The organism is Citreimonas salinaria, assembly GCF_900107235.1.
GTDB classification, from domain to species: domain Bacteria; phylum Pseudomonadota; class Alphaproteobacteria; order Rhodobacterales; family Rhodobacteraceae; genus Citreimonas; species Citreimonas salinaria.
The window spans coordinates 53606-165508 of record NZ_FNPF01000006.1 but is presented as its reverse complement, the minus strand read 5'-3'; the positions used below and the strand labels follow the sequence as shown (position 1 = coordinate 165508).

The 111903-nt window shown below is 69.1% G+C and carries 108 protein-coding genes, 1 tRNA gene, 1 pseudogene and 1 riboswitch (2 of these 111 only partly in view); of the genes and pseudogenes, 54 read left to right on the top strand and 56 right to left on the bottom strand.

Annotated elements, in window-relative coordinates; translation table 11 throughout:
• The 9 genes from xdhB to BLW27_RS10115 form a co-directional block, all read left to right on the top strand.
• Nucleotides 1–1330: the 3' portion of a xanthine dehydrogenase molybdopterin binding subunit gene (xdhB, locus tag BLW27_RS10155; protein WP_089882838.1), read on the top strand. 1118 nt of this gene lie to the left of the window's left edge; 1330 of the gene's 2448 nt are visible here — the last part of the coding sequence; its start codon lies off the left edge, out of view; its stop codon occupies nt 1328–1330.
• Nucleotides 1320–2270 (top strand): xanthine dehydrogenase accessory protein XdhC, encoded by a 951-nt coding sequence (gene xdhC / locus BLW27_RS10150; RefSeq protein WP_089882835.1) that lies wholly within the window; start codon nt 1320–1322, stop codon nt 2268–2270. The genes xdhB and xdhC overlap by 11 nt, the downstream gene beginning before the upstream one ends.
• Nucleotides 2237–3760, top strand: a complete 1524-nt coding sequence (locus BLW27_RS10145; RefSeq protein ID WP_089882833.1) for an ABC transporter ATP-binding protein — start codon at nt 2237–2239, stop codon at nt 3758–3760. The genes xdhC and BLW27_RS10145 overlap by 34 nt, the downstream gene beginning before the upstream one ends.
• 81 nt (nt 3761–3841) lie before the next feature.
• On the top strand, nt 3842–4927 hold the full coding sequence (locus tag BLW27_RS10140) for an ABC transporter permease (protein WP_089882831.1): 1086 nt from the start codon (nt 3842–3844) through the stop codon (nt 4925–4927).
• Nucleotides 4927–5850, top strand: coding sequence for an ABC transporter permease (locus tag BLW27_RS10135; RefSeq protein WP_177177871.1), 924 nt, complete (start codon nt 4927–4929; stop codon nt 5848–5850). The genes BLW27_RS10140 and BLW27_RS10135 overlap by 1 nt, the downstream gene beginning before the upstream one ends.
• A gap of 117 nt (nt 5851–5967) precedes the next feature.
• Nucleotides 5968–7044, top strand: a complete 1077-nt coding sequence (locus BLW27_RS10130) for a BMP family ABC transporter substrate-binding protein (protein ID WP_089882830.1) — start codon at nt 5968–5970, stop codon at nt 7042–7044.
• Between the two features lie 232 nt (nt 7045–7276).
• Nucleotides 7277–8275, top strand: a complete 999-nt coding sequence (locus tag BLW27_RS10125) for a Gfo/Idh/MocA family protein (RefSeq protein WP_089882828.1) — start codon at nt 7277–7279, stop codon at nt 8273–8275.
• A gap of 3 nt (nt 8276–8278) precedes the next feature.
• The gene (locus BLW27_RS10120; protein ID WP_089882825.1) at nt 8279–9850 is read left to right on the top strand and encodes an acyl CoA:acetate/3-ketoacid CoA transferase; all 1572 of its coding nucleotides are present in this window, start codon (nt 8279–8281) and stop codon (nt 9848–9850) included.
• Nucleotides 9847–10614 (top strand): enoyl-CoA hydratase/isomerase family protein, encoded by a 768-nt coding sequence (locus BLW27_RS10115; protein ID WP_089882823.1) that lies wholly within the window; start codon nt 9847–9849, stop codon nt 10612–10614. Before BLW27_RS10120 ends, BLW27_RS10115 begins: the two co-directional genes overlap by 4 nt.
• Here BLW27_RS10115 and BLW27_RS10110 read toward each other — a convergent pair.
• The gene (locus BLW27_RS10110; protein WP_089882820.1) at nt 10601–11647 is read right to left on the bottom strand and encodes a LacI family transcriptional regulator; all 1047 of its coding nucleotides are present in this window, start codon (nt 11645–11647) and stop codon (nt 10601–10603) included. The genes BLW27_RS10115 and BLW27_RS10110 overlap by 14 nt on opposite strands.
• A gap of 255 nt (nt 11648–11902) precedes the next feature.
• Here BLW27_RS10110 and BLW27_RS10105 point away from each other — a divergent pair, with 255 nt between their 5' ends.
• The 10 genes from BLW27_RS10105 to BLW27_RS10060 all read left to right on the top strand — a co-directional run bounded on the left by BLW27_RS10105 (nt 11903) and on the right by BLW27_RS10060 (nt 22552).
• Nucleotides 11903–13147, top strand: a complete 1245-nt coding sequence (locus BLW27_RS10105) for an ABC transporter substrate-binding protein (protein ID WP_245710840.1) — start codon at nt 11903–11905, stop codon at nt 13145–13147.
• Between the two features lie 222 nt (nt 13148–13369).
• A complete protein-coding gene (locus tag BLW27_RS10100) occupies nt 13370–14182 on the top strand; it encodes a carbohydrate ABC transporter permease (protein ID WP_425429290.1) in 813 nt (270 codons plus the stop codon).
• Nucleotides 14182–15111, top strand: a complete 930-nt coding sequence (locus BLW27_RS10095; protein WP_218141099.1) for a carbohydrate ABC transporter permease — start codon at nt 14182–14184, stop codon at nt 15109–15111. The genes BLW27_RS10100 and BLW27_RS10095 overlap by 1 nt, the downstream gene beginning before the upstream one ends.
• A gap of 4 nt (nt 15112–15115) precedes the next feature.
• Entirely contained in the window at nt 15116–16225 is a 1110-nt protein-coding gene (locus tag BLW27_RS10090) for an ABC transporter ATP-binding protein (protein WP_089882814.1), read from the top strand.
• 4 nt (nt 16226–16229) lie between these two features.
• Nucleotides 16230–17717, top strand: a complete 1488-nt coding sequence (locus BLW27_RS10085; protein WP_089882811.1) for a GMC oxidoreductase — start codon at nt 16230–16232, stop codon at nt 17715–17717.
• Nucleotides 17714–18463, top strand: coding sequence for a 3-ketoacyl-ACP reductase (locus tag BLW27_RS10080; protein ID WP_089882809.1), 750 nt, complete (start codon nt 17714–17716; stop codon nt 18461–18463). The genes BLW27_RS10085 and BLW27_RS10080 overlap by 4 nt, the downstream gene beginning before the upstream one ends.
• 9 nt (nt 18464–18472) lie before the next feature.
• On the top strand, nt 18473–20065 hold the full coding sequence (locus tag BLW27_RS10075) for a GMC family oxidoreductase (RefSeq protein WP_089882806.1): 1593 nt from the start codon (nt 18473–18475) through the stop codon (nt 20063–20065).
• Complete coding sequence (locus BLW27_RS10070) at nt 20062–20385, top strand: Dabb family protein (protein WP_089882804.1); 324 nt, start codon at nt 20062–20064, stop codon at nt 20383–20385. The genes BLW27_RS10075 and BLW27_RS10070 overlap by 4 nt, the downstream gene beginning before the upstream one ends.
• A complete protein-coding gene (locus tag BLW27_RS10065; RefSeq protein WP_089882802.1) occupies nt 20385–21548 on the top strand; it encodes a dihydrodipicolinate synthase family protein in 1164 nt (387 codons plus the stop codon). Before BLW27_RS10070 ends, BLW27_RS10065 begins: the two co-directional genes overlap by 1 nt.
• Entirely contained in the window at nt 21545–22552 is a 1008-nt protein-coding gene (locus tag BLW27_RS10060; RefSeq protein ID WP_089882799.1) for a LacI family DNA-binding transcriptional regulator, read from the top strand. The genes BLW27_RS10065 and BLW27_RS10060 overlap by 4 nt, the downstream gene beginning before the upstream one ends.
• 2 nt (nt 22553–22554) lie before the next feature.
• Here BLW27_RS10060 and BLW27_RS10055 read toward each other — a convergent pair whose 3' ends face one another.
• On the bottom strand, nt 22555–23634 hold the full coding sequence (locus tag BLW27_RS10055; RefSeq protein ID WP_089882798.1) for a CaiB/BaiF CoA transferase family protein: 1080 nt from the start codon (nt 23632–23634) through the stop codon (nt 22555–22557).
• 219 nt (nt 23635–23853) lie between these two features.
• On the opposite strand from BLW27_RS10055, the gene BLW27_RS10050 reads away from it, so the two are divergent.
• Both BLW27_RS10050 and pdeM read left to right on the top strand, forming a co-directional pair.
• Nucleotides 23854–26301: a ligase-associated DNA damage response DEXH box helicase gene (locus tag BLW27_RS10050; protein WP_089882796.1), complete on the top strand. Its 2448-nt coding sequence runs from the start codon at nt 23854–23856 to the stop codon at nt 26299–26301.
• 85 nt (nt 26302–26386) lie between these two features.
• On the top strand, nt 26387–27079 hold the full coding sequence (pdeM, locus tag BLW27_RS10045) for a ligase-associated DNA damage response endonuclease PdeM (protein ID WP_089882794.1): 693 nt from the start codon (nt 26387–26389) through the stop codon (nt 27077–27079).
• Here the strand turns inward: pdeM and BLW27_RS10040 are convergent.
• Entirely contained in the window at nt 27072–27347 is a 276-nt protein-coding gene (locus BLW27_RS10040) for a hypothetical protein (protein ID WP_089882792.1), read from the bottom strand. The two genes, pdeM and BLW27_RS10040, sit on opposite strands and share 8 nt — an antisense overlap.
• A 155-nt stretch (nt 27348–27502) precedes the next feature.
• On the opposite strand from BLW27_RS10040, the gene BLW27_RS10035 reads away from it, so the two are divergent.
• Nucleotides 27503–27910 carry a PaaI family thioesterase gene (locus BLW27_RS10035; RefSeq protein WP_425429288.1) on the top strand — a complete coding sequence of 136 codons (408 nt, stop codon included), beginning with the start codon at nt 27503–27505 and terminating at the stop codon, nt 27908–27910.
• 21 nt (nt 27911–27931) lie between these two features.
• Here the strand turns inward: BLW27_RS10035 and folD are convergent, their stop codons facing one another.
• Both folD and BLW27_RS10025 read right to left on the bottom strand, forming a co-directional pair.
• Nucleotides 27932–28825, bottom strand: coding sequence for a bifunctional methylenetetrahydrofolate dehydrogenase/methenyltetrahydrofolate cyclohydrolase FolD (gene folD / locus BLW27_RS10030; RefSeq protein ID WP_089882790.1), 894 nt, complete (start codon nt 28823–28825; stop codon nt 27932–27934).
• Nucleotides 28826–28940: 115 nt separating this feature from the next.
• Nucleotides 28941–30617, bottom strand: a complete 1677-nt coding sequence (locus tag BLW27_RS10025) for a formate--tetrahydrofolate ligase (protein WP_089882788.1) — start codon at nt 30615–30617, stop codon at nt 28941–28943.
• Between the two features lie 215 nt (nt 30618–30832).
• On the opposite strand from BLW27_RS10025, the gene BLW27_RS10020 reads away from it, so the two are divergent.
• Entirely contained in the window at nt 30833–31633 is an 801-nt protein-coding gene (locus tag BLW27_RS10020) for an EF-hand domain-containing protein (RefSeq protein ID WP_177177869.1), read from the top strand.
• Here the strand turns inward: BLW27_RS10020 and BLW27_RS10015 are convergent.
• The 11 genes from BLW27_RS10015 to BLW27_RS09965 form a co-directional block, all read right to left on the bottom strand.
• Nucleotides 31615–32283 carry an MOSC domain-containing protein gene (locus BLW27_RS10015; RefSeq protein ID WP_245710838.1) on the bottom strand — a complete coding sequence of 223 codons (669 nt, stop codon included), beginning with the start codon at nt 32281–32283 and terminating at the stop codon, nt 31615–31617. The genes BLW27_RS10020 and BLW27_RS10015 overlap by 19 nt on opposite strands.
• 140 nt (nt 32284–32423) lie before the next feature.
• Complete coding sequence (gene ftsH, locus BLW27_RS10010; protein WP_089882783.1) at nt 32424–34337, bottom strand: ATP-dependent zinc metalloprotease FtsH; 1914 nt, start codon at nt 34335–34337, stop codon at nt 32424–32426.
• 70 nt (nt 34338–34407) lie between these two features.
• On the bottom strand, nt 34408–35739 hold the full coding sequence (gene tilS / locus BLW27_RS10005) for a tRNA lysidine(34) synthetase TilS (RefSeq protein ID WP_089882781.1): 1332 nt from the start codon (nt 35737–35739) through the stop codon (nt 34408–34410).
• 31 nt (nt 35740–35770) lie between these two features.
• Nucleotides 35771–36604 carry a tol-pal system protein YbgF gene (ybgF, locus tag BLW27_RS10000; RefSeq protein ID WP_089882779.1) on the bottom strand — a complete coding sequence of 278 codons (834 nt, stop codon included), beginning with the start codon at nt 36602–36604 and terminating at the stop codon, nt 35771–35773.
• 4 nt (nt 36605–36608) lie between these two features.
• A complete protein-coding gene (gene pal, locus BLW27_RS09995) occupies nt 36609–37130 on the bottom strand; it encodes a peptidoglycan-associated lipoprotein Pal (RefSeq protein ID WP_089882776.1) in 522 nt (173 codons plus the stop codon).
• Between the two features lie 65 nt (nt 37131–37195).
• The gene (gene tolB / locus BLW27_RS09990; protein ID WP_089882774.1) at nt 37196–38518 is read right to left on the bottom strand and encodes a Tol-Pal system beta propeller repeat protein TolB; all 1323 of its coding nucleotides are present in this window, start codon (nt 38516–38518) and stop codon (nt 37196–37198) included.
• A gap of 115 nt (nt 38519–38633) precedes the next feature.
• Nucleotides 38634–39845, bottom strand: coding sequence for a hypothetical protein (locus BLW27_RS09985; protein WP_089882771.1), 1212 nt, complete (start codon nt 39843–39845; stop codon nt 38634–38636).
• A 6-nt stretch (nt 39846–39851) separates the two neighbouring features.
• A complete protein-coding gene (gene tolR / locus BLW27_RS09980) occupies nt 39852–40340 on the bottom strand; it encodes a protein TolR (protein WP_089882769.1) in 489 nt (162 codons plus the stop codon).
• A 3-nt stretch (nt 40341–40343) separates the two neighbouring features.
• Nucleotides 40344–41039 (bottom strand): protein TolQ, encoded by a 696-nt coding sequence (gene tolQ / locus BLW27_RS09975; protein WP_089882766.1) that lies wholly within the window; start codon nt 41037–41039, stop codon nt 40344–40346.
• 141 nt (nt 41040–41180) lie between these two features.
• A complete protein-coding gene (locus BLW27_RS09970) occupies nt 41181–42074 on the bottom strand; it encodes a DMT family transporter (protein WP_089882763.1) in 894 nt (297 codons plus the stop codon).
• Between the two features lie 15 nt (nt 42075–42089).
• Entirely contained in the window at nt 42090–43139 is a 1050-nt protein-coding gene (locus BLW27_RS09965; RefSeq protein ID WP_089882761.1) for an aldo/keto reductase, read from the bottom strand.
• 162 nt (nt 43140–43301) lie between these two features.
• Between BLW27_RS09965 and BLW27_RS09960 the strand changes: the two genes are divergently transcribed.
• Nucleotides 43302–43934, top strand: a complete 633-nt coding sequence (locus tag BLW27_RS09960; RefSeq protein WP_089882758.1) for an ImuA family protein — start codon at nt 43302–43304, stop codon at nt 43932–43934.
• Nucleotides 43935–44209: 275 nt separating this feature from the next.
• Nucleotides 44210–45919 carry a methionine--tRNA ligase gene (metG, locus tag BLW27_RS09955; RefSeq protein ID WP_089882756.1) on the top strand — a complete coding sequence of 570 codons (1710 nt, stop codon included), beginning with the start codon at nt 44210–44212 and terminating at the stop codon, nt 45917–45919.
• An 8-nt stretch (nt 45920–45927) separates the two neighbouring features.
• Here metG and BLW27_RS09950 read toward each other — a convergent pair whose 3' ends face one another.
• The gene (locus BLW27_RS09950) at nt 45928–46140 is read right to left on the bottom strand and encodes a hypothetical protein (RefSeq protein ID WP_089882754.1); all 213 of its coding nucleotides are present in this window, start codon (nt 46138–46140) and stop codon (nt 45928–45930) included.
• Nucleotides 46141–46276: 136 nt separating this feature from the next.
• Here BLW27_RS09950 and truB point away from each other — a divergent pair, with 136 nt between their 5' ends.
• The gene (truB, locus tag BLW27_RS09945) at nt 46277–47185 is read left to right on the top strand and encodes a tRNA pseudouridine(55) synthase TruB (RefSeq protein WP_089882752.1); all 909 of its coding nucleotides are present in this window, start codon (nt 46277–46279) and stop codon (nt 47183–47185) included.
• Nucleotides 47186–47234: 49 nt separating this feature from the next.
• Here the strand turns inward: truB and BLW27_RS09940 are convergent, their stop codons facing one another.
• Complete coding sequence (locus BLW27_RS09940) at nt 47235–48059, bottom strand: alpha/beta fold hydrolase (RefSeq protein ID WP_089882750.1); 825 nt, start codon at nt 48057–48059, stop codon at nt 47235–47237.
• A gap of 216 nt (nt 48060–48275) precedes the next feature.
• On the opposite strand from BLW27_RS09940, the gene BLW27_RS09935 reads away from it, so the two are divergent.
• From BLW27_RS09935 to BLW27_RS09915, 5 genes are all read left to right on the top strand, one after another.
• Nucleotides 48276–48704 carry an FKBP-type peptidyl-prolyl cis-trans isomerase gene (locus tag BLW27_RS09935; RefSeq protein ID WP_089882748.1) on the top strand — a complete coding sequence of 143 codons (429 nt, stop codon included), beginning with the start codon at nt 48276–48278 and terminating at the stop codon, nt 48702–48704.
• Nucleotides 48705–48829: 125 nt separating this feature from the next.
• The gene (pcaD, locus tag BLW27_RS09930; RefSeq protein ID WP_089882745.1) at nt 48830–49615 is read left to right on the top strand and encodes a 3-oxoadipate enol-lactonase; all 786 of its coding nucleotides are present in this window, start codon (nt 48830–48832) and stop codon (nt 49613–49615) included.
• Nucleotides 49616–49619: 4 nt separating this feature from the next.
• Nucleotides 49620–50327 (top strand): alpha/beta fold hydrolase, encoded by a 708-nt coding sequence (locus BLW27_RS09925; RefSeq protein WP_089882742.1) that lies wholly within the window; start codon nt 49620–49622, stop codon nt 50325–50327.
• Between the two features lie 63 nt (nt 50328–50390).
• On the top strand, nt 50391–51485 hold the full coding sequence (locus BLW27_RS09920; RefSeq protein ID WP_089882740.1) for a Zn-dependent alcohol dehydrogenase: 1095 nt from the start codon (nt 50391–50393) through the stop codon (nt 51483–51485).
• 86 nt (nt 51486–51571) lie between these two features.
• Nucleotides 51572–53002, top strand: coding sequence for an amidase (locus tag BLW27_RS09915; protein ID WP_089882738.1), 1431 nt, complete (start codon nt 51572–51574; stop codon nt 53000–53002).
• 120 nt (nt 53003–53122) lie between these two features.
• On the opposite strand, the gene BLW27_RS09910 is transcribed toward BLW27_RS09915, so the two are convergent.
• The 6 genes from BLW27_RS09910 to BLW27_RS09885 form a co-directional block, all read right to left on the bottom strand.
• Entirely contained in the window at nt 53123–55018 is a 1896-nt protein-coding gene (locus BLW27_RS09910) for an acyl-CoA synthetase (protein ID WP_089882736.1), read from the bottom strand.
• A gap of 138 nt (nt 55019–55156) precedes the next feature.
• Nucleotides 55157–56956: an ABC transporter transmembrane domain-containing protein gene (locus BLW27_RS09905; protein WP_089882928.1), complete on the bottom strand. Its 1800-nt coding sequence runs from the start codon at nt 56954–56956 to the stop codon at nt 55157–55159.
• A gap of 104 nt (nt 56957–57060) precedes the next feature.
• Nucleotides 57061–57134 (bottom strand) — tRNA-Gly (locus BLW27_RS09900).
• 46 nt (nt 57135–57180) lie between these two features.
• Entirely contained in the window at nt 57181–57846 is a 666-nt protein-coding gene (locus BLW27_RS09895; RefSeq protein WP_089882734.1) for an SOS response-associated peptidase, read from the bottom strand.
• Nucleotides 57846–59051: a class I SAM-dependent methyltransferase gene (locus tag BLW27_RS09890; protein WP_089882732.1), complete on the bottom strand. Its 1206-nt coding sequence runs from the start codon at nt 59049–59051 to the stop codon at nt 57846–57848. Before BLW27_RS09890 ends, BLW27_RS09895 begins: the two co-directional genes overlap by 1 nt.
• 161 nt (nt 59052–59212) lie before the next feature.
• Nucleotides 59213–60772 (bottom strand): bifunctional metallophosphatase/5'-nucleotidase, encoded by a 1560-nt coding sequence (locus tag BLW27_RS09885; RefSeq protein ID WP_089882730.1) that lies wholly within the window; start codon nt 60770–60772, stop codon nt 59213–59215.
• A gap of 187 nt (nt 60773–60959) precedes the next feature.
• Between BLW27_RS09885 and BLW27_RS09880 the strand changes: the two genes are divergently transcribed.
• The 3 genes from BLW27_RS09880 to BLW27_RS09870 are packed head-to-tail and all read left to right on the top strand — an operon-like array spanning nt 60960 to nt 62817.
• Nucleotides 60960–61301, top strand: coding sequence for a DUF952 domain-containing protein (locus BLW27_RS09880; protein ID WP_089882926.1), 342 nt, complete (start codon nt 60960–60962; stop codon nt 61299–61301).
• On the top strand, nt 61298–61762 hold the full coding sequence (locus BLW27_RS09875) for a DUF1330 domain-containing protein (RefSeq protein ID WP_089882728.1): 465 nt from the start codon (nt 61298–61300) through the stop codon (nt 61760–61762). The genes BLW27_RS09880 and BLW27_RS09875 overlap by 4 nt, the downstream gene beginning before the upstream one ends.
• Entirely contained in the window at nt 61759–62817 is a 1059-nt protein-coding gene (locus BLW27_RS09870) for a quinone-dependent dihydroorotate dehydrogenase (protein ID WP_089882726.1), read from the top strand. Before BLW27_RS09875 ends, BLW27_RS09870 begins: the two co-directional genes overlap by 4 nt.
• Before the next feature lie 129 nt (nt 62818–62946).
• On the opposite strand, the gene BLW27_RS09865 is transcribed toward BLW27_RS09870, so the two are convergent.
• From BLW27_RS09865 to rpsA, 4 genes are all read right to left on the bottom strand, one after another.
• The gene (locus tag BLW27_RS09865; protein WP_089882724.1) at nt 62947–63612 is read right to left on the bottom strand and encodes a phosphoribosylanthranilate isomerase; all 666 of its coding nucleotides are present in this window, start codon (nt 63610–63612) and stop codon (nt 62947–62949) included.
• An 85-nt stretch (nt 63613–63697) separates the two neighbouring features.
• The gene (locus tag BLW27_RS09860) at nt 63698–64066 is read right to left on the bottom strand and encodes a LapA family protein (RefSeq protein WP_089882722.1); all 369 of its coding nucleotides are present in this window, start codon (nt 64064–64066) and stop codon (nt 63698–63700) included.
• An 8-nt stretch (nt 64067–64074) separates the two neighbouring features.
• Nucleotides 64075–64356, bottom strand: coding sequence for an integration host factor subunit beta (ihfB, locus tag BLW27_RS09855; RefSeq protein WP_023849055.1), 282 nt, complete (start codon nt 64354–64356; stop codon nt 64075–64077).
• 288 nt (nt 64357–64644) lie between these two features.
• Nucleotides 64645–66324 (bottom strand): 30S ribosomal protein S1, encoded by a 1680-nt coding sequence (gene rpsA / locus BLW27_RS09850; protein WP_089882720.1) that lies wholly within the window; start codon nt 66322–66324, stop codon nt 64645–64647.
• Between the two features lie 354 nt (nt 66325–66678).
• Between rpsA and BLW27_RS09845 the strand changes: the two genes are divergently transcribed.
• Nucleotides 66679–67053, top strand: a complete 375-nt coding sequence (locus BLW27_RS09845; protein WP_089882719.1) for a hypothetical protein — start codon at nt 66679–66681, stop codon at nt 67051–67053.
• A 6-nt stretch (nt 67054–67059) separates the two neighbouring features.
• Here BLW27_RS09845 and BLW27_RS09840 read toward each other — a convergent pair whose 3' ends face one another.
• The 12 genes from BLW27_RS09840 to miaB form a co-directional block, all read right to left on the bottom strand.
• The gene (locus tag BLW27_RS09840; protein WP_089882717.1) at nt 67060–67674 is read right to left on the bottom strand and encodes a (d)CMP kinase; all 615 of its coding nucleotides are present in this window, start codon (nt 67672–67674) and stop codon (nt 67060–67062) included.
• 42 nt (nt 67675–67716) lie between these two features.
• Nucleotides 67717–69066 carry a 3-phosphoshikimate 1-carboxyvinyltransferase gene (gene aroA / locus BLW27_RS09835; protein WP_089882715.1) on the bottom strand — a complete coding sequence of 450 codons (1350 nt, stop codon included), beginning with the start codon at nt 69064–69066 and terminating at the stop codon, nt 67717–67719.
• A gap of 80 nt (nt 69067–69146) precedes the next feature.
• Nucleotides 69147–69860: a tRNA (guanine(46)-N(7))-methyltransferase TrmB gene (trmB, locus tag BLW27_RS09830; RefSeq protein ID WP_089882712.1), complete on the bottom strand. Its 714-nt coding sequence runs from the start codon at nt 69858–69860 to the stop codon at nt 69147–69149.
• Nucleotides 69861–69912: 52 nt separating this feature from the next.
• The gene (locus tag BLW27_RS09825) at nt 69913–70662 is read right to left on the bottom strand and encodes a dienelactone hydrolase family protein (protein WP_089882710.1); all 750 of its coding nucleotides are present in this window, start codon (nt 70660–70662) and stop codon (nt 69913–69915) included.
• A 122-nt stretch (nt 70663–70784) separates the two neighbouring features.
• Nucleotides 70785–71951 (bottom strand): methionine adenosyltransferase, encoded by a 1167-nt coding sequence (gene metK / locus BLW27_RS09820; protein WP_089882707.1) that lies wholly within the window; start codon nt 71949–71951, stop codon nt 70785–70787.
• Between the two features lie 3 nt (nt 71952–71954).
• A riboswitch (SAM-SAH riboswitch) is annotated at nt 71955–72004 on the bottom strand.
• Nucleotides 72005–72045: 41 nt separating this feature from the next.
• Nucleotides 72046–73506, bottom strand: a complete 1461-nt coding sequence (gene lnt, locus BLW27_RS09815; RefSeq protein ID WP_089882923.1) for an apolipoprotein N-acyltransferase — start codon at nt 73504–73506, stop codon at nt 72046–72048.
• A gap of 37 nt (nt 73507–73543) precedes the next feature.
• A complete protein-coding gene (locus tag BLW27_RS09810; protein ID WP_089882920.1) occupies nt 73544–74515 on the bottom strand; it encodes a hemolysin family protein in 972 nt (323 codons plus the stop codon).
• Nucleotides 74516–74538: 23 nt separating this feature from the next.
• The gene (ybeY, locus tag BLW27_RS09805; RefSeq protein ID WP_089882705.1) at nt 74539–75054 is read right to left on the bottom strand and encodes an rRNA maturation RNase YbeY; all 516 of its coding nucleotides are present in this window, start codon (nt 75052–75054) and stop codon (nt 74539–74541) included.
• 4 nt (nt 75055–75058) lie between these two features.
• Nucleotides 75059–76033 carry a PhoH family protein gene (locus tag BLW27_RS09800; RefSeq protein WP_089882702.1) on the bottom strand — a complete coding sequence of 325 codons (975 nt, stop codon included), beginning with the start codon at nt 76031–76033 and terminating at the stop codon, nt 75059–75061.
• A 157-nt stretch (nt 76034–76190) separates the two neighbouring features.
• On the bottom strand, nt 76191–76505 hold the full coding sequence (locus tag BLW27_RS09795; protein WP_177177868.1) for a hypothetical protein: 315 nt from the start codon (nt 76503–76505) through the stop codon (nt 76191–76193).
• Nucleotides 76506–76517: 12 nt separating this feature from the next.
• Nucleotides 76518–76940 carry a hypothetical protein gene (locus BLW27_RS22000; protein ID WP_177177867.1) on the bottom strand — a complete coding sequence of 141 codons (423 nt, stop codon included), beginning with the start codon at nt 76938–76940 and terminating at the stop codon, nt 76518–76520.
• Nucleotides 76941–77155: 215 nt separating this feature from the next.
• Nucleotides 77156–78466: a tRNA (N6-isopentenyl adenosine(37)-C2)-methylthiotransferase MiaB gene (miaB, locus tag BLW27_RS09785; RefSeq protein WP_089882699.1), complete on the bottom strand. Its 1311-nt coding sequence runs from the start codon at nt 78464–78466 to the stop codon at nt 77156–77158.
• 107 nt (nt 78467–78573) lie between these two features.
• On the opposite strand from miaB, the gene BLW27_RS09780 reads away from it, so the two are divergent.
• Nucleotides 78574–79434, top strand: a complete 861-nt coding sequence (locus tag BLW27_RS09780; protein ID WP_089882696.1) for a hypothetical protein — start codon at nt 78574–78576, stop codon at nt 79432–79434.
• A 31-nt stretch (nt 79435–79465) separates the two neighbouring features.
• Here the strand turns inward: BLW27_RS09780 and BLW27_RS09775 are convergent, their stop codons facing one another.
• Entirely contained in the window at nt 79466–80266 is an 801-nt protein-coding gene (locus BLW27_RS09775; protein ID WP_089882915.1) for an enoyl-ACP reductase FabI, read from the bottom strand.
• A gap of 56 nt (nt 80267–80322) precedes the next feature.
• Nucleotides 80323–81552 (bottom strand): beta-ketoacyl-ACP synthase I, encoded by a 1230-nt coding sequence (fabB, locus tag BLW27_RS09770; RefSeq protein ID WP_089882694.1) that lies wholly within the window; start codon nt 81550–81552, stop codon nt 80323–80325.
• A gap of 379 nt (nt 81553–81931) precedes the next feature.
• Between fabB and BLW27_RS09765 the strand changes: the two genes are divergently transcribed.
• Complete coding sequence (locus BLW27_RS09765; RefSeq protein ID WP_089882691.1) at nt 81932–82828, top strand: PhzF family phenazine biosynthesis protein; 897 nt, start codon at nt 81932–81934, stop codon at nt 82826–82828.
• Between the two features lie 161 nt (nt 82829–82989).
• Here the strand turns inward: BLW27_RS09765 and fabA are convergent, their stop codons facing one another.
• Complete coding sequence (gene fabA, locus BLW27_RS09760) at nt 82990–83499, bottom strand: bifunctional 3-hydroxydecanoyl-ACP dehydratase/trans-2-decenoyl-ACP isomerase (RefSeq protein WP_089882688.1); 510 nt, start codon at nt 83497–83499, stop codon at nt 82990–82992.
• Nucleotides 83500–83675: 176 nt separating this feature from the next.
• On the opposite strand from fabA, the gene irrA reads away from it, so the two are divergent.
• The 6 genes from irrA (at nt 83676) to BLW27_RS09730 (ending at nt 95194) form a co-directional block, all read left to right on the top strand.
• The gene (gene irrA / locus BLW27_RS09755; RefSeq protein WP_089882913.1) at nt 83676–84092 is read left to right on the top strand and encodes an iron response transcriptional regulator IrrA; all 417 of its coding nucleotides are present in this window, start codon (nt 83676–83678) and stop codon (nt 84090–84092) included.
• 143 nt (nt 84093–84235) lie between these two features.
• Nucleotides 84236–86083, top strand: a complete 1848-nt coding sequence (locus BLW27_RS09750) for an autotransporter assembly complex protein TamA (RefSeq protein WP_089882685.1) — start codon at nt 84236–84238, stop codon at nt 86081–86083.
• Complete coding sequence (locus BLW27_RS09745) at nt 86083–90330, top strand: translocation/assembly module TamB domain-containing protein (RefSeq protein WP_089882682.1); 4248 nt, start codon at nt 86083–86085, stop codon at nt 90328–90330. The genes BLW27_RS09750 and BLW27_RS09745 overlap by 1 nt, the downstream gene beginning before the upstream one ends.
• 183 nt (nt 90331–90513) lie before the next feature.
• On the top strand, nt 90514–91725 hold the full coding sequence (locus BLW27_RS09740; protein WP_089882680.1) for an efflux RND transporter periplasmic adaptor subunit: 1212 nt from the start codon (nt 90514–90516) through the stop codon (nt 91723–91725).
• Nucleotides 91722–94868 (top strand): efflux RND transporter permease subunit, encoded by a 3147-nt coding sequence (locus BLW27_RS09735; RefSeq protein ID WP_089882678.1) that lies wholly within the window; start codon nt 91722–91724, stop codon nt 94866–94868. Before BLW27_RS09740 ends, BLW27_RS09735 begins: the two co-directional genes overlap by 4 nt.
• Nucleotides 94869–94933: 65 nt before the next feature.
• Nucleotides 94934–95194 (top strand): DUF7218 family protein, encoded by a 261-nt coding sequence (locus BLW27_RS09730; RefSeq protein WP_089882676.1) that lies wholly within the window; start codon nt 94934–94936, stop codon nt 95192–95194.
• A gap of 81 nt (nt 95195–95275) precedes the next feature.
• Here the strand turns inward: BLW27_RS09730 and BLW27_RS09725 are convergent, their stop codons facing one another.
• From BLW27_RS09725 to BLW27_RS09710, 4 genes are all read right to left on the bottom strand, one after another.
• Nucleotides 95276–95743, bottom strand: a complete 468-nt coding sequence (locus BLW27_RS09725) for a baeRF12 domain-containing protein (protein ID WP_089882673.1) — start codon at nt 95741–95743, stop codon at nt 95276–95278.
• Nucleotides 95736–95942 (bottom strand): hypothetical protein, encoded by a 207-nt coding sequence (locus tag BLW27_RS09720; protein WP_089882672.1) that lies wholly within the window; start codon nt 95940–95942, stop codon nt 95736–95738. The genes BLW27_RS09725 and BLW27_RS09720 overlap by 8 nt, the downstream gene beginning before the upstream one ends.
• Entirely contained in the window at nt 95935–96297 is a 363-nt protein-coding gene (locus tag BLW27_RS09715; RefSeq protein WP_245710835.1) for a DUF4112 domain-containing protein, read from the bottom strand. The genes BLW27_RS09720 and BLW27_RS09715 overlap by 8 nt, the downstream gene beginning before the upstream one ends.
• A gap of 142 nt (nt 96298–96439) precedes the next feature.
• On the bottom strand, nt 96440–97570 hold the full coding sequence (locus tag BLW27_RS09710; protein ID WP_245710834.1) for a YihY/virulence factor BrkB family protein: 1131 nt from the start codon (nt 97568–97570) through the stop codon (nt 96440–96442).
• Nucleotides 97571–97772: 202 nt separating this feature from the next.
• On the opposite strand from BLW27_RS09710, the gene BLW27_RS09705 reads away from it, so the two are divergent.
• The 4 genes from BLW27_RS09705 to BLW27_RS09690 are packed head-to-tail and all read left to right on the top strand — an operon-like array spanning nt 97773 to nt 100531.
• On the top strand, nt 97773–98276 hold the full coding sequence (locus tag BLW27_RS09705) for a hypothetical protein (protein WP_089882670.1): 504 nt from the start codon (nt 97773–97775) through the stop codon (nt 98274–98276).
• The gene (locus BLW27_RS09700) at nt 98273–98671 is read left to right on the top strand and encodes a phage holin family protein (protein WP_089882669.1); all 399 of its coding nucleotides are present in this window, start codon (nt 98273–98275) and stop codon (nt 98669–98671) included. The genes BLW27_RS09705 and BLW27_RS09700 overlap by 4 nt, the downstream gene beginning before the upstream one ends.
• On the top strand, nt 98664–99455 hold the full coding sequence (locus BLW27_RS09695; protein WP_089882667.1) for a hypothetical protein: 792 nt from the start codon (nt 98664–98666) through the stop codon (nt 99453–99455). The genes BLW27_RS09700 and BLW27_RS09695 overlap by 8 nt, the downstream gene beginning before the upstream one ends.
• A 44-nt stretch (nt 99456–99499) precedes the next feature.
• Nucleotides 99500–100531, top strand: a complete 1032-nt coding sequence (locus tag BLW27_RS09690; RefSeq protein ID WP_245710833.1) for an AI-2E family transporter — start codon at nt 99500–99502, stop codon at nt 100529–100531.
• A 23-nt stretch (nt 100532–100554) separates the two neighbouring features.
• Here BLW27_RS09690 and BLW27_RS09685 read toward each other — a convergent pair whose 3' ends face one another.
• On the bottom strand, nt 100555–100728 hold the full coding sequence (locus BLW27_RS09685; RefSeq protein ID WP_089882665.1) for a DUF1328 domain-containing protein: 174 nt from the start codon (nt 100726–100728) through the stop codon (nt 100555–100557).
• A 158-nt stretch (nt 100729–100886) separates the two neighbouring features.
• On the opposite strand from BLW27_RS09685, the gene BLW27_RS09680 reads away from it, so the two are divergent.
• The 4 genes from BLW27_RS09680 (at nt 100887) to dps (ending at nt 104037) form a co-directional block, all read left to right on the top strand.
• Nucleotides 100887–101159: a hypothetical protein gene (locus BLW27_RS09680; RefSeq protein ID WP_089882663.1), complete on the top strand. Its 273-nt coding sequence runs from the start codon at nt 100887–100889 to the stop codon at nt 101157–101159.
• Nucleotides 101160–101303: 144 nt separating this feature from the next.
• Nucleotides 101304–102767 (top strand): TrkH family potassium uptake protein, encoded by a 1464-nt coding sequence (locus BLW27_RS09675; protein ID WP_245710832.1) that lies wholly within the window; start codon nt 101304–101306, stop codon nt 102765–102767.
• 4 nt (nt 102768–102771) lie between these two features.
• Nucleotides 102772–103422 carry a potassium channel family protein gene (locus tag BLW27_RS09670; RefSeq protein WP_089882659.1) on the top strand — a complete coding sequence of 217 codons (651 nt, stop codon included), beginning with the start codon at nt 102772–102774 and terminating at the stop codon, nt 103420–103422.
• Nucleotides 103423–103554: 132 nt separating this feature from the next.
• Nucleotides 103555–104037, top strand: coding sequence for a DNA starvation/stationary phase protection protein Dps (gene dps / locus BLW27_RS09665; protein ID WP_089882657.1), 483 nt, complete (start codon nt 103555–103557; stop codon nt 104035–104037).
• A gap of 45 nt (nt 104038–104082) precedes the next feature.
• Here the strand turns inward: dps and BLW27_RS09660 are convergent, their stop codons facing one another.
• The 4 genes and pseudogenes from BLW27_RS09660 to BLW27_RS09645 form a co-directional block, all read right to left on the bottom strand.
• Nucleotides 104083–104430, bottom strand: coding sequence for a response regulator (locus BLW27_RS09660; RefSeq protein WP_177177865.1), 348 nt, complete (start codon nt 104428–104430; stop codon nt 104083–104085).
• A 20-nt stretch (nt 104431–104450) separates the two neighbouring features.
• On the bottom strand, nt 104451–104687 hold the full coding sequence (locus BLW27_RS20690) for a hypothetical protein (RefSeq protein ID WP_143042239.1): 237 nt from the start codon (nt 104685–104687) through the stop codon (nt 104451–104453).
• A gap of 412 nt (nt 104688–105099) precedes the next feature.
• Nucleotides 105100–106029, bottom strand: a pseudogene (locus BLW27_RS09650) (IS5 family transposase).
• Nucleotides 106030–106229: 200 nt separating this feature from the next.
• Nucleotides 106230–107687, bottom strand: coding sequence for a DegQ family serine endoprotease (locus BLW27_RS09645; protein ID WP_089882650.1), 1458 nt, complete (start codon nt 107685–107687; stop codon nt 106230–106232).
• A 145-nt stretch (nt 107688–107832) separates the two neighbouring features.
• Between BLW27_RS09645 and BLW27_RS09640 the strand changes: the two genes are divergently transcribed.
• From BLW27_RS09640 to BLW27_RS09630, 3 genes are read left to right on the top strand one after another with little or no spacing between them, the layout of a single operon-like run.
• The gene (locus BLW27_RS09640; protein ID WP_089882648.1) at nt 107833–108279 is read left to right on the top strand and encodes a hypothetical protein; all 447 of its coding nucleotides are present in this window, start codon (nt 107833–107835) and stop codon (nt 108277–108279) included.
• A 41-nt stretch (nt 108280–108320) separates the two neighbouring features.
• Nucleotides 108321–108662: a hypothetical protein gene (locus tag BLW27_RS09635; RefSeq protein WP_218141098.1), complete on the top strand. Its 342-nt coding sequence runs from the start codon at nt 108321–108323 to the stop codon at nt 108660–108662.
• Nucleotides 108655–109338: a hypothetical protein gene (locus BLW27_RS09630; RefSeq protein ID WP_089882644.1), complete on the top strand. Its 684-nt coding sequence runs from the start codon at nt 108655–108657 to the stop codon at nt 109336–109338. Before BLW27_RS09635 ends, BLW27_RS09630 begins: the two co-directional genes overlap by 8 nt.
• Here the strand turns inward: BLW27_RS09630 and BLW27_RS09625 are convergent.
• The 4 genes in view from BLW27_RS09625 to ctaD are tightly spaced (at most 38 nt apart) and all read right to left on the bottom strand, a layout consistent with a single transcriptional unit that may run on beyond the window.
• Complete coding sequence (locus BLW27_RS09625) at nt 109335–110453, bottom strand: AI-2E family transporter (protein ID WP_089882642.1); 1119 nt, start codon at nt 110451–110453, stop codon at nt 109335–109337. The two genes, BLW27_RS09630 and BLW27_RS09625, sit on opposite strands and share 4 nt — an antisense overlap.
• A 38-nt stretch (nt 110454–110491) precedes the next feature.
• On the bottom strand, nt 110492–111205 hold the full coding sequence (locus tag BLW27_RS09620) for a cytochrome c oxidase assembly protein (protein WP_089882640.1): 714 nt from the start codon (nt 111203–111205) through the stop codon (nt 110492–110494).
• A 9-nt stretch (nt 111206–111214) separates the two neighbouring features.
• Entirely contained in the window at nt 111215–111544 is a 330-nt protein-coding gene (locus tag BLW27_RS09615; protein ID WP_089882638.1) for a hypothetical protein, read from the bottom strand.
• Nucleotides 111541–111903 carry the 3' portion of a cytochrome c oxidase subunit I gene (gene ctaD, locus BLW27_RS09610; RefSeq protein ID WP_089882635.1) on the bottom strand. The gene runs 2172 nt beyond the window's last position, so only the last 363 of its 2535 coding nucleotides appear in the window; its start codon lies beyond the right edge, outside the window; its stop codon occupies nt 111541–111543. Before ctaD ends, BLW27_RS09615 begins: the two co-directional genes overlap by 4 nt.

The window sequence follows — 111903 nt, the reverse complement described above, 5'->3', positions numbered from 1 at the left end:
GCGGGTGAACTACTACGCGGCTGCCGGGGGCTCTGCGCCCATGCCCGCGGCACCCTCCCGGGATGCTTCCGGACAGAAGAAGACCGGCGACGGTGCCGAAGCGCCCGAGGTGACGCGCGGCGCGATGGAGGAGGACGCGACCTCGCGCGGGGCGCAGTCGGTGACGCCGGTGCATGAGGGCCACGCTGCGACGGGCGTGCAGACGACGCCCTACGGCATGCCGGTCGAGGATTTCATCCTGCACGAGATGACCGACGCGCTGGCCGAGCGCTGCGATTATGACGCGCGGCGGGCGGCGGTGGCGCGGCGGAACGCCGCCAACCCGGTGCTGAAGCGCGGGATCGCGCTGACGCCGGTGAAGTTCGGGATCTCATTCACGCTGACGCATCTCAACCAGGCGGGTGCGCTGGTGCATGTCTACCAGGACGGCTCGATCGTGATGAACCACGGCGGCACCGAGATGGGCCAGGGCCTGTTCCTGAAGGTCGCGCAGGTGGCCGCGGACCGGTTCGGCGTGGGCATCGAGGCGGTGAAGATCACCGCGACGGACACCGCGAAGGTGCCCAACACCTCGGCCACGGCGGCCTCGTCAGGGTCGGACCTGAACGGCATGGCGGTCAAGGCCGCCTGCGACGAGATCCGCGGCCGGATGGCCGCGCACCTCGCGGCGTTGCACCAGGCGGATGCGGGCAGCGTGCGCTTCGAGGACGGGCAGGTGCACGTGGGCGGCCAGGTGCTGAGCTTCGCCGAGGCGGCGAAGGAATGCTATCTCGGCCGGGTCAGCCTGTCGGCCACCGGCTTCTACAAGACGCCCAAGCTGGAATGGGACCGGATCAAGGGCCAGGGGCGGCCGTTCTTCTACTTCGCCTACGGCGCCGCGTGTTCCGAGGTCGTGGTGGACACGCTGACCGGCGAGCACCGGATCCTGTCGACGCACATCCTGCACGATTGCGGCCGGTCGCTGAACCCGGCGGTGGACCGGGGCCAGATCGAGGGCGGCTTCGTCCAGGGCGTGGGGTGGCTCACGTCCGAGGAACTGGTCTGGGACGATAAGGGCCGGCTGCGCACACATGCGCCGTCGACCTACAAGATCCCGGCCTGCTCGGACCGGCCGGACGTGTTCGAGGTCGACCTGTGGGACGGCGAGAACCGCGAGGAGACGATCTATCGCTCAAAGGCGGTGGGCGAGCCGCCCTTCATGCTGGGGATCTCGGTCCTGATGGCGCTGTCGGACGCGGTGGCGGCCTGCGGCGACGCCTATCCGGCGCTGGACGCGCCCGCCACGCCCGAGCGCGTGCTGGCAGCGATCGAGGGCGTGCGTGGTGCTTGACCTGCGCGCCCTGCGCCACGCGGTCGAGGCGCAGGGCCGCGTCGCGCGCGTGGTCATCGCCGACGTGCAGGGTTCGACCCCGCGCGAGGTCGGAGCCTCGATGCTGGTCTGGCCGACGGACGGCGGCTTCGGGCAGTCCGGCACGATCGGCGGCGGTGCGCTGGAATTCGAGGCGGCGAAGGCGGCGCTGGCGCGCACGGGCCTCAGCCGCCACCCGCTGGGGCCGCAGCTGGGCCAGTGCTGCGGCGGCGCGGTGACCTTGCTGACCGAGCACTACGACGTCGAGGCGGTGGCGGCGCTCGAGGGCCGCGACGTGATCGCGCGCGGCACGGGCGAGATGCCGCTGGCGGTGGCGCGGCTGCTGGACCGGGCACGGGCGCGTGGCGAGGTGCCGGTCGCGCAGCTGGTGCAGGGCTGGATGGTCGAGCCGGTGGCCCGCCCCGGCCGGCCGCTGTGGATCTGGGGCGCGGGGCATGTCGGCCGCGCGCTGGTCGACGTGCTGGCGCCCCTGCCCGATTTCGCGCTGACCTGGATCGACACGGCGTCCGACCGCTTTCCCACCGCGATCCCCGAGGGGGTCGAGGCGATCCCGGCGGCGGAACCCGCCGCGCTGATGCCGCGCGCGCCAGCCGACGCGGCGCACCTGATCCTGACCTACAGCCACGCGCTTGACCTGGAGCTGTGCCATACCGCGCTGAGCCACGGTTTCGGCTTCTGCGGCGTCATCGGGTCCGACACCAAGTGGGCGCGATTCCGGTCGCGGCTGGCGGCGCTGGGGCATGCGCCGGGGGAGGTCGAGCGGATCACCTGCCCGATCGGTCGCAAGGAACTGGGCAAGCACCCTCAGGCAATTGCCATCGGGGTCGCGGCGCAGTTGATAACAATGAAAACGGGGGACACAGGCGCTTGGCCGAAACGCTTCTCAGAATCCGGGGCCTGACAAAGGCCTATCCCGGGGTCGTCGCCAACGACGACGTGAGCTTCGACATCCGCGAAGGCGAGATCCACGCCCTGCTGGGCGAGAACGGCGCGGGCAAGTCCACGCTGGTCAAGATGATCTACGGCCTCGTGGCGCCGGATCGCGGCGGGATGGAGCTGCGCGGCGCGCCCTTCGCGCCCGGCAAGCCGTCCGAGGCGCGGCGCGCCGGCGTGGCGATGGTGTTCCAGCACTTCTCGCTGTTCGACGCGCTGGACGTGGCCGAGAACGTCGCGCTGGGGATGGAGAACCCGCCGAAGGCCCGCGACCTCGCGCGCCAGATCCGCGACGTGTCCGAGACCTACGGGTTGCCGCTGGACCCGCACCGGATCGTCGGCACCCTGTCGGCGGGCGAGCGTCAGCGGGTCGAGATCATCCGCTGCCTGCTGCAGGACCCCGGCCTGCTGATCATGGACGAGCCGACCAGCGTGCTGACGCCGCAGGAGGTCGACATCCTGTTCGAGACCCTGCGCAAGCTGCGCAGCGAGGGCACGGCGATCCTGTACATCTCGCACAAGCTCGAGGAGATCCGGAGCCTGTGCGACCACGCGACGATCCTGCGGCTGGGCAAGAAGGTGGCGACCTGCACCCCCTCCGAGACCTCGGCGCGGGAACTGGCCGAGATGATGGTGGGGTCGAGCTTTGCCGCGCCGCAGGCGCGCGCGCACCAGGCGGGCGCGGTGAGGCTGGAACTGCGGGGACTGACGCTGCCGGCGCCGGGCGCTTTCGGCACCCCGCTGCGCGACGTGAGCATGCAGGTCGCCGGCGGCGAGGTGCTGGGCATCGGCGGCGTCGCGGGCAATGGCCAGGACGAGCTGCTGGCCGCGCTGTCGGGAGAGCGTCTCGCGCCGGCGGGTTCGGTCTGGCTCGAGGGGCGCGACGTCAGCCGCGAGGGCCCGGTGGCGCGCCGCGACGCGGGCCTGCTGACAGGCCCCGAGGAACGGCTCGGCCACGCCGCGGCCCCCGACATGAGCCTGATCGAGAACGGCGTGCTGACCGCGTCGCGGCGCAAGCGCCTGGTGCGGCGCGGCTTCATCGACTGGCCGCGGGCGAAGTCCTTCGCCGAGGACGTGATCGAGCGCTTCGACGTTCGCACGCCCGGGCCCCATGTGGCGGCGCGCGCGCTGTCCGGAGGCAACCTGCAGAAATTCGTCATGGGACGCGAGATCGTGCAGGAGCCCGAGGTTCTGGTCGTGAACCAGCCCACCTGGGGCGTGGACGCGGCGGCGGCGGCCGCGATCCGGCAGGCGCTGCTGGATCTGGCCGCGCAGGGTGCCGCGGTGGTGGTGATCAGCCAGGACCTGGACGAGCTGATGCAGATCGCCGACCGCTTCGCGGCGCTGAACGAGGGCCGGCTGTCGCCGGCGCGGCCGGTGGCCGAACTGAACATCGAGCGGATCGGCCTGATGATGGGCGGCGCGCATGACCTGGAGACTGCCCATGCCGCTAAATGACGGCGTTGCCCGGCCCGACCCGGGCGCGGCGCGGATCGACCGCGCCGCCCGAAGGATTTTCCCCATGAAGAAGGCGCACGCATGATCCGGCTCGAGAAACGGCCTCAGCCCTCGCAGGCCTGGACGCTTGCGACGCCGGTCCTTGCGGTCGGGGCGACCATGATCGCCGGCGGCATCCTGTTCGCGGTCCTCGGCGCCGACCCGCTGGTGGCGATCCGCACGATTTTCTGGGACCCGCTGTTCAACCCGCAATTCGCCGGCTTCACGCGGCCCCAGCTTCTGGTCAAGGCGGCGCCGCTGATCCTGATCGCGATAGGTCTGTCGATCGGCTTCCGCGCCGGCGTCTGGAACATCGGCGCCGAGGGGCAGTACATCATGGGCGCGGTCTGCGGCGCGGCCGCGGGGCTGGCGCTGTATCCGTCCGAAAGCGTGCTCGTCTTCCCGCTGATGATCCTGGCCGGCGCGCTGGGGGGCTGGGCCTGGGCGATGATTCCGGCGGTGCTGAAGGTCCGCTTCGGCACGAACGAGATACTGGTTTCGCTGATGCTGGTCTACGTGGCCGAGAACGTGCTGGCCTCGGTCTCGTCGGGGTTGCTGCGCAACCCCGAGGGACGCGGCTTTCCCGGCTCGCGCAACTTCCGCAACTGGGAGGCCGCGCACAACGCCGAGCTGATCCCCGGCACCGGCATGCACTGGGGCGTGGTCGCGGCGTTCATCGCGGTGATCTTGGCCTACGTGCTGATGGCGCGCCACATCCAGGGCTTCAACATCCGCCTGACCGGCGAGGCGCCGCGCGCGGCGCGCTTCGCGGGCGTCAGCCCGGCGCGCATCGTGCTGGTCTGCCTGGGGACGGCGGGCCTGCTGGCGGGCCTTGCCGGGCTGTTCGAGGTGACGGGCCCGGCGGGCCAGATCAGCATCGACTTCAACTCGGGCTACGGGTTCACGGCGATCATCGTCGCCTTCCTGGGCCGGCTGCACCCGGTGGGCATCCTGCTGGCGGGGCTGCTGATGGCGCTGACCTATATCGGCGGCGAGCTTGCGCAGCTGATGCTGGGCCTGCCCGGCGCGTCGATCCAGCTGTTCCAGGGGATGCTGCTGTTCTTCCTGCTGGCGATGGACGTGTTCACGAATTACCGGCTGCGGCTGGGCCGCGCGGAGGTGGCATGATGGACCTGAGCTCGATCTCCCCGATCCTGCTGATCGCTTCGATCATGGTGTCGGCGACGCCGATCCTGCTGGCCGCCATCGGCGAGATGGTGGTCGAGAAATCCGGCGTGCTCAATCTTGGCGTCGAGGGCATGATGATCACCGGCGCGGTGGTGGGCTTTGCCCTGGCGGTCAATACCGGCAGCGCGGTCACGGGCTTTGCCGCGGCGGCCTGCGCCTCGGCGGCGCTGGCGCTGGTCTTCGGTGTGCTGACGCAGGTGACGCTGTCGAACCAGGTGGCGACGGGGCTGGGCCTGACGCTGGCGGGGCTGGGCCTGTCGGCGCTGATCGGCAAGCCCTACGAGGGGATGAAGTCGCCCACCCTGCCGAAGCTGGACATCCCCGTGCTGGGCGACCTGCCGGTGCTGGGGCGGATGCTGTTCGCGCACGACGCCATGGTCTACCTGAGCCTTCTTCTGGTGCTGGCGGTCTGGGCCTTCCTGAAGTTCACCCGCGCAGGGCTGATCCTGCGCGCGGTCGGCGAAAGCCACCACAGCGCGCACGCGCTTGGCTACAAGGTCGTCGTGGTGCGGCTGTGCGCGATCGTGTTCGGCGGCGCCTGCGCCGGCCTGGGCGGCGCATACCTGAGCCTGGTGCGCGTGCCGCAGTGGACCGAGGGCATGACCGCCGGCGCAGGCTGGATCGCGCTGGCGATCGTGGTCTTCGCGAGCTGGCGGGCGGGCCGCGTGCTGATCGGCGCGTACCTGTTCGGGGGGGTCACCGTGCTGCAGCTGAACCTGCAGGCGGCGGGCGCCGGGGTGCCGGTGGCGCTGCTGTCGGCCTCGCCCTACGTGGTGACGATCATCGTGCTGGTCGTGATCTCGGCCCGCGGCGTACACGGCGCGCCGGCCTCGCTGGGGCGGCCGTTCCACGCGTCGCGCTGATACGCGCGGCGTTTTCCGGCGACCGCCGCTTCGCGGGCCAGATCGGCCTTGCTCCGCCCCCCGCGAAGCGGCGATGATCCGGGCAAAAGCAACGATCCAACAGAGAGGGAAGATCAAATGCTCAGAAGAACGCTTCTTACCACGGCCGCGTTGTCGATGGCCTTCGCGCCCGCGGCATTCGCGCAGGACGACCCGGTCAAGGCCGGCTTCATCTATGTGGGTCCCGTCGGCGACGGCGGCTGGACCTACGAGCACGACCAGGCCCGCCAGGCCGTGGAAGGGCATTTCGGCGACAAGGTCGAGACGATCTATCAGGAAAGCGTGCCCGAAGGCGCCGACGCCGAGCGCGCGATCACCCAGATGGCGCTGTCCGGTGCCGACATCATCTTCACCACGTCCTTCGGCTACATGGAGCCGACCATCGCCGTGGCCGAGAAATTCCCGGACGTGAAGTTCGAGCACGCCACCGGCTACAAGACGGCCGACAACGTCAGCACCTATTCCGCGCGCTTCTACGAAGGCCGCGCGATCCAGGGCCACATCGCCGGCAAGATGACCGAGACCAACAAGGTCGGATACATCGCGTCCTTCCCGATCCCCGAGGTCATCCGCGGCATCAACAGCGCCTACATCCACGCCAAGAAGGCGAACCCGGACGTCGAGTTCAACGTGGTCTGGGCCTATACCTGGTTCGACCCCGCGAAAGAGGCCGACGCCGCGCGCGCGCTGATCGAGAACGGCAATGACGTGATCCTTCAGCACACCGACTCGACCGCGCCGCAGGCCGCCGCGCAGGAAGCAGGCAACGTGATCACCTTCGGGCAGGCCTCGGACATGGAGGAATACGCGCCCAAGCCGCGGGTGTCGTCGATCATCGACAACTGGGCGCCCTACTACATCGACCGCGTGCAGGCTGTGATCGACGGCACTTGGGAAAGCCAGCAGGTCTGGCACGGGATCGACGAAGGCATGGTCGAGATCGGCCAGATCACCGATGCGGTGCCCGAGGACGTGAAGGCCGAAGCGCTGGATCTCAAGGACCGGATCGCGTCGGGCGATTACCACCCCTTCACCGGCCCGATCAACCGCCAGGACGGCTCGGTCTGGCTTGCCGAGGGTGAGACCGCCGACGACGAGACGCTGCTGGGCATGGACTTCTACGTCGAGGGCCTGACGGGCGAAATCCCGAACTGAACGCACGCCACCGGCGCGCATCGCGGCCTCGCCTTCGGGCGGGGCCGCTTTCGTTTCGGCGCCCCCTGCTTGACCGGAAGCGTGGGCACCTTCCTGCGCCGACGCCAAGGGGCTCTGCCCCGTCCGCTTCGCGGGTCAAATTTCGCGGCAGAAGATGCCCAACCATCGCGCGCTTGCGTTTTTGGAACGTTCCATGGATGCTTCGCGCGACGTTTCCGAAGGAGAGTCGCGGATGAAATGGGCACTGGTCGGGGCAAGCAGGATCGCGGCAGGGTACATGATCCGGGCGTTCCGCGCGCAGCCCGGCGGCGCAGTGACGGCGGTGCTCAGCGCCGATGCGCAGCGCGGCGCGGCCTATGCCGAGACCCACGGCATCGACCGGTTCTTCGACGACCTCGACACGCTGCTGGCCGAGGCGGATTGCGACGCGGTCTACATCTCGACCACGAACGAGAAGCATTGCGAGCAGGCGCTGGCGGCGATTGCGGCCGGCAAGCACGTGCTGTGCGAGAAGCCGCTGGCGATGAGCGTGGCCGACGCGGTGCGGATGGTGCGCGCGGCCGAACAGGCGGGCGTGGTTTTCGCAACGAACCACCATTTGCGCAATGCCGGCTCGCACCTGGCGATCCGGGAACTGGTGTCGTCGGGCCGGCTGGGTCCGATCCTGTCGGTGCGGGTGTTCCACGCGGTCAGCCTGCCCGGGGCGCTGCGCGGCTGGCGCATCAGCGACGCCGCCGCCGGCGGCGGGGTGATCCCCGACATCACGGTGCACGACGCCGACACCGTCCGCTTCCACCTGGGCGAGGACCCGGTCGAGGTGGTCGCGCAGATGACGAATTCGGGGCTGGGCCACGGGGTCGAGGACAGCGCCATGTCGATCTGGAAGATGCCCTCGGGCGCGATGGTGTCGACGCATGAAAGCTTCACGCACCCTTTCGCCGGGACGGGGATCGAGATCCACGGCACCGAGGGGTCGGTGGTCGCGCGCGGCGTGATGACACAGGACCCCAAGGGGACGGTCACACTGACGGACCCGGAGGGTACGCATGACATCCCCTACGACACCCACGACCTCTACGAACGCTCTATGGGCCTGTTCGAGGCGGCCGTGCGTGGCCAAGGCCGCCCGTCGGCCGATGGCTGGGACGGCGTGAAGTCGCTGGCCGTGGCGCTGGCCGTGCGCGAGGCCGCGCGCACGGGGACGGCGCAGAAGATCGATTACGGAGTCTGAGGAATGGGCAAGATTGTCTCTGCCGCCGAGGCCGTATCGCGGATCAAGGACGGCGCGGTGGTCACCGTATCGTCGTCCTCGGGGCTGGGCTGCCCGGACGCGGTGCTGAAAGCCATCGGCGCGCGGTTTGAGGCGGAGGGCCATCCGCGCGACCTGACCACGCTGCACCCGATCGCGGCGGGCGACATGTACGGCATCAAGGGGATCGACCACATTGCGAAGGACGGCCTGCTGTCGACGATCCTGGCCGGGTCCTACCCCTCGGGGCCGTCGTCGCTGCCGATGCCCGAGATCTGGAAGATGCTGACCGAGAACCGCGTCGCGGCCTACAACGTGCCGTCGGGCATCCTGTTCGACATGCATCGCGACGTGGCCGCACGCCGGCCCGGCGTGCTGACGCAGGTGGGGCTGGATACGTTCGTAGACCCCAAGCGGCAGGGCTGCGCGATGAACGAGGCCGCCGCCGCGCGCCCGATCGTGCACCGGCAGGACATGGGCAGCGAGACATGGCTGCATTTTCCCAACATCGTGCCGAACGTGGCGATCATCCGCGCCACCACCGCCGACACCCGCGGCAACCTGACCTACGAGCACGAGGGCGCCTATCTGGGCGGGCTGGAACAGGCCGTCGCCGTGCGCAACCACGGCGGGCTGGTGATCGCGCAGGTCAAGCGCATCACCGCCGCCGGAAGCCTGCGCGCGCATGAAGTGCGCGTGCCGGGCCACCTAGTGGACCTGGTGGTCGAGGCGCCCGACCAGATGCAGACCACCGAGACGCTGCACGACCCGGCGATCTCGGGCGAGATCGCGCGCCCGTGGGACAGCTTCACCCCCGCCCCCTACGGGATCGAGAAGATCGTCGCCCGCCGCGCCGCGATGGAGTTGCGCCACGGCCAGACCGCGAACCTGGGCTTCGGCATCTCGGCGCTGGTGCCGCGCATCTTGCTCGAGGCCGGGCACCCGCAGGCGGTGACCTGGGCCATCGAACAGGGGGCAACGGGCGGCATGCCGCTGCTGGACTTCGCCTTCGGCTGCGCGTCGAACGCCGAGGCCTACATGCCCTCGCCGCAGCAATTCACGTATTTCCAGGGCGGCGGCTTCGACATGTCGTTCCTGTCCTTCCTCGAGATCGACGTGGACGGCAACGTCAACGTCTCTAAGCTGGGCAAGAAGCCCTACCTGACGGCCGGCTGCGGCGGCTTCGTCGACATCACGGCCCACGCCAAGAAGATCGTCTTCTCGGGTCTGTTCGAGGCGGGCGCCGAGTTCGAGCTGAGCGCCCACGGGCTGCGCGTCACCCGGCCGGGGCGGTTCACCAAGATCGTCGAGGCGGTCGAGCACGTCACCTTCTCGGGGACGCGGGCGCGCGAGACCGGGCAGGACGTTCTGTACGTCACCGAGCGCTGCGTTATGCGCGCGACCGGGAACGGGCTGACCGCGGTCGAGATCATGCCCGGCATCGATGGGCGCCGCGACATCGTCGACGCGAGCGGCGGGCGCGTGCGGATCGCCCCCGAGGCCCGGCCGATGTGCAAGGCCCTGCTGGCCGAGCAGCCGATGGGGCTGGACCTGTGAGCGGCGTCCACCTGATCCGGCGCGGCGAGGTGGCCGAGTTGCGGCTGGACAACCCCGGCAAGCTCAACGCGCTGAGCATGGCGATGCTCAACGCCTTGGTGGCGCATTGCGACGCGATCGAGCGTGACGATGTGATCCGCGCCGTGGTTCTGAGCGCCGAGCCCGCGCGCGCCTTCTGCGCGGGGGCCGACATCGCCGAATGGGGCGGCTATTCGCCGCGCGACTTCGCCCGGCACTGGGTGCGCGCGGGGCATCGCGCCTTCGACCGGCTGGCGCGGCTGGCCAAGCCGACCGTGGCGGCGATTTACGCCCATGCCTTCGGCGGCGGGCTGGAACTGGCGGCGGCCTGCGACGCGCGCGTCCTCGGTCCGCGAGCGACGCTGGCCCTGCCCGAGACGGGCCTCGGCATCGTGCCGGGCTGGTCGGGCACGCAGCGGCTGGTGCGCCTGATCGGTGAACCCGCGGTCAAGGAGATGGCATTGTTCGGGCGCCGCATCCCGGCCGAACGGGCGCTGGCCCTGGGGTTCGCGGCCGAGGTCGCCGACGATCCGACAGCAATCGCCTTCGCCATGGCCGAAAGGTCCGCCGGGCTGTCGCCCCGCGCGGTCGAGATCGCCAAGGCGATGATCCACGCCGCCGCGGACGAGGATCGCGCCGCGGCGATCGAGGCGCTGGGATCGGCCGCGGCCGGCGCAGCTGAGGATCGCGCCGAGGGGGTCGCCGCGTTCGGCGCAAAGCGTCCCCCGGAGTTCAGTGGCCGGTAGGGCCCATGAACGCCTGTTCCGGCTGGAACAGGTGGTTGAGCGCCTCCGGCGGCGCCCCGTCCATGCGCTTGAGCAGCATCTGCGCCATGACCCGCCCGGTGGCGCGCAGGTCTTCGTAGGCGGTCTCGATCCGCGGGCGGACCGAGTCGAAGATCGGCGAGGCGCGCTTGGCGATCACGTCGACGTCGCGACCGGGCACCTGCCCGCAATCGGCCAGCGCGCCCAGGGTCGCCAGCGCCATCTCCTCGCCCACGCAGACATAGCCGTCGGGCGCATCGGGCCGCGACATGCGGTCGCGCAGGTGGGCGGCGATCCGTTCGGTCGGGGTGTCCAGCGACAGGTCCGGGAATATCTCGTGCGCGACGCCCGTCTCGGCGGCGGCCGATATGAAACCATAGCGCAAGTGCTGCGAGAAGGTGTAGCGCGCCTCGGGCAGGATGATCCCGATGCGGCGACGACCCCGCGCCACCAGCCGGCGCACCGCGGCGCGGGCGAAGGCTTCGTTGTCGTAGTCGACCCAGGGGTGGGGCGTGGAGAACTCGGTCCGGCCGTGGCTGACGAAGGGAAAGCCTTCCTCGAGCAGCAGGCGCACGCGCGGGTCGAACACCTCGGTCCGGGTCATCAGGACGCCGTCGGACAGCCGGTTGCGCAGGATCGAGCGGACGGTGGCGACGCGGTCCTCGTCCAGCGATTCGGGCACGACGGAGACGGCGAAACCGGTGCCGCGCAGCCCTTCGGTGATGCCGGATAGCATCTCGTGCGTGAAGCCCAGGAATTCGTGGCGCGTGTTGAGCAGCAACGACACGACCTGCGTGCGCCCGGTGCGCAGCCGGCGGGCGGCGCGGTCGGGCACGTAGCCCAGCCGGCGCGCGGCCTCGGCCACGGTGTCGCGTGTCGATTGCGCGATGCGTTCGTCGCCGGCCAGAGCGCGCGACACGGTGGTCACGGCAAAGCCCGTCGCCTCGGCGATCGTGCGCAGGGTCGGCTTCGCCTTGCGTTTCCTGGTGTGCGGCTCAAGCTTCTGCGCGGCCATCGTCGCCTCTACTGCGGGTTCCGACAGTGGGTCGGATCACGACACCATACACCGTTCTTGTATCGTTACAACTCGGCGTCTTCCGCCGACGCTTTTCGCTGCGGTGCAGAATTCTCGCTTTTCGCTCCCAGCGTTTTCGTGAAAGAAGGCGTGCCACCGGGACAATGGATTCCGGTTGACAGCACCCCGGGTTGTAACGTTTCAATATCGGCAGTCCGAATAATGGACACAACGGTCGGGAGGAATACCATGAAGATGACGAACGCTTTCAAGGCCACCGTGGCGGCCGCCGCGCTGGTCGCAGGTGGCGCGCAGGCGCAAGAGGTCGAGGTCCTGCACTGGTGGACCGCCGGCGGCGAGGCCGCGGCGCTCAACGTGCTGAAGGAAGACCTGGCCGGCCAGGACATCGGCTGGCAGGACATGCCGGTCGCGGGCGGCGGCGGCACGCAGGCGATGACCGTGCTGCGCGCACGCGTCACCAGCGGCAACGCCCCCACGGCCGTCCAGATGCTGGGCTTCGACATTCAGGACTGGGCGCAGGAAGGCGCGCTGGCGAACCTCAACGCGCTGGCCGAGGAAAACAACTGGGGCGAGGTGATCCCCGACGCTCTGCAGCGCTTCGCCACCTACGAGGACCAGTGGGTCGCGGCGCCGGTGAACGTGCACTCGACCAACTGGGTCTGGGCCGACGCCTCGATCATGGAAGAACTGGGGCTCGAGCAGCCGCAGAGCTGGGAAGAGTTCGTCGCCGCCCTCGAGGCCGCGAAGGAGGCGGGCTACGTCGCGCTGGCGCATGGCGGCCAGGCCTGGCAGGACGCCACCCTGTTCGACGCGGTGCTGATGGCCACCGGCGGCCCTGAATTCTACCAGAAGACCATGATCGACCTGGACATGGAAGCGCTGGGTTCAGACACGATGAAACAGGTCTTCGACCGCATGGCCACGCTGCGCGGTTTCGTAGACGACAACTTCTCGGGTCGCGACTGGAACCTCGCAAGCGCCATGGTCATCAACGACGAGGCCGCGTTCCAGATGATGGGCGACTGGGCCAAGGGCGAATTCCTCAACGCGGGTCAGACGCCGGGCGAGGACTTCCTGTGCTTCCGCTTCCCCGGCACGCAGGACCAGGTGCTGTTCAACAGCGACCAGTTCGCCATGTTCAGCCAGGGCGAAGGCGTCAGCGACGAGCAGGCCGCACTGGCCGAGGCGATCCTGAGCCCCGAGTTCCAAATCGCCTTCAACAAGGTCAAGGGCTCGGTCCCCGCGCGCACCGACCTCGACGTGTCGGAACTGGATGCCTGCGGCCAGCAGGGCTACGCGGAGTACAAGGCGGCTGCCGAATCCGGCAACCTGTTCGGCTCGATGGCGCATGGCCATGCCAACCCGGCGGCCGTGAAGAACGCCATGTACGACGTGATCACCGCGCATTTCAACGGTGAGTACGACGCCGAGACCGCCGTGCAGGAACTGCAGACCGCGGTCGAGATCAACGCGATGTAAGCCGCGTCGGGGCGGGCCTGTCCCGCCCCTTCCCCCGGCCGCGCATGTCGCAGCCGGCCTTCGTTTCTACGGCACCCGCCGGCCCGACTGCCCGGGCCTTTTCCATTCCTGCACGCGGGGACGAGCATGACAGACATCTCCCGGACCGAGCCCGCGTCGCGCCCCTTCGGCGACCGCTTCCGCGACGCCCTGCCCAAGCTGGTGCTCAGCCCGTCGGTCGCGATGGTGGCGATCTTCGTCTACGGCTTCATCGCGTTCACGCTGTACCTGTCGTTCAGCGACAGCCGCGTCCTGCCCAGCTACAACCTCGTGGGCTGGAAGAACTACGAATTCCTGTTCCGCATCCGCGCCTGGGACACCGCCGTCACCAACCTGGTGATCTTCGGCACGCTCTACATCGCGATTTGCTGCGCGCTGGGGCTGCTGCTGGCGATCCTGTTGGACCAGAAGATCCGGGCCGAGGGATTCATCCGCACCGTCTACCTGTACCCGATGGCGCTGAGCTTCATCGTCACCGGCGTCGCGTGGAAATGGTTTCTGGACCCCGGCATCGGGCTCGAGGCGGTGATGCGCGGCTGGGGCTGGGAAAGCTTCCGCTTCGACTGGATCAAGGACAGTGACATGGCGATCTACACGATCGTCATCGCCGCCGTCTGGCAGACCTCAGGCTTTGTCATGGCGATGTTCCTCGCGGGCCTGCGCGGCATCGACGGAGAGATCCTGAAGGCGGCGCAGATCGACGGCGCCTCGACCTTCTCGCTGTACCGCCGGATCGTCATCCCGCAGCTGCGCCCGGCCTTCATGTCGGCCTTCGTCGTGCTGGCGCACATGGCGATCAAGTCCTACGACCTCGTGGTCGCGCTGACCGGCGGCGGGCCCGGCAACGCCACCGAGGTGCCCGCGACCTTCATGTATTCCTACACCTTCACCCGCAACCAGATGGGCATCGGCGCGGCCTCGGCCGTGATCATGCTGATGACGATCGCGGCGATCATCGTGCCCTATCTCTGGTCCGAACTCAGGGAGAAGAAGTGATGGCCACCGCCCCCACCTCTCGTTTCATCACCGCCGGGACCGGCGATCCGACCCAGCCGCGCGCAAAGGGGCCGCGCCTGTCGGCGCATCTGCCGCGGGTGATCCTGTACGCTCTGCTGACGTTGTTCTGCATCTACTACCTGCTGCCGCTCTACGTGATGGTGGCGAACTCGCTCAAGCCGCTATCCGAGATCACGGCGGGCGGAATGATGGCCCTGCCGGACGCCTGGACACTCGCCCCGTGGCAATCCGCCTGGTCGACCGCGCAGATCGGTGTCGAGGCCACCGGCCTGCGGCCCTACTTCATCAACAGCCTGGTGATGGTGATCCCCGCGGTCGCGATCTCGACCATCCTGGGCGCGCTGAACGGCTACGTGCTGACGAAGTGGCACTTTCGCGGCGCGACGCTGATCTTCGGGCTGCTGCTGTTCGGCTGCTTCATCCCGTTCCAGATGGTGCTGATCCCGATGGCGCGGATGCTGGGGCTGATGGGCCTGTCGGGAACGGTTCCGGGGCTGATCTTCGTGCACCTGGTCTATGGCATCGGGTTCTCGACGCTGTATTTCCGCAACTACTACGCCGCCTTCCCGACCGAGCTGGTGCGCGCGGCGCAGATCGACGGGGCGGGGTTCTTCCGCATCTTCTGGCGCATCCTGCTGCCGTCCTCGGGACCGATCGCCGTGGTCTGCATCATCTGGCAGTTCACCAACATCTGGAACGACTTCCTGTTCGGCGCGTCCTTCGCCGATTTCGACAGCCAGCCGATGACCGTGGCGCTGAACAACCTGGTGAACTCGTCCACGGGCGTGAAGGAATACAACGTGCACTTCGCCGGTGCGCTGATGGCCGCGGCGCCGACGCTGCTGGTCTACATAGTCGCCGGGCGCTTCTTCGTGCGCGGGCTGATGGCCGGCTCGGTAAAAGGATAAGACAATGGGTTTTCTCGACATCAAGCAGGCCACCAAGTCCTACGGCGCGGTCAAGGTGCTGCACGAGACCGACATCTCGGTCGAAGAGGGCGAGTTCCTGGTGCTGGTCGGCCCGTCGGGCTGCGGCAAGTCCACACTGCTCAACATGATCGCGGGACTCGAGGACGTGACCTCGGGCGACATCGCCATCAAGGGCCGCTCGATGCTGGGGGTGAAGCCCGCCGACCGCAACATCGCCATGGTGTTCCAGAGCTACGCGCTCTACCCGAACATGACTGTGCGCGGGAACATCTCGTTCGGGATGGAGATGCACGGCCTCGCCAAGCCCGAGCGCGAGAAGAAGATCGAGGCGGTGGCCGAGCTGCTGCAGATCACCCAGCTGCTGGACCGCAAGCCCGGCCAGCTGTCGGGCGGCCAGCGCCAGCGCGTCGCCATGGGCCGCGCGCTGACCCGCGACCCGGACGTGTTCCTGTTCGACGAGCCGCTGTCGAACCTCGACGCCAAGCTGCGCGTCGACATGCGCACCGAGATCAAGAAGCTGCACCACAAGCTGGGCACCACCATCGTCTACGTCACCCACGACCAGATTGAGGCGCTGACCCTGAGCACGCGGATCGCGGTCATGTATGGCGGCCACGTCCAGCAGCTGGGCACGCCGAAGGAGGTCTACGACAACCCGGCCAACATGTTCGTCGCGGGCTTCATGGGCTCGCCGTCGATGAACCTGTTCCCGGCGAAGGTCGCGCAGGCCAACGGCGCACCCGCGGCCGAGGTCACGCTGCGCAACGGCGAGACCGCGCTGCTGCCCTTCGCCGGCGGGTCGATGGCGGGTCACGATGGGCGCGACATCATCCTCGGCATCCGCCCAGAGGCGATCACCGACCGCGACGGGGCCGACCGCAACTCGAACGCCGTGCACATGATCGAGGCGACGGTCGAGCTGACCGAACCCGCCGGGTCCGACACCTTCGTGGTCACGCATATGGGCGGCCGCGACATCACTGGCCGCTTCCGCGCAGACGTGCAGGTCGAGGCGGGCGACCGGTTCCCCTTCGCGATCAACATGGAAAAAGCCGTGGTCTTCGACCCCGAGACCGAGGCGCGCGTCGCGTGACACCATGAGCGCCGCGGACACTCCCGACATCGTCATCATCGGCAGCGGGATGGGCGGCGCCACGCTGGGAGCGGGGCTTGCGCCCACCGGCGCGCGGATCGTGATCCTCGAACGCGGGCAGCAGATCCCCGACGACGCGCCGGCGCGCGACGCGTGGCGGGTCTACGGCGACAGCGCGTTCAAGTCGCCCGAGACCTGGCTGGACGGTGAGGGGAACGCCTTCAGCCCCGGCAACTACTACAACGTCGGCGGCAACTCGAAGCTCTACGGCGCGGTGCTGATGCGCTACCGGGCCGAGGATTTCTCCGAGATGGTTCATCTCGAAGGGGTGTCACCCGCCTGGCCCTTCGGACCCGGCACGCTGGCGCCGTATTACGACCGGGCCGAGGCTTTGTACCAAGTGCGCGGAGATGCGTCGGGCGATCCGACCGAGCCGCCGCACGGCCCCTACCCGCATCCGCCCGTCCCGGACGAGCCCGCCATCGCGCGCGCCCGTGCACGGCTGGAACGCGCCGGGCTGCGGCCGTTCAGCCTGCCGCTGGGGGTCGATCTGGACCAGTGGCTGGCGGCGGGCGCCACCGGATGGGACGGCTATCCCGACACCCGCTGCGGCAAGATGGACGCCGAGACCTGCGGCCTGGCTGTGGCGCTGCGCCACCCGACCGTGACACTTCAGACCGGCGCGCGTGTCACCGGGCTGCGCGTGGGGACCGACAACCGGACGATCGCGCAGGTCGAGTACGAACAGGGCGGCGAGACCCGCGTGCTGCGGCCCCGCATCGTCGCCATCGCCTGCGGTGCCGTGCAGACCGCTGCGCTGCTGCTGCGGTCCGGGCTGGCCAATGCCTCGGACCAGGTTGGGCGGTGCTTCATGAACCACAACGCCAGCGCGATGATCGCCATCGACCCGCGGTTCCGCAACGACGCGGTCTACCAGAAGACGTTCGGCCTGAACGACTGGTACCTGTCGGGCGGACCCCAGGACATGCCGCTGGGAAACGTGCAGCTTCTGGGCCGCGTGACGCCCGAAATCCTGAAGATCCAGGTGCCCTCTCTGCCGCGCGCGGCGGCGGGCTGGATGTCGCGCCACGCGCTGGATTTCTACCTGATGTCCGAGGACCTGCCCGACCCCGAAAGCCGCGTGACGCTGTCGGGGGATCAGGTGCAGCTGCACTGGCGGCGGTCCAACATGGCCGCGCATCGCGGGCTGGTCGCGCAGATGCGCCGGGCGCTGCGGCGGGCCGGCTTCCCGCTGGTCCTGTCGCGGCTGTTCGACGGACGCGTGCCGTCGCACCAATGCGGTACGGCGCGGATGGGCGACGATCCGGCGCGCTCTGTCACGGACCCCGAGGGGCGGACTTGGGACCACCCCAACCTGTTCGTCACCGACGCGGCGGCGCTGCCGACCTCGGCCGCGGTCAACCCGGCGCTGACGATCGCGGCGCTGTCGCTGCGCGCCGCCGACACGATCAAGCGGGAGCTGGGCGCATGACCGGCACGGCGCTGATCACCGGCGGGCATCGCGGCATCGGGCTGGGCATCGCGCGCGCGTTGCACGCCGAGGGCTTCGCACTGGCGCTCGCGTCCGAGGCGCCCGAAGACGATCCCGAGGTGCGGGCCGCCACTGTCGAACTGGGCGCGACCTACTTCCGGCACGACCTGCGCCGCGACGATCCGGCCGCGCTAATGGATCGCGTGACGGAGTCGCTCGGCCCGGTCAACACGCTGATCTCGAACGCGGGCGTGCCGGCGATGGCGCGCGGCGACCTGCTCGACATGACGCCCGACAGCTTCGACCGCTGCCACGAGGTCAACCTGCGCGGCGCGTTCTTCCTGGCACAACAGGCGGCAAAACGGATGATCGACCTGCCCGATACGCCCTACCGCTCGATCCTGTTCGTGACCTCGGTCAGCGCCAGCATGGTGTCGGTCGAGCGCGGGGAATACTGCATATCGAAGGCCGGCGCGTCGATGATGGCGCAGCTCTTTGCCGCGCGTCTTGCCGGCGATGGCATCGGCGTTTTCGAGCTGCGCCCGGGCATCATCGAGACCGGCATGACCGCGGCAGTGCACGACAGCTACACCGCGCGGATCGAGGCCGGGCTGGTGCCCGCCCGCCGCTGGGGCGTGCCGGGCGACATCGGCGCGGTGGTGGCACCACTGGCCGCCGGCGCGATGCGTTTCGCCAACGGGGCAATCATTCCCGTCGATGGCGGTCTTTCGATACACAGGCTCTAGGGGGGCCACATGGCGGACGCGTACGACTTCATCGTGATCGGCGGCGGCAGCGCAGGCTGCGTCGTGGCCGCGCGTCTGTCCGAGGACCCGGACACCAAGGTGCTGCTGCTCGAGGCCGGGGGCCGCGACCGCAACCCGTTCTACCACGTGCCTGCAGGCTTCGCGAAGATGACCAAGGGCATGGGCAGCTGGGGCTGGAAGACCGTGCCGCAGTGCCACATGAAGGACCGCGTGTTCAACTATACGCAGGCCAAGGTCATCGGCGGCGGCAGCGCCATCAACGCGCAGATCTACACCCGCGGCAACCCGCGCGACTACGACACCTGGCGCCAGAAGGGCTGCGAGGGCTGGGGCTATGACGACGTTCTGCCCTGGTTCCGCAAGGCCGAGGACAACGACACTTTCGAGAACGAATACCACGGCAAAGGCGGCCCGCTGGGGGTATCGAAGCCGCGCGCACCGCTGCCGATCTGCGAGGCATACTTCGAGGCCGCCGCCGCGCTGGGGATCCCGCGCAACCCCGACATCAACGGCAAGGAGCAGGCCGGCGCCTGCTTCTACCAGCTGACCCAGCGCGACGCGCGGCGCTCCTCGGCGGCAATGGCCTACCTTGCGCCGAACCGCAGGCGCCCGAACCTGACCGTGCGCACCGGAGCGCAGGTGCGGCGGATCGCAATAGCGGACGGCCGCGCCACCGGGGTGGAGATGATGGACGGCACGACCCTCCACGCCGGCTCCGAGGTCATCCTGTCCTCGGGCGCCATCGGCTCTCCGCGACTGCTGATGCTGTCCGGCATCGGCCCGGCCGACCATCTGCGCGAGCACGGCATCGAGGTGGTCCTTGACGCGGCCGGCGTGGGCGCGAACCTGCAGGATCACCTGGACCTTTATGCGATCTGCGAACTGACCGGCCCGCACAGCTACGACCGCTTCGCGCGCCCGCACCTGTCGGCGCTGGCCGCGCTGCGCTACCTGTGGGACCGCAGCGGGCCGGTCGCGTCCAGCCTGTTCGAGACCGGCGGCTTCTGGTTCGTGGACCCGGACGCCGAAACCCCCGACGTGCAACTGCACCTTGGCCTTGGGACCGGCATCGAAAGCGGCGTCATGGCGATGCCGCAGGGGGGCATCACGCTCAATTCCTGTTACCTGCGGCCACGCTCGCGCGGGACGGTGCGGCTGGCATCAGACGATCCGCACGCGGCGCCGCTGATCGACCCGAACTACCTGTCGGACCCGCGCGACCGCGAGATGTCGATCCGAGGGCTCAAGCTGACGCAGGAGATCCTCGCCCAGGCACCGCTGAAGCCCTACATCCGCGCCGAGCGTCTGCCGGGCCCCGAGGTGCGCACCGATGCGCAGTATTTCGACTACATCTGCGAGCATTCCAAGACCTCGCACCACTGTGCCGGCACCTGCCGGATGGGCATCGACGACGGCGCCGTGGTCGACACGCGCCTGCGGCTGAACGGCCTCAATGGGCTGCGCGTGGTCGACAACTCGATCATGCCGAACGTCATTTCCTCGAACACCAACGCCGCCGCGATCATGATCGGCGAGAAGGCCGCCGACATGATCAAGGCCGATACGGGAACGCAGTCATGATCCGCCACATCGTCCTGGTCCGCTTCGCGCCGCAGATCGAAGCCACCGAGATCGAGGCGATCTGGCGCGACCTGCGCGCGCTGAAGGACCGCGGGCCGGGCATCATCGCCTTCGCCGCCGGGCGCAACGACAGCCCCGAGGGGATGGCGCGCGGCTACGACCACGGCTTCGTCGTGGATTTCCCCGACGGCGCCGCGCGCGATGCCTATCTGGATCATCCCGACCACGTCCGCGCCGGTGCGCGGCTGGTCGCGGCGACCGACGGCGGTGTCGACGGCCTGCTGGTCTTCGACCTGCCGATTAGCGATGAGGCCCCGTGATGCTGACGCTCCCCACCCTGGACGGCCGACTTGAGCGCTATGCTCCGCAGGGGGATCCGCTGGTCCCGCGCGCACCCGGTCGCCCTTTCACCCGCACGGCCTTCGCCGCCGCGCACGTGGTCTCGGACCCGCTGGCCGAGCGTGATCCCTGGGGCGGGCCTCCGGCGGTCGACTGGGACGCCACGCTGCGCTTCCGCGTCGGGCTGTGGGACCAGGGGCTGGGACTGGCCGAAGCGATGGACACCGCCCAGCGCGGCATGGGCGTCGACTGGGACACCGCGCACACGCTGATCCGGCGCACGATGGCCGAGGCGAAGGCCCACCCGCTGCGCCCCCGCGTGGCCTGCGGCGCGGGCACCGACCACAAGCGCCTGGACGACCTGCGCGCTCTCGACGCGATCGCGGCTGCCTACACGCACCAGATGGAGGCGGTCGAGGCCGCCGGCGGGCAGATCATCCTGATGGCCACGCGCGCCCTGCCCGCCATCGGCGCCGGACCCGACGATTACGCCCGGCTCTACGGCCGGCTGCTGGCGCAAGCCCAGGACCCGGTGATCCTGCACTGGCTGGGCGAGATGTTCGACCCGGCACTGGCCGGCTACTGGGGCGCGCGCGACGTCGACGCCGCCTCGGACCTGGTGCTGGGGCTGATCCGCGAGCACGCGGCGAAGGTCGACGGCATCAAGATCTCGCTGCTCGACCAGTCGCACGAGGAATCATTCCGCGCGCGCCTGCCCGAGGGCGTGCGGGTCTATACCGGCGACGATTTCAACTATGCGCCGCTGATAGAGGGCGACGGCACGCATCATTCGCACGCCCTGCTGGGCGCGTTCGCGGCGATCGCGCCAGCGGCGGCGCAGGCGCTCGAGGCGCTGGCGGCGGACGATCGCGACACATACCACGCGCTGCTGGGACCGACCGTGCCGCTGTCGCGCGAACTGTTCCGTGCGCCCACGCGCTACTACAAGGCGGGGATCGCGTTCCTCGCGTGGCTCAACGGCGCGCAGGATCACTTCGTGATGCCCGCCGGGCTGCAATCGGCCCGGCCGATCACCCATTACGCCGAGTTGTTCCGCCTGGCGGACGCTGCGCGCCTGCTGGCCGATCCGGACCTTGCGACGCGCCGGATGGGCCATCTTCTGGCCGTGCACGGGGTGGCATGAACCGCCGCCCGACGATCCTCGACGTCGCGCGCGAGGCGGGCGTTTCCAAGTCGACCGTATCGCTGGTGGTGCAGGGATCGCCGGCGCCGCGGGCCGAGACGCGCGCGCGGGTCGAGGCGGCAATGGCGCGCCTCGGCTACGTGCGCAACCGCGCGGCGGCGCAGCTGCGCGGCGCGGATACAGGCCTGATCGGATTGGTCATCAACGACCTGCGCAATCCCTTCTTCACCGAGTTCGCCGCCAGCCTGCAGGGCGCGCTGGCAGGCGCGGGCTATGCCGCGGTGATCGCCAACACCGACGAGGACCCAGACGAACAGGACCGCGTGACCGCCGCGATGCTGGAGCACGGGGTCGCCGCGCTGGTGCTGTGCCCGACCCATGACACGCGCCCCGAGACCGCGGCGCGGCTGGACCGCGCGGGCATCCCGGCGATGCAGGTACTGCGGCGGATGGACCGGGACGGCGCGGCGCTGCCCTTCGCCTCGTTCGACTACCGCGCCGGCGGCGAGGCGGCCACGCGCCATCTGATCGGCACCGGCGCGCGGCGCATCGTGTTTGCCGGCGGGCTGGAGGGGCGCCAGATCACCCGCGAGCGCATGGGGGGCTACGATGCCGCAATGCGCGGCGCCGGGCTGGGGACGCGCTCGATCCCGGGGCGCCCCTCGCGCGCGCTGGGGCGTGCGATCGCCCTGCGCCTCGCTGCCGAGACGCCGCGTGCGGATGCGGCGCTGTGCTTCTCGGACCTGGTGGCGCTGGGGATGCTGTCGGGCTTCGCCGAGGCCGGGATTACAGTCGGCCGGGACATCCGCATCGTGGGGTTCGACGACATCGAAGAGGCGTCGCTGTGCCATCCGCGGCTCAGCTCGGTGCGATGCGACATCGGCGGCTTCGGCCGCGACGTGGCCGCGACGCTGCTGCGCTGGCTGAGCGACGGCCTGCGCCCGCCGGACGAGACGCGGACGCCGGTCACGCTGATCCCGCGTGCGTCCAGCACGGGTCGGTGAGGCTAGCCGCCCAGCGCGCCCTCGTCCCGCAGCCGGGCCAGGATCGCGTCGCGGTCGCCGTCGCGCGCCGGTGTCGCGCCGGGCCTCGCCCATGCCCCGTCGAAGCGCGGCGCAGGGGCGGGCGCGCCGCCGGCGTGCCATGTTCCACGCGCGGACATGTGCGGATCGGCGGCCGCCTCGACCGGGCTGAGCACGGGGGCGACGCAGGCATCCGAACCTTCGAACAGGTCCGCCCAGTGGTCGCGCGGATGCGCGGCGAAGATTCCGGCCAGCCGTGCGGTCTGGTCCGGCCATTGCTGGGGTGCGTGCTGCGCCTGCATCAAGGGATCGTCGGCCAGCCCGAGCGCGTCCAGCAGAAGCCGGTAGAATTGCGGCTCGAGCGCCTGGACGGCCACGTGACCACCGCAGGCGCAGGCATAGCAGCGCGACCAGTGCGGCCCGTCCAGCAGCGACCGCCCGCGCGCGGCGCGATCGAAGCGGTCGCCCATCGAGGCCAGCAGCGCCATCATGTGCGCGGCGCCGTCGACGATCGCCGCGTCGACCACGGTGCCCTTCCCGGTCTCCCGCGAGCGGATCAGCCCCGACAGCATGCCGATCACGAGGTAGAGCGCACCGCCGCCCACGTCGCCCTGAAGGGTGGGCGTGGGGCTTGGCGGCTGCCCGGGCAGGCCCGCGTGGAACAACGCGCCCGACAGCGCGAGATACGTGAGGTCGTGCCCGGCCTGCGTCGCGCGCGGGCCGGTCTGGCCCCAGCCCGTCATGCGGCCGTAGACGAGCGCAGGGTTGAGCGCATGCGCCACGTCAGGGCCTAGGCCGAGACGCTCCATCACGCCGGGGCGCAGGCCTTCGATCAAACCGCGCGAGGTGGCGATAAGGGCACTGGCGATCACGCGGTCGGTCTCGTCCTTGAGGTCGAGCGCGATTGAGCGCTTGCCGCGGTCGAGCAGCCCCGAGGCGCTGACGCCGCCGCCGCCGGGGCGGTGGATCACCGTCACCTCGGCACCGAGGTCGGCCAGCAGCATGCCGGCGAAGGGTGCGGGGCCGAGGCCCTCGAATTCGACGATGCGGATGCCATGCAGCATGGTGATCCTTCCTGACCCGGGCAGTTGAGCGGAACGAGGCCCGGAAGAAAAGGGCCGCGAACTGGAGGGAGCATCGTCCCCGCGGGTTGCGCCGCGCGTGGCGCGTCGCCACGGGCTCTGACCCGCGTGGCCAGTGCGGGCCAGTTCACCCGGTGATATTTCGGACCGCGGATGCGGGCGGCGGTGGGAAATCGCGGCGGGGCGGATTATCTCGATCCCATGACCGATCTGCCCCCTTCCCTTCAGGCTTGGTTCGACGCGCGCGGCTGGGCGCTGCACCCGCACCAGCGCACCATGCTGGCGCGTGCGGACGAACCCGCGACACTGCTGATCGCGCCCACCGGGGGCGGCAAAACGCTGGCCGGTTTCCTGCCGACGCTGGCCGAGCTGGGCGAAGCGCCGCCGCCCGGGCTGCACACGCTCTATGTGTCGCCGCTCAAGGCGCTGGCGGCGGATATCCGGCGCAACCTGGGCCACCCGATCGAGGGCGCGGGGCTGGGCATACGGGTCGAGGACCGCACCGGCGACACGCCGTCCAGCCGCAAGAGGCGCCAGCGCGCCGACCCGCCGCATATCCTGCTGACGACGCCCGAAAGCCTGGCCCTGCTGACCAGCTACGAGGATGCCGCGCGAACGTTCGCAGGCCTGCAGCGGGTGGTGGTCGACGAGATCCACGCGCTGGCGGAAAGCAAGCGGGGCGACCAGTTGATGCTGGCACTGGCGCGGCTGCAGAAGCTGGCGCCGAGGCTGCGGCGCGTGGGGCTGTCCGCGACGGTCGAGGACCCGGCCGCCATCGCCTCGCTTCTGGCGCGCCACCCGGATCCCTGCGCCATCCTGCAGGCCGATCCGGGGCCCGAGCCGGACATCCGCATGCTGGTCACCGACGAGGCGCCGCCTTGGTCCGGCGGCGGCGCGAAATACGCCATTCCGGCAGTGCTGGAAGAGGTGAAGCGCCACCGCACCACGCTGATCTTCCACAACACCCGCGCGCAGGCCGAACTGTTCTTCCACAACCTGTGGCTGGCGAACGAGGACGCGCTGCCCATCGGCATCCACCACGGCAGCCTCGATCGTGGTCAGCGCGAGCGGGTCGAGGCGGCGATGGTGCGTGGTGACCTACGTGCGATCGTCTGCACCGGCAGCCTCGACCTGGGGATAGACTGGGGCGACGTGGACCTGGTGATCCAGGTCGGCGCGCCGAAGAACGTCAAGCGGCTCGTGCAGCGGATCGGCCGCGCGAACCACCGCTACAACGCGCCGAGCAAGGCGCTGCTGGTGCCGGCCAACCGGTTCGAGGTGGTGGAATGCATCGCCGCGCTCGAAGCCGCGCGCGCAGGGGAACTGGACGGCGAGCCGCGCGGACGGGGCCCGCGCGACGTGCTGTGCCAGCACATCCTGATCGCCGCCTGCTCCGGCCCCTTCGACGCGGACGACCTTTTCGAGGAGTTCCGCAGCGCCGGGCCCTATGCCGCGCTGACGCGCGCGGAATTCGACGCCTGCCTCGATTTCTGCGCCACCGGCGGCTACGCGCTGCGCGCCTACGACCAGTGGCAGCGCCTGCAGCGGCGCGCCGACGGGCGCTGGCAGCTGCGCGATCCGCGCTCGGCCGTGCGGATCCGGCAGAACATCGGCACGATCCAGGACAGCGACACGCTGAAGGTCAAGTGGCGCGGGCGCGGCGGCGCGCCGCTGGGCGAGGTCGAGGAAGGCTTTGCCGCCAGCCTGAGCAAGGGCGACACCTTCCTGATCGGCGGGCAGATCGTGCGCTACGAAGGCTTGCGCGAGCTGGTGGTCGAGGTCACGCGCAGCCCCGGCGCCAAGCCGAAGATCGCCACCTTCATGGGCACCAAGTTCGCCACGTCGACGCAGCTGTCGGAGCGCATCCTGCGGATGTTCCGGCAGGACAGCTGGCCCGACCTGCCCGCCCACACCGCGCAATGGCTGGCCCTGCAGCGCGAGGTATCGCGCCTGCCGAGCCCCGGCCGCCTGCTGGTCGAAAGCTTCCCCCATGACGGGCGCGAACAGATGGTCGTCTACGGGTTTGCCGGGCGCAACGCGCAGCAGACGCTGGGCCTGCTGCTGACCAAGCGGATGGAGGAGATGGGTCTTGCACCGATGGGCTTCGTCAGCACCGACTACGCGACGCTGATCTGGGGGCTGGACGCGGTCACCGACCCGGCACCGCTGTTCGACCTGGCCGCGCTCGAGGACGGGCTGGACACGTGGCTGGCTGGCAACGCAGTGATGAAGCGGACGTTTCGCGCCTCGGCCACCATCGCTGGGCTGATCGAACGTCAGGTCGGCGGGCAACGCAAGACAGGGCGGCAGGCGACCATGTCGTCGGACATCCTCTACGACACGCTGCTGAAATACGACCCCGACCACCTGATGCTGCGCATCACCCGCGAAGAGGCCATGCGCGGGCTGGTGGATTTCGACCGCATCCGCGAGATGAAGGCCCGCGTCGGCGGCCGGATCGACCACGTCCGGCTGAGCCGCGTCACGCCGCTGGCCGCGCCGCTGTTCCTGGAACCCGGCCGCGTGCCGGTGCGGGGCTCGGCCGATGAGCGGCTGCTCGAGGAGGGGGTCACGCGGCTGATGGAGGACTCGGGCCTTGCCGAGGTCGATGCAGGCATGTCGAAGCCGAAATGGCGGGTGCCGTTCTGATCGGCTGGCCGATGCTTCGCGCCGACCGCAGCCGCACCCGAGGTCGGGCTTGCGGGACGGCCGCCGTTGCGGCAAGGACCAAAGCATGAACTCCCATGCCTTCATCTTCCACGGCGAAAGGCTCTGCGCCCTGCCCTCGGGCGCGCTGCACTGGCCAGGCCTCTCGGTGCTTGTCGTGTCGGACCTGCATCTGGGCAAGGCCGCGCGCCTGTCCGCCGTGGGCGGCGCGGCCCTGCCGCCCTACGAGGCGCGCGAGACCCTGTCGAGGCTGTCGCACGACCTGGAGATCACGGGCGCGGGCCGCGTCATCTGTCTGGGCGACAGCTTCGACGCGGCGGGGCTCGACGTGCACCTGCCCGAGGACGACCTGATGTTCATCGCGCGCCTCCAGGCGGGGCGCGACTGGGACTGGATCGAGGGAAACCACGATCCGGGACCCGTGAGCCTTGGCGGAACGCATCGCGCCGACCTGTCGCTGGGGCCGCTCGTCTTCCGGCACATCGCCTCCGACGCGGCCGAAGGCGAGGTGTCGGGCCACTACCACCCCAAGGCGCGCTTCACCGCGCGCGGGCGCGCATTGTCGATGCCGTGTTTCCTGGTCGACGAGCGGCGGCTGGTCATGCCGGCCTACGGCGCCTATACGGGCGGGCTGTGGACCGACAGCGCGACGCTGTCGGCTCTCATGGGCAAGGGTGCGCAGGCAATCCTGACCGGCCGCCGTCCCTGCGCGATCCCGATGCCGCGCCGGGCCGGGATACGACCTCAGCCGGCTACCTGATCCGGCGCAGCGCGCAATGCAGCGCGAAGGGCGACGCGATCAGGACGGCAAGGCCCGTCATCTGCAGCCCGTTCAGCGGCTGCATCAGCCCGAATGTCAGCAGACCCGCGCCAACCGGTGCGATCAGCACCAGCACGAGGCCGACGGCCGAGGCGAAAGGCTGCCCCTTCGCCCAGCCCGGTGACGCCGGGCGGTGGTGCAGCCGATAGGCCCAGCCATAGAGAACAAGGGCCACCAGCAGCAGGCCCACACCCTCGTAGATATACATGGGATACTCCGTCCGGCGCCACGATCCGGTTCGTCCGACCTCGGACGAAACACCCGGTCGCGCGCCGCGCGTTTCGGAATATCGGGCGGCGCCGCAATCGGCGCAAGAGGCTCTGGACGCGATATTTCTCGCGCCGTAGCGTGGCCGTCATGGACATGGAAAAACGCGTTCGCGACAGCTTTGCCCGGCAATCGATGATGGACACGCTGGGCGCGAAGATCGCCAATGTCGCGCCCGGCGCGGTCGAGATCACGGCGCCGATCCTGCCCATCGCTCTGCAACAGCAGGGGTTCGGTCACGCAGGGTTGGCCTTCTCGCTCGGCGACACGGCGGCGGGGTATTCGGCGCTCAGCCTCATGCCCGAGGACCAGGAGGTGGTGACGGCCGAGATCCGCATCCACCTGCTGGCACCGGCGCGCGGCGACCAGCTGATCGCACGCGGAAAGGTGATCAAGCCCGGCCGCCGCCTTGTGGTGGTGCAGGCCGAGGTCTTCGCCCGCACCGGGGGCCGCGAGGTCCAAATCGCGCTGCTGACCGGCACGATGGTGCCGGTGCCGGCCTGACGACCCAGCCGGACCGGCGTGCTAGACGCCGAGCCCTTCCGGCTCGGGCAGGCCGTTGGCGCGGCAGCAGGCGGTCAGCGTGTTGGCCAGCAGGCAGGCGATGGTCATCGGTCCCACGCCACCCGGCACCGGCGTGATGGCACCGGCAATCGCAGAACAGCCCTCGTAATCCACGTCGCCCACCAGCCGCGTCTTGCCGTCGCCCGCGTCGACGCGGTTGATGCCCACGTCGATCACCGTGGCGCCGGGCTTGATCCAGTCGCCCTTGACCATCTCGGGCCGGCCCACGGCGGCGACGACGATGTCCGCCCGGCGCACAACGCCCGGCAGATCGCGGGTGCGCGAATGCGCGACGGTCACCGTGCAGCTTTCGCCCAGCAGAAGATGCGCCATCGGCTTGCCGACGATGTTGCTGCGCCCGATCACCACCGCCTCGAGACCCGACAGATCGCCCAGCGTCTCGCGCAGCATCAGCAGGCAGCCCAGCGGCGTGCAGGGCACCATCGCCTTCTGACCGGTGCCCAGCAGGCCCACGTTCGAGATGTGGAAGCCGTCGACATCCTTGGCCGGGTCGATCGTGCGGATCACCTTGGCCGAATCCATGTGGTCGGGCAGCGGAAGCTGCACCAGGATTCCGTGCACCGCCGGGTCGGCGTTCAGCCGCTCGACCAGCGCGAGCAGTTCGGCCTCGGCGACACCCACGTCCAGCTTGTGCTCGAAGCTTTGCATGCCGGCCTCGACGGTCATGCGGCCCTTGGACCGCACGTAGACCTGGCTGGCCGGATCCTCGCCCACCAGTACGACCGCCAGGCCGGGCGTGACGCCGTTCGCCTCGCGCAGTCGCGCCACGTTGTCGGCCACCGCCGCGCGGATGCGCGCTGCGTGCGCCTTGCCGTCGATCACCTTCGCCGTCATCTTTCGATCCCCTCGTGCCGTTTGGCTGCCACTATCACCCCGCCCGCCGCGTGCCCAGTGGGCCGGGGACGGCGGGCGGGGCGATGCCGCTTCAGCGGCGAGCGCCGTGTCGCCGTCAGAAAAGCCCCTCGATCTCGCCCGCCGCGTTGAGCCGGATCGACTGTGCCGCCGGCGCCTTGGGCAGGCCGGGCATGGTCATGATCTCGCCGCAGATCGCCACGACGAAACCCGCGCCGGCGGACAGCCGCACCTCGCGCACCGGGATGGTAAACCCCGTGGGCGCGCCGCGCAGCGTAGGATCTGTGGTAAAGGAATACTGCGTCTTGGCCATGCAGACGGGCAGGTCGCCATAGCCTTGGTCCTCCCAGTCCTTCAGCTGCGCGCGCAGCTTGCCATCCAGCACCACGCCGTCGGCGCGATAGATACGCGTGGCAATCGTCTCGATCTTGTCGGCAAGGCCCATCGCGTCGGGGTAGAGCGTGGCGAACTGCGCGGTGTCGGCATCGGCCAGCCGCGCCACCGCCTCGGCCAGCGGGGCCGAGCCTTCGCTGCCCAGCTCCCAATGCCGGCTCAGCACTGCCTCGGCGTCCTGCCCCTCGACGTAGTCCTTCACCGCCTGCACCTCGGCGTCGGTGTCGGTGACGAAGTGGTTGATCGCCACCACCACCGGCACGCCGAAGCCCTTCACGTTCTCGATGTGCCGGCCCAGGTTGGCGCATCCGGCCTTCACCGCCTCGACGTTCTCGGCGCCCAGGTCCGCACGCGCGACGCCGCCGTTCATCTTCATCGCCCGCACCGTGGCCACCACCACCACGACCGAAGGCGCGATGCCGGCCTTGCGGCACTTGATGTTCATGAACTTCTCGGCGCCCAGATCGGCGCCGAACCCGGCTTCGGTCACCACGAAGTCCGCCAGCTTCAACGCGGTCTTGGTGGCGATGACCGAGTTGCAGCCATGCGCGATGTTGGCGAAGGGTCCGCCATGCACAAAGGCGGGGTTGTTTTCCAGCGTCTGGACGAGGTTGGGCTGCATCGCGTCCTTCAGCAGGACGGTCATCGCCCCCTCGGCGCCGATGTCGCGGCAATAGACCGGCGTCTTGTCGCGGCGATAGGCGACGATCATCGCGCCAAGCCGTTCCTCGAGGTCCTTCAGGTCGCGCGCCAGGCACAGGATCGCCATGACCTCGGAGGCGACGGTGATGTCGAACCCGGTCTCGCGCGGGAAGCCGTTGGCCACGCCACCCAAGGATGCCGTGATCTGGCGCAGCGCACGGTCGTTCATGTCCACCACGCGGCGCCAGACGACGCGGCGGATGTCGATGTCCAGTTCGTTGCCCCAGTAGATGTGGTTGTCGATCATCGCCGCCAGCAGCGAGTGCGCGCTTGTGATGGCGTGGAAATCGCCGGTGAAGTGCAGGTTCATGTCCTCCATCGGGACGACCTGCGCCAAGCCGCCGCCCGCGGCGCCACCCTTCATGCCGAAATTCGGGCCCAGCGAGGCCTCGCGGATGCAGACCACCGCGTTGCGGCCGATCCGGTTGAGGCCGTCGCCCAGGCCCACGGTCGTCGTGGTCTTGCCCTCGCCCGCGGGCGTGGGGTTCACGGCCGTGACCAGCACCAGCTTGCCGTCGGGGCGATCCTTCAGACCGTCGATGAAGCCCTGCCCGACCTTGGCCTTGTCGTGCCCGTAGGGCAGCAGGTGTTCGGGCGGGATGCCCAGGGCAGCGCCGATCTCCTGGATGGGTTTCTTCTTCGCGGCGCGCGCGATCTCGATATCGGTCCTGAAGGCCACGTCTGTCTCCCCTTCAACGCGGTTGCGTGCACAGCATTAGCGGGCCCGCACGCCGAAGGGCAGCGTCATTGCGACAAAACGCAGGTCTGTTGCGGCTTGCCTGCAACGACGGCCGCGCGCGGCGCTTGGGAACACCAGCCCCGGATCTACGTTGCCAGCGTGCGGGAAGGCGCGAGCCGATGCCCGCGCTCACTGGATATGACAGGAGGTCCCAGATGAAGACCACCCTTATCACCACCACCGCCCTGATGGCCCTTGCCACCGGTGTGGCCGCCGAGCAGCACTCCGGCGATGCTTCGGCCGACCAGGCCGCCGCGAACCAGACGGGCTCGATCTGCGAAACCGGCTTTGCCAGCTACGACCAGAACGGCGACGGCGAACTCGGGACGGACGAGCTCGACGCTGTCGCCCGCGCGTCCTTCCGCGAGATGGACGCCGATGGCGATGGCGCGCTGACGAAGCAGGAGTACGCGGATTGCGCGAACGTCATGGCCGGCACGCAAAGCATGGAAAGCGACCGGTCGGCCGAGAACATGGCCGAATACGACACCGACAGCGACGACGTCCTCACGCAGCAGGAATTCATGCAGGCCTCGGCGGATTCCTACAATGCGATGACGGACGATCCGAATGCGGAGACCGACATCACGCGCCTGACGTTCTGGCCCGTCTCGACGACGCCCGGCGCCTGGATCGACATGAGCGTCGACGAGGCCGCGGGTCGGACGATGATGCTGTTCGTCTCGCTCGACGCCGACAACAGCGGCACGATCGCTCGCGACGAATGGGCGGTCACGCAGGTGCCGCTGGCCGACCGTAGCGAGGCCGCGAACATGCGCTTCGACGAGACCGACGCCGACCGCTCGGGCGACGTGTCCGAGGACGAGTACAGCGGCATGATTCAGGAACGCGGTCAGGCTGCGCAGGAGCAGGCGGCGGAAGATTACGAGATGCCGACCAACACGCTGACTCCGGACGAGCCGGCGGTGTACTACACCTATCCCAGCACGATGTGATCAGGGCCATCGGCCCCGGCACTTTCGACCCCGGCCACTGCGCCGGGGTCTTTTCGTCTCGCGGGGGTCGCCTCTCCCCGCCAGGCCCGCTGGTCGGGCACGAACAGGCGCAGCGAGTCGCCGACGGACAGGCGGCCGGGTCGCTCGACCCAGGCGGTCACGCCCCGCAGCCCCTCGGCCGCGCGCTTGAACCGCTTGCCGGCACCCGGGTGGACGCCTTCGATCTCGCGCCCGGGCAGGACGCAGGGGCGGTTCATCATGTCCACGACAAGGCAGGCGCCGTCCGGTCCCTGAAGGCGGGCCGAGGGCGGCAGGTGCGAGAAATCTGGCAGGCCGCGCACCACCATTGTCGCACCCAGCAAGGCAGGGTTCAGCGTTGCCAGGCCCATCGCGGCGGCGATAACGCCCAGTTCCTCGACCGAGACGATGGAGACCTGCCGGGTATTGGCGATCTCGGTGCCGCGCCGGTACTGCGCCGCGACGCGCGAACAAGCGCCCCGGGTCCACCCCGAATGCCGTTCGCCTGCCGGCCCACCCCAGTCCAGATCCAGCGTCTCGCTCGGCTCCGAGCAGAGCCCGGTGCCGGGAACGGGGACGCGGCCAAGCCACGTGATGGTCGCGAGATGGTCGATGGCCCTGAGCGCTGGCATGAGAAATCTCCGGTTGCGGTCCCTTGGTGGCGCGGAATTGCGCATGAGGCAAGCGCGGGCCGCGCCGGCCGGCGCCCAAAGCAAAACCCCCGGAACCTTTCCAGGTCCCGGGGTCCGGTTCGTCTTCGCGATGTCCGTGCTCAGGTCGACGGTTCGGGCTCGAGGCCGCCGTCGGATTTCGGCTTTGGCTTGGTCTTGGGAATCGCGGTGAAGCTGGGCTTGTTCTCGACCTCGCCGGCGCCGCCCTCGTCGTCGCCGGAGGTGGGGGGCTCGCCCCGCATGACGCGCTTGATCTCTTCGCCGGTCAGCGTCTCGTATTCCAGCAGGCCCTGCGCCAGGCGCTCCCACTCCTCCTTGCGCTCGGTCAGGATCTGGAACGCGCGATCGTAGGCTTCGGAGATGAAGCGGCGCACCTCGTCCTCGATCATCTCCTTCGTGTGGGCGCTGACCGACAGGCCGGCGGTGTTACCGGAATAGCTCTCGGCCGCCTCGCGGTAGTCGATGTTGCCAACCTTATCGGACATGCCCCATTGCAGGACCATCGCACGGGCCAGAGCGCTGGCCTGCTGGATGTCGCCCGCCGGGCCGTTCGAGACCATGTTGTCGCCGTACTTGATGATCTCGGCCGCCTTGCCCGCCATGGTCATGGCCAGCTTCTGCTCGCACTCTTCCTTGTGCCAGTTCAGGCGGTCGATCTCGGGTAGCGACACGACCATGCCAAGCGCGCCGCCGCGCGGGATGATCGTCGCCTTGTAGACCGGATCGCACTGGGGCAGCGACAGGCCGACGACGGCGTGACCGGCCTCGTGATAGGCGGTCTTTTCCTTCTGGTCGTCGGTCAGGACCATGCTGCGGCGCTCGGACCCCATCATGACCTTGTCCTTGGCGTTCTCGAAATCCTCCATCGTCACGAAGCGCCGGCCGACGCGCGCGGCCATCAGCGCCGCCTCGTTCACGAGGTTGGCGAGGTCCGCGCCGGAAAAGCCCGGCGTGCCGCGCGCGATGATGCGCAAGTCGACGTTGGGACCAAGGGGTGTCTTGCGGGCATGCACGCCCAAGATCTTCTCGCGGCCCTTGATGTCGGGGTTGGGCACGGTGACCTGACGGTCGAAGCGGCCCGGACGCAGCAGCGCGGGGTCCAGAACGTCGCGGCGGTTGGTGGCGGCGACGATGATGACGCCTTCGTTTGCCTCGAACCCGTCCATCTCGACCAGAAGCTGGTTCAGCGTCTGCTCGCGCTCGTCGTTGCCGCCGCCGTAGCCCTGGCCACGGGCGCGGCCCACGGCGTCGATCTCGTCGATGAAGACGATGCAGGGCGCGTTCTTCTTGGCCTGTTCGAACATGTCGCGCACGCGGGATGCGCCGACGCCCACGAACATCTCGACGAAGTCCGACCCCGAGATGGTGAAGAACGGCACGCCGGCCTCGCCCGCGATGGCGCGCGCGAGCAGCGTCTTACCGGTACCCGGAGGGCCGACCAGCAGCGCGCCCTTGGGGATCTTGCCGCCGAGACGGCTGAACTTCTGCGGGTTGCGCAGGAATTCGACGATCTCTTCCAGCTCTTCCTTGGCCTCGTCGATGCCGGCGACCTCGTCGAAGGTGACGCGGCCGTGCTTCTCGGTCAGCAGCTTGGCCTTGGACTTGCCGAAGCCCATGGCGCCGCCCTTGCCGCCGCCCTGCATGCGGTTCATGAAGTAGATCCAGACCCCGATCAGAAGCAGGAAGGGCAACAGGCTCAGCAGGAACGCCTGGAAGCCGGACTGCTCCTGCTGTTCGGCGCGCAGCGGAACGTCGTTCTCGATCAGCAGGTTGGTCACGCCGGCATCGCGCGGGATCACGGTCACGTAATCCTGCCCCTCGTCGGTGCGGAACCGCACTTCCTCGCCATCGATCGTGGCCGAAGACACGGAACCCTCCTCGACGGACGAGACGAATTCGGAATAGCTCATCTCGCGGCTCTGAAGCGTGCCGCCCCCGCCCGAGAACAGGTTGAAGAGCGCTAGGATCAGAAGGAACAGGACGACCCAGAAGGCGATGTTGCGAGCGTTGCCCAAGGCATTCTCCTTGCATGACGTGAGGCCGGGCTTCGGCGTTTGCTAGAACATAGACATTGGCTGCCCCGGTTCAATGTGAATCAAGGAAAGCCGACAGCGTAAGACCGGGCCGCCCCGTGGGGCACAACGTCGCGCGCGCGGCGCCGAAGCCCAGCGGCGGGCAGGAAAGCAGCCTGTCGCCATGCCAAAGCGCCGGCAGCGGGCGGGCCGCGGCGAAGGCGGTGCCCGCGGGCCTGCCGGGCAGCTGCGCCCAGCCCGCGTCGCCCAGCGCACGGATCGTCAGGCCGGCGGCGTCCTCCGCGGCTTCGACGCGCCAGCGGCCGTCCCAGAGACCGTTTGCAGGGTCGGACGACAGGTCGCGCACCGCCTCGTATTCGCGGAACAGGTGAAGGCGGTCGCGCAGCACGCGCGCCTCGACGCCGTGCAACGTGCCGCCGCCGCCGCCCAGCAGCCGGTCGAGCAGCGACCCGAGCGGCGCCGCGCGCGGGCGATATTCCGCGCCCGAGATGAATTGCAGCGCCGCCGCGAGAAGCCGCAGCTGCGTGTCGCGTTCCGTGGCGGCAAAGCCGTCGCGGTCGAACAGGATGTCGCCGGTTCCCGCTCCGGTCACCGGATCGCTGCCTTCGTGCCCGATCTCGTGCCACACTGCCCGCGCCCGCGCAGCCAAGGCCTGGCGCGCTCGCGCCATCCGCCCGGCCGTCGCGGCCAGCGAGTCGGCGCCCAGCCCCTCGTCCTCGAGCAGCGCCAGCAGCCGGCGCATCCGAACGCGGTCGTAGCCGGGATCGTCGTTCGAGGGATCCTCGACCCAGGTGCCTTTCAGGCTGCGCAGGTAGTGCCGCAGCTCGGCGCGTTTCATGTCCAGACAGGGGCGGAGGATGTCGAACCCGTCGCGCGCCGCAGCGTCCTCGGGCGCGACCGGTCGCGGTGGCAGCGCGCCGTCGTAATCCGCGGGTGTCGCGCGCTCGACAAGCGGCCGGACCCGGCGCATCGCCGCCATGGCCGACAGCCCCTCGACCCCCGACCCGCGCGCCAACCGCATCAGGAACGTCTCGGCGACGTCGTCGCGGGTATGCGCCATCAGCACGTGCCGCAAAGCGCCGCGCCACGCGCCGATCAGCTCCAGCCGGCCCCGCCGGGCAGCATCCATCTTGTTGCCGGTGCCGTCCCAGTGCCAGCGCAGCGTGGCCTGCGGCCAACCCAGCGCGGCACACTCGCGGGCGACCATCGCCGCCTCGTCCGCGCTTTCGGGGCGCAATCGGTGATCGACGGTAACGACCCACAGCCGCACACCCCACGCCCGCGTCCAGTTATGCGCCAGCGTCAGCATCGCCATGCTGTCGCCCCCGCCGGACACCGCGAGTCCGATATCGGCGGGGAAATCAGGCCCCAGCAGGTCGCCCATAGCCTCGGCGAAACGCCGGTCGAGGCTCACGTCACTGGCAGGCGAGCGCCGCCCGGCTCTCGCGGGCGCGCGCGGCGTAGTCCGACGCCGGGTAGCGCGCGCTCACCTCGTCCAGCGTGACGCAGGCCTCGGCCGCGCTGCCTAGGTCGCCCAGCGCCTCGCCCAGCCGCCACAACGCCTCAGGGGCGACCGGGGAGTCGGGGTAGTCGGAATAGGCGCGCAGGAACCGGCGCGCGGCCTCGCGCGTGTCGCCGGCGCCGTCCAGCGCGCGCCCCTCGCCCACCAGCGCCGCAGCTTCCAGCGGGCCTTGCGGATAGGTCTCGCGGAACTGCGCGAAAAGCTGCGCGGCACCGGCATAGTCGCCGGCGTCGATCGCCTGCTGGGCCGCGACGAAATCGGCCTCTTCGCTGACAGCCAGTTCACCCGCGCCCTGCGGCAGCGAGTCGGTGGCCACCGCGGGCACGCCCTGCGGCGCGGGGGCGGGCGGCACGGCGTCGCCGCCCAGGCGCGGCGTCTCGCCCAGGCTGCCGATGTCGCAGCCGGGCTCGAGCTCGCACAGGCGGAAGTCGAGGTCGCCCAGGCGGTTGGTGCCGTTCTCGACCACCTGCGCGATGCGGAACTCGAGCTCTTCGGCCTTGGCCGTGATGCGCCCCAGCTCCTCCTCGATCGCGGCGATGCGGTCCAGCGCGCTGGCCGGAAGCTGCATGTCGCTGACACCGGTGGTGTTCAGCTCCTGCTTGAGGCGCTGAAGCTCCACATACAGCACGGACATGTCCTGCTTGATGTCGGCCAGCGTCTCGGCCTGCTGGGCCGCGCCGGGCAGCGCGGCAAGCGCAAGCCCGGCGGCCAGGATCAACCCCCGCATTCCGTCAGCTCGTCAGGCTGCCGGCGGCCAGCACCGTCACGGCGCGGCGGTTCTTCGCGTAGCAGCTCTCGACCGAGCAGATCTCGACCGGGCGTTCCTTGCCGTAGGACACGAAGCGCAGGCGGTTCTCGGCGATCCCGCGCGAGATCAGGTATTCCATCACGGCGTTGGCCCGCCGCGCGCCCAGCGCGAGGTTGTATTCGCGGGTGCCCTGCTCGTCGGCGTGACCCTCGATAACCGCGTCGTAGTCCGAGTTCCGCTGCAGCCAGGCGACCTGCCCGTCCAGCGTGGCCTGCGCCTCGGGCGACAGCGACGACTGGTCGACGGCGAACAGCACGCGGTCGCCGACATTCTGCTGGAAGTACGCGGGCGAAGCCGGATCGGCCGCGCCGCCCGCTCCCATGCCGGCGCCCGCGCCCATGCCGCCGCCGGCACCCGCGCCGCCGGGACCGAACCGGTCGGGACCGGAACAGGCCGCGAGGCCAAGTGCTGCAACCACGATGATGGCTTTGTGAATATGCTTCATTCTGTTCGTCCTGCCTGTATGTCGCGGCCATTCTAGCACGGCGCGCGGGATGATGGAATCGCTGGTCACTGCAGCGGGCCCCAGCTGGGGTCGGACGCGCCCGAGGGCGTGCGGACCTGCTGCAGGTTGCGCCCAGAGACGTCGACCGAATAGAGCGACGAGGAACCCTGTTCGCCCTGCGTCTCGCGCGCGAACATGATGACGCGGCCGCCCGGCGCCCAGGTCGGGCTTTCGTCCAGGAACGACGCGGTCAGCAGCCGCTCTTCGGAGCCGTCGGTGCGCATCACGCCGATGTGGAAACGCCCGGCGTTCTGCTTGGTGAAGGCGATCATGTCGCCGCGCGGCGACCAGACCGGCGTGCCATAGCGGCCCTGCCCGAAGCTGATCCGCGTGGCCTCGCCGCCCGAGGCGGGCATCACGTAAAGCTGCTGCGTGCCCGAGCGGTCGGACTCGAACACGATCCGGCTGCCGTCGGGCGAAAAGCCCGGCGCGGTCTCGATCGACGGGGCGTCGGTCAGGCGGCGGATCTGGCCGCTCGACAGGCTCATCGAATAGATGTCCGTGTTCGACCCTTGCGTGGTCGAATAGATCACCGTGTTACCGTCGGGCGAGAAGCGCGGCGCGAAGCTCATGACGCCATCGGTCGTGGGCAGCATCTGCGACGATGCCGTGCCGACCTGCAGGACGCGCACGCGCGGCTCGCCGGTCTGGTAGCTGGTGTAGAGCACGCGGCTGCCATCGGGCGAGAAGCGCGGGGCCAGCACGATTGAGCCGCCGTCGGTCAGGTACTGCACGTTGGCACCGTCGTAATCCATGATCGCCAGCCGCTTCTGGCGGGCATCCTTGGGGCCGGTCTCGGACACGAAGACGACGCGGCTGTCGAAATAGGGCTGCTCGCCCGTCAGGCGCGAATACACCTGGTCGGCGACCTTGTGCGCCAGGCGCCGCACGCCGCTCTGGTCGGCGGCGAACTGCATGCCGTCGCCCAGTTCGGTCCCGGCGAAGACGTCCCACAGCCGGAACTTGACGATCACGCGCCCCGACGGATCGGTCGAGACCGCGCCGGTGATCAGCGCCTGGGCGTTGACCGCCCGCCAGTCCGCGAAAGAGACCGGCGCGGCGAAATTCGACACGCGCGAGATATGCGCGTCGCGCGGGATCTCGCGGAACAGGCCCGTGCCGACGAGGTCGGCGGCGATGACGCGACTGATCTCCTCGGCCAGCGCCTCGGCGCCGGGCGTCTCGGCAACGAAGGTCGGCGCGGCGAAGGGCAGCGGCTCGATCACGCCCTCGGTGATCTCGATCCGCAGAGGGCCGTCCTGCGCGGTGGCGGCGACGGGCGCAAGCCAGCAGGACAGGGCGACGAGCAGGGACAGGAACGCTCTCATGCGAGGTCTCCTTCTGGATGGCGTGGCTGAGACCACGTTGGGGGCGAACGATATGCAATAACCGGCGCGGCGGGCCGAGGATCGCGCAGCGGTTTCGGACGGGACGGCGCAGTGATCATCGGGTGCGCATCTGTTCCGGGTTGAAGGTCATCTCGACCGTTTTCCACTGGTCATACTTGTCGGAAGGCAGATCGAAGCCGTTCTGTTCCGCAGCGCAGCGCAGGATCGCGCGGCGCGCGGCGGCATAGGCGGCGTCGGCCGCCGCACCCGACCCGCCGGTGGAGTCGAGCAGCCGCACGCTGCCCTCGACCGGCCGGCCGTCGGGCTGCAGGTCGAAGCCGACGACGACGGTCACGCTGGCGGCTTGGCTGCCCACGTCGACGACCCAGCAGCGCTGCACCGCCAGGCGCAGCCCCTCGCGCTCGCCGGGCGTCAGCGGCGGGCCGGCGGGCGCCTGCGGCGCGGCATCGGCGCCCTGCCCGCCCGACATGGCCTCGGCCAAGGCGGCGGCGATGTCGTCCGACGGCACCTCCTGCGGCGCGGGTTCGGGCTCAGGTTCGGGCGCGGGCTCCGGTTCGGGTGCCGCCTCGGGCTCCGGTTCCGGTTCGCGTTCGGGCGCAGGCTCGGGCTCCGGCTCCGGCTCCGGCTGGACGGCCGCGACCTGGCGCTCGGGCCGGGCCAGCGGGCGGACGGATGCGCTCGGCGCCGCGGCCGGGCGCTCGGCCTCGGTCACGATCTCGGTGGTGGCTTCCTCGGGCGCGGTCGATTCCTGCTCGGCCTCGGCGGTGTCGGGGCTTTCCGCCTCGGGGTCGGCGGCCTGCTGCACCTCCTCGTCCGGCGCGGCCTCGGGCGGCGGCGGGGCCACGGCCTCGGGAGCGACGCGCGGCGCGGCGCGCGGCGTCGGCGGCAGATCGCTCTCGGGGGCGGCCACCTCGGGCGCGGCGGGCGGCGCGGGCAAGGGTTCGGGCGGCGCGTCCTGCACCTCGGCCACCGGCGGCGCGGGTGCCGGCGGCTCGGCCGGTTGTGTATCCGGCTGCGCGTCCGGCGTGGGCGCCGGCGGCTCGGGCCGCGCGGGCGGGCGGGTGTCCGAAGGCGTCGGCGGCGACGGCGGAGCCGGCGTCTCTTCGGGTGCTTCGAGTGCGGCGGGCGCGGGTTCGGTCTGCGGGCCGTCTTGCGGCGCGGTCAGCGCGGCGAACTCGGCTTCCGAAATCACCGAGACGTCCGCGACGGTCATCTCGGGCGGATCCGGGCGGAACACCGGCCCCAGCAGCAGCCAAAGCGCCAGCAGGCCGTGCGCCCCGGCGGATATGTTGAACCCGCGCGACATGATCGGTCAGTTGCCCGTCCCGCCACGCGCACCGTCCAGCGCCGGGCCGCCCACGTCCGTCACCAGCCCGATGGACGAGAATCCGCCCGCGTTCAGCGCGCCCATCACCTGCGCGACCGTCTCGTAGGGCACGGCGCCGTCGGCGCGCAGGAAGACCCGGTCGTCGGCGCGTTCGGCCGCGATGGCGCGCAGGCGCGGGATCAGGTCGTCGCGCGCGATCTCGGTGCTTTGCAGCGTTACGCCGCCCGACGCGTCGATGGTGACGGTCAGCGGCTCCTCGGTCTCGGACGGCAGGGCCTGCGCGGCGGTGCGCGGCAACTCGACCGGCACGCCCACCGTCAGCAGGGGCGCGGCGACCATGAAGATGATCAGAAGCACCATCATCACGTCCACGAAAGGCGTGACGTTGATCTCGGCCATGGGCCGCGCGCGGCCGCGGCGGCCCCGGCGGCGCTGCGGCCCGCTGCCCTGCGATTGCGTGACGCCTGCCCCCATGGATCAGCCGTCCAGCTGGCGCGACAGGATGGTCGCGAATTCGTCGGCGAAGGACTCGTAGCCGCCGACGATCCGGTCGCTGTCGGCCGAAAGCTTGTTGTAGAAGATCACCGCGGGGATCGCCGCCAGCAGGCCCAACCCGGTGGCCAGCAGCGCCTCGGCGATGCCGGGCGCCACGACCACGAGCGAAGTGTTCTGCTGCTGCGCGATCTCGACGAAGGCGTGCATGATGCCCCAGACCGTGCCGAACAGGCCGACGAACGGGGCGGTCGAGCCGATCGTCGCCAGCACGGTCAGGTTGCGCTGCAGGCCCTCGGCCTCTTTCTGGATGGCCACGTCCATCGACCGGTCGATGCGCGGCTGCGCACCCGGAATCAAGCGGCCGTCCTCGCGGTGGCTGCGCTGCCATTCCAGCATTCCGGCGGCGAAGATGCGCGCCGCCCGTCCGTCCGGGTCGGGGCCGATCTTGTCGAACAGTTCGTCCAGCGGCTCGCCCGACCAGAAGGCCGCGTCGAACCGGGCGGCCTCGCGCTTCGCGCGGCGGTAGGCCACCATCTTGTCGATGAAGATCGCCCAGGCCCAGACCGAGGCCGCGATCAGCAGCAGCATCACCAGCTTGACCGTAAGCGTCGCGCGCCCGAAGAGCCCCCACATGGAGAAATCGATCTCCTGCGCGAGAGCGAGAGTTTCCGCTTCCATTTGACCTGCTCTTCCGCCTGCGCCCGTCTGTGCGGGCTTGTTGGCAGCGTTGTTAACCCAAATCCATGCTGCGATCCATCACATTGGCGGCATTCCGCCACGGCTGCGGCCTTTGCGCGGTTTGCCGCCTGCGGCGATCGTCTAGGTGGCCAGCACCAGGATCAGCACCGACGCGCCGACCAGCACGCAGCCGGCCAGCTCGCGGCGGCTGACGGTCTCGTGGAAGATCAGGACCGAGGCCGCCAGCGACAGAAGCAGCTCGACCTGCCCCACCGCGTAGACCAGCGCCGCGGCCTGAAGCGTGAAGGCGGTGAACCAGCACCACGAGCCCGCCATCGATGTCAGGCCGAGCCACGCGGCGCGGCGCCGCGCGCGCCAGACGGCAGTGACGTCGCCCGGACTGGCAAGCCGCAGCCAGAGCGCCATCGCCGCCGTCTGCGACGCGGTGACCACCGTCAGCGTCAGCCCCGCGCGCAGCAGCGCATCGTCGCTGGGCACCGACAGCGTCGCCGCGCGATACCCCACGCCGGCGACCGCGAAGAAGAACCCCGAGCCCAGACCCAGCGCCACCGCGCCCGCGTCGAAGCGGCGAAGCGCCCCGGCCGGCGCCTCGGACAGCAGCAGCACGCCCACCAGGCCCAGCCCGATCGCCGCCCAGCCCGCGGCGGGAATCGTATCACCCAGCAGCGCGAGGCCCAGCAGCGCGGTCTGGACGACCTCGGTCTTCTTCAGCGTGACGCCGGTTGCGAAATTGCGCCGCGCGAACAGCCGGACCAGCAGGATCGTGGCCAGGATCTGCCCCAGACCGCCCAGCACCACCCATCCCATGAAGCCCGGGTCGGGCACCGGCGGCAGCACCCCGCGCAGCGCCAGGTAGACGACCAGCACCACCGCCGCGCCCGGCGCCGCATAGGCGAAGCGCGCGAAGGTGCTGGCGGTGGCGCTCAGCCCGCCGGCGGCAAGCTGCTTGTGCAGCACGAAGCGCAGGGTCTGGATCGTGGCCGCCGCCAGCGTCGCGAGAACCCAGATCTCCACCGCCGCCGATCCCGCCTAGTACGGCATCGGGTGCTGCTTGTGCACCGCGTCGATGCGCTCCAGCAGCTCCTCGCTCAGCCGCAGGTCGATCGCGCCCAGCGCGCGGTCCAGCTGCTCCAACGTCGTCGCGCCGAAGATCGACGACGCGACGAACGGCCGCTGCACCGTGAAAGCGAGCGCCATGTGCACCGGGTCGATGTCGAACTCGCGCGCAAGCGCGAGGTAGGCGTCGACGGCGGCAAAGGCGCGCTCGGTCTTGCGCCCGCCCAGGTCGCCGTTGATCGCCATCCGCGACCCCTCGGGCACCGCGCCGTCCTGGTACTTGCCCGACAGCAGCCCGGCCGCCAGCGGCGAGAACGGCAGCAGGCCCACGTCCTCGTAATGCATCAGTTCGGCCAGGTCGGTATCGGCCATCCGGCACAGCAGCGAGTATTCGTTCTGGATTGTGGCGACGCGCGGCCCGCCGACGCGGTCGGCCTCCCGCAGCCACTGCATCGTGCCCCAGGCGGAATCGTTGGACAGGCCGAAGGCGCGGATCGTGCCGCGCTCGACCTCGCGGGTCAGCGCGCCCAGGCAATCCTCGATGTCCTGGATCACGTCGGCGCGCGAATAGGACGACGCGGTCGGATCGTAGCGCCAGTTCTTGCGGAACATGAAGCTGCCGCGGTTGGGCCAGTGGAACTGGTAGAGGTCGATGTGGTCGGCCTGCAGACGTTTCAACGAACTTTCCACGGCGCCGGGGATGGTGTCCGAGGTGATCGGCGCGCCGTCGCGCACGGCGGCCAGCCCCTCGCCCGAATGCTTGGTGGCGACGATCCACTCGTTGCGCCGGCCGGTCTTCGCGAACCAGTTGCCCAGGATCTGTTCGGTCAGGCCGATGGTCTCCTTCTTCACCGGGTTGACCGGGTACATCTCGGCCGCGTCCATGAAGTTGATGCCCGCGTCGCGCGCCCGGTCGATCTGGGCGTGGGCGGTGGCCTCGTCGGTCTGGCTGCCGAAGGTCATGGTGCCCAGGCAGTATTCGGTGACGGTGATGTCGGTCCGGCCAAGCTGGTTCGTCTTCATCTCGGGGTCCCCTCGCTCTTTGAGGCGCTTCGTGCCTGCAGCGGGCCGGACGGGCAAGGCCAAAGCGCGCGGGCGGGCCCGTGGCGCGGCCCTGCCCGATATTTCGGCGCAGCGGCGGCAGGAATCACTTGAGAACATAAAGCGAACATATATCCTGCCCGCATGTCCGTTCTCGATCCTCGCCTGGGCCGCCACGGCCACCGCCCGGCCCCTTCCCTGTCGCTCTGGGACGACACGCTCCGGCTTGCGCTGGCCCGCGTGCACGAGGTGTGCGGCACCGCGCGGCGCACGCTGGCGCTGCGCATCGCCGCCGCGGCCGGCGGCCCCGTGCTGTGGATCGCGCCGGCGCGCAGCACGGCCTCGCTCAACCCCTCGGGCATGGCCGGGATGCTGGCGCCGCGCGACGTGCTGTTCGTCACGGCCGACCGCCCCGCCGACATGCTCTGGGCGATGGAGGAGACGCTGCGCAGCGGGGCGGCATCGGTGGCGATCGCCGATCTGTCCGACCCGCCGGCCATGACCCCGGTGCGCCGCCTGCACCTGGCGGCCGAGGCCGGGGCCGGGACCGGCCCTTGCCGCCCCCTCGGGCTGATCCTGACGCCGGGGGCGGGTGGTGCCCCGGGGGTCGAGACGCGCTGGCGGATGGACCCCGCGCATCTGCCGGGCCATGACCGATGGCGGCTGGAACGCCTGCACGCGCGGATGGCCCCGCCGCGGGCCTGGACGATCGAGGAAAGGCCGGCGCATGACGCCGAGGCAGGCACGCCGGCCCCCGCCGCCTGGCTTCGCGTCTAACGGAAAAGGGGGCTCCGCCCCCGGCCCTGCGGGCCTCCCCCGGGATATTTCAGGACCAAAGAAGCCACGAGGCCGCGTCACCTCTTCCGATCGAAGCAGCCGCCGTCGACATCCGGCGCCACGCGCCCTGGCGCGACGGGGCGGGTGGGTGGGCGTCGTGCCAGGGCGCGTGGCGCCGCAGGACCGACATACACCGAAGAAGCAAGCCTTTTCCCGGTGGCAGCGGCCCACGCCATCCGCTACATGCTGCGCGAACCGAAGAAGGGACACGCGCCATGGCCAGGCACCTGATCACATCCGCCATTCCCTACATCAACGGCGTCAAGCACCTCGGGAATCTCGTGGGCAGCCAGCTGCCGGCCGATCTCTACGCCCGCTACCTGCGCGCCCGCGGCCACGAGGTGCTGTTGCTCTGCGCCACCGACGAACACGGCACCCCCGCCGAGCTGGCCGCCAAGAAGGCCGGCAAGCCGGTCGCCGAATACTGCGCCGAGATGTGGCAGGTGCAGAACGATCTCGCGCAGGGCTTCCGCCTGTCCTTCGACCATTTCGGCCGCTCCTCCTCGCCCCAGAACCACCGCCTGACGCAGGCCTTCGCCAAGGCGCTGGACGAGGCCGGGCTGATCCGCGAAGTGTCCGAGACGCAGATGTATTCGCCCACCGACGGACGATACCTGCCCGACCGCTACATCGAGGGCACCTGCCCCAATTGCGGCTTCGAGAGCGCCCGCGGCGACCAGTGCGACAACTGCACCAAGCAGCTCGACCCCGTGGACCTGATCAACCCGCGCAGCGTGATCTCGGGCGCCACCGACCTCGAGATGCGCGAGACCAAGCACCTCTACCTGCGCCAGTCGACCATGAAGGACGAGCTGGAGAAGTGGATCGACACGCGCGAGGGCTGGCCGGTACTCACGACCTCGATCGCCAAGAAGTGGCTGACGGACGGCGACGGCCTGCAGGACCGCGGCATCACCCGGGACCTCGACTGGGGCATCCCCGTGCAGCGCGGCGACGAGCCTTGGCCGGGCATGGAAGGCAAGGTCTTCTACGTCTGGTTCGACGCACCGATCGAATATATTGCCTGCGCGCAGGAATGGGTCGATGCCGGCAAAGGCGACGACTGGCAGCGATGGTGGCGCACCGACGCGGGCGCCGACGACGTGCGCTACACCCAGTTCATGGGCAAGGACAACGTACCCTTCCACACGCTCAGCTTCCCGGCCACGATCCTCGGCTCGGCCGAGCCGTGGAAGCTGGTCGACTACATCAAGTCGTTCAACTACCTCAACTACGACGGCGGGCAGTTCTCGACCTCGCGCGGGCGCGGCGTGTTCATGGACAACGCGCTGGAAATCCTGCCGGCGGATTACTGGCGCTGGTGGCTGCTGTCCCACGCGCCCGAAAACTCGGATGCCGAGTTCACCTGGGAAAACTTCCAGACCTCGGTGAACAAGGACCTCGCCGACGTGCTGGGCAACTTCGCCAGCCGGGTGACCAAGTTCTGCCGCTCGAAGTTCGGCGAGGCGGTCCCCGAGGGCGGCACGCCCGGAGAGATCGAGGAGCGCCTGATCGCCGACCTGACCGCCAAGCTGCGCGAATACGAGACGCACATGGAGGCGATCGAGATCCGCAAGGCCGCCGCCGCCCTGCGCGCGGCCTGGGTCCTTGGCAACGAATACCTGCAGGAAGCGGCCCCCTGGTCGACCTTCAAGACCGACCCCGAGCAGGCGGCGATGCAGATCCGCCTCGCGCTCAACCTGATCCGGCTCTACGCGATCGTCTCGCAGCCCTTCATCCCCGACGCCAGCGCGCAGCTGCGCGAGGCGATGGCGACCGACGACGCTTGGCCCGAGGACGTGCCCGCCGCGCTGCAGACGCTGAAACCCGGCCACGCCTTCACCGTGCCCGACGTGACCTTCCGCAAGATCACCGACGCCGAGCGCGAGGACTGGCAGGCGCGGTTTTCCGGCACGCGAGCCTGAAACCCTGCTTAAGGAATGTAGGCGATCACTCGTTTGCCGGCACCGCAGCAGGCGCAGCGACTATCGCGTCGAACAAAACCGCTCATTGAAGCTAGTTCGCGCGTCTTGTGATTTGCGTGCTGACGTAAAGACAGGTTAAGCCGCTCGGCGATGCAATCGTCGCACATCGCTTGCGGCGAGAGCTGTTTGAGAAGATCCGACACGTCTTCCAGCACGGTCATGGATAGCCCTCCGATAAAGTGTTCGGACGATACCCGAAAATTGCCCTCGTGGCCCGTCGAACTTCAGACCGGCCAAGTTGACAGACCGGCGACCCGTTGCTAAGCGGCCCGCCTCACCGAACATCGAAGGATCACCATGGGACGCAAGCGCAAGGGCCGCGACATTTCCGGCTGGCTGGTGGTGGACAAGCCCGCCGGCCTGACCTCGACCACCGTGGTCAACAAGGTCCGCTGGGCGCTGCAGGCGAAGAAGGCGGGCCATGCCGGCACGCTCGACCCCGCCGCCACCGGCGTGCTGGCCGTCGCGCTGGGCGAGGCGACCAAGACGGTTCCCTACATCACCGACGCGCTGAAGGCCTACCGCTTCACCGTTCGGCTGGGCCAGGCTACGAACACCGACGACGCCGAGGGCGAGGTGATCGAGAGCAGCGACACGCGCCCTTCGGACGACGAGATCAAGGAGGCGCTGAACGCCTTCGTGGGCGACATCATGCAGGTCCCGCCGCAATTCAGCGCCGTGAAGATCGACGGCCAACGCGCCTACAAGCGCGCCCGCGACGGCGAGGCGATGGAGATCGAGGCCCGCCCGCTCTGGGTCGAGGAACTCACGTTGATCGACCGCCCCGACCCCGACCACGTCGTGCTGGAGATGGTCTGCGGCAAGGGCGGCTACGTCCGCTCGATTGCCCGCGACCTCGGCCGCGCGCTCGGCTGTCTCGGCCACGTGGTCACGCTGCGCCGCACGTGGTCCGGCCCGTTCGAGGTCGAGGATGGCGTGACGCTGGACCAGATCGACGCCGAGGCGCAGACCGAGGCGCTGGACGCCCGCCTGCTGCCGGTCGAAACCGGCCTGCACGACCTGCCCGAACTGCGCACCACCGCCGACGGCGTCGCGCGCCTGCGCAACGGCAATCCCGGCACGGTGCTTCCGGGCGACGTCGAATACGGCGACGAGGCCTGGGCGTCCTACGAGGGCCGCGCCGTGGCGGTCGGCGTGTTCCGCGCCGGCGAACTGCACCCCACCCGCGTCCTGCTCCAGGACTGACCTGTTGCGGGACGGTGGGCGGGGCGACGTGCCGCAGGCACGAGCGCCGTCAGCCGTCCAGCATCCGCAGCCAGCGCCGCAGCGCATCCAGCGCCTCCGGCTCGTCCAGGAACGGGATATGGCCGCGGCCCGGGATCTCGGCCGCGATCATGTCGGGCCGGCGGCGCTGCATCTCGGCGAAGGTCTCGGGCGTCAACAGGTCCGAATTCTCGCCCCGCAGCGCACACAGCGGCAGGCCCTTCAGCGCGTCGAACAGCGGCCACAGGTCCGGCGCCGGCTGCGCGCTGCTTTCCAGCACCGCCTCGCGCAGCGCGGGATCGTAGGTCAGGTCCAGCCCGTCCCGGTTCTCGACGAACAGGCGCTCGGCCTCCTCCAGCCAGCGGCTTTCCGGCACAGCCACAAAACCGGTCATCACCTCGGCCCGCCGCGCCGCGGCCTCGCGAATCGTCTTCTGCGCCGGCCGCCGGCCCAGATAGGCCTTGATGACGTCCAGCCCGGGCTCGGCGATCTCGGGGCCGATGTCGTTCAGCGCGACGCCCGCCAGCCTGTCCTTCGCCGTCGCGGCCAGCATCATGGCGATCAGCCCGCCCCGCGACGTGCCCAGCACCGCCGCGCGCGGCAGCTCCAGGTGGTCGAGCAATTCGACCGCGTCGCGCGCCTCGACCGGAACGGTGTAGGTCTCAGGCGGGGCCCAGTCGCTTCGGCCGCGGCCGCGATAATCCAGCCGAATCAGGCGCGTATCGCCCAGGTGCGGCGCCACGAAGTCGAAATCCCGCCCGTCGCGCGTCAGCCCGGGCAGGCACAGCAGCGCGCGCCCCTGCCCCTCGTCCGTGTAGTGCAGGCGTATCCCGTCGCTGGTCGTGAAATGCGGCATCCGGTCTCTCCATCGGGCGGTCGCGGGCAGCGTCCCACAGCGCAGCGGCGGCGCCAAGGCACTTGACGCGCGCACCGGGCGGATCGGCCGCACCGGGCCATTGTTTGCAAACTGCCGCCGCAGACCTTACCTTTGAAGGCAGCAGAGCACGACGAGCACCCGGGAAGCGACCCGGCCTCATCCATCAACGCACTTCCAAACAGACGGAGACACCCCATGACGCAGGTCAAGACCGGCGACACCGTTCGCATCCATTACACCGGCACGCTCCAGGACGGATCGACCTTCGACAGCTCCGCCGGCCGCGAGCCGCTGGAATTCAAGGTCGGCGACGGCCAGATCATCCCCGGCCTCGAATCCGCCGTCCCCGGCATGAGCGTCGGCGACAAGAAGACCGTCGAGGTTCCCGCCGACGAAGCCTATGGCCAGCCCAACCCGCAGGCGCTGCAGGCCGTTCCGCGCACCGAGATCCCCGACGAGATCCCGCTCGAGGTCGGCACGCAGCTGCAGGTCCAGACGCCCACCGGGCAGGTCATGCCCGTGACCGTGGCCGACGTGACCGACACTGAGGTGACGCTGGACGCCAACCACCCGCTGGCGGGCAAGGACCTCAAGTTCGACATCGAGCTGGTCGAGATCGCCTGAACCACGCCTCGCGACACCGCGACGATACGGCCCCGGCGCACCCCCGCCGGGGCCGTTTTCGTCTCGACCCTTCCGGCGGGGCGGCGGCTGCGCTACCAATCCCTGAAACACCGGAGGGCACCACCATGCACATGGCCGATCTGGGCGACATCAGCCTGCATTACCGCATCGACGGCGATCCGGACGGCATGCCCGTCGTCTTCGCCAACTCGCTGGGCACCGACCTGCGCCTGTGGGACCCGATCCTGCCGCACCTGCCCGCCGGCCTGCGCATCCTGCGCTTCGACAAGCGCGGTCACGGCCTGTCCGACTGCCCCGACGGCCCCTATGCGATGGGCAAGCTGATCACCGACGCCGAGCGGCTGATGGAGCATACGGGCTTCACCAACGCCGTCTTCGTCGGCCTGTCGATCGGCGGCATGATCGCGCAGGGCCTCGCGGCCAAGCGGATGGACCTGATCCGCGCCGCGGTGCTGTCCAACACCGCCGCCAAGATCGGCACGCGCGAGATGTGGGCCGACCGCATCGCGCAGGTCGAATCCGCCGGCATGCACTCGGCCGTCGACGGCACGATGCAGCGCTGGTTCTCGGCCCCCTTCCGCGAGACGGCTCAATTCCGCGCATGGCGGAACATGTTCCTGCGCACGCCCCCGCAGGGCTGGACCGGCTGCGCCGCGGCCATCGCCGGCACCGACTTCATGTCCACCACCGCCGGCCTGCGTCTGCCCGTGCTGGCAATCTCCGGCTCCGAGGACGGGTCCACCCCGCCGGACCTGGTGAAGGAGACCGCCGACCTCGTCCCCGGTTCGTCACACGAGCTGATCCGCGGCGCGGGCCACCTGCCCTGCGTGGAAAAGCCCGAGGAATACGCCGCGATCCTGACCCGCTTCCTGCGCGCCCAGGGCCTCTAGCGACGTGGCGCGCTTCCTGCTGATCCACGGCGCCGCACACGGCGCGTGGTGCTGGCGCGACACGATCCCGACGCTGCAGGCGCTGGGACACGAGGCGCGCGCCATCGACCTGCCCGGCCACGGCGCCGACACCACGCCCTTGGCCGAGGTGACGCTGGAGAGCTACGCCGACGCGATCCTGTCCGCGCTAGACGAACCGGCGATCGTCGTGGGCCATTCCATGGGCGGCTATCCGATCTCCGTCGCGGCCGAGCGCGCGCCGGAACGGATCGCGCGCCTCGTCTACCTGTGCTCCTACGTGCCTTGGCCCGGCCTCAGCCTTGCGCAGATGCGGCGCGAGGCGCCGACCCAGCCGCTGGTGCCCGCGATCCGGCGCAACGACGACGGCGTCAGCATGCGTTTCGACCCCGCCATGGCGCGCGACCTGTTCTACCACGATTGCAGCGACGAGGCGGTGGACTTCGCCCTCGCGCACCTGTCCGACCAGCCCCTTGCGCCGATGCAGACGCCTGCCGTCCTGGGCGAACGCTATGCCAGCGTCCCCCGCAGCTACATCGTCTGCGAGCGTGACGGCGCGATCCCGCCCGTCTTCCAGCACCGCATGGCCGCCGACTTCGCCCCCGAGGACCGCCACGCGCTGCCGACCTCGCATTCGCCTTTCCTGTCGGCCCCCGATGCACTCGCCCGCCTGCTGGACCGCATCGCCGGCTGAGCGCGCTTCGCGCTTGCACCCGCGCCCGTGCGCTGGTCCTCTGCCCGAAACAGGAGGAACACGATGCCACAGATCCGGGCCGCGGTCTGCACCGCGTTCAACGAACCCTTGACGATCGAGACCCTGCACCTGCGCGATCCGGGTCCGGACGAAATCGAGGTGACGCTGGACGCCGTCTCGATCTGCCACTCCGACATCCATTTCGCCGAGGGCGCCTGGGGCGGCGCATTGCCTGCCGTCTACGGCCACGAGGCCGCGGGCCGCGTCACGGCACTGGGCGACGGCGTCACCGGGCTGGAACCCGGCACCCGCGTCGTGGTCACGCTGATCAAGTCCTGCGGCACCTGCCGGTCCTGCACCACCGGCCGCCCGGCCCTGTGCGAACAGACCGCAGACGCGCCCACCAAGCTGACCCGCGCCGACGGCACCGAGGTCGCGGCCGCGATGCATTGCGGCGCCTTCGCCGAGCGCGTGGTGGTCCACCGCAGCCAGGTCGTTGCCCTGCCCGCCGAGCTGCCGCCGGAGTCGGTGGCGCTGCTGGCCTGCGGGGTGATCACCGGCATCGGCGCGGTGGTCAACGCGGGCCGCCTGCGCCCCGGCGAGGACGTCGTGGTGATCGGCGCCGGCGGCGTTGGCCTGAACGCGATCCAGGGCGCGCGCATCGCGGGCGCCCGCCGCATCGTCGCCGTCGACATGAACGAGGCCAAGCTGGAGACCGCCAAGGCCTTCGGCGCCACGCACGGCGTGCTGGCGACCGACCCGAAGCCCTGGCGCCGTGCCCTGCGCGCGCTGGGCCGGGGCGCGGATCTCGTCGCCGTCACGGTGGGCAACACGAAGGCCTACGACGACGCGCCGCGCTACCTTGGATGGGGCGGGCGCATGGTGATGGTCGGCATGCCCGAGGCCGGCGCCAAGGCGACCTACGAGCCGGTGATTCCCGCCCTGTTGGGGCAGCATTTCATCGGCTCGAAGATGGGCGACGTCGTGATCTCGCGCGACATTCCGTGGATGGCCGACCTCTACGCCCAGGGCCGTCTGAAGCTGGACGAGCTGATCTCGGGCCGCTGGCCGCTCGACCGGATCAACGAGGCCATCGACGACACCCGCCGCGGCGGTGCGCGCCGCAACGTGATCGTCCTGAACGACCCGTCGGGGTGACGCCGTGACCGGCGCGCCGCGCTCTCTGTTCGCCCGCACACGGCCGTGCTAGCGTCTGCCGGACGCCTCAAAACACGCGGTGCCCCATGAAGACTGACCGACCGGGCTTTACCGGCCCCGACCTCTGCCGCCTGACGGCCTGCGAGGCGCTCGATGCGCTGGCCGCGCGCCAAGTCTCCGCGCACGACCTCGTCGAGGCCAGCCTTGCGCGCATCGAGCAGACCGGCCCGGCGATCAACGCGATGGTCACGACCTGCCCCGACCGGGCACGCGCCGCCGCAAGCGCGCTGCCGCCGGCGACGCTGCTGGCGGGACTGCCCGTGGGCATCAAGGACCTGACGCCCGTCGCCGGCGTGCGCACCACCTGGGGCACGCAGGCCTTCGCCGATCACGTCCCCGAGGAGAGCCACCCGCTGGTCGAGCGGATGGAGGATCGCGGCGCCATCGTCATCGGCAAGACAAACACGCCCGAACTCGGCGCCGGGGCCAACACCTTCAACGCGATCTTCGGCCCCACCCGGAACCCGTGGGACACGCGGCAGAACGCCGGCGGCTCGTCCGGAGGTGCTGCGGCGGGCCTCGCCACGGGCGAGGTCTGGCTCAGCCACGGCTCGGACCTCGGCGGCAGCCTGCGGACCCCGGCCGCCTACTGCGGCATCGTCGGCCTGCGCCCCTCGCCCGGCGTGGCCTGGGGCGGACCGGCCACCAACGCCTTCGATTCCATGCCGGTGCAGGGCCCGATGGCCCGCAACGTCGAGGATTGCGCCCTGTTCCTGGACGCAATGACGGGCTGCGACCCGCGCGCGCCGCTGTCCTGGCCCGCGCCCGCCACGCCCTACCGCGACACCTGCCGCCAGGTCCCGGGCGAAGTGCGCATCGCCTTCTCGCACGATCTCGGCGGGCTCGCCCCGATCGAGCCCGCGATGGAACAGGCGCTGCGCGACGCCGTCGGCCGCATCGACGCGGGCGGCCTGCCGGTCGAGGAAACCGCGCCGCCCAGCGCAGGAACCGAGGACATCTTCCGCACCCTGCGCGCCTTCGGCTTCTGGGTCGACGCGCGCGAGACGCCCGAGGACGTCACACGCCACTACAAGGCGACGCTGCGCCAGAACATCGCCGAGGGCCGCGCGCTCGACGCCGACACGGTCGCCGACGCACACTCGGCCCGCACGCGCCTCTACGCGGCGATGGCGGACTTCATGACGCACCACGACGTGCTCGCCGGGCCGGTCGTCGGCCTGTTCCCGCTTCCGGTCGAGACCGAGTACCCGCCCAGCGTCAACGGCCATGACAGCCGCGACTACCTGGACTGGCTGCGCTTCGCGATGCTCGCCACCCTGTGCAGCCTGCCCGCGATGTCGATCCCCGTCGGGTTCAACGCCCAGGGCCTGCCCGTGGGCCTGCAACTGATCGGCCGCCCGCGCGGCGAGGGGCGCCTGCTGCAGATCGCCCGCCGGATCGAGGAGATCCTGGCGCTCGACCTGCGCCCGATCGACCCGAGGGTGACCCACGCCTGACCGGCTCCACGCGGTCCACGAGCGTTTCTTCTGCCGATGAATACCCCGGTCAAATCCCGCAGGAACCGGGCAGTGCGCCCCGCCTTCGCCGAACCATCGTGCGGCGAAGGCGGATTGCGCTCAGGCGGCCCTGGCCTTGCCGGCCGCTTCCCACGGCCGGGTGAAGTCGCCCAGCACCTTGCCGATCTCGGCATCCGACGCGCCGTTGCCCTCGACCTGCGCGACCAGTCCGCGCTTCTTGTCGTCGATCACCGCGACCACGCGTGCATCCAGGCCCGCCTTCTCCAGCGCCTCGTTGTAGATCCGCCTGATCGCGTGTTTGCGCAGGTCCGGCTTGAAGATCTTGCCCACGGCGGTCTTGGGCAGTTCGGGCAGGATGGTCATGTGCTTGGGATGCGCCGCGCGCTCGTGCACGTGCACGCGGGCGTGGTCCAGCAGTTCCTCCTCGGTCACCTCGGCCCCGGCGACCAGTTCGACGAAGGCGCAGGGCAACTCGCCCGCGTAGGCGTCCGGCTGGCCGATCGCACCCGCGAAGGCCACCGCCGGGTGCGTCAGCAGCGCCTCCTCGATATCGGCCGGGTCGATGTTGTGGCCCGAGCGGATGATCAGGTCCTTGGCCCGGCCGGTGATCCACAGGTAGCCATCGGCGTCGATGCGCCCAAGGTCCCCCGTGCGCAGGTACTTGCCGTAGTGGAACAGGTCGGCGTTCTTGTCGGCCTCGGTATAGGTGTGCCCGGCATAGACGCCAGGGTTCGACACGCAGATCTCGCCGATCTGGTCGATCTCGCATTCCACCGGCTCGCCGTTCGCCAGCTTCGTGATCTTGACGTCCGTGTAGGGAAACGGGATGCCGATGCTGCCGACCTTCTTGACGCCGTCGACGGGATTCACGCTGACCAGGCAGGTCGCCTCGGTCAGGCCATAGCCCTCGCAGATGGTCACGCCGCAGGCCTTCTCGAACCGCTTGAACAGCTCAAGCGGCATCGGGGCCGAGCCCGAGAACGCCGTCTTGACGCTGCTGATGTCGGCATCGACCTTGCGCTGCATCAGCGCCGACACGGCCGTCGGCACCGTGATGACGAAGGTGATCTTCCAGCGCTCGCACAGCTTCCAGAAGTTGTCGAACACGCCGTCGCCGCGATAGCCTGCGGGCGTCGGGAACACGACCTGCGCGCCGGAACACAGCGACGCCATCAGGATCACGTGGCACGCGAAGACATGGAACAGCGGCAGCGGGCACATGATCACGTCGGTCTCGTCGAACAGCAGGCGCGCGCCCAGCCAGCCGTTGTAGATCATGCCGGAATACTTGTGCTGCGCGACCTTGGGCATGCCGGTCGTGCCGCCGGTGTGGAAATAGGCCGCCACCCGGTCGCCGGTGCTGTCCTCGAATTGCAGCGTGCGCGGCTGTTTCGCCACTTCCTTGCCGAAATCCTTGACGTCGGCGTGGCTGCCGCCCTTCAGCTTGGGCCGCACCAGCGGCACGATCCACGACTTCGGCGGCGTCAGGTAGCGGTTCAGGTCGACCTGCAGGATCGTGTGCACGCCGGGCGCGTGGCGCACGGCCTCCTCGACCTTCTGCGGCACGTCGGTTTTGGGGAACGGCTTCAGCGTGACCACCACCTTCGCCTTCGTCTCGCGCAGGATCGAGGCGATCTGCTCGGGCTCGAGCAGCGGGTTGACCGGGTTCACGATGCCCGCGACGGCACCGCCCAGCAGCGTGGTGATCGTCTCGTTGCAATTGGGCAGGACGTAGGCCACCACGTCGTCCTCGCCGATCCCGAGCGAGCGGAACAGGTTCGCCGCCTGCGCGGTGCGGGCGCGCAACTCGGACCATGACAGCGTCTCGGCCTTGTCCTTCGCTCCGGACAGAAGCTGATAGCTCATCGCCGGTCTTTCGGGGAAGGCATCGGCGGTCCGGCACAGCTGCTGCCACAGCGTTTTCGGAATGTCGCGCGCTTCCCAAGGACCTTCGGCCTCGATCGCGTCGCGATCGGCCATTCCCGCGTAGGTCATGTCCGGTTCTCCTCCCGAATGACGGTGTTTTTTCCGGCATTGTGCGAAGATCGTGCAATCCGCGCAAGACGCGGCGACGCAAGGGAAACGGCGACTGACGCAGCGTTGCGGCGCACCCACCGGCGCGCCGCGAGCAGGTTACTCGGCAGCGATTCCGTCGGTGAACTGAAGCCGCGCCAGCCGGGCGTAAAGCCCGTCCTGTTCCACCAGCCGGTCGTGCGAGCCGCTGGCCACGATGCGGCCCTGGTCCATCACCACGATCCGGTCGGCCTTCTTCACCGTGGCCAGCCGGTGCGCCACGATGATCGTCGTGCGCCCCTGCGCCAGCCGGTCGACGGCCTGCTGCACCGCGCGCTCGCTCTCGGCGTCCAGCGCGCTGGTCGCCTCGTCCAGCAGCAGCACGGGCGCGTCACGCAGGATCGCGCGGGCGATCGCGATGCGCTGCTTCTGCCCGCCCGACAGCATCACGCCGCGTTCGCCCAAATAGGTGTCGTAACCGTCGGGCAGCGCCTTGATGAATTCGTGCGCGGCGGCGGCCTGTGCGGCAGCCTCGATATCCTCGATCGAGGCGCCGGGGCGGCCGAAGCGGATGTTGTCGGCGGCCGAGGCCGCGAAGATCATCGGGTCCTGCGGCACCAGCGCCATGTGGCGGCGAAAATCCGTCCGCGCCATCGCGCGCAGGTCCACGCCGTCCAGCGTGATCGCGCCCTCCTGCGGGTCGTAGAACCGCTGCAGAAGCTGCACGATCGTCGTCTTGCCCGCTCCCGAGGGCCCGACCAGCGCCACCGTCTCGCCCGGCTTCACGACCAGATCGACCGCGTCCAGCGCGGGCACGTCGGGCCGTGCCGGGTAGATGAACGAGACCTTGTCGAACACGATCTCGCCGCGCACCGGCTCGGGCAGCGTCTGCGGCGTCTCGGGATCGCGCACCGCGTCGGTCGCGTGCAGAAGCTCGATCAGCCGCTCGGTCGCGCCCGCGGCGCGCTGCAACTCGCCGATGATCTCGGACAGGGCGGCGACGGCGCCCGCGACCATCACCGAGTAGATCACGAACTGGATCAGCGTCCCCGCGGTCAACTCGCCCGCGCGCACGTCCCACGCGCCGACCCACAGCACGCCGACGATGCCGGTGAAGACTAGGAAGATCACGATCGCGGTCATCGCGGCGCGGGTGGTGATCCGGGTGCGTGCGGACTGGAAGCTCTGCTCGGTCACGTGGGCGAAGGTGCCCCGCGTCGCGGCCTCGTGGGTGTAGGCCTGCACCGTCTGCACGGCGCCCAGCGCCTCGGACGCGTTGCCCGACGATTGCGCGATCCAGTCCTGGTTCTCGCGGCTCAGCACGCGCAGGCGGCGGCCCAGCACGATGATCGGCACCAGCACCGCCGGCACGATCAGCAGCACCAGCCCCGTCAGCTTGGGCGAGGTCGCCAGCATCAGCACCAGCCCGCCCGCGAACAGCAGCACGTTGCGCAGCGCGATCGACACCGACGCCCCCACCACCGACAGGATCAGCGTGGTGTCGGTGGTGATCCGGCTCAGCACCTCGCCGGTCATGATCCGTTCGTAGAACGCCGGCGACAACCCGATCACCCGGTCGAACACCGCCTTGCGGATGTCGGCCACCACGCGCTCGCCCAGCCGCGTGACCAGCGCGTAGCGCAGCGCCGTGCCGATCGCCAGAAGTGCGGCGATCCCAAGCGCGGCGGCAAAGTAGCGGTCCAGCAGCGCGCCCTCGGCCGCGTTGAAGTTGTCGACCACCCGCCGCACCGCCAGCGGCAGCACCAGCGCCACGGTCGCCGTCAGGACAAGCGCCGTGATCGCCGCGGCCATCAGGCCCTTGTAGGGGCGCATGAACGGCCACAGAGCGCGCAGCGAGCTCAGCTTGCGCGATTTCTCGCGGTCGTCGTCGGTGGATACGGTGGTCGGTCCGTGGGCCATGGCCCCTCCCAGATGTTTGGGCGGTTGTGCCACGTGGGCGGTCAGGGTCAAGCGTCGCATTGCCGCGCATCGGCACCGCTGGCGTCGTTCCGGCTGTCGGAGGGTGGAGCGGGCAGCGGGAATCGAACCCGCACCAAGAGCTTGGAAGGCTCGTGTGATACCATTTCACCATGCCCGCGCTGATCGCAGAGGTATGCGAAGCCTCGCCTGTCGTCAAGCCGGGCTCAGGCGCTGTTGGGAACGATCAGGTCCGGACCCGATGCGCGGTTCGAATTCACCGCCGGGTCCACCCGGTGCAGGACCAGCGTCCCCGCGGGCGCGGGGCGCATCAGCGTCGCCGCACCGTGGCCCGCCTCGCCCAGCCATTTCGCCCAGTCCTCGGGCGCCACGATGACCGGCATTCGGTGGTGGATCGCGGCGATCTCGCCGGCCGCGGCGCAAGTGACGATGGTGCAGGTGCGCAGCGTCTCGCCGTCCCGCGTCCAGTCCTGCCAGAGGCCGGCGAAGGCCAGCGGTGCGGCGTCCGCCTTGCGGATGTACCAGGGCAGCCGCGCGCCGGACGGGTCCTTCGTCCACTCGTAGCAGCCCGACGCGGGAATCAGGCAGCGCCGCGCGTGGGCGGCCTCGCGGAAGGCGGGCTTTTCCGCGACCGTCTCGGCGCGCGCATTGAACAGCGGCGGGCCGTCGTTCGGCGCCTTGTACCAGCGCGGGATCAGCCCCCAGCGCATCGCCACCAGCCGCCGCCCGCCGTCCTCGGACCGGACCACGTGGATCCGGTCGGTGGGGCAGACGTTGTAGTTCGGCACCATCGGCAGGTCGTTGTCGGGCCGCGCCTCGAACAGCTGCGCCATCGCGTCGGGCGGCAGCGTGATCGCGAAGCGCCCGCACATCAGCGTCGCCCGCCCGCGCCGAGCCCCGAGTAGAGCAGCAGCCCCCAATCGACCAACTCGCGCTCGACTGCCGCCCATGCGCCGCCGAACGCGATCGGATCAAGGCCCGCAGCCTGCGCAATCGTGGTCAGCGACCGGCGCCCGTCGATCGCCGCGATCAGCGGTGCGGCGGCCTTGGGCAGGCGCAGCACCGCCTGCGCCTCCTTCAGGGTCAAGGGAATATCCCGCTCCTGCGCGACCGCCTTGGCAAGCGCGGCCGCCTGCACCCCGCGCAGCCGGGGCACCAGCGTCCGCTCGCTGCCGCGCGCCGGCTTGCGATCGTCCTCGGCCGGCACGGCATAGGCGATGTGCATCCGAATCGTGCCGCGCAGCTTCTCGGCCACGCTCATGGCCGTGGCGTCGTCCATGCCATCGGGCCGCGCGATGATCCGCTTCAGATCGTAAAGCGCGGGCGTCGCGAAGCCCTGCAGCCGCCAGCCCGTCGCCGCCAGCGTCGCCAGCAATTCGTCCACGGCGAACGCCCGGTCCTGCCCGTGCAGCAGAAGGTCGTAGAATCCCGCGTCCGAGGCCTCGTGATCGCCCAGGTTGCGGTTGGCCCGGAACGGATGCCCCTCGGGCAGCGCCGCGACGATCGCGCGGGCCTTTGCCAGCCGCGCCTCGGGCGGCAGGCCCGCGAACAGCGCGCCGAACGCCTCCTGCAAGGGATAGACGCCGCTGCGGCCGTAGGGCGCGTAGACCATGAAGCCCATCCCGCCCCCGGGCGCCAGCGCCGCGCGCAGGGCGCGGAACCCCGCCTCGGGCTCGGGCAGGTGATGCAGCACGCCGCAGCAATCGATGTAGTCGAACGTGCCCAGATCGCCCGCCTCCAGCAGCGATCCGGTCTGGAACCGGATGCCGGTCAGCCCGCGCGCGCTTGCCCGCGCCTCGGCCACCGCGCGCGCCTGCGTGGACAGGTCGACATAGGTGATATCGTGATCCACGCCCGCCCAGGCTAGGACCTGCGCCAGCTGGATCAGCCCGTCTCCGGTGCCGCCGCCCGCCACCAGCGCGCGGAAGGGCCGCGCCCAGTCGCGCTTCCCGCCGAACAGCCAGTGGTCGATCTCCCACGGGTGCGACGGAGAGCCGACGATCAGCCGCGTCGCCTCGTCCGCGGGGTCGCGTTCGGGATAGGGATAGGCCTCGTAATGTTCGGTGACGCTGACCATGTTCCGCCCGTCATGCTGCGCATGACAATGCTCCGTGTGTCCTGCTGCGCAGCCTTGATGCCACGCGGCACGGCCGGCGCCAAGGGCGGGACGGACGCGGCCCTGCCTGGGTGGGGCCGACCCGTGCGCCGGACGCGACGCGGGCCGGCCCCTGCCGGGGCTTACCGGGCGATAACGATGCGCCCGTCCGTGTAGGGTTCGTAGGGCGCGTTCTCGGCCAGGTATTCCGCCGTGACGTCGGCCAGGTCGGGGCCGAAATCGTAGGCGTTGGCCGCATCGACGAGCATCGAGTACCCGTCACCGCCGTTGCGGACGTAGTTGTTGGACACCGCGCCGTAGGTCGCCTCGGGGTCCAGCGGCTCTCCGCCGATCATCACGTTCGACACGCGGCTGCCCGGCTCGGCCGAGGGATCGACCTCGAAGGTCATGCCGGCGACCTGCGGGAAGCGGCCCGCGGCCTCCTCCATCTGGCTCACGCCGTTCTCCAGCGCGGCCAGCAGCGTCTCGCCCGAGATCTCGAAGGTCGACAGCGTGTTCTGGAACGGCAGCACGGTCAGCACCTCGCCCATCGTCACCTCGCCCGCGTCGATCGAGGCGCGCAGCCCGCCGCTGTTGGCGATCGCCACGTCGATCCCCTGGTCGGCCACGCGGTCCAGCATGGCATCCGCGACCAGGTTGCCCATCGAGCACTCCATCTGCCGGCAGATCGCGCGGTCGCCCTCGATCGGCGCCTGCGCCTGCGCCACCACGCGGTTGCGGATCTCCTCCAGCGGCTGGGCCAGTTCGGTGATCCGGTCCACGGTCGCCACGTCCTCGGTGACGGCGGCATCCAGCAGCAGCGGCTCGCCTTCGGCCGAGACGACGTTGCCCTCGTCGTCGAAGGTCACCTGCAGCTCGCCCAGGAACTTGCCGTAGGCATAGGCCTGCACGATCGCCGTGTCGCCGACCATCGTCGGGTAGGGCCCGGCCGCCCCCTCCATGTCGCCCAGCAGCGTGTTGGTGTGGCCGCCGACGATCACGTCGACGCCGGTCGTCTCCTCGGCCACGCGCTGGTCGACCTTGTAGCCCGAGTGGCTGAGCACGACGATCTTGTTGACCCCCTGCTCGGTCAGCGCGTCGACCTGCTCCTGCACCGCCGGCACCGGGTCGCTGAAGGTGACGTTCGGGCCCGGGCTGGCCAGCTCGTGCGTGTCCTGCGGCGTCAGCCCGATCAGGCCGATCCGCTCGCCGTCCTTCTCGATCACCACGGACTTCTCGATCGCGTCGGCCAGCAGCGGCTCGCCGCCGAAGTCGGCGTTCGACATCAGGATCGGGAACTCGACCGTGTCGACGAAGTCGCGCAGCACCTCGGGGCCATCGTCGAACTCGTGGTTGCCCACGGTCATCGCGTCGTAGCCCATCTTGTTCATCATCTCGGCCGCCGCGGCGCCCTTGTAGTAGGTGTAGAACAGCGTGCCCTGGAACTGGTCGCCGCCGTCGACGAGCAGCCAGTTGTCGTTGCGCGCCTTGGCCTCGGCGATCGCGGTGACCAGCCGCCCCGAGCCGCCAAAGCATTCGCCGGCCTGGTTGTCCTCGGCCGAGCAGGTCGAATCGTAGGCGCTGATCGGCTCGAACCGGGCGTGAAAGTCGTTCGTGTGCAGGATCGTCAGCGCGTAGTCGGCCTGCGCCGCGCCTGCGCTCAGCGCCAGCACGGCCGCGCCGCTCAGGTATCGTGCGAACATCTGTTGGAACCTCTCTGTCGGGTTGTTGTGCAGCGATCGTGCCTTGCGCCCGCGCGCCTGTCAAAAACCATCGACGCCGGCGATCCGATCGACTGCGCGCGAAGACCCCCGCCGGAGAGCATCGGCGGAACACACGCCCGCGTGAGGCCTCTTGACCGCGCCCCGCCTGCGCGGCATCCCCTTGCACATGTTGATATACAAGATCCTCAGGCAGGACGAGTGGGACGCCCTGCAGGCGCATGGCGAAACCCGGGGCGCGCCCATCGACGAGGCGGACGGCTTCATCCACTTCTCGACCGCCGAACAGGTGCGCGAAACCGTGACGAAGCATTTCGCGGGCGTCGAAGGCCTGCTGATCGCGGCGCTCGACACCGATGCCCTCGGCGACGACCTGAAATGGGAGCCGTCGCGTGGCGGTGCCCTGTTCCCGCACCTCTACGGCCCGCTCCGGCTGGAGGATATCCTCTGGGTTCAGCCGCTGCCGCTCACCAGCGCGGGGCATGTCTTTCCCACGGATATCGGCGCATGAACACCGGACACACGGGCACGGGCCACACGGGCACGGGCCACGTCAATCCGACGCGCGACCAGTTCGACGCCTTCAAGGCCGGCGACCGCGACGCGCCGGTCGAGATGCTGAACCTCGTGCGCCTGCGCGACCGGGCCGAGTATCCCGCCGGCCACCCGCTGCACGGCGAAGGCCTGACCGGGGCGCAGGCCTATGCCCGCTACGGTGCCGAAAGCGCACCGGTGCTGGCGCGGCTGGGCGGCTCGATCCTGTGGCGCGGGCAATACCAGACCATGCTGATCGGCCCGGATGACGAGGTCTGGGACCACGTCTTCGTCGCCCGCTACCCGTCGGCCCGCGCCTTCCTTGCGATGGTCACGGACTCGGATTATGCAAGCGCCGTGATCCACCGCACCGCCGGCGTCGCCACCTCGCGCCTGATCCGCTGCGGCGCGGCCGAACCCGGCACCGCCTTCGGATGAGCCTGCTGGAACAGGCCGGTCTTGCCGCCCTGCGCCGGGTCGAGCCCGAGCGCGCCCACCGGCTGGCGCTGCTCGCCCTGCGCGCGGGCCTCGCCCCCGCCCCCGGCCTGCTCAGTTCCGACCGGCTGCGCACGCGCGTCGCGGGCCTGCCCCTGCCCAACCCGGTCGGCCTCGCCGCCGGTTTCGACAAGAACGCCGAGGCGCTGCTTGGCCTCTCGCGCGCCGGTTTCGGCTTTGTCGAGGTGGGCGCGGCCACGCCCCGGCCGCAGCCGGGCAACCCGCGCCCGCGCCTGTTCCGGCTGGCCGAGGATTCCGGCGTCATCAACCGCTTCGGCTTCAACAACGACGGGATGGAGGCGATCGCCGCGCGGCTGGCGCGGCGGCCGCGCGACATGGTGCTGGGCCTGAACCTGGGCGCGAACAAGGACAGCGCCGACCGCGCGGCGGATTTCGCCACCGTGCTGCGCCATTGCGCCGAGCATCTGGATTTCGCCACCGTCAACGTCAGCTCTCCGAACACCGAGCGTCTGCGCGACCTTCAGGGTCGCGACGCGCTGGCCGCCCTTCTGGGCGGGGTGATCGAGGCGCGCGACGCCCTGCCCCGGCGCATTTCCGTCTTCCTCAAGATCGCGCCCGATCTCGACGGCCAGGGCCTGCGCGACGTGGCCGAGGTGGCGCTGGCGGCGCGCGTCGATGCCATCGTCGCCACCAACACCACGCTCGCGCGCGAGGGGCTGCGCTCGGCCGCTGCGTCGCAGGCGGGCGGGCTGTCGGGGCGACCGCTCTTCGACCGCTCGACGCGGGTTCTGGCGCACCTGTCCGGGCTCACGAAAGGCGCGGTGCCGCTGATCGGCGTCGGCGGGATCGAGACGGCCGAGCACGCCTTCCAGAAGATCCGCGCGGGCGCCTCGGCGGTGCAGCTCTACACCGCGCTGGCCTATGGCGGGATCAGCCTCGTCCGCGATATCGTCGAGGGGCTGGACAAGCGGCTGGCGGCCGAGGGCTTCGCCTCGGTCGAGGAAGCCGTCGGAACCGGGCGCGACGACTGGGCCTAGATCCGGGCGCGAATCCGCGCCAGATGTTAACAGTTTCTGAATCCGTCTCTGCAAACCATTGATTTTGCTGCGCCGCCTCGATGTCCCACCGTGGGACACCCGGTGACGCCTGCCCTCGGACCAGCGCCTTCAGACCAGCTTCGGAACCGCCCGCGCCCCCTGCGCGGCCCGGACGAAGGCGCGGATCTTGTCCGCGTCCTTCACCCCCGGCGCCGCCTCGACCCCCGAGGAAACATCGAGCTGCCGCGCCCCGGTCATCGCCACCGCGTCGGCCGCGTTCTCGGGCGTCAGCCCGCCCGCCAGCATCCACGGCACCGGCCAGCGCCGCCCGGCGATCAGCCGCCAGTCGAAGGCCAGCCCGTTGCCCCCCGGCAGCGCCGCGTCCCTAGGCGGCTTCGCGTCCACCAGGATCTGGTCCGCCACCCGCGCGTAGTCATCGATGACGGACAGATCCTCGGCCGAGGCGACGCCCACAGCCTTCATCACCGGCAAGCCATATCGCGCCTTGACCGCGGCCACGCGCGCCGGCGCCTCGGAGCCATGAAGCTGCAGCATGTCCAGCGGCACGACGGCCGTAATTGCGTCCAGCGTGGCATCGTCGGCGTTGACCACCAGCGCGACCTTCGCCAGCCCCGGCGGCGCCCCGAGCGCCAGGTCGCGCGCCTGGTAGACGCCTAGGTGGCGCGGGCTCTTGGAAAAGAACACGAAGCCGCAATAGGCCGCACCCGCGGCGGCAGCGGCCTCCACGTCGCCGGGCCGCGTCAGGCCGCAGATCTTCACCCGCACATCCGTCATGCCCCGCCCCTTCGTTCTGGCGAAAATATCCCTGCGGATTCGCCGCAGGCGGCAGGGGCAGGCCCTCTACCAGCCTCGGGCGCCGTCACGCCCGGGTCGAACTCTGGTCCAGAAGCGCCAGGACCTCGTCCTTGTCCTTGTCGCGCTCGGCCTGGGTGCGGTGAAGCTCGCGCTGCAGCTTGCGCAGCTCGGCCTCCTTGTGGCGCGCCTCGGCGCGGTGCTTGTGCTCGCGCAGCCACTCCCAGACGAAGCCGATCAGCAGTCCCGCGATGATCCCGGCGAAGATGACCAGGAACAGCGGCAGCTCGATCGACATCGCGGCCCAGCCGAGGCCAGGCATCGTCGACAGCCCCTCGGGCAGGGTCGACAGCAGGACCGGCGCGCGGTTCGCCAGCGCCAGGCAGATCAGCACCACGGCCAGAACCGCGAGAAAGACGTAGCGGATGTAACGCATCAGTTGTCCTATTTTCCGTTCAGCCGGTCGCGCAGAAGCTTGCCGGTCTTGAAGAACGGCACGTGCTTCTCTTCAACCTCAACGGCTTCGCCCGTCCTCGGGTTGCGCCCGGTGCGCGCGTCGCGCTTCTTGACCGAGAACGCGCCGAAGCCGCGCAGTTCGACCCGGTCGCCGCGGGCCATGGCGTTGGTGATCTCTTCGAAGATCGTGTTCACGATCCGCTCGACGTCACGCTGGTAGAGATGCGGATTCTCGTCGGCGATCTTTTGGATCAGTTCGGATCTGATCATAGGCGCTTTCCCCCGGCATGCGTCACGTCGCGGCCACTTGCAGGACTATACGCCGAAACCGGGCCCGACGGAAACATGCATTGCGCGGGAAAACCCATGCAGCGCAGCACTTTGCCGCCCACTGCCGGCCTCGGGGCGGGCCCGGGGCAGCTGGGAACCTCACGGCGCGAAGGCCGCGCCTTGCAACGCCCGTCGTGCCGGACGGGCGATTCGCCCGTCGCGCCCGGAAACGCGAAAGGCCCCGGCGCATGTCCGGGGCCTTCTGCAATCGTGTCGAGCGGGTGCCGCTTACTCGTCGTCGCGGTTGAGCGCCGCCCCCAGGATGTCGCCCAGCGACGCACCCGAATCCGAGCTGCCGTACTGCTGAACCGCTTCCTTTTCCTCGGCGATCTCGCGCGCCTTGATCGACAGGCCCAGACGACGGGACTTCGTGTCGATGTTGGTCACGCGCACGTCGATCTTGTCACCGACCGAGAAACGCTCGGGGCGCTGCTCGGAGCGGTCGCGCGACAGGTCCGAACGGCGGATGAAGGACTTCATGCCCTCGTATTCGACCTCGATGCCGCCATCCTCGATCGCGGTGACCTCGACGGTCACGATCGAGCCGCGGCGCACGCCGCCGGCCGCATCGGCGAACTTGTCGCCACCCAGCGCCTTGATCGAGAGCGAGATGCGCTCCTTCTCGACGTCGACCTCGGAGACCACCGCCTGGACGATGTCGCCCTTGCGGTATTCCTGGATCGCTTCCTCGCCGCGCTGGTCCCAGGACAGGTCGGACAGGTGAACCATGCCGTCGATGTCGCCTTCGAGACCGATGAACAGGCCGAACTCGGTGATGTTCTTGACCTCGCCCTCGACATGCGTGCCCTCGGGATGGGTCTCGGCAAAGACTTCCCACGGGTTGCGCTGGGTCTGCTTGAGGCCCAGCGACACGCGACGCTTGGCGCTGTCGATCTCGAGCACCATGACCTCGACCTCTTGCGAGGTGGACACGATCTTGCCCGGATGGACGTTCTTCTTGGTCCAGGACATTTCGGACACGTGGACCAGACCCTCGACGCCCGGCTCCAGCTCGACGAACGCGCCGTAGTCGGTGATGTTGGTCACGCGGCCCTGGTGGACCGAGCCCAGCTGGTACTTGGCGCCGACCAGATCCCACGGATCTTCCTGCAGCTGCTTCATGCCGAGGCTGATACGGTGGGTTTCCTTGTTGATCTTGATGACCTGGACCTTGACCGTCTCGCCGATCGCCAGAATCTCGGACGGGTGGTTCACGCGGCGCCATGCCATGTCGGTCACGTGCAGCAGGCCATCGACGCCGCCGAGGTCGACGAACGCGCCGTACTCGGTGATGTTCTTGACCACGCCGTCGACCGCCTGGCCTTCGTGCAGGTTGGCGATGACCTCGGCGCGCTGCTCGGCGCGCGATTCTTCAAGGATGGCGCGACGCGAGACCACGATGTTGCCGCGGCGGCGGTCCATCTTGAGGATCTGGAACGGCTGCTTGAGCCCCATGAGCGGGCCTGCGTCACGCACCGGGCGGACGTCGACCTGAGAGCCGGGCAGGAACGCCACGGCACCGCCGAGATCGACCGTGAAGCCGCCCTTGACGCGGCCGAAGATCGCGCCCTCGACGCGGGCGTCGTCGGCATAGGCCTTTTCCAGACGGTCCCAGGCTTCCTCGCGGCGGGCCATCTCGCGGCTGATGACCGCCTCGCCGCGGGCGTTCTCGGCCGAGCGCAGATAGACCTCGACCTCGTCGCCGACGGAAATGTCGGGCTGCTCGCCGGGATTGGCGAATTCCTTCAGCTCGACGCGGCCTTCCATCTTGTAGCCGACGTCGATGATGGCCTGGCCCGCCTCGATGGCGATGACCTTGCCCTTGACCACCGAACCTTCGTTCGGCGTGTCCATCTCGAGGCTCTCGCTGAGCAGCGCCTCGAATTCTTCCATGCTTGCTTGTGCCATGTGGCTGCGTTTTCCTTTGCGTATTGTGCTATTCCGGCCGGGCGGTTGTCTCCGCCGGTCTTGGGTTGGTCAGTCGGGCCTTGCGGGAAACGAAAACAGGGCCGTTGCAGCGACCCGCGTCCGTCCACCCTGTCGCGCCCCATGGCCTTGCGGCCTTGTCGACGCGCCGCTCATACCGTCAAGGGCCGCGCAAGGCAAGGCCTTCGGGCGTCGGCGGGGCGGCGGGCGCGACCGTTGCAGCGGCAAGCGCGCCACGCCGCCCGCGCAGGGGGTCGCAGCCGGACCGTAAAGCTTGTTTCGATCCGGCCGGGCTTGTAAAAGCGGCTCAGGGGACGGGAAAAGCGGTGGTTCGGGATGATGCAGGCAGGGGTCTTCGCCCAGATGGCGCGGCTGATGGAAATGGTTGACGCCATGATGGCCGAGCTCGGGCTGGGCGACCTGTCGACGAACGAGCGGACCGTGCTCATGGCGATGTCCGCCTGCGCGACGCGGGACCAGAACGGCCTGCCCGTCAGCCACACGGAACGCGCCCGCGCGCATCGCCTCAGCCGGCAGATTTCGCAGCCGACCTTTCACCGCAACCTGCGGCGGTTGATGGATCGCGGCATCGTCAGCAAGACCGAGGGGCTGGGCGCGGGGGAATACGTCATCGTGTCGCCGCGGGCGCCCGAGATCGAGATTCCGGCGACGCTGGACCGCCCCGGTCTCAATCAGCACGCCGCCAAGTAGCAGACGTCACGACGCCGGGCGCACCTGGTCGACAAAGCGGCGCGCGGCGGCGATCGCGGTCTCGACGTCCATGTCCGAGGTGTCCAGCACCATCGCATCGTCGGCCGCGCGCAGGGGCGCATCGGCGCGGTTCATGTCCTGCTCGTCGCGGGCGCGGATGTCGGCCAGCACGCTGTCCACCGACACGTCGAGCCCCGCCGCCACCAGCTCGCGCCAGCGGCGATCGGCGCGGATTTCGGGCCGGGCGGTGACGAACAGCTTGGCCGGAGCGTCGGGGCAGATCACCGTGCCGATGTCGCGCCCGTCCAGCACCGCGCCGCCCGATCGTGCGGCAAACGCGCGCTGGAAGTCCACCAGCGCGGCGCGCACCTCGGCGATGGTCGCCACGCGCGAGGCCGCCTGCGCCACCTCGGGCAGGCGCAGCACGGCATCGTCCAGTTCCTCGGGGTTCAGCGTGCGCGCCGCCTCGACCGGCTCCATCCCGTCGAGCATGCGCCGCCCCACCGCGCGGTAGAGCCGCCCGGTATCGAGATGGCCGAACCCGAGGTCGCGCGCGAGGCGCTTCGATATGGTGCCCTTGCCGGATGCGGCGGGGCCGTCGACTGCAATCGTGAATCCCATGCGTCCAGCTAACCCTTCAGGACCGCGCGGCGCAACCGCGCTTCAGGCGGTGTCGCGCGCAAGATCGGCGCCGAGGCTCGTCATCAGCCCCTCGAAGATCGGGAAGGACGTCGCGATCGGCCCGCCGTCGTCGATGCGTATCGGCGCGTTCGCGGCGAGGCCCAGCACAAGGAACGCCATCGCGATGCGGTGGTCGAGGAACGTCTCGACCGTGGCGCCGCCCGGCACCGCGCCATGCCCCAGTCCGTGCACGCGCCACCAATCGGGTCCGTCGTCGACGCGCAGGCCGGCCGCACGGAGGCCGCGCGCCATGGCGTCGATCCGGTCGGATTCCTTGACGCGCAACTCCTTGACGCCGGGCATGTAGGTCTCTCCTTCCGCGAAGGCAGCGACGACGGAAAGCACCGGGTATTCGTCGATCATCGACGCGGCGCGGTCGGCCGGTACCTCGATCCCCTTCAGGTTCGGCGAAAAGCGCGCGCGCAGGTCGGCCACCGGTTCGCCGCCTTCCTCGCGGCGGTTCTCGAACGTCAGGTCGGCGCCCATGTCCTGCAGGGTGAAGAACAGCCCCGCCCGCGTGGGATTCAGCCCGATATTGGGCACCAGCACGTCCGAGCCTTCGGTGATCAGCGCGGCGCAGACCGGGAAGGCCGCCGAACTGGGATCGCGCGGCACGGCGATGGTCTGCGGCTTCAGCTCGGGCCGGCCCTGCAGCGTGATGACGCGGCCCTCGTCGGTGTCCTGCGTGTTGATCGTGGCGCCGAAGCCCGCCAGCATCCGCTCGGAATGGTCGCGCGTCGCCTCGCGCTCGATCACGACCGTCTCTCCGGGCGCGTTGAGGCCCGCCAGCAGTACGGCGGACTTCACCTGGGCCGAGGGCACGGGCGTGACGTAGCGCACCGGCAGCGGATCGGCCGCGCCAATGATGGTCATGGGCAGCCTCCCGCCCGACCGGCCAACGCTGCGCGCGCCGAAGAGCCGCAACGGATCGGTCACGCGCGCCATCGGCCGCTTGTTGAGGCTGGCGTCGCCCGTAAAGGTCGCGGTGATCGCCGTGGTCGCCATCGCGCCCATGATCAGCCGCACGCCGGTACCGGAATTGCCGCAATCGATGACCTGGTCGGGCTCGGCGAAGCCTCCGACGCCCACGCCGTGGACGTGCCAGGTGTCGCCGCGCCTTTCGACCTGCGCGCCGAAGGCGCGCATGGCCTTGGCGGTGTCCAGAACGTCCTGCCCCTCCAACAGACCAGTCACGCGGGTTTCGCCCACCGACAGCGCACCCAGGATCAGCGACCGGTGCGAGATCGACTTGTCGCCGGGCACGTGCGCCTCGCCGCGCAGCGAGCCGGATTTGCGCGCGATCATCGGGATCGGTTCGCCGTGGGCGGACATGGGCGGCACTCCTTCGGTGGTTCCGACGCCTGTTAGACCGCGCGGCGGCGGCCGTCCACTGCTCGCGCTATCGCGGTCGGTCAGCGACGGTGGAAGGTCAGGTAGTGTGGCACGCGCCCCTCGCGCAGCGCCTTCTGCTCGTAGCGCGTGGACAGCCAGTCGGGCCACGCCTCGCGCCAGTCGGCCGGCCGCTGGGCGGTCCATTCGAAGCCTGCCTTCGGCACCTCGATCAGCGTCTGGCGCACGTAGTCGGGAATGTCCGTCGCCACGCGGAACTCGGCCCCCGACGCCATCGCGCGGTGCAGCGGCTCGAGGTGTTCGTCGGTGACGAAGCGCCGGCGGTGGTGCTTCTTCTTCGGCCACGGGTCGGGATAGAGCAGGAACGCCTTTCCGATCGAGCCATCGGGCAGCACGTCCATCAGGTCGCGCGCATCGCCGGGCCAGACGCGCAGGTTGGTCACGCCCGCGTCGCGGATCTTGCCCAGCAGCATGGCGACGCCGTTCATGTAGGGCTCGCACCCGATGATGCCGACACCGGGGTTGCTTTGTGCCTGGTGGACCATGTGCTCGCCCCCGCCAAAGCCGATCTCGAGCCAGACGGCCTTGCCGCCGAAGGTGGCGTCCAGGTCGAGCGGATGCCGGTCGGGATTGACGTCCCAGCCCACCGGTCCGGGCGACAGGGGCTCGAGGTCCTCGTCGAGGTATCGCTCCTGCGCGGGGCGCAGACCCTTGCCCCGGATGCGGCCGTAGAAATTGCGCCAGGGCGCGCCGGGATGCTTGTTCGACGTGGTCATGGCGCGGGCTTTACCGCCCTGCCCCGCGCGGGGCAAGGCGGCAGGTCGCGGGTTACAGCCGGTCGTCCAGGAACGCCTGCAGGCCCTCCCAGCTGCCCTGGTCCGCCTCGAGGTCGTAGTCGTCCGAGCCGTAGACCGTGAAGCTGTGGCGTGCGCCGCCGAAAACCTGCGCACCATGGTCGACGCCCGCTTCCTGCAACTCGTTCAGGACCGCCGCCAAGTCCTCCATCCCCGAGACGGGGTCGGCGGTGCCGTGGAAGAACCGGATCGGCGCGGTGGTGGCGGAATAATCCTGCCCCTCGGGCGTGCCGAGCCCGCCGTGGAAGCTGACGAAGCCCTGCAGGTCGGCGCCCGCGCGGGCCGCTTCCAGCACTGCCGCACCGCCGAAGCAGTAGCCCATCATCACCATGTCGTCGGTGGCGCCGGTGATGTTGGCGGCCTCGGCGATCGAGCCCATCAGCCGCGCGCGAAACTCCTCGCGATCGCCGTAGAGCGCCCCGGACAGGGCGCGGTTCTCGTCGGTCGTGGTGGGATTCTCGTCGGCGCCGTAGACGTCGATGGCGAAGGCGGTGTAGCCGAGTGCGGCCAGCATGTCGGCGCGGCGCTCCTCGTAGTCCGTCAGGCCGTCCCAGTCGTGCACGATCAGCACGGTGCCCTTGGGCTCGATCGCGGTGTTGGTCGCGACGTAGCCTTCGTACTCGCGGTCGCCGACGGTGTAGCTGTGGTATTCGCCGGAGATCTCGGCGCCGGCGACGGTCGCGGTGACCAGTGCGGCGGTGGTTGCAAGGATGCTGCGGATCATGGTCGTCCCCTGTCGATTGCTTTCCCCTGCGGAAGATAGCGCCGCTGCGACCAAGTCCAGCGCGGAACGAAAAAGGGCGGCGCCTGCGCGGCACCGCCCGTCGTCCCGTCACCGCAGCGCGGTCACATCGCCTTCTTCAGCTCCTCGACCAGGTCCGTCTTCTCCCACGAGAAGCCGCCGTCGGCCTCGGGCTGGCGGCCGAAATGGCCGTAGGCGGCGGTGCGCTCGTAGATCGGCCTGTTCAGCTGCAGCTTCTCGCGGATGCCGCGCGGGGTCAGGTCCATGCACTTGCGGATGGCAAGCTCGATCGCCTCGGGGGGGACGTCTCCGGTGCCGTGGGTGTCGACGTAGATCGACAGCGGCTCGGCCACGCCGATGGCGTAGGACAGCTGCACGGTGCAGCGGCCCACCGCGCCGGTGGCGACGATGTTCTTGGCCAGGTAGCGCGCGGCGTACGCGGCCGAGCGGTCGACCTTGGTCGGGTCCTTGCCCGAGAACGCGCCGCCGCCGTGCGGGGCCGCGCCGCCATAAGTGTCGACGATGATCTTGCGCCCGGTCAGGCCCGCGTCGCCATCAGGCCCGCCGATCACGAAGGTGCCGGTGGGGTTCACGTGCCAGATCGTGTCGTCGGTGATCCAGTCGGCGGGCAGCACCTCGCGGATGTAGGGCTCGACGATGGCGCGGATGTCGCCGCTGGTCTGGTCCTCGGATTCGTGCTGGGTGGACAGCACGATAGAGGTCACCTCGACCGGCTTGCCGCCCTCGTAGCGCACCGAAAGCTGCGACTTGGCGTCGGGGCGCAGCAGCGGCTCGGCGCCGGACTTGCGGGCATGCGCCAGCCGTTCGAGGATCTTGTGCGCGTACTGGATCGGCGCCGGCATCAGGTCGGGCGTCTCGTTCGTGGCGAAGCCGAACATGATCCCCTGGTCACCCGCCCCGTCGCGGTCGACACCTTGCGCGATATGAGCCGATTGCTCGTGCAGGAAGTTCAGCACGTGCAGCGTGTTCCAGTGGAACTTCTCCTGCTCGTAGCCGATGTCCTTGATGCAATCGCGGGCGATCTGCCCGATCCGGCCCATGTAATCCTTGAGCCGCTCCTGGTCGCTCAGCCCGACCTCGCCGCCGATGACCACCAGGCTGGAAGTGGCAAAGGTCTCGCACGCGACGCGGGCCTCGGGCTCCTCGCGCAGAAGCGCGTCGAGGACGGCGTCGGAAATCCGGTCGCAGACCTTGTCCGGGTGGCCCTCGGAAACGGATTCCGAGGTAAACGTGTAATCTTGTCGGGACATGAACGCTCCATTGATGTTCTCGCCGCCACGCCAGGAAGCCGTTGTGGCGGCATTTTTTATAGTAGAACCGGGTTATGCCCGCGCGGGCGGCCGGTCAAACGGTTTCGCGTCTGCCGCGCAACACGGCGAACGCTATCGCGCCGATGAGCAACACCAGGATCGGCCAGTCTCCCGTGCGGCTGTAGGGCGTGATCCGCAGCGGCGGCGGAAGGGGCGCGTCGACGAACCCCGCCTGCCCCAGATCGAGCGAGGCCAGCACCCGCCCCGCCCCGTCGATCGCGGCCGAGACGCCGGTATTGGCGGCGCGCAGCAACGGCACGCCCTGCTCGATCGCGCGGATGCGCGATTGCGCCAGGTGCTGGTAGGGACCCGACCAGGTGCCGAACCACGCGTCGTTGGTCACGTGCAGCATCCAATCGGGGCGGAAGCCGGCGGCGTTGATGTCCTGGGGAAAGACCGCTTCGTAGCAGATCAGCGGCAGCGCCGTGCCCAGCGGGCCCAGCGGCATCGGGCGCGGGCCGGGACCTGCGGCGAAGCCCCCGGTGGCGCGCGCCGCCAGCGCCCGCAGGCCCAGCCGCGACACCAGCCCCGGCAGCGGCATGTACTCGCCGAAGGGCACCAGGTGGTGCTTGTCGTATAGCTGCGTGGCGGCGCCGTTCTCGACCAGGACCAGCGCGTTGTAGTAGCGCCCGTCCTCGTATCGCAGGATGCCGGTGGCGACGGGCGTGCCCTCGGCCGCGTCGGTCATGGCGGCGAAGGCATTGCCGGCGTCCTCCAGCAGCATCGGCAAGGCGGTTTCCGGCCAGACCACCAGCGAAGGCGCGCGGGCGGGATCGTCGGCCGGCGCGGCGGTGAAGTCGAGCTGGCGCTCGTAGAAGATGCGCTGGCGCTCCGGGTCCCACTTTTCCGTCTGCGGCGCGTTCGGCTGGACGAGGCGCACCACGGGCCGGTCCGACAGGTCCTGCATCGGCGGCGTCAGCCAGACCCCGCCGGCCCACAGGACCGCCACGCCAAGCCCCGCGCCCAGCGCCGGGCGCCGGCCCGACGCCGCCAGCGCGGCCAGTCCCAGCGTCGCGAAGGTCAGCCCGTGGGGCCCGGCGACCGCCGCCCACTGGATCACCGGCGTCTCGAGCCAGAGATAGCCGACCAGCGACCAGGGAAAGCCCGTCAGCACCGTGCTGCGCGCAAGTTCGGCCGCCGTCCACAGCACGACCAGGGCGAGGAATCGCTTGGCCTTCAGCCGCGCGGCAAGGCCGAAGGCCGCCGCCCAGAACAATGCCAGCCCGGCGGCAAGGCCCACCAGCGCGAAGGGCGCCATCCAGCCGTAGATCTCGGGTTCGATGAAGAACGGCTCGACGATCCAGGACAGGCTGACGCCGAAATAGCCCGTACCCGCCGCCCAGCCCGCCAAGGCCCAACGGCGCGCGTTTCGCAAAATCGCGAAGATCGCGGCGATGGACAGGATCGCCAGCGGCCAGAGGTCGTAGGGCGGCGTGCCCAGCGCCATGACCGCGCCGGCCACGAAGGCCAGCGCCGTGTGCCCGCGCAGCCGCATCGCGCGCCGCGAATCCGGTCGCGATCGCGCCCCGATGTCAGCCACGCCCCGGCTCGGCCGCGCGGAGCGGCGCAAGTGTCTCGGTCGCCGGCGCGGGCCGGCCGGCCACGCCGTTGCGCGCGGCGCCCAGACGCACGCGCAGGCGCTTGATACGGCGCGGATCGGCGTCGACCACCTCGAAATCGAGCCCCGCCGGGTGCGGCACCACTTCGCCGCGTGCGGGGACGTGGCCCGCCAGCATGAAGACCAGCCCGCCCAGCGTGTCGATCTCCTCGGCGTCGATATCCTCGTGGTCGGTCAGCTCGAGGCCCAGCTCATGCTCGAATTCCTCCAGCGGCGTCTTGGCCAGCACGAGGTAGCAGCCGGTCTTCTCGCGGGTCCAGTTGCGTGCCTCGTCGATGTCGTGCTCGTCCTCGATCTCGCCGATGACCTGTTCGATCAGGTCCTCGATCGTGACCAGCCCGTCTACGCCGCCGTATTCGTCGATCACCAGCGCCATGTGCCGGCGCTCGGTCTGCATCTTTGTCAGCAGCACGCCGATCGGCATCGAGGGCGGGACATACAGCAGCGGCCGCAGCATCCGCTTGAGGTTGAAGCGCTGGCCGGTCTGGCCCATGCCGTGGCCCAGCGCGAAATCCTTCAGGTGCGCCATGCCGACGGGCGTGTCGAGCGTGCCGTCATAGACCGGAAGCCGCGTCAGCCCGGTATCGCGGAACACCTGCGCGAGATCGTCCTTGGTGATGGTCATGGGGATCGCGACGATGTCGGCCTTGGGTATCGCCACGTCCTCTACCCGCATGCGGCGCAGGTTGACCAGCCCGTGCGACCGCGCGCGCGGTTGCTGGTCCGTGCCGGAGGAATCGCCGCCCGGCTGCGTGTCGGAGGCGAAGAAGCCCCTCAGCCGTCGCAACATGCCGCCCTGCTCGGCGGTCTCCCCGCCATCGTAGGTGTCGTGCTTCGTCTCGTGCGCGCCCTGCGCTGCATTAGACGAGTCGTCTGTATCGCCCATCGTCGCCTTACCAGTGTCGGACGTCATCGTCCCTCTCGTTCCCTATATGGGTCCGGCAAACCCAGTTTGCCAAGTGTCTCGACCTCGATCCGTTCCATCAGGCCGGCATCGGAATCGTCTTCGTGATCGTAGCCCAGAAGATGTAACACCCCATGCACCACGAGGTGCGTCACATGCGCCGCAAGCGGGGTTCCGCCGGCCTGCGCCTCGGCGGTGCATGTCTCGTATGCCAGTGCGACGTCGCCCAGATGCTCGGGGTCGTCGGGGGTGCCCGGCTCGGGCGGCTCGGGCACGGCACCGGGGATGTCCGGGGACAGGTCGACCTCGGGCCAGCTGAGCACGTTGGTGGCGCGTGGCTTGCCGCGGAAATCGGCATTGAGTGCGGCCATGCGCGTGTCGTCGCAACCCAGCACGGCGATCTCGAACAGCGCCGGGTCCAGCCCCAGATGCGCCAGCGCCGCCTGCCCCGCGCGTTCGGCCAGCGCGGGCAGGTCGGCGTCGCGCCAGCGCTCGTCCTCGATGATCGTCTCGGTCAGCACGGGCTCATCCGGCGGGGTGGTCGGCTTCGTAAGCCTCGATGATCGCGGCGACCAGCGGATGGCGCACCACGTCCTTGGCGGTGAAGTAGTTGAAGCTGATCCCCGTGATCGCCGCCAGCAGCCGTTCGGCATCGGCCAGCCCCGAGGGCACCCCGCGCGGCAGGTCGACCTGCGTGCGGTCGCCCGTGATCACCATGCGCGAGCCTTCGCCGAGGCGCGTCAGGAACATCTTCATCTGCATCGACGTCGCGTTCTGCGCCTCGTCCAGCACCACGAAGGCGTTCGACAGGGTGCGGCCGCGCATGAAGGCCAGCGGCGCGATCTCGACGGTCTTCTCCTCCATCAGGCGGGCAAGCTGCTTGCCCGGAAGGAAGTCGTTCAGCGCGTCGTAGAGCGGCTGCATGTAGGGGTCGACCTTCTCCTTCATGTCGCCGGGAAGGTAACCCAGCTTCTCGCCCGCCTCGACCGCGGGGCGCGACAGGATGATCTTGTCGACCTGCCCGGTGACCAGCATGTTCACGCCGACGGCGACGGCCAGATAGGTTTTGCCGGTGCCCGCCGGGCCGATGCCGAATGCCAATTCGTTGGCGAACAGCGACCGGACATAAGCCTTCTGCGCGTCGGTGCGCGGCTCGACCAGCTTCTTGCGGGTCTTGATCTCGACGGTGCCGCCGCCGAACATCTCCATCTGCGAGAGATCCTCGGCCTCGTCGGCCATGCGGAACTGGCGGTCGATCTCGGACTTGCCGACGTCGCGGCCCTGCTCCAGCCGGTCGTAGAGCGCGCGCAGCACCTCGGCGGCCTCGTCCTGCGCCTCGGCGGGGCCGTGCAGCGCAAGCTGGTTGCCCCGGCGCAGGATCTGCACGCCGGTCCGGGCCTCGATGTCGGTCAGATTGCGGTCGTATTCGCCGCACAGGTCGATCAGAAGTCGGTTGTCGGGAAATTCCAGAACGGCTTCGGCCGGGGCGACTGGGGTCACGCATGTCTCCTGCGATGCTGATCGCGTCTACCGTGCCAAGCGCGCGCGGGCAAGGCAACCACCGCCGCAACGCGACGCGGCGGCGAAAGATCCGCCGCCGCGCAAAAGAGCGTTACCGAGGGGGTGCCGGACCGGGTCCGGATCACCGCCGCCCGGCTCAGATCGGGTCGCCGATGACGCTGGTCGCGCCGCCCTTGAAGTTGCCCGTGGCGAGGCCCGGGAAATCCGACGGCACCGTCACGCAGACCGGCTTGCCCGTCTGGGGGTTGTAGCGCGGCGTCAGATAGCCCTCGACGCCGTCGTCGATGATCCAGTACTGGCAGCCCTGCGGCGAATACCAGATACCCGCCTGCATGTTCGCGAGCGCGCCCTGCCGGTCGACCGTCTGACGGTCGTTGTCCTTGTCGGGGTTGTTGCTGCAGCCGGCCAGCGCCAATGCGCCGGCGGCGGCAAGGATGAGTGCCTTCGTCATGCCGTGCGCTCCTTATTTGTACTTGCCGCTGTAGGGCACGTCGTATTTGCGGATCACGAATTGCTCGGTCTGCGCGCGCGGGCCGCCGTTGCAGACCGGCATCCCGTTGCGCTGCAGGATCGGCGCCATGTACCCTTCCGAACCGTCGTCCATCACCCAGTGCTGGCACCCGTCCGGATCGGTCCAGATGCCGGGGCGGTAGATCTCGCCGCGCAGCACCATCCGGCCGCCGCTCTGCGTGCTGGCGATCACCTCGCCGCCGCCCTTCAGGCGCGCCATCGCGCTGTCGCTGAGGCCATCGACCCGCATCGCCTCGCCGGTGGCGGCGTCGATAACCAGCGGCCGTTCCTGCGCCGCCGCACCATGCGTCGCAAGCACGAGGCCCGCCACGAAGGCCGCGACGCCGGACCGGAGGCTCCGAACTGTCGTCGACATTTGCTGTCCCTTTTCACTGTCCCTGTTGCGTGGGGCGGCGCACACGAAAGCGTGACCCCGCATCGACCATACCCCTATATCAACGATTTACGAGAAATCATCGCCACGTCACGCGCCGCCTGAAGCGGCCGAGTCGCACGGGCACCGGGACCGAACGCGGCCAGCCGCGTCCAATCCTTACGAAACAAGGGTTTGGCCTGACCTCCGGGGTCAGATCAGGCGACCAGCCGCCCCGACAGCGAGTTCGCGCCGGAATGCTCGATGCTGACCGAATGCAGCGATCCGGGGACGATTGTGTCGCTCTCGACATGCACCGCGTGCAGGTACTCGCTTTTTCCGACCATCTGGCCCGCGAATCGCCCCGCTTTCTCGAACAGCACCTTCACCGTCCGGCCCACCATCTCGTCCTGCAGGGCGCGCTGCTGGCGTGTCAGCAGCGCCTGCAGGCGCTTCAGGCGGTCGTCCTTGACGTCCTCGGGCAGCTGGTCGCGCTCGGCCGCCGGCGTGCCGGGGCGGGTCGAGTACTTGAACGAGAAGGCCGAGCCGTAGCGGACCTCCTCGATCAGGTCGAGCGTGGCCTGGAAGTCCTCTTCCGTCTCTTCGGGGAAGCCGACGATGAAATCGCCCGACAGGTGCAGGTCGGGCCGCGCGGCGCGCAGGCGCTCGATCAGCCGGATGTACTGCTCGGCCGTGTGCTGGCGGTTCATCCGCTTGAGGATGCGGTCGGACCCCGCCTGAACCGGCAGGTGCAGGTAGGGCATCAGCTTGTCGCAATCGCCGTGCGCGGCGATCAGGTCGTCGTCCATGTCGTTCGGGTGCGAGGTGGTGAAGCGGATGCGCTTGAGGTCCTCGATCGTCGCCAGTTCGCGGATCAGCCCGGCGAGGCCGCCCTCGTGCCCGTGATAGGCGTTGACGTTCTGGCCCAGCAGCGTCAGTTCCCGCACGCCCCGCTCCACGAGATCGCGCGCCTCGGTCATGATGCGATCCGCCGGACGCGACACCTCGGCGCCACGCGTATAGGGGACGACGCAGAAGGCGCAGAACTTGTCGCAACCCTCCTGCACCGTCAGGAACGCGGTCGGGCCGCGCTTGGCCTTGGGCCGCGTCTTCAGCGTCTCGAACTTGTCGTCCTCGGGAAAATCCGTGTCCAGCGCCTTCTCGCCCGCGCGCGCCCGCGCCTCGAGCTGCGGCAGCCGGTGATAGCTCTGCGGGCCGACGACCAGGTCCACCATCGGCTGGCGGCGCATGATCTCCTGCCCCTCGGCCTGCGCCACGCAGCCCGCCACGCCGATCTTCAGGTCCGGCTTCTCCGCCTTCAGGTGCTTGTAGCGCCCCAGCTCGGAATAGACCTTCTCGGCGGCCTTCTCGCGGATGTGGCAGGTGTTGAGCAGGATCATGTCGGCGTCGTCGGGGCTGTCGGTGGTGACGTAGCCCTGCCCGCCCATCGCCTCTGCCATGCGCTCGCTGTCGTAGACGTTCATCTGGCAGCCGTAGGTCTTGATATACAGCTTCTTGTCCTGGGGCATGGCGTGGCGTCCTGCGGCTTCGGGCTCAGCGGGTGCGATACAGCAGAACGGTCCCGGGTTGCAATGCGGGCGCTTTTGCGGAAGCGTTCACGAAAAAGGGCGGTGGCGTGCATTATCCGGATGTCGAGACTTTCGCGCGGCGCGGGCTGCGCGGCCTGCCGCCGGGCCCCGTCGCGCTGATCTTCGCCGAGGATTCCGCCGCGCTGGACGCGACGCTGCGCCACCACCAGCGCCACGGCCTCACGGTGGTGCTGCTGGGCGCGCCCGACCTCGCAGTGGCCGAGGACCTCTCGGACCTGCCCCGCGTCGATCTGGACGCGGCCGAGCCCGATGCCGTGCTCCGCGCCGTCAGCCGGATCGCGGACGCGGCGCCCGGCCGGTGGTTCTACTGGGGCTACAACGCCGAATTCCTGTTCTACCCCTTCGCCGAGACGCGCCGCGTGGGCGAGATGCTGTCCTTCCACGCGCAGGAGCGGCGCGAGGCGATGCTGACCTACGTGATCGACCTTTACGCCGGCGACCTTGGCCGACACCCGGACGCGGTGGCGCTGGACGATGCATGGCTCGACCGGATGGGCTACTACGCCGCCGCGCGCATCGACCCCGCCACGGCCAAGCCGCGCGAGCGGCAGCTGGACATCCACGGCGGGCTGCGATGGCGGTTCGAGGAACACGTGCCGCCGGACCGCCGCCGGATCGACCGGATCGCGCTGTTCCGCGCGCGGCGCGGGTTGACCCTGCGCCCCGATCACACGCTGAGCGTCGAGGAGATGAACACCTATGCCTGCCCGTGGCACAACAGCCTGACGGCGGCGGTCATGTCCTTCCGCGCGGCCAAGGCACTGCGCTTCAACCCCGACAGCCGCGAGGCGATCGACACGTTCCGCTGGCGCAACTCGGTGCCCTTCCAGTGGCACTCGCGCCAGTTGCTGGACCTCGGGTTCATCGAACCCGGCCAGTGGTTCTGACGCGGGCGGCGTGCCGCCCGTGCCCAGGCCGTCACGCCCCGGGCAGCTTGTCGAATTGCGGCATGCCCAGCACGTGATAGCCGCCATCGACCATGATGATCTCTCCGGTGGTGAAGGCGCCCGCCTCCGAAGCCAGCCAGACCGCGGTGCCGCCAACGGCCTCGAGGGTGGCATTGCTGCCCAGCGGCGCGTTCTGGTCGGTGTGCTTGTAGGTGCGCCGCGCACCGCCGATGGCTGCCCCCGCCAGTGTCTTCATCGGGCCCGGGCTGATGGCGTTCACGCGGATGCCGTCGCGGCCCAGGTCGTTGGCCAGGTAGCGCACGCCGGATTCCAGCGCGGCCTTGGCGATGCCCATGACGTTGTAGTTCGGCGTCACCCGGGTCGAGCCCATGTAGGTCAGCGTCAGCAGCGTCCCGCCGTGGTCCTTCATCAGCGGATGCGCCCGGCGCGCCACGTCGAGGAAGCTGTAGACCGAGATGTCCATCGAGTTGCGGAAGTTCGCGCGGCTGGTGTTCAGGACGCGGCCCTGCAGCTCGGACTTGTCGGAATAGGCGATGGCGTGGACCAGGAAATCCAGCCGGTCCCAGCGCGCCGCCAGCGCCTCGAAGGCGCGGTCGAGCGACGCGTCGTCGGTCACGTCCACGTCGACCATGAAATCGCTGCCGACCGAGGCCGCCAGCGGCTCCAGCCGCTTGCCGAAGGCCTCTCCCTGGTGGGTGAAGGCCAGTTCGGCCCCCGCCTCGGCGCAGGCCTTGGCGATGCCCCAGGCGATCGACCGCTCGTTCGCCACGCCCATGACAAGCCCGCGCTTGCCCTTCAGATCGATCGTCATCGCCGCCCCTCGCGTCGTGTGGTTGTCGTGCCCGTCGCGGTAGCGCGACACGCCGTTCAGTCGCGGTAGCGCGACAGCACCATCGAGCCGTTCGTGCCGCCGAACCCGAACGAGTTGGTCATCACCGAATCCAGCCCCGCGTTCTCGACGCACTCGGTGGCGATCTCCTCGGGCTTCAGCTTCGGGTCCAGCGTCTCGACGTTGATCGAGGGGATGATGAAATCGTTCTCGAGCGCCAGCAGGCAGTAGATCGCCTCCTGCGCGCCGGTCGCGCCCTGGCTGTGGCCGGTCATCGACTTCGTCGACGACACCGGCGGCGTGCTCCCCTCGCCGAAGACCCGCCGCACGGCCTCGATCTCGCCCACGTCGCCCACGGGGGTCGAGGTGCCGTGCGCGTTGATGTAGCTGATCTTGCGATCCTCGGGCAGCGTGGACAGCGCGATGCGCATGGCGCGCTCGCCGCCCTCGCCGCTGGGGGCGACCATGTCCGCGCCGTCGCTGGTCGCGCCGTAGCCTGTCACCTCGGCGTAGATCTTCGCACCGCGCGCGCGGGCGTGCTCCAGGTCCTCCAGCACCAGCATGCCGCCGCCGCCCGAGATCACGAACCCGTCGCGCTTCTCGTCGAAGGCGCGGCTGGCCTTCTCGGGCGTGTCGTTGAACTTCGACGACATCGCGCCCATCGCGTCGAACAGGCACGACAGCGTCCAGTCGAGCTCTTCTCCGCCGCCGGCGAACATCACGTCCTGCTTGCCCATCATGATCTGCTCGGCCGCGTTGCCGATGCAATGCAGCGAGGTCGAGCAGGCGCTGGTGATCGAGTAGTTGATGCCCTTGATCTTGAACGCCGTGCTGAGGTTCGCGCTGACGGTCGAGCACATGCATTTCGGCACCGCGAAGGGGCCGACGCGCTTGGTCCCGCCGGTCTTCAGCACCGTCTCGTGCGCGGCCAGCATGGCGCTGGTCGACGGCCCGCCCGACCCGGCCACGAGGCCGGTGCGCTGGTTGACGATGTCTGATTCCTCAAGCCCGCTGTCCGCGATCGCCTGCTGCATGGCGATATGCGCGTAGGCGGCACCCGGCCCCATGAAGCGCAGCGTGCGCTTGTCGATATGCTCGGACACGTCGATGTCGATCGAGCCCGCCACCTGGCTGCGGAACCCGTGTTCCTTCATCTGCTCGTTGGCGGTGATGCCCGAGCGGCCGGCCTTCAGCGAGGCCAGGACCTCCTGCGCATTGTTTCCGATGCTCGAAACGATCCCGAGCCCTGTGACGACGACACGGCGCATGCGGCCTCCATTCAAATGTCAGGCCGTGTGTAGGGCATCGCTCCGGGTAAGGGCAAGACGCGCGGCCACCCTCGGCAGGCGGGATCGCCGGAAAAACAACGCGGGCGGGTTTGGATTTGGGCATTCCGCCCCGCCTGCATTAACGTGACGTATGGCTGGAATCGGCGCCGGGCCTCGACGCCCGGCGGAAGGGGCGCCCGTGCGGGTGGCGGTTTTCATGGTAGCGATTGTCGTTCCGGGCGCCCGTGGCGACCCGCGCGGGACCATGCGGACACAGTCTTCGCAGGCCGCCGGATCGCGCCGCGGGACGCGCGGAGCCGCGGCCCGGTGGTCTTCCGGACGCTGCCCCCGTCCGAGGAACCCGCGCAGGATTCGCCACATGCTTGAACTGCTCACCTACGATGTGTTCACCGAGGCTCCGTTTCTGGGAAATCCGCTCGCGATCGTGCCGCACGCCGACGCTCTCACGGCGGACCAGATGCAGGTCCTGGCGCAAGAGCTCAATCTCTCCGAGACGATCTTCGTCATGCCGCCCGACGATCCGGCAAACACCGCGAAAGTGCGCATCTTCTTCCCGAAGGCCGAGATACCCTTCGCCGGCCACCCCACCATCGGCTGCGCGATCCATCTTTCGGGTCTGCTCGACGCCAAGGCCGATGCGACGGTTGAGATGCGGCTCGAGGAAAGGGCGGGCGTGGTTCCGGTCGTCGTGCAAAGGGTGAACGGCCGGGTGACCGCGGAATTCACGGCGCCGCTCCTTCCGGTGCGGGAGCGCGTGGTGGCGGACACGGCGCTGGCCGCGGACGCGCTCGGGCTCGAACCCGGCGAAATCGGCAATGCGACGGCGGCGATGCCCGAGGTCTGGCAGGCCGGGCCGTCCTACCTGCTCGTTCCCGTTGCCTCCGTCGACGCCTTGGGGCGGGCCCGGCCGGCCGGAAGCAGCTGGGACAGGCTGACCGAACGCGCGGGCACGATCAGCGCATGGCTCTTCGCTTCGGACCCGAAGGACGGATTCCGTGCGCGGATGTTCTCGCCGGCGGGCGGAACACCGGAAGATCCGGCAACCGGATCGGCTGTCGTGACCTTCGCGGGCCTGCTGGCCGATCATGGCCACTGCACGCGTGACGAGACATCCATCCGGGTCACGCAGGGCGTCGAAATGGGGCGCCGCTCGGAGATTCAGGCGCGGCTCATGATGCAGGACGGAACCCTCGCGGCCGTGCGGATTGGCGGCTCTGCCGTGCGGATCTCCTCGGGCAGGATCAGGATTCCGTGACCCCGGGCCCTGCGATCCCGCACCGCGAAACGCGAGGGCCGGCGCTTCGGAGAAGTGCTTCCATTGCGCCGAATCGTTGAATAAGCGTTAAAGTGACCCTGCAAGCCATTGATTTTGCTAAGACGCCTGCATGTCCCATCGTGGGACACCTGCCAGCGGGCTCAGCTCTCGCTCAGCGCGACCTTCATGTCCTTGACCTGGTAGATGGTCTCGCCATCCGCCTCGACGCGGCCGTCGGCCACGCCCATGGTCAGCCGGCGGGTCTGCACGGCCTTGGTGAAGTCGACGTAATAGGTCAGCATCTTGCGGTCGGGCCGGACCATGCCGGTCAGCTTGACCTCACCCACGCCCAGCGCGTAGCCGCGCCCCTTCCAGCCGCGCCAGCCCAGGTTGAACCCGGTCAGCTGCCACAGCCCGTCGAGACCCAGGCAGCCCGGCATGATCGGATTGCCGGGAAAGTGGCACTCGAAGAACCACAGGTCGGGTGTGATGTCGAACTCGGCCACCACGTGGCCCTTGCCGTGCGCCCCGCCGTCGCCCGAGATGTCGGTGATCCGGTCCATCATCAGCATCGGCGGCAGCGGCAGCTGGGCATTGCCCGGCCCGAACAGCTCGCCCCGCGCGCATTTCAGAAGGTCTTCCTTGCCGAAACTGGTCGGATACTCGGCCATGCGGCGCGCCCCTGCTTGCTGTTGCGTCTGTCGATGGCCTTTACCACCCGCCGGCTGACGGTGACAAGGGCGCGCGACCATCGCCGCGACCGCATGTCCGCGCGCGAAACCATCGAAACCGATTGAATTTCCGGCGCCGCGACCTTTATATGACCAGTATGGCAAAGGTCTCAGACATGACGGATGATGCGGTCCAGCGCGGCCGGGATTGGCTTTCGCAAAGCGCGCTGCGCCCGACGCGCCAGCGCATCGCGCTGGCATCGCTGCTGGTCGGGGATGGCAAGGATCGCCACGTCACCGCCGAAAGCCTTTTCGAGTCCGCCAAGGAGCGCGGCGAACGCGTCTCGCTGGCGACGGTCTATAACACGCTCAAGGCGTTCTGCGAGGCCGGCCTGATGCAGGAGGTCACCGTGGACGGATCGAAAAGCTATTTCGACACGAACATGCACGACCATCCGCATTTCTTCTGGGAAGACGACGCGCGCCTGACCGACGCGCCGTCCGAAGAGCTCGAGATCGCGCGCCTCCCGAAGACGCCCGAAGGCGCCGAGATCACGTCGGTCGACGTAGTCATCCGCCTGCGCCGGACCTGACCGCACGCCTGCCCCGTACGTGAAGCGCGGTGCCGCGGCGACGTGATCCGGCGCGCGAAACCTTGCCGATATTCGTCGACGTCGCGGCAAAAAGGTGCGCGCTGGCCGTAGCGGTTTCGCGCGCGGTGGCCTACCGTTAACGAATGATGAAGCCATTTTTTCGCCTCCGCCAGATTCGGCCCGCCGCCTGGATTTGCGCGGCCGCCATAACCGCAGCGGGTGCTCTGCCCGCCGCCGCCTTCGAACGGGTGATCCTGCGGCTGCCCGAGGCGGATCAACGCCCTGAACTTCGCGACGGCCTGGTCGATGCGCTGCTGCTGGGCGATCTGGCGCCGGACGCCCGCCAGGATGGTGACGAAGTGCTGGCCGCGGCGCAGGCCGATTACGCCCGCCTGCTCGAAGTGCTTTACGCCCGCGGCTACTATGGCGCAGCGGTCAGGATATTGCTGGACGGCCGCGAAGCGGCGACCGTGCCCCCGCTGGTTGCGCCCGAGACGGTGGAAACCGTGCAAGTGATTGTCGAGCCTGGCACGCGGTTCGCATTCGGCGTGACCGACATCGCCCCCCGCCCCCCGACCGCCGAGCCGTTCGAGGACTTCCGCACCGGCGAACCCGCCTTGGCTATCGCCGCCCGCGACGCCGTCCAATCGACCGTGGACAGTTGGGAAGAGCTGGGCTTTGCCAAGGCCGAGGTCGTCGACCAAGACATCATCGCCCGGCACGAACGCAACCGGCTCGACGTGATTGTCCGCGTTGCGCCGGGGCAGCGCCTGCGCTTCGGCGACGTCGTCGTGCGCGGCCAGAGCGACGTGCGCGCGCCGCGGGTGCGCCAGATCGCGGGCATCCCGCGCGGCGAGACGTTTTCGCCCGACGAGGTGGAACGGGCGGCCGACCGGCTGCGCCGCACGGGCACCTTCCGCAGCGCCACGATCACCGAGGCCGAGGTGCCGAACGTCGACGGAACGCTGGACTTCACCATCGACGTCATCGACCGCGAGCCGCGCCGCATCGGCGCCGGCGCCGAGATATCCAGCCTGCAGGGCCTGACGCTGACCGGCTTCTGGCTGCACCGCAACATCCTGGGCGGCGCCGAACGCCTGCGGATCGAGGGCGAGGCCGCGCAGCTTGGCGGCCAGTGGGGCGGGCCGGACTACTCGCTGTCCGCGCGGTTTGAGAAACCCGCCGTCTACGGCCCCGATACGCGCTTCTTCGCGCTGGCGGCGGCCGAATACCTCGACGAGCCCGACTTTATCGAACGCACGTTCCGGCTCGAATTGGGGGCGACACGGGAATTCTCGGACGCGCTGACCGGCTCGCTGGGCATCGCCCTGCGCAACTCGCGCGTTACCGACCGTTTCCTCCCGCGCGACGCGGACGGCGATTACCCCGAGCGCGAATTCACCCTGCTCAGTTTTCCCACCTCGCTGGAATGGGACCGTCGCGACAGCGCGCTGAGCGCGACCGAGGGGTATTTCCTGCGCGCCGAGGTCGAACCCTTCGCCTATCTTGGCGGCGAGGGCGATGCCGGCGCGCGTTCCGAACTGGACGCCCGCGCCTATCGCGCGGTGGGCGACAACGTGGTTCTGGCGGCGCGCGCGCAGCTTGGTGCTGTGCTGGGGCCGGACGCGCTGGAGGCTCCGCCCGAATTCCTGTTCTACTCGGGCGGCGGAGGCACCGTGCGCGGCCAGCCGTTCCGATCACTCGACGCGGACTACGACGGCATCGACCTGGGCGGGCGCAGCTTTGCCGGACTGTCCGGCGAGTTGCGCGTGGGCGTGCGCGAGAACATCAGCGTCGTGGGCTTCTACGACGTGGGCTATGTCGGGTCCGAACCGTTCGGCTTCGACGACGGCGACTGGCATTCCGGCGCGGGGCTTGGCCTGCGCTACGACACCACGATCGGGCCGCTGCGGCTGGATGTGGCGGGCCCCGTCTCGGGCGGCACCGGAGAGGGGGTCCAGGTCTATCTCGGGCTCGGACAGGCATTTTGATGCGATACATTCTGGCATTCCTGCTGCTTCTGCCGATGGCGGCGGCGGCACAGAACGACGACCGCGGCTTCATTCAGGGCCTTCTGGAAGACGCGCTGTCAACCGAGGGGCGCAGCGTGTCGATCCAGGGCTTCGAGGGCGCGCTGTCGTCGCGGGCCACGATCGAGCGGATCACCGTTTCGGACCCGCAGGGCGTCTGGCTGTCGGCCGAGGACATCGCGCTGGTCTGGTCGCGCTCGGCGCTGCTGCGCAGGCGCGTCGAGATCGACGAGATCTCGATCGGCTTGCTGGAGCTGCGGCGCCCGCCCGTGCCCGTCGACGGCGACGGACTGCCCTCGCCCGAGGCGTCCGAGCCGTTCACCCTGCCCGAGCTTCCGCTGGCGATCCGGCTGGCCGACCTGACCATCGACCGGGCCGAAATCGGCGCGCCGGTCCTGGGCGAGGACGCAGCGTTTTCCGTAGACGGCTCGGCCATCCTGGAAGGCGGCGAGGGCGAGGTCGAACTGGCCGTCGAGCGGCTCGATGCCCCCGCGAGCCTGCAGCTTGCAGGAAGCTTCGAGAACGCGACCCGCGCACTGGAGCTGAACCTGGAATTGCGCGAACCGCAGGGCGGCCTTGTCGCCGAACGCATAGACCTGCCCGAGGGGCAGTCGCTGTCGCTGACGCTGGACGGCGACGGCACGCTTTCGGATTTCGAGGCAGCGCTGAGCCTGCAGACGGGCGGCGAACCGCGCCTGACCGGCACGCTGGCCCTGCAGGAGACCGAGAGCGGCGCGCAGGGCTTCGAGGTGGATGTGGACGGCAATCTGGCGCCGCTGCTGGCGCCCGAATACCGCGATTTCCTGGGCGACAGCATCACGCTCGTTGCCTCGGGCGCGCGGCTTCCGGACGGGACGATAACGCTGGACAAGCTGGCGCTGGAAGCCGCCGCGCTCGAGCTTTCGGGCAGCGCGCAGATCGGGGCCGACGGCTGGCCGGAGCGTTTCAACCTGGACGCGGCCATCACTCCGGTCGCGGGCGAGGACACCGTGCTGCTGCCGCTGGGCGGGCCGCAGACCCGGCTGGGCGAGGCGCAGCTTTCGGCGCAATACGACCGCGCGGACTCCGATACTTGGCAGTTGAGCGGAACTGTGCGGGACTTCGTCCGGGACAGCGTCGAAATCGGTCGCGTGGCGCTCGACGGTACCGGGCGGATCGAGCCCGAGGCGGGAAGCGTGACCGGCACGCTGGAGTTAAACACAGACGAGTTGTCGCTGGGCAACCCGGAGCTTGACCAGGCTGTCGGCACCACGCTTGCGGGCGAGCTGGCTTTCGACTGGCAGCCCGGAGAGCCGCTGTCGATCACGGGCATTGATCTTGGCGGAAGCGATTACGGCGTCACCGGGTCGCTCACCGTCAACGGGCTGGAGGACCAGCTTGGCATCCGCATTGCGCCCAATCTGGAAATCAACGCCGATCGGCTCGCGCGCTTCGCGCCGCTGACGGGCCTGGACCTTGCCGGCGCCGCGGAACTGGCGGTCAACGGCCGGATCACGCCGCTGACCGGCGCGTTCGACCTGAACCTGCGCGGGACGACGCAGGACCTGACCACCGGCATCGAACGGCTCGATCCGCTGCTGTCCGGCGAAGCCGTGGTCGAGGTAAACGCCGTGCGCAACGAGCGCGGCTTTCAGGTGGCGCCCCTGCGCGTGCAGACCGAAGCGCTTCGATTGGAGGCGACGGGCCAGCTTGGCGGCGACGACGGGTCGCTGTCGCTCGACCTGCGACTGACCGAAACGGGCGACGTGATCCCCGGCCTGAGCGGCGTGACCACGCTGAGCGCCGAGGCGACGCAGCAGCCCTCGGGGTGGCAGGTTTCGGTCAGCGGGGATGCGCCGGGGCAGACAATCCTGCGCTACGACGGCACGATCGAACCCGACACCGCCGACGGCCCGTTCCTGTCCGGCACGCTCGAGGCCGCGATCGGTGAGCTTTCCGCCTTTTCCGACTTGGCGGGCCGGCCGCTATCCGGCGCGATCAACCTGACCGCGACGGGCAACGCAGCACCCGCCGCGCCCAGCTTCGACATCGTGGCCGAGGCCGTGGCGACCGACCTGAACCTCGGCATAGAGGCGCTCGCACCCCTCCTGGAGGGCCGCACCGAGATCATGCTGGACGCGGCGCTGGATGCCGACGGCACGCTGGTCATCGACTCGCTGGAGCTGGACGGACGCAGCCTGTCCGGCAGCGTCGACGGCCGCATCGCGGACTCCGGCGGCGCGGTCGCGATGGACCTGCGGCTGGCCGATATCGGCCTGCTGGCGCCGCAGCTTTCGGGTCCCGTCACGCTGGAGGGAACCGCGCAAAGCGACGGTGGACCCTGGACGGTCGACATCGACGCCGGCGGGCCGGGCGGCATCGCCGCGACCATCGACGGCACGATCGAGCCGGACACGCCGCAGGGGCCGCGCTTCGAAGGCGCGATCGACGCCAGCATCGACCAGCTTTCCGCGCTCTCGCGGATCGCGGGGCGCCCGTTGGGCGGCGCGGTCTCGCTGACCGCAACGGGAACGGTGACGCCGCAGGCGCCCGCCTTCGACCTCGAAACCGAGATCGTTGCGCGCGACCTTTCGCTGGGACTTGCCGACGTCGACAGTCTGCTGCGCGGCCGAACGGAAATCGCGCTGGACGCGGCGCTGACCGAAGACGGCCTTCTGGCGATCGAAACGCTGCGCGTGGATGGCCAGCAGATCACCGCGTCGGTCGACGGGCAGTTCAGCGGGACCACGGCGAACCTGGACATCGACGCGCGGCTGGCGAACCTGGGCGTGCTGGTGCCGCAATTTCCCGGAGCCGTGTCGATCTCGGGCACCGCGCGCAGCGACGGGGGCCCCTTCCGCGTCGACCTGGACACCGACGGGCCGGGCGGGATAAACGCCGCCGTCGATGGCACCGTGGCGCGCGATGTCAGCAGCGTGAACCTGTCGATCGACGGCAATGCGCCGTTGGCGCTGGCAAACCCGTTCATCGCGCCGCGAACGTTGGAAGGCACGGCGCAGTTCGACCTGAGCGTGAACGGGCGGCCGGCGCTGTCCTCGGTATCCGGCACAGTGACCACCGCGAACGGCCAGCTTGCGCTGCCCACGCTGGGCCTCGCGCTGGAGAATATCGACGCGACCGCGCGGCTGAACGGCGAGCGGGCGCAGGTGGATCTGACGGCGGCGCTGGCCTCGGGCGGGTCGGTGACCGTGCAGGGGCCGATCGGCCTGAGCGCGCCCTACAACGCCGACTTGGCGATCCGCCTTCGCAACGCCGAGCTGCGCGACCCGCAGCTGTACGAAACCGAGGCCGACGCGCGCCTGACCCTGTCCGGTCCCCTCACCGGGCCGGCCCGCGCCCGGATCGCCGGCACGGTGACGCTGGACGAGGCCGAGCTGCGGATTCCGCAGATTGGGCCGTCCTACGAGATTCTGGAGGGCCTGCGCCACGTAAACCCGCCCGCCGACGTGCGGCGAACGCTGCAATTCGCCGGCTTGCGCCCCTCGGGCGAGGCCGAGCGTCCGTCTGACGTCGGATTCCCGGTGGACCTGGTGATCGAGGCGCCCGACCGCATCTTCGTCCGCGGCAGGGGGCTCGACGCCGAACTGGGCGGCACGCTTCGCTTGACCGGCACCACCACCGACCTGGTGCCGGTGGGTCAGTTCGACCTGATCCGGGGCCGGCTGGATCTTCTGGGCCAGCGCCTGACGCTGGACGAAGGGTCGGTCGCGCTGCGCGGCAGCTTCGACCCCGTGGTCAACTTCGTCGCCCGCGCCGAGGCCGAGGGAACCGAGATCCGCATCGCCATAACCGGCTTCGCGTCGTCGCCCGAGCTGACCATCACGTCGAGCCCGGATCTGCCGCAGGACGAGGCGCTGGCGCTGCTGCTGTTCGGGCGGGATGCGGGATCGCTGTCGGCGCTGCAGGCGCTTCAGCTGGCCGCGGCGGTGCGCACTCTGTCGGGCCGCGGCGGGCTGGGGCTGACGGAACAGCTTCGCTCGGGGCTGGGCGTCGACGATTTCGACATATCCACCGACGCCGAAGGCAACGCCGAAGCGCGCGTCGGCGCCTATATCTCGAGGAACATCTATACCGGCGTCACGGTCGGCTCGGACGGCGAAAGCGCCGTCACGCTGAACCTCGACGTGACCGACGACGTGACCGTGCGTGGCCGGGCGGGATCGGACGGCGACACCGCGCTGGGCATCTACTTCGAACGCGATTACTGAGCCGTTTCCCAAAGAGCGAAGCGTTGCGCGAACGGGTTTGTAATCGGCTCCAAACGGAACACCGCTGCCGCCGCGGCAGCATTTCGCCCCGGGCCCGTTGCATGTGACCGTTTCTAAACCATATGGTTCAGTTCACGGCGCGCCGAGTCGGCCTCGTTCGCGCCCGGACCACTGGAGACCCACATGACGCAACCGGAAGGCTCCGCGCCCTCTTCGCTCGATTTCGAATCCGATCGCGGCGCATCGCGCTCGATCTGGATCGCGGGGGTGCTTGTGCTTGCGCTGGCGGGCTGGATGGGGTCCGGTTTCATCTGGCCGGCCGAAGAGCCCGAACCGGTGCGCACCAACCGGGAAGAGCCGGAGGCGATCCCGGTCGCGGTGCGCCAGTCGACGGCCGAGACGGTCACCCGGATGTTCCAGGCCGAGGGGCAGGCACAGCCCGACCGCGACTCGATCCTGCGTGCCGAGACGTCGGGCGAGATCGTCGAGGTCATGGCGGGAAAGGGCGACGAGGTCGAGGACGGCGCGCCGATCGCGCGGGTCGAAAGCCAGTCGAGCGCCGCGAGCGTCGAACGCGCCGAAGAGGAACTGGCCCGCGCGCAACGCGAGTTCGACAACGCCGAGACGCTGCTGGATCGCGGCGTCGCCACCGCCGACCGCGTGGCCGCCGCGCGCGCCGATCTGGCCGCCGCGAGGGCCGATCTGACCGCGGCGCGACAGGCACTGGATGACGCGACCATCACCGCGCCCTTCGCCGGCCGGATCGAACGGCTTGACATCGACATCGGCGAATTCGTGCAGGCCGGCGCCGAGATCGGCCGAATCGTCGACAACCGCCCGCTGACCGTGACGATCCAGGTGCCGCAGCAGTCGCTTGATCGCGTTCGTGAGGGGCAGACAGCCGACGTCGCCTTCATCACCGGCGAGACGCGCGAGGGCACCGTGACCTTCGTCGGCACGTCGGCCTCGTCCGAGACGCGCACCTTCCTGGCCGAGATCGAGGTTCCGAACGAGGATGGCGCCATTCCCGCCGGCATCTCGGCCGAGGTGCGTATTCCCACAGACGAAGTGATCGCGCATTTCGTGTCTCCCGCCACCGTATCGCTGGATGCCGACGGCGCCTTGGGGGTCAAGACCGTCGACGCGGACAACGTTGTGCGCTTCCTGCCGATCGAGATCGAGCGCGCGCAGCTTGACGGTGTCTGGGTCAGCGGACTGCCCGAGACGGCGCAGGTGATCACCGTCGGTCAAGGCTTTGTCCGGGAAGGCGACCGGGTCGAGCCCCGGCCCGAGGAAGGCGCCGCCGGCCTGCCCGGCGAAGGTGCTGCCGGCGCCACGCCCGACGCGGCCGAGCAGGCTGCGGTGGCGAGTGCCCCGGACGAGGTCACGGAATGAACGGCCTGATCTCCGCCGCGTTCAGCCGCGCGCGCGTGGTGATGGTGGCATTGCTGATGCTGCTGTCGCTGGGCGCCTACGCCTATGTGGCGATCCCGAAGGAGGCCAACCCCGAGATCCCGCTGCCCCTGTTCTACGTGACGACCGGCCTCGACGGGATCAGCCCCGCGGATTCCGAGCGCCTGCTCATCTCGCCACTGGAGACCGAGTTCGCATCTATCGCCGGGCTCGAGGCGATGGAGGCGCATGCCTCGGAAGGGTTCGCATCGGTGCAGATGGAATTCGCGCCAGGCTCGGACACGGCGGAAGCGCTGGACAAGGTTCGCGCTGCCGCCGACCGCGCCGAGAACGAGTTGCCCGACGACGCCTATGCGATCACCATCAACGAGATCAACACGGCGCTTTTCCCGGTCATCACCGCGGTCCTGTCGGGGCCGGTGCCGGAACGCACGCTGAACGACCTTGCCACGACCGTTCAGGAGGAACTCGAGGCTCTGGGGGGCGTGCTCGAGGTCGAGATCGGCGGTAAGCGCACCGAGGCGGTCGAAGTGCTGATCGACCCGACCATCTTCCAGACCTACAACCTGACCTTCGATGAACTGATCAGCCAGATCAGCCGCAACAATCGCCTGATCGCCGCCGGCGCGATCGAGACCGGCGCCGGGCGCATCGTCCTGAAGGTGCCCGGGCTGATCGAGAACCTGGACGACGTGATGTCGATGCCGGTCAAGGTGCGCGGCGACACGGTCGTCACCTTCGCCGACGTCGCCACCATCCGCCGCACCTTCGAAGACCCAACGGGCTTCGCGCGCATCGACGGCCAGCCTGCGCTGGCGCTGGAGGTCACGAAACGCTCGGGCGCCAACATCATCCAGACGGTAGACGCCGTGAAGGAACGGGTCGAGAGCCTGCGCGGCGATTGGCCCGACAGCGTGCAGGTGACCTGGCTGCAGGACCAGTCCGAGCAGGTCGAGAACCTGCTGAGCGACCTCGAGGCGAACGTGATCGCCGCGGTCATCCTGGTGATGATCGTGATCGTTTTCGCACTGGGGCCGCGCTCGGCCATTCTGGTCGGGCTGTCGATCCCCGGCGCGTTCCTGGCCGGTGTCATCGGGATCTGGGCGCTGGGCTACACCATGAACATAGTGGTGCTGTTCTCGCTTATCCTGGTGGTGGGGATGCTGGTCGACGGCGCCATCGTGACGACCGAGCTGGCCGACCGCCGCTTGCAGGAGGGCGACAGCCCGCGCGACGCCTACGAATACGCCGCCCAGCGCATGGCCTGGCCGATCATCGCGTCGACCGCCACGACGCTCTCCGTTTTCTTTCCACTGCTGTTCTGGTCGGGCATGGTCGGCGAATTCATGAAGTTTCTGCCGATCACGGTGATCCTGACGCTGTTCGCGGCGCTGTTCATGGCGCTGATCTTCATTCCAGTCGCCGGCGGGGTGATCGGCCGGCGCACGCCGCAATCGGCGCAGGCCAAGGCCGCGCTGCACCACGTGGAATACGGCGATCCGCGGCGCCTGACCGGCATCAGCGGCGCCTATGTGCGGCTGTTGCACCGCGCCATCGTCCGGCCCGGCGCGACGCTGCTGTTCGCGGTCGCGCTGCTTTTGGGCGCCTTCGGGCTCTACGGCCAGTTCGGCAAGGGGCTGACCTTCTTCCCCTCGGTCGAACCCGAGTTCATGCAGGTCCAGATCCGCGCGCGAGACAACTTCTCGATCAACGAACGCGACGACCTCGTGCGCGCGGTGGAATCCCGCCTGCGCGACTTCGACGAGATCGAAAGCATCTATGCCCGCTCGATGATGAGCGCGGGTCAGGGCGACGAAGAGACAATCGGGACGCTGCAGCTCGACCTGATCGACTGGGACGAACGCCGCCCGGCCGAAGTCATCGCCGGCGACATCCGCGGGGCCGTGTCCGACATCGCGGGCATCGACGTGCAGGTGCAGACCGAAAGCGGCGGGCCCAGCGCCGGCAAGCCGGTCAGCCTGGAACTGACCGCGCGCAACCTTGCCGACCAGACCGCCGCGGTGGAAACGGTGCGCGAGATCATGGACCGCCTGGGCGGCTTCACCGACGTGACCGACACCCGCCCCCTGCCCGGGGTCGAGGTCTCGATCCTCGTCGACCGGGCAGAGGCCGCGCGCTACGGCGCCGATGTCAGCCTGCTGGGCCAGGCGGTCCAGCTGCTGACGCAAGGGATCACGGTGGCCGATTACCGCCCCGCCGACACCGACGAGCCGGTGGACATCCGCGTGCGCTTCCCGGCCGAGGAACGCTCGCTTGCAGAACTGGGCAACCTGCGGGTGCCGACCACGGCCGGGCTGGTGCCGATCTCGAACTTCGTCACGTTCCAGCCCACCCCGCGCACCGGCGTGATCCGCCGGATGGACCAGCGCCGCGTCGCCTTCATCGAGGCCAACGTCGCCCCCGACGTGCTGGTCAACGACCAGGTCGCCCGCCTGCAGGATGCGCTGGCCGAGGCGGACCTGCCCGAAAGCGTCGACTACAGCTTTGCCGGCGAGGCGGAAGACCAGCAGGAAAGCATGATCTTCCTTGCCGGCGCCTTCATCGCGGCGATCGGGCTGATGTTCGTGATCCTGCTCGTGCAGTTCAACAACTTCTTCCAGGCCTTCGTCGTCATGAGCGCGATCGTCTTTTCGGTCGCGGGCGTGCTGCTCGGGCTGCTTGTGACCGGTCGGCCCTTCGGTGTGGTCATGGGCGGGATCGGCGTGATCGCGCTGGCCGGGATCGTGGTGAACAACAACATCGTCCTGATCGACACCTACAACGACCTGCGCCGTGCCGGGCAGATGCCGCTGGAAGCGGCGTTGCGGACGGGTGCGCAGCGTCTGCGCCCGGTGGTGCTGACCTCGCTGACCACGGCGCTGGGGCTGTTGCCGATGGTGATCGGGCTGAACGTGAACTTCTTCACGCGCGAGATCGTGTACGGTGCGCCCTCGACCCAGTGGTGGACCGAACTGTCCTCGGCGATCGCGGGCGGCCTGACGGTGGCAACGGTGCTGACGCTGGTGGTGACGCCCGCGCTGCTGGTCCTAGGCGAACGCCGTATCGCCTTCCGGCGGCCGCAGGCCGGTGCCGAGGCGACAGCGCCCGCACAGGCGCAGACCTGACGAAGGGCCCCGGAACCGCGTATCCGCGGCCGACGTTCCTTCAGCAAACCGCGAAGGAGCAAGCCATGACCAAGGACCACGGCAAGGCGATCAAGAAGGACGACACCTACGAGGAACTGCGCGACAAGGGCTATGACAAGTCCAAGGCGGCGGCGATCGCCAACGCGCAGGCCAATCCCGACATGCATCCCTCGAAGAAGGGCGGCAAGACGCCCCGCTACGAGGACTGGACCAAGCAGGACTTGATGGGTCGCGCGCAGGAACTGGACATCGAGGGCCGGTCCAGGATGACCAAGGACGAACTGATCGACGCCCTGCGCGGCTGATCCTCTCGCCTTTTCCGCCGATTCGCGAAAAAGCCGCGCCCGGCATCGGACGCGGCTTCTGCATGCCTGAGGGTTGCCGCCTCAGCCAGCCTTTTCCTGCAGCGACTTCGACAGCAGGTCCTCGACCTCGTCCAGCGGGTGGTTGGTCAGCACCTTCGGCACCTCGTGGATGACGCGGCTCTCGACCTCCTTGTGCAGCGCCTTGCGCAACTCGCTCAGCACCGGGCGGCTGGCGACGATCACCAGCTTGTCGAACGCGCCCTTGTGCGCCTGCTTGTAGAGGTGGTCGGCGAGGTCGTCGGCAAAGCGTTCCTTCTCGAGCTCGTGCCAATCGGTATTCTCGAGAGCCGAACGCTGCTGGACGCCCGTGTCCTGCATGCGGCCCTGCCTGTTCGCGGCCCAGTCGCCCGCCTTCGGGTTCTCCTGCTCATCCTTGCGCAGGACGTTCAGGTTCATGTCCTGCTCGTCGCCATTGTTGACCAGGAACAGCGCCTTCTCGCCATCTGCGATCAGCACCCAAGCGTTCTGCGGCAATCCGCTTTTACCCATTGTTGTCTTCCTCCTCGTCACCTTTCCTGACACGCGTGGCGCCTGCGGGGCGCTCGGTCGCGCGCTTCATCTCGTCCTTGGTGCCCTTCTTGCGGGGAAGTTCACCGCCTTCGCGGCCCCCCTGGGCCACCGTGCCCTTTTCGCCCATCACGCGATCCGTGTCGCGGCTGCCATCTTTCGAGCGGCGGCGTTCAGCCATGCCGAGTCCTCCTTTCATCCGCGCGCCGTGCGAGTACGGCCGCGTCCTTTTCCAGTTCGCGCCGCAACAACGCGATGTTGCGGCGGTTTGCCTTGAAGCCCACGTCGAACAGGTCGCCAATCAGCGGAATGCCTCCGACGACGAAATCGATGCCGGTATTCGCGGCCATGCGCGCTACGACGCTTGGGCGCGCGCCCATCCGGTGCCCTTCGAACACGATCCAAGCCGCCGGCACCGTCGTCGCCACGTCACCGATGCCCGGGATCAGACCGAGGATCGAGTCGTACCCGAAACGGATGCCAAGTACCGAAAAACGGCTGTCGAGCTTGTTGGCCAGATGCGCCAGCCTGGCCATTCTGTGCTCCTGATCCGGTGGCAGGATCGTCGGCGCAGGTTGCATGCGGACCTCCGTTCAGCCGAAGCGCGGCCGATAAGGGGAAGGGGCACCGACCAGCGGGACGCGTGGCCCCGTCAGGCGCTGCCCCGCGGCTGTCAGATCAACGCCGGGCCCGAACCTGCGGTTCCGTTCCGGCGCGGTCGCGACCGGCCTCTTTCGCGCCGTCTTGCCGTGACTTCCCGGCCGGGTCTTCGTCCGGCGGGATGGGTTTCTCGTCGACCTCGAACGGGCTTTTCGGGAGCTCGTCCGGGGTGACCGCCGGATCGGCGGGTTGGTCCATTCCCGGCGGCAGGGTGTCGGCCTTGACCGCGCCGCGGTCGCCCATCGGCCGGTCGGGGCCGACCGTGCTGTCGCGCATGGTCTGATGTTCGAGTTCGGCATCGATCTGCGTGCCCAACAGCAAGACGAAAGCCGACAGCCACAACCAGGTAAGCAGGATGATCACGCCCGCGAGCGTGCCGAAGATCTCGTTGTAGGCAGCAAAATTCTGCACGTAATAGCTGAACAGAACCGTCCCGAGCACCCACAGCGTGCAGCCCGTCACCGCCCCGGGCGTCAGCCAGCGCCAGCGGGCCCCGCGGCGATCCGGACCGTGACGATACAGGGTGGCGATGCCGATGATGCCGATCACGAACATCGCGGGCCAGCGGACGATCATCGCCACGGTCTGCGGATAATCGCTCTGCGCGAAAACCCCCAGCAGCGCCGGGATCGCCGCGACGATGACGACGGCCACACTCAGGCCCAGCACGATCGCCACCGTAAGCGCGATGGTCATCAGGCGAAGGGCGATGAAGCTGCGGGTCTCCTCCTCTTCGTTGATGACGTTGAGCCCCTCGATGACGCTGGCGGTCGCGTTCGACGCCGACCACAAAGCTATCCCGAGAGAGATCAGCGCCGCGACGCCGAGCGAACCGCTCTCGGCCGAGGCCACCTTGCGCAACTGGTCGTCTATGAGGACCTGCGCGTCCTGGGGAAGCGCCGACAGCAGCCAGCCGGACTCGCTGGCGAGAGCCGCGGGATCATAGACCAGCCCGACCAGCGCGACCGCGGTGGTGATCGCCGGGAAGATCGCCAGAAGACCATAGAACGCGATCCCCGCCGCCATCAGCCCGATATGCTGCTTGAACAAGTGATCGAAGACGCGCCGCAACACCGCGAACCAGCCGCGTCGCGGCATGCTCGCAGGGCCCGTCGCGTCGCGTCCGATGTCGATCTGGTCTTTTTCCATGACGGCCGAACGACCTGAGCCGACGCGGGGTTCCTCTATTACGCGGGCGCGCGCGAAGCCTTCCTTCGCCTCAGCCCTCCCGCGTTGCGCATGCCGGCTTCGGCGGAATCGCCCGTGAGACCGCTGCAAGACGCGGAACCGCTTTGCCAGAGGTCGCGTTGCCACCCTGTCACATAACCGCAGACACGTCAGGAGGTCTACGATGACCGACGATATCAATAAGCCATCCACCGGTTCGGTACGCGATCAAGCCGCAGACATGGCGCGCGACGCCGGCAAGGCCGTCGAGAACGAGGCGCGTCACCGCGCCGAAGACGTGCGCGACGCGGCCGCCGAAGAAGCGCAGAAGGTTGCCAACGCGGCCGAAGCGGCGTCCGACGAACTTGACCCCGGATCGCTGCAGGCGCAGGCGGTCGAACACCTCGCCGCGACGATCGAGGATTTCGCCAGGCAGGTGCGCAGCACAGACATCGACCGCGTGGCGCAATCCGTGAGCAGCTTCGCCCGCTCGAACCCGATGCTGTTCGTCGGCGGCGCCGCGTTGCTGGGTGCGGCGGCAACGCGCTTCCTCAAGTCGCGTTCTCCCCGACCTGCGTCTCCGCCGGTCCATACCCGCGCGCCGATGGACGATCCGTGGGCACCGTATGAAAGCGCACAACCGGGCGGTTACCCGACCGCCGGCGGCAACGGGCGGACCCTGCAATGAGCGGGCCCGCCGATTTTCGTGAAACGCCTTCGCTTCTGGTGAAGGTGCTGCGCCAGTTCTCCACGCTGATGCAGGACGAACTGGCGCTCGCCCGGGCCGAAATGTCCCGCAACGCCTCGCGCGCGATGGCCGGCGCGGCGATGATCGGCGTCGCCGCAATCATTGCGCTGGTCGCGCTGAATGTGCTTGCCGCGGCGCTGGTCGCCTGGATCGCGGCCGAAGGCCTGTCATTCGGAGTCGCCTCGCTCATCGTCGGCGGTACATTGCTGGTGATCGCCATCGTGGTGGGCCTGATCGGCAAGTCGCGGCTCAGCGCCAAGGCACTCAGCCCGACCCGCACAACCCGAAACGTCGAGCGTGACGTCGAAACGGTGAGGGAGGCCACCCATGCCTAAGAGTTCGCTGGACGGTCTCGAAGACCGCGTCAACAAGGACCGCGAGGCTCTGGCACAGTCGCTGGACGCCCTGTCGAGTACGCTTGCGCCGCAGCATATCTCGCGGACCGCTGAGGAGTATGGAAACCAGATGATCCGGACAGTCACTGAACAGGCTCGCAACAACCCCGCGGCCTTCGCGCTGCTGGGCGCCGGGCTTGCCATGGTCGTGACCGGCGCGGGACGGCGCACGGAAAGCGATGTGCTTGAGGCGCCCGTACCGCCCGGTGGCGTGGGCGCCATCCCCGCCCCCGGCACCGAGGCGCGCCTAGGTCCGGTGACCGGCCCAAGCGACCGGCGTACGCCCGCCACCTCGACGGACGGTTCCCACCGCGTGTCCGCCGCGCGCCTTCGTGCGGCGATGGATCATGGGCTCGACAAGCTCAGCCCGGCCGCCCGCGCCCGGGTGCGCCGCGCGCGCCAGCAGGTGATCGATGCGCAAGAGGCGCTGGAACGGCGTGCCGAACGCGCGGCGCGGCAATCCGGCGCATTCGTGCGGAGCCAGCCGATCGCGGCAGGTGCGCTGGCGTTCGGGTTCGGCGCGATCGCAGCCGCCTTGGTTCCCGGCACACGAGCCGAGGATCGCATGATGGGCAGCCGGCGCGACGCGCTCATGGCAGAAGCGACCATGGCGTTCGAGCGCGAGTTGGATCACGCCAAGGCCGAGCTGCGCCGTCGCGCCGGCGGCAATGAAGAGGCGCCGGCCACCACCGCGCCCGAAAGCCCGCCCGGGCCGACCTACTGACACAATCGGCTGGCGGCCGACGGGTCGTTCGCGAAAGAGAGACCATGAACAAATTGCTGAGCGACAACGCACAGCGTGTCATGATCGCAATCATCGCCGCGGTGGCCACCACCGCGGCGCTTTACTTTGCACGCCAGATCCTGGCGCCCGTCGTGTTCGGTCTGGTGGTCGGCGTCGTGGCCTCTCCGGTCGCGATGTGGATGCGCGAGCGCGGACTGCCGAGCGTGCTAAGCGCGGCGGCCTTGCTGCTGAGTGCCACCACGCTTCTCGCCCTTGCGTTCATGGCCATCGCACCGCTGATCTCGGCGTTGGCGCTTCGCCTGCCGAAGATCATGGTCGAGATCCGCGGTTGGGTCGAGGCTGTCTCGGCGGCCCTGCGCGGGATCGAAAGCATCTCGGACCAGATCGAGCAGACCGTCGGCAGCGCCACGGGCACCGTCGGCGAGCAGGGCGCCCAGGCGATTCCTACCGTCATGGACGCACTGTGGGCGGCACCGGATTTCGGCGCGCAGGTGCTGATCTTCATGGGCACGTTGTTTTTCTTCACGCTGACGCGCGACGACCTCTACAAGGCGGCAGGCGCCTCGTCCGATACGCTGCGCCGTGCCGACCGTGCCGTCTCGCGCTACTTCGCGGCCGTGACGATCATCAACGTCGGGCTTGGTGTCACCGTCGGGGTGGCGATGGCCGGCATCGGCGTGGATTACGCGATCCTGTGGGGGCTCGTCGCCTGCATCATGAACTTCGTGCTCTACCTCGGCCCGCTGCTGGTGGCGGTGGGCCTGCTGGCCGCCGGGCTGGTCCAGTTCGGCGGCGCCTATGCCCTTCTGCCGCCGCTGACCTTCCTGGCCATCAACCTGACCGAGGCGCAGTTCGTGACGCCTGCCTTCGTCGGCCAGCAGCTGCACATGAGCCCGCTATTCGTTTTCCTGGCGATCGTGTTCGGATTGTGGCTATGGGGGCCAGTGGGCGCGATCGTCGCGCTGCCGGTGGCCGTCTGGCTGGGCGCCATGCACGCGGGCATTGACTACTCTCCGCCGCGGCGCACGAAAAAGCCCCGCTACGAGAAGCTGTAGCGGGGCGTGTCGCGTTGCGGGATCTAGCGCGGCGGGCGGCCGCGCATGGCACGCACCACCATTGCCACGACGAATAGGATGATGAACACCACGAACAGGATCTGCGCGATCCCGGCCGAGGCCGACGCGATGCCGCCGAACCCGAGCAGGGCCGCGATCAGCGCGATGACGAGGAAGGTTAGAGCCCATCCAAGCATTGTTTTCTCCTTTTGCGGCGCATGCGATAATCTGGCCGGAAAACCTGCATTTGCGCTGTCTGGTTCCTTGGAACTTTCCGGTCACAGGCGCCGTTGAAGGCCTGAGACACGAGAGGCTCAGGCGACTGATCGCCTGCGACAGGAAAGGAGTTTCAACAATGGAACGGACGCACGAATCCTTCGGTCACGCCCAGCCTGATGCGCTGGGAACGCCGACCGGCGACCACAAACCGTCGATGAGCGACCGCGCGCGCGAACAGGTCAATGCGGGGCGCGAGAGCATGCAGCAGGCCAGCCAGAAGATCAGCGAGACCGCAGCCACCGCGACCGAGCAGGGCACCGCCTTCGTCCGCGAAAACCCCGGCCTCGCCCTTGCGGGGGCATTAGGTATCGGCGTGCTGATCGGCCTCGCCATACGCGAGCGGTACTGAAACCGCCTTCGCCGGCCACGTGCCGCCCTCAGGCGCATATGATCCGAACCTGACGCCACGGGCGGCGCGCGGCACCGCCCGTGTGAGCGCATGTGCTCGCAGCACAGCGGGCGCCAAATTCGCGGAAACCGCCGAGACAGCGTCGTGATCCGCAGCGTTTCCGGCCTGCGTCACGGGTCCGAGACCGTGGCCCTTCAGGCCCGTGTCGGTGTCGTGGCCCTTACGATCGCCAAGCATTCTCCGATCTTCGTCATTCTATGCCTGCCGCCCGCGATATGGGCCGCAATAGACGGCGTCTGGCCGCTTGCCACGGCGCTTGCGGTGCCTATGGCCGTCGCGCTCGTTCTCTACGGGCTCTTCCGGCGACGCGATCTTCCCGACAGCCTGTCGAAGATCGAGGCGCTGGTGGCCGTGGCGCTGGTCTTCCTGCTGGGCACGCTGTTCACGGTGCCGGCCTTCCTCGCCATCGGCATGCCCCCCGTCGACGCCCTGTTCGAGGCAATGAGCGCGATTACGACGACCGGCCACTCGGTGTCACAAGACCCCGATTCCTGGCCCTTCGCGGCGCACTTCCTGCGCGGCTGGCTGCAATGGTGCGGCGGCCTCGTGATGGCGACCGCCGTGCTGGCGCTGCTTCTGCCGCCGGGCGTGCCGGCGCGTCGCCTGGGCCGCGCAGGCATCGATCAGGGCGACCGCATCGCATCGACCCGCAATCAGGCGCGCGAGCTGCTTGGCGTCTACCTCGGCCTGACGGCGATCATGGCGGCGGCAACGATGACGGTGCTGCCCGGATGGCGCGAAGGGCTGGTAATCACGCTGTCGGGCATTTCGACCGCAGGCTTCTCGCCCCGCTCCGATAGCCTTGCGTCCTATTCGGCACTCGGCAAGGCGGTGGTCATGCTGGGCTGCATTCTGGGTGCCATGTCGCTGCTGACCTTCGTCCTGCTGCTGCAGGGAAAATGGCGCGATGCGTGGGCGCTGGGATCGGCGCGCCGCGTCTTGGGAACGGTCGCCGTGCTGTCGGTCCTGCAGGCGTCGTTCATCCTGACCACCGGGCAAGGGCCGGAGCAGGCATTCGACGGCGTCCTGAACGTGATCTCGGCGGTGACCACCACCGGGTTCTCGGCGGGCGAGATCCCGACCATCGGACCCGTCGCGGTGCTGCTGATGGCGGCCATGGTGATGGGCGGAGACATCGGCTCGACCGCCGGGGGGCTGAAACTGGCGCGCGTCGGCTTGCTGGGCCGCCTGGTCCTGTACGCCGTGCGGACTGCGCGACTGCCCGACAACGCCGTCGCGCCGCTGCGGATGAACCGCAAGCCGGTAAAGCCGGTGACGGTGAACGCTCTGGTCGCGCTGCTGACCATTTACATCACGGCGACCGGCCTGTTGTGGATGCAATGTCTGGCGCACGGGCTTCCGGCATCGGCGGCGCTGTTCGACGTGCTGTCGACCTTGTCGACCGTGGGCCTCTCGACCGGGGTGGTCAGCCACGACCTGCCCGTCGACCTCAAACTTTCCCTGACCTTCGCGATGTGGCTGGGACGACTGGAATTCATCGCCGTGCTGGTTCTGATCACGCCGAAAACCTGGATGAAAAGGAGTTGAACGGATGCGCGTGATAATCCTGGGAGCGTCGCGCTTCGGCGAGGCGATCGCGGACACCCTGATCGACGCCAAGCACGAAGTCGTGCTGATCGACCGCGACCGCGAGCGGCTGGAAGAACTGGCCGAGCGGATGGATTGCGGCATGATCGAGGGTGACGGCACCCTGCCGACAATCCTCGAGGAAGCCTACCGCGACGAGAACGACACCTTCGTCGCGGTCACCAACGCCTCCGAGCAGAACATCCTGGCGGCGCTGGTGGCCCGCTCCGTCGGCTACGGGCGGGTGATCCCGCAGATCGTGACGCGCGAGCTGATGCGCGTGTGCCGGCAGCTCGACCTGCGTGACGTGATCAATCCACATGCCACCGTGGCTAAATCCATCCTCGAGGCGCTTCAGGACCGGGTCGCGCTGGATCACGAGACCGAGTTGCAGAACCAGCTGCGCCTCAAGCGGGTGCACATACCGGAGCGCCATGGCGGCAAGACGATCGACGCGCTTGATCTGCCGGAAAGCGCCCGTGCCATTGCGCGTATTCGCGGCGAAGAGGAATGTCTGGTCGATGGCGACACGACGGTCGCGCACGGCGACTATGTGCTGATCGCGCTCGCCCGCGAGGACCTCGACGACCTCGACCGCGCGTTCCGTGAAAAATAGCGCCGCGCCGACCGGCGCGACTGACCTCCGCCGGTCCGTCCGGATCGGGAATGACGGCCGGGAACTTCAGGGCCGTCCAAGTCGTTCAAACCGTCGAATACACCTTCCGGACTGAAACCAAAGGAGCTTTCAATGCCGACGAATTTCGCAGGCAATCTCAATCAAGATGTCCGCACCAAGATGATCGATCTGCTGAACGCGCGCTTGGTGGACACGATCGCGGTGACGCTGGCGGTGAAGCAGGCGCACTGGAACCTCAAGGGCCAGGGCTTCATCGGCGTGCACGAACTGCTGGACGACGTCGCCAACCGGCTGCGTGACAGCGCCGACCTGATGGCCGAGCGTGCGGTGATCCTTGGCGGCTTTGCCAAGGGCACCGTCGAGGTCGTGTCCGACAGGGCCGAGATCGACGCCTACCCCGTCGAGATCAGCGAGCTCGAGGACCACGTGCAGGCGCTGAAAGAGCGATTCATGGTTCTGGGCGGGGCCGTGCGCGAAGCTGCCGAAACCGCCGAGGACGCTGGCGACGATGACACCGCTGACCTCTTCACCGAGGTGAGCCGCGCCGTCGACAAGGACGCCTGGTTCATCGGCGCGAACGCGAAGGCCGGTTGAACCCTTGCCTGCCCCGGCTGCGCATGCGGCCGGGGCCACCCCCGATCAGCGTACAACCGTCTTTTGCACCCAACCGATCAGCCCGACCATGTCGACCGGCTTGGATACGCGTTCGACCGCGGGGAACGCTTCGAGCACGTCTGATCCCGACACGTCGTAGCCCGTCAGGAAGATGAACGGCACGTCCATGTCGCTCAGCAGCGCCGCCACGTCGCGGCTGGTCTTCTGCCCCCCGAGATTGACGTCGAGGATCGCCGCCCGCGGCGGAGCCTGCTCGATCGCCTGCAAGGCAGGTGCGGCCGCATGAAACGGGCCGCTGACGGAGAAGCCCGCATCCTCGACCGTTTGCGCCAGATCCAGAGCCACGATCACCTCGTCGTCGAGGATCAGCACTGAAGTCGTTCCCACGTTCCTCATCCAACCCTACCCCTGTCACTTTCACCGTTCTCGTTTGCCGGTATCGCCGCGTCGCGACCAAGGTTCCCGATCGCGCCTTGCATGTTGCGCGACCTTCCGACATCCCGAGCTTTTTCGCAGTCGCGGTCCGACATCGCGAGCTGCCTGCCACGCAATTCGATCGCGGCGACATCCGCCGTGACCACCGGCCTCGCCCCCCTCTCCGAAGGCGCATCGATGCCGATGATATTCAAGGCCTTCCTCATCCCTCTCTTCAGGCGCGCTTGGTGCTCAGAGGATTCATATTCCTCGCGGATGACGGCACTGTAAATAGTGGCAGGCCGACTGTCGTAGCGGCAGGTGCTACCGCGCGGCTCCCTCGCCCGCGCACGGGTGCTTTGGCCCGCCGCGGCGGGCGGGTCCTCTGGCGTAGGCAGGCTGTGCAACCTGAGCGTGAACATCCAGAATGGATTAAGGCGTGCCCGTCGTTTTGACCAGCGGAAACTGACCCGAACACCCGGATGCGGCGGCTGCTTGCCGGAACGGCGCCGATTACGGCTAGCTGATACGAAAACGCCCCGATCAAGGACTGACGCAGTCCGTGCTGTGGGGGGCTCTGTTTCACAAGTCGGGTGATGGCCGAGGTTCCCCTTTCCCCGGAAGGAATTATCCCACAGCTTCCGTGACGGGTATGCCGAGCGCTGTGTAGCCGTTGAGGACGGCGATGCGGATCTGGAACTCCGCGACCTGTCGGTCGAAGTCCCGCGCCATGAGGCGCTGCCCCAGCAGCTTCACACAATGCATCTTCGTCTCGACGCGGCTCCGGCGGTGGTACCCGCTCCACCGTCGCCACAAGGCTCGGCCGAGGTATTTGGAGGCCCGTAGGACTTCATTTCGCGCGGCGGCACCGGCGGTGACGGTGTGCCACGGCCTGGCATTCTTCTGTGGCGGGATGACAGCGTGGGCGCTACGGTCGGCGATTGCGTCGTGGCACTTGCGGGTATCATAGGCGCCATCTGCCGTGACGCTGGCGATCTCTTCATCGGCGGGGATCTGGCTGAGCAGATCGGGCAAGACCGGTGCATCGCCGATGTGGCTCCCAGTGATCTCTACGGCGCGAACCTCCAGTGTTTCCCAGTCAATCCCGAGGTGGATCTTGCGCCAAACCCGCCGTTTGGGACCGCCGTGCTTGCGCGCGTGCCACTCGCCTTCCTCGACCTTGATCCCGGTGCTATCGATCAGCAGGTGCAGCGGACCCTTCGACCCACGGTAGGGGACGTTCACGGCCAGCGTCTTCTGGCGGCGGCTCAGCGTGCTGAAGTCGGGCACCGACCAGTCGAGGCCGACCAGCGGCAACAGGCTCCCCACGAAGCCGGTCGTTTGGCGGAGCGCCATGCCGAACAGCACTTTCATTGAAAGGCACGTCTGAATGGCGGCGTCGCTGTAGATCCGCTGGCGGCCACGCCTGCCTGTCGGCACGGCATCCCAGTTCATCTCGGGGTCGAACCAGATCGTCAGCGAGCCCCGGCGCTTCCGCGCTTCGTTTTAGGCCGGCCAGTTCCTGGTCTTGTACGTTGGGGGTGTCGGTCTACTCATGCGACCCAGCTATCATGCTGGATTCACGAGATGAATCCCTCACAGGATTTGTGCAACAGAGTCCAACCAAGCGGTAAGACTTTAAAAACGACAAGACCCGCCGGAAAATATCCGGCGGGTTTTCTGATTTACGCCCCACGCCGCGGAATGCGTCAGCCAAGGACCGGGGCTTTTTCTTTGCAGCATCCGGAAGGGGTCGTTTAATCCGCGCTGTCTTCCGCGAACGAAACCGCGCGGAACATGTACCCGCCGTCGCGGTAGATCCGAAGCAGCAGGGGCTCGCCTGCCTCTTCCGCGGCGGCGGCGGCCTCGCGAAGCGCGCCAACGTCGGGCACCGGCTGCCCCGCGGCCTGAACGATCACGTCGCCCGCGCGCAGGCCGGCCTCGGCGGCCGGGCTTTCGGGGTCCACCGATGCGACGGCCAGACCTTCGAGATCGGACGGAAGACCAAGTTCCGCGCGCAGCTGGGGCGTCACGGGCTGGATCGACACGCCGATCGTCGGTCCGTCGGGCAGCGCATCCTGTTCGGGCGCAGAAGGCTCCGCGTCCATGCCCATGTCGGGGCGTTCCCCCAGGGTGACCTCGGCCTGCTGCCGCTCTCCTTCGCGCAGATACGTGACCGTCGCGGGTTCACCGACAGGCAGATCGGCCACCGCAAAGGTCAACTCACGCGGGTTCGAGACATCCTGCCCCGCGACCGAAAGGATCACGTCGCCCGCCTGCAGGCCGGCCTCGGCGGCCGGACCGCCCGCGGTGACGTCCGAAACCAGAACACCGCTGGTGTCGGCCAGATCAAGCGCCTCGGCCAAGGCGTCATCGATGCCCTGGATCTGCACGCCCAGCCAACCGCGCTCGACGCTGCCGTCCTCGCGCAGGTCTTCGACGATGCGCTGCGCCACGGCCGACGGCACGGCGAAGCCGATGCCCACGTTGCCGCCCGAGGGAGAGAAGATCGCGGTGTTCACGCCGACCACCTCGCCCGGCGCGTTGAACAGCGGACCGCCCGAATTACCCGAGTTGATGGCCGCATCGGTCTGGATGAAATCGTCGTACGGACCCGCGTTGATGTCGCGCGACCGCGCCGACACGATCCCTGCCGTTACCGTGCCGCCCAGTCCGAACGGGTTGCCGATGGCGACCACCCATTGCCCGATCTTGAGATCGTCCGACGAGCCCCATTCCACGGTGGGCAGATCTTCTTCCGCCTCGACCTTGAGCAACGCGATGTCGGTCGCCGGGTCGGTCCCGATCAGTTCGGCTTCGTATTCGCGGGCATCGTCCAGAACAACCTGGATCTGCTCGGCGTCGGCGATGACGTGGTTGTTGGTCACCACGTAGCCGTCGGCCGAGATGATGAAACCGGACCCCTGGCTGCGCATCGGCCCCTGCCGCTGCCGCGGCATCTGGTCGCCGAAGAAATCGCCGAAACCCGGCGGCAGGCCCGGCGGCAGTTCGGGCATAGGGCCGGCCCGGCCCCCCGGCGCGGGGCCGGTGGACAGAATGCCGACCACGGCGGGCAGCTTCTCCTCGACCATCGCGGTGAAGTCGGCGGGGGCGGCGCGAGTCGCGTCCTGTGCAGGGGCCTCGATCGCGGTCAGTGACAGCGCAACCGCGACCACGGCCGCACTCACGCGTCCGGAATTGAACATTGGCGACATCGGAAGTCTCCGTTGGTTTCGAAGGGTCGGTGTGCGGGGAACGCGCCGCCGCTTCGGGCGGTTCCACCGCGCCTGCTCTGGGGGAACCCCTACGTTGAACGGCCGTTGACGCGTATAGACCGACCGCCCGCAACAGGAGGACCCCATGTCCGACCACAGCCAGAACAAGGACCGCGCCGTGCCGGCGAAGGAAACGGAACACGAGGCGGGCAATGACCCCGCGGCAAACCCCGAAACCGAGCGCGTACGCGCCGAGCACGAGCGGCGGCGCCGCGATGAGCCCGCGGCCGCAGCGCTCGAGGCCGATGCCGAGGCCGGCTCGGCCGTGTCGCCTTCGGGCGCCGCATTGCGATCGGGCGTGCCGGATCCGGGCGCACCCGCAGATCCGGTGCCTGCCGCCGAGGCTGCGCACCGGCGCGACGAGATCGCTGAGAACGAGCGGCGCGCCGGTCCCGGTGACGCCGGCGCCTCGGACCGGCCGACACCGCTGCCGCAGGACAAGGTTGAGCGGGACAACCGCTCGCGCGTCAAGCCGATGATCTGGATCGCGGTGGCGCTATTGGTCCTGCTGATCGTGATCGCGCTCTTCTAGCTGGACAGCGTTTGTGCCAGCCTTGGCGCCGCACGACGAAGGTGATCGGCCGACAGCGCGCCGCCCCTCTCGGGCGGCGTGTTACCTTTGCGAAGCAAGAACCAGAAACCGGAGCCGACCCGACCTTAATGCCGAACCCGATCAAGACGCTCGTGCAGGATTATGGCTGGCTGCATCTGGGATTGCCTATGCGGCAATGTCCTGTCCTTGCTGGGCAGCGTGGCATTCCTTCCGCGCCTGCACAGTTCGTGCCGCCGTGGCTGGACCACCCGATCGAATGGCAGAACCCGTGCGTCTGGTCGTTCATCTTCGGCGCCTTCCTGATGTTGATCGGCGGCCTGGGCCAGCTTCTTGTCTGGACGTTCAGGAAACCGGATGACTGAGCAGATCCTGGTCTTCACACTCGGTGCCGGCTTCGTGCTGGTGCACCTTCTGGCCAGCCGGATGGACTGGCTCGACCGCACGCCGCGCAGCCTGTGGCTGTCGACGGCGGGCGGCGTGTCGATCGCCTATGTCTTCGTCCACCTCCTGCCCGAGCTTGGCCATTTCAGCCGCGACACCGAGTTGCATGCGGGGCTTTACGTTGCCGCGCTCGCTGGGTTCGTCGGCTTCTACGGGATCGAGGCCCATATCCGCCGCACCTCCGACGATGACGCGGCCTTTCGCCTGCACCTTACGTCCTACGCCGGCTACAACGTCGTCGTGGGCTACCTACTGGACGCCCAGGCGCGCGAAGAGCCGTTGGCGGGCCTGCTCTTCTACGCCTTCGCGCTTTCGCTGCACCTGATCATCAACGACCGCGCGCTGGCCGAGCGGCACGGCGCCCGCCATGCCGGTGGCGGGCGACTGACGCTGGCGGGATCGGTGGCGACCGGCGTTCTGGTGGGTGCCTTCGTCGAATTGCCCGAGGCCGCGGTCGCCGTGTTCTTCGCGCTGCTGGCAGGCGCGACCGTGCTGACCGTCATCAAGGAAGAACTGCCGAAACAGCGCCAGAGCCGCTTCGGCGCCTTCGCGGGCGGTGCTCTGCTTTATTCGGTGCTGCTTCTGCTGGGATTCTAGCCATCAGGCTCGTGGAAATCCAGCGCCTCGTCTAGATCGTCGAACGTGCATTCGTTCGACAGCAGAAGCGCAACCGACCGGATGCCGGGGATGTTGTTGGCGATCACCATGACGCTCAGGGTCATCGGCGTGGCAAGGAACGCGCCCGCCACGCCCCATAAGGCGCTCCAGAACAGGACGGCGATCAGGATGACGAGCGGAGACAGCGACACGCGCCGGCCCTGCATCCTGGGGTCGACCCAGTTGCCCATCACCTGCTCGATCACCAGCAGCCCCGCAGCGATCACCGCGGCCGTGCCCAAGTCCATCGTCAGCAGCGCGTAGAAGGTGGGCAGCAGGCCCGACAGAAGGGAGCCTAGGTTGGGAATGAAGTTCAGCAGGAAGGTCAGCAGCGCCCAGACCAGCAACAGCTCGATCCCGAAGAACCAGAGCCACGCGGAATAGAGCGCCGCGGTCACGACCCCGAGGACCGTCCGCACGAGGATGAACTGGCGCAGCGTGGCGCCCAGGGTCTCGAACACGCCGAACCAGCCGCCCGCGCGGGGTCCCGTCGCGATCTCCGCAACCTTGCTGCGCCACAGATCTCCCTCGCTCACGGCCAGCAGGACGAGGAACAGCACGAGGACGATGCCTGTCAGCATGAGGCCCATTGCGTTGACGGTCGCCTGGGCGATATTTGCCGCCTCTTCCAGCATCGTTGAACTGAGCGAACCGCTTTGCGCGTCGATCAGGTCGCGCAGGTCCTGCCACAGGCCGGCCGGGCCGGGCTCGTCCGGTTCGGGAAGAATGCTTCCGAGTTGTTCGGTCAGTTCCGGCACCTGCGCCGCAATGCGCTGGATGCAATAGACCAACCCGCCGACGAACAGCCCGATGCAGATCAGCAGCACGATCATGACGACCGCGCGACTCAGCCAGCGCAACGGGCCCGGCATCTGCGCCGCGACGCGACGGTCCAGCGGCAGGATCGCCAGCGTCACGAAGATGGCCATGACCACCGGAATGGCGACATTCGCCATGCTGCGCAGCACGCTGCCCAGAAGGATCGCAAGGATCGCCACCAGTGTCAGCGCGACGATCCGCAGGTAGGGGGGGGTGTCCGCTTGTCGCTCTTTCACGTCATGGACTCCTTTCGAAAGTTAGAATGAGGGGGGCGTCAGCCTGCAGGTTCCGCGCGGGATCGGTCGTCGCGCAGGAAGGTCCAGGCGAACCAGCCCATCACCGCCATGAATGCCGCGCCGCCGGCAACCCACATCAGCGCCCCGGCCAGTTGCTGGTCGGCCCGCGCAGTAATGCCGAAGGCCGCGGCGTGAATCTCGTGCCATGCATGCCAGGGCTCCGGCGCGAGCGTCACCAGCACCGCATAAAGGGTCAGCTGCAGCGAGGTCGACGCTGCGGCGGCGAGGCCGCTTTCCGGCGCCCCGCGCAGCGCCGCGAACAGCGCGATGGCAGAGCCGGTCAGGCTGAGATGCATCGCCCAGTAGGTCAGATCCGATTGCAGCGTCGCGGCATAGGGCGCCGGCGCGTGCCAGCCCCAGAACAGCACGGCGAACAAGCCCGCCACCGGCAGCGCCGGGAGGCGCAGGCGGGGCAGCGCGGCGGCGATGACGGGCGCGGCGCCCAGCGTCAGCAGGACGTGCTGCGCCACCCGCGCCGAGAACAGCGCCATCGACGCCGCGCATAGCGGCGACACGAACAGCAGCGCCACCAGAGCCCACCCCAGCGCCATCAGGTGCCGGTCCCGCGCGAACCGCATTCCGAAGATCAGCGCGACCGCCAGCCCCAGCAGCAGCCCCTGGTCCAGCGTCCAGCGCGTCCACAGCTCGGCCGGAACCGGCGGGGTCCCGCAGAAGGGGATGTAAGGGTCCATGAGCGCCTCCTATCCTGTGCAACTGCCCATCACGGCGATGGGCCAGAGGTTCGCGACGATTGCGATCAGCATGATGACGTTCGTCCACCACGCGGCCTGCGCAAGTGTCCGGCTCGGCTCGTCCGGGTTCAGCCGGCCGCCGACCCGCCCGGCGATCACCAGCCAGACCAGCATCAGCACTCCCGTCACCAGCGTCACAAGCGCGGCGGTCGCGCGCGCCACGTCGGGCTCGAGCAACGCGCGCGGCGCGCACGCCGCCGAAATCAGCGCGTAGATCGCGGTAAAGTGGATCGCCCACAGGATCACCGGGCGCGCGACATGCAACGCCATCCGTATCATGACGCCACCACAAGAAAACAGATCGCGGTGATCACGACCATCGCGCCGGTCGCTTTGCACACAGCGTTCAGCAGCAGGTCTGGCAGCGTTTGACCCGGCTCGACCGCGCCCACGATCTTGCGCAGCGCGTTGATCAGCGCCCACCACGCGATGACGGCCAGGTGCACCGTGACGAAGACGCCCAGTGCCCAGCCGGTCGCGCCGAAGGCGCTGGCCCACGGATCCACCGGCCACAGCGCGGAACCCATCAGCGCGCCCGTCGTCGATGCGGCCAAGACCAGCACCCCGTCGACCAAGGCCGCCGCCCGCAGTGCCCCGCGCGCGCCCGTCCGCAAGGCAAGCCAGCCGAAGACGGCGAC

Bases quoted from the DNA above. Each gene is read 5' to 3' on its own strand.
- BLW27_RS10140 (WP_089882831.1), top strand. From the start codon at position 3,842: ATGATCCGGCTCGAGAAACGGCCTCAGCCCTCGCAGGCCTGGACGCTT.
- BLW27_RS10135 (WP_177177871.1), top strand. From the start codon at position 4,927: ATGGACCTGAGCTCGATCTCCCCGATCCTGCTGATCGCTTCGATCATG.
- BLW27_RS10130 (WP_089882830.1), top strand. From the start codon at position 5,968: ATGCTCAGAAGAACGCTTCTTACCACGGCCGCGTTGTCGATGGCCTTC.
- BLW27_RS10125 (WP_089882828.1), top strand. From the start codon at position 7,277: ATGAAATGGGCACTGGTCGGGGCAAGCAGGATCGCGGCAGGGTACATG.
- BLW27_RS10120 (WP_089882825.1), top strand. From the start codon at position 8,279: ATGGGCAAGATTGTCTCTGCCGCCGAGGCCGTATCGCGGATCAAGGAC.
- BLW27_RS10110 (WP_089882820.1), bottom strand. From the start codon at position 11,647: ATGGCCGCGCAGAAGCTTGAGCCGCACACCAGGAAACGCAAGGCGAAG.
- BLW27_RS10105 (WP_245710840.1), top strand. From the start codon at position 11,903: ATGACGAACGCTTTCAAGGCCACCGTGGCGGCCGCCGCGCTGGTCGCA.
- BLW27_RS10100 (WP_425429290.1), top strand. From the start codon at position 13,370: ATGGTGGCGATCTTCGTCTACGGCTTCATCGCGTTCACGCTGTACCTG.
- BLW27_RS10095 (WP_218141099.1), top strand. From the start codon at position 14,182: ATGGCCACCGCCCCCACCTCTCGTTTCATCACCGCCGGGACCGGCGAT.
- BLW27_RS10090 (WP_089882814.1), top strand. From the start codon at position 15,116: ATGGGTTTTCTCGACATCAAGCAGGCCACCAAGTCCTACGGCGCGGTC.
- BLW27_RS10085 (WP_089882811.1), top strand. From the start codon at position 16,230: ATGAGCGCCGCGGACACTCCCGACATCGTCATCATCGGCAGCGGGATG.
- BLW27_RS10080 (WP_089882809.1), top strand. From the start codon at position 17,714: ATGACCGGCACGGCGCTGATCACCGGCGGGCATCGCGGCATCGGGCTG.
- BLW27_RS10075 (WP_089882806.1), top strand. From the start codon at position 18,473: ATGGCGGACGCGTACGACTTCATCGTGATCGGCGGCGGCAGCGCAGGC.
- BLW27_RS10070 (WP_089882804.1), top strand. From the start codon at position 20,062: ATGATCCGCCACATCGTCCTGGTCCGCTTCGCGCCGCAGATCGAAGCC.
- BLW27_RS10065 (WP_089882802.1), top strand. From the start codon at position 20,385: ATGCTGACGCTCCCCACCCTGGACGGCCGACTTGAGCGCTATGCTCCG.
- BLW27_RS10060 (WP_089882799.1), top strand. From the start codon at position 21,545: ATGAACCGCCGCCCGACGATCCTCGACGTCGCGCGCGAGGCGGGCGTT.
- BLW27_RS10055 (WP_089882798.1), bottom strand. From the start codon at position 23,634: ATGCTGCATGGCATCCGCATCGTCGAATTCGAGGGCCTCGGCCCCGCA.
- BLW27_RS10050 (WP_089882796.1), top strand. From the start codon at position 23,854: ATGACCGATCTGCCCCCTTCCCTTCAGGCTTGGTTCGACGCGCGCGGC.
- pdeM (WP_089882794.1), top strand. From the start codon at position 26,387: ATGAACTCCCATGCCTTCATCTTCCACGGCGAAAGGCTCTGCGCCCTG.
- BLW27_RS10040 (WP_089882792.1), bottom strand. From the start codon at position 27,347: ATGTATATCTACGAGGGTGTGGGCCTGCTGCTGGTGGCCCTTGTTCTC.
- BLW27_RS10035 (WP_425429288.1), top strand. From the start codon at position 27,503: ATGGAAAAACGCGTTCGCGACAGCTTTGCCCGGCAATCGATGATGGAC.
- folD (WP_089882790.1), bottom strand. From the start codon at position 28,825: ATGACGGCGAAGGTGATCGACGGCAAGGCGCACGCAGCGCGCATCCGC.
- BLW27_RS10020 (WP_177177869.1), top strand. From the start codon at position 30,833: ATGAAGACCACCCTTATCACCACCACCGCCCTGATGGCCCTTGCCACC.
- BLW27_RS10015 (WP_245710838.1), bottom strand. From the start codon at position 32,283: ATGCCAGCGCTCAGGGCCATCGACCATCTCGCGACCATCACGTGGCTT.
- tilS (WP_089882781.1), bottom strand. From the start codon at position 35,739: ATGGGCGACCTGCTGGGGCCTGATTTCCCCGCCGATATCGGACTCGCG.
- ybgF (WP_089882779.1), bottom strand. From the start codon at position 36,604: ATGCGGGGGTTGATCCTGGCCGCCGGGCTTGCGCTTGCCGCGCTGCCC.
- pal (WP_089882776.1), bottom strand. From the start codon at position 37,130: ATGAAGCATATTCACAAAGCCATCATCGTGGTTGCAGCACTTGGCCTC.
- tolB (WP_089882774.1), bottom strand. From the start codon at position 38,518: ATGAGAGCGTTCCTGTCCCTGCTCGTCGCCCTGTCCTGCTGGCTTGCG.
- BLW27_RS09985 (WP_089882771.1), bottom strand. From the start codon at position 39,845: ATGTCGCGCGGGTTCAACATATCCGCCGGGGCGCACGGCCTGCTGGCG.
- tolR (WP_089882769.1), bottom strand. From the start codon at position 40,340: ATGGGGGCAGGCGTCACGCAATCGCAGGGCAGCGGGCCGCAGCGCCGC.
- tolQ (WP_089882766.1), bottom strand. From the start codon at position 41,039: ATGGAAGCGGAAACTCTCGCTCTCGCGCAGGAGATCGATTTCTCCATG.
- BLW27_RS09965 (WP_089882761.1), bottom strand. From the start codon at position 43,139: ATGAAGACGAACCAGCTTGGCCGGACCGACATCACCGTCACCGAATAC.
- BLW27_RS09960 (WP_089882758.1), top strand. From the start codon at position 43,302: ATGTCCGTTCTCGATCCTCGCCTGGGCCGCCACGGCCACCGCCCGGCC.
- metG (WP_089882756.1), top strand. From the start codon at position 44,210: ATGGCCAGGCACCTGATCACATCCGCCATTCCCTACATCAACGGCGTC.
- BLW27_RS09950 (WP_089882754.1), bottom strand. From the start codon at position 46,140: ATGACCGTGCTGGAAGACGTGTCGGATCTTCTCAAACAGCTCTCGCCG.
- truB (WP_089882752.1), top strand. From the start codon at position 46,277: ATGGGACGCAAGCGCAAGGGCCGCGACATTTCCGGCTGGCTGGTGGTG.
- BLW27_RS09940 (WP_089882750.1), bottom strand. From the start codon at position 48,059: ATGCCGCATTTCACGACCAGCGACGGGATACGCCTGCACTACACGGAC.
- BLW27_RS09935 (WP_089882748.1), top strand. From the start codon at position 48,276: ATGACGCAGGTCAAGACCGGCGACACCGTTCGCATCCATTACACCGGC.
- pcaD (WP_089882745.1), top strand. From the start codon at position 48,830: ATGCACATGGCCGATCTGGGCGACATCAGCCTGCATTACCGCATCGAC.
- BLW27_RS09920 (WP_089882740.1), top strand. From the start codon at position 50,391: ATGCCACAGATCCGGGCCGCGGTCTGCACCGCGTTCAACGAACCCTTG.
- BLW27_RS09915 (WP_089882738.1), top strand. From the start codon at position 51,572: ATGAAGACTGACCGACCGGGCTTTACCGGCCCCGACCTCTGCCGCCTG.
- BLW27_RS09910 (WP_089882736.1), bottom strand. From the start codon at position 55,018: ATGACCTACGCGGGAATGGCCGATCGCGACGCGATCGAGGCCGAAGGT.
- BLW27_RS09905 (WP_089882928.1), bottom strand. From the start codon at position 56,956: ATGGCCCACGGACCGACCACCGTATCCACCGACGACGACCGCGAGAAA.
- BLW27_RS09895 (WP_089882734.1), bottom strand. From the start codon at position 57,846: ATGTGCGGGCGCTTCGCGATCACGCTGCCGCCCGACGCGATGGCGCAG.
- BLW27_RS09890 (WP_089882732.1), bottom strand. From the start codon at position 59,051: ATGGTCAGCGTCACCGAACATTACGAGGCCTATCCCTATCCCGAACGC.
- BLW27_RS09885 (WP_089882730.1), bottom strand. From the start codon at position 60,772: ATGTTCGCACGATACCTGAGCGGCGCGGCCGTGCTGGCGCTGAGCGCA.
- BLW27_RS09880 (WP_089882926.1), top strand. From the start codon at position 60,960: ATGTTGATATACAAGATCCTCAGGCAGGACGAGTGGGACGCCCTGCAG.
- BLW27_RS09875 (WP_089882728.1), top strand. From the start codon at position 61,298: ATGAACACCGGACACACGGGCACGGGCCACACGGGCACGGGCCACGTC.
- BLW27_RS09870 (WP_089882726.1), top strand. From the start codon at position 61,759: ATGAGCCTGCTGGAACAGGCCGGTCTTGCCGCCCTGCGCCGGGTCGAG.
- BLW27_RS09865 (WP_089882724.1), bottom strand. From the start codon at position 63,612: ATGACGGATGTGCGGGTGAAGATCTGCGGCCTGACGCGGCCCGGCGAC.
- BLW27_RS09860 (WP_089882722.1), bottom strand. From the start codon at position 64,066: ATGCGTTACATCCGCTACGTCTTTCTCGCGGTTCTGGCCGTGGTGCTG.
- ihfB (WP_023849055.1), bottom strand. From the start codon at position 64,356: ATGATCAGATCCGAACTGATCCAAAAGATCGCCGACGAGAATCCGCAT.
- rpsA (WP_089882720.1), bottom strand. From the start codon at position 66,324: ATGGCACAAGCAAGCATGGAAGAATTCGAGGCGCTGCTCAGCGAGAGC.
- BLW27_RS09845 (WP_089882719.1), top strand. From the start codon at position 66,679: ATGATGCAGGCAGGGGTCTTCGCCCAGATGGCGCGGCTGATGGAAATG.
- BLW27_RS09840 (WP_089882717.1), bottom strand. From the start codon at position 67,674: ATGGGATTCACGATTGCAGTCGACGGCCCCGCCGCATCCGGCAAGGGC.
- aroA (WP_089882715.1), bottom strand. From the start codon at position 69,066: ATGTCCGCCCACGGCGAACCGATCCCGATGATCGCGCGCAAATCCGGC.
- trmB (WP_089882712.1), bottom strand. From the start codon at position 69,860: ATGACCACGTCGAACAAGCATCCCGGCGCGCCCTGGCGCAATTTCTAC.
- BLW27_RS09825 (WP_089882710.1), bottom strand. From the start codon at position 70,662: ATGATCCGCAGCATCCTTGCAACCACCGCCGCACTGGTCACCGCGACC.
- metK (WP_089882707.1), bottom strand. From the start codon at position 71,951: ATGTCCCGACAAGATTACACGTTTACCTCGGAATCCGTTTCCGAGGGC.
- lnt (WP_089882923.1), bottom strand. From the start codon at position 73,506: ATGCGGCTGCGCGGGCACACGGCGCTGGCCTTCGTGGCCGGCGCGGTC.
- BLW27_RS09810 (WP_089882920.1), bottom strand. From the start codon at position 74,515: ATGGGCGATACAGACGACTCGTCTAATGCAGCGCAGGGCGCGCACGAG.
- BLW27_RS09795 (WP_177177868.1), bottom strand. From the start codon at position 76,505: ATGACGAAGGCACTCATCCTTGCCGCCGCCGGCGCATTGGCGCTGGCC.
- BLW27_RS22000 (WP_177177867.1), bottom strand. From the start codon at position 76,940: ATGTCGACGACAGTTCGGAGCCTCCGGTCCGGCGTCGCGGCCTTCGTG.
- miaB (WP_089882699.1), bottom strand. From the start codon at position 78,466: ATGCCCCAGGACAAGAAGCTGTATATCAAGACCTACGGCTGCCAGATG.
- BLW27_RS09775 (WP_089882915.1), bottom strand. From the start codon at position 80,266: ATGACGATCGATCTGAAGGGCAAGCGCGGGCTTGTCATGGGCGTGGCG.
- fabB (WP_089882694.1), bottom strand. From the start codon at position 81,552: ATGCGCCGTGTCGTCGTCACAGGGCTCGGGATCGTTTCGAGCATCGGA.
- BLW27_RS09765 (WP_089882691.1), top strand. From the start codon at position 81,932: ATGCTTGAACTGCTCACCTACGATGTGTTCACCGAGGCTCCGTTTCTG.
- fabA (WP_089882688.1), bottom strand. From the start codon at position 83,499: ATGGCCGAGTATCCGACCAGTTTCGGCAAGGAAGACCTTCTGAAATGC.
- irrA (WP_089882913.1), top strand. From the start codon at position 83,676: ATGACGGATGATGCGGTCCAGCGCGGCCGGGATTGGCTTTCGCAAAGC.
- BLW27_RS09750 (WP_089882685.1), top strand. From the start codon at position 84,236: ATGATGAAGCCATTTTTTCGCCTCCGCCAGATTCGGCCCGCCGCCTGG.
- BLW27_RS09745 (WP_089882682.1), top strand. From the start codon at position 86,083: ATGCGATACATTCTGGCATTCCTGCTGCTTCTGCCGATGGCGGCGGCG.
- BLW27_RS09740 (WP_089882680.1), top strand. From the start codon at position 90,514: ATGACGCAACCGGAAGGCTCCGCGCCCTCTTCGCTCGATTTCGAATCC.
- BLW27_RS09735 (WP_089882678.1), top strand. From the start codon at position 91,722: ATGAACGGCCTGATCTCCGCCGCGTTCAGCCGCGCGCGCGTGGTGATG.
- BLW27_RS09730 (WP_089882676.1), top strand. From the start codon at position 94,934: ATGACCAAGGACCACGGCAAGGCGATCAAGAAGGACGACACCTACGAG.
- BLW27_RS09725 (WP_089882673.1), bottom strand. From the start codon at position 95,743: ATGGGTAAAAGCGGATTGCCGCAGAACGCTTGGGTGCTGATCGCAGAT.
- BLW27_RS09720 (WP_089882672.1), bottom strand. From the start codon at position 95,942: ATGGCTGAACGCCGCCGCTCGAAAGATGGCAGCCGCGACACGGATCGC.
- BLW27_RS09715 (WP_245710835.1), bottom strand. From the start codon at position 96,297: ATGGCCAGGCTGGCGCATCTGGCCAACAAGCTCGACAGCCGTTTTTCG.
- BLW27_RS09710 (WP_245710834.1), bottom strand. From the start codon at position 97,570: ATGGAAAAAGACCAGATCGACATCGGACGCGACGCGACGGGCCCTGCG.
- BLW27_RS09705 (WP_089882670.1), top strand. From the start codon at position 97,773: ATGACCGACGATATCAATAAGCCATCCACCGGTTCGGTACGCGATCAA.
- BLW27_RS09700 (WP_089882669.1), top strand. From the start codon at position 98,273: ATGAGCGGGCCCGCCGATTTTCGTGAAACGCCTTCGCTTCTGGTGAAG.
- BLW27_RS09695 (WP_089882667.1), top strand. From the start codon at position 98,664: ATGCCTAAGAGTTCGCTGGACGGTCTCGAAGACCGCGTCAACAAGGAC.
- BLW27_RS09690 (WP_245710833.1), top strand. From the start codon at position 99,500: ATGAACAAATTGCTGAGCGACAACGCACAGCGTGTCATGATCGCAATC.
- BLW27_RS09685 (WP_089882665.1), bottom strand. From the start codon at position 100,728: ATGCTTGGATGGGCTCTAACCTTCCTCGTCATCGCGCTGATCGCGGCC.
- BLW27_RS09680 (WP_089882663.1), top strand. From the start codon at position 100,887: ATGGAACGGACGCACGAATCCTTCGGTCACGCCCAGCCTGATGCGCTG.
- BLW27_RS09670 (WP_089882659.1), top strand. From the start codon at position 102,772: ATGCGCGTGATAATCCTGGGAGCGTCGCGCTTCGGCGAGGCGATCGCG.
- dps (WP_089882657.1), top strand. From the start codon at position 103,555: ATGCCGACGAATTTCGCAGGCAATCTCAATCAAGATGTCCGCACCAAG.
- BLW27_RS09645 (WP_089882650.1), bottom strand. From the start codon at position 107,687: ATGTCGCCAATGTTCAATTCCGGACGCGTGAGTGCGGCCGTGGTCGCG.
- BLW27_RS09640 (WP_089882648.1), top strand. From the start codon at position 107,833: ATGTCCGACCACAGCCAGAACAAGGACCGCGCCGTGCCGGCGAAGGAA.
- BLW27_RS09630 (WP_089882644.1), top strand. From the start codon at position 108,655: ATGACTGAGCAGATCCTGGTCTTCACACTCGGTGCCGGCTTCGTGCTG.
- BLW27_RS09620 (WP_089882640.1), bottom strand. From the start codon at position 111,205: ATGGACCCTTACATCCCCTTCTGCGGGACCCCGCCGGTTCCGGCCGAG.
- BLW27_RS09615 (WP_089882638.1), bottom strand. From the start codon at position 111,544: ATGATACGGATGGCGTTGCATGTCGCGCGCCCGGTGATCCTGTGGGCG.